At 54.9% G+C, this 112,663-nt stretch carries 111 protein-coding genes, 1 tRNA gene, 3 pseudogenes and 1 other annotated feature (1 of these 116 cut by a window edge); of the genes and pseudogenes, 48 read left to right on the top strand and 67 right to left on the bottom strand.

What is annotated here, in order from left to right; genetic code table 11:
• Together yicI and ACQG0S_RS00570 are read right to left on the bottom strand one after the other, a co-directional pair.
• Positions 1-1,253, bottom strand: the 5' portion of a protein-coding gene (gene yicI, locus ACQG0S_RS00575; RefSeq protein ID WP_048966545.1) for an alpha-xylosidase. The gene continues 1,066 nt to the left of window position 1, outside the view; the window shows 1,253 of its 2,319 coding nt (coding positions 1-1,253); it begins with the start codon at positions 1,251-1,253; the stop codon falls past the left edge of the window.
• A 12-nt stretch (positions 1,254-1,265) separates the two neighbouring features.
• Positions 1,266-2,657 (bottom strand): glycoside-pentoside-hexuronide family transporter, encoded by a 1,392-nt coding sequence (locus ACQG0S_RS00570; protein WP_048966544.1) that lies wholly within the window; start codon positions 2,655-2,657, stop codon positions 1,266-1,268.
• A gap of 288 nt (positions 2,658-2,945) precedes the next feature.
• On the opposite strand from ACQG0S_RS00570, the gene ACQG0S_RS00565 reads away from it, so the two are divergent.
• Both ACQG0S_RS00565 and ACQG0S_RS00560 read left to right on the top strand, forming a co-directional pair.
• Positions 2,946-3,040, top strand: a tRNA-Sec gene (locus ACQG0S_RS00565).
• Between the two features lie 162 nt (positions 3,041-3,202).
• Positions 3,203-4,390: a tyrosine-type recombinase/integrase gene (locus ACQG0S_RS00560; RefSeq protein WP_048966543.1), complete on the top strand. Its 1,188-nt coding sequence runs from the start codon at positions 3,203-3,205 to the stop codon at positions 4,388-4,390.
• Positions 4,391-4,439: 49 nt separating this feature from the next.
• On the opposite strand, the gene ACQG0S_RS00555 is transcribed toward ACQG0S_RS00560, so the two are convergent.
• The 5 genes from ACQG0S_RS00555 to ACQG0S_RS00535 form a co-directional block, all read right to left on the bottom strand.
• Complete coding sequence (locus ACQG0S_RS00555) at positions 4,440-4,610, bottom strand: hypothetical protein (protein WP_023621957.1); 171 nt, start codon at positions 4,608-4,610, stop codon at positions 4,440-4,442.
• Between the two features lies 1 nt (position 4,611).
• Positions 4,612-6,132, bottom strand: a complete 1,521-nt coding sequence (locus ACQG0S_RS00550; RefSeq protein WP_048966542.1) for an anti-phage dCTP deaminase — start codon at positions 6,130-6,132, stop codon at positions 4,612-4,614.
• Positions 6,133-6,785: 653 nt separating this feature from the next.
• Entirely contained in the window at positions 6,786-7,349 is a 564-nt protein-coding gene (locus tag ACQG0S_RS00545) for a phage polarity suppression protein (protein ID WP_048966541.1), read from the bottom strand.
• Between the two features lie 28 nt (positions 7,350-7,377).
• On the bottom strand, positions 7,378-7,596 hold the full coding sequence (locus tag ACQG0S_RS00540) for an ogr/Delta-like zinc finger family protein (protein ID WP_023304273.1): 219 nt from the start codon (positions 7,594-7,596) through the stop codon (positions 7,378-7,380).
• Positions 7,597-7,599: 3 nt separating this feature from the next.
• Complete coding sequence (locus tag ACQG0S_RS00535; RefSeq protein ID WP_048966540.1) at positions 7,600-8,343, bottom strand: hypothetical protein; 744 nt, start codon at positions 8,341-8,343, stop codon at positions 7,600-7,602.
• 546 nt (positions 8,344-8,889) lie between these two features.
• Here ACQG0S_RS00535 and ACQG0S_RS00530 point away from each other — a divergent pair.
• The 7 genes and pseudogenes from ACQG0S_RS00530 to ACQG0S_RS00500 all read left to right on the top strand — a co-directional run bounded on the left by ACQG0S_RS00530 (position 8,890) and on the right by ACQG0S_RS00500 (position 13,435).
• The gene (locus tag ACQG0S_RS00530) at positions 8,890-9,156 is read left to right on the top strand and encodes a helix-turn-helix transcriptional regulator (protein ID WP_048966538.1); all 267 of its coding nucleotides are present in this window, start codon (positions 8,890-8,892) and stop codon (positions 9,154-9,156) included.
• Positions 9,153-9,704, top strand: coding sequence for a host cell division inhibitor Icd-like protein (locus ACQG0S_RS00525; protein WP_048966537.1), 552 nt, complete (start codon positions 9,153-9,155; stop codon positions 9,702-9,704). Before ACQG0S_RS00530 ends, ACQG0S_RS00525 begins: the two co-directional genes overlap by 4 nt.
• Complete coding sequence (locus ACQG0S_RS00520) at positions 9,697-9,996, top strand: hypothetical protein (protein ID WP_017694617.1); 300 nt, start codon at positions 9,697-9,699, stop codon at positions 9,994-9,996. Before ACQG0S_RS00525 ends, ACQG0S_RS00520 begins: the two co-directional genes overlap by 8 nt.
• Complete coding sequence (locus ACQG0S_RS00515) at positions 9,989-10,438, top strand: hypothetical protein (protein ID WP_017694616.1); 450 nt, start codon at positions 9,989-9,991, stop codon at positions 10,436-10,438. Before ACQG0S_RS00520 ends, ACQG0S_RS00515 begins: the two co-directional genes overlap by 8 nt.
• 104 nt (positions 10,439-10,542) lie before the next feature.
• Positions 10,543-10,770 (top strand): annotated as a pseudogene (locus ACQG0S_RS00510) (hypothetical protein).
• Entirely contained in the window at positions 10,767-11,087 is a 321-nt protein-coding gene (locus tag ACQG0S_RS00505) for a DUF5375 domain-containing protein (RefSeq protein ID WP_048966536.1), read from the top strand. The pseudogene ACQG0S_RS00510 and the gene ACQG0S_RS00505 overlap by 4 nt, the downstream one beginning before the upstream one ends.
• Positions 11,088-11,101: 14 nt before the next feature.
• On the top strand, positions 11,102-13,435 hold the full coding sequence (locus tag ACQG0S_RS00500; RefSeq protein WP_048966535.1) for a primase-like DNA-binding domain-containing protein: 2,334 nt from the start codon (positions 11,102-11,104) through the stop codon (positions 13,433-13,435).
• Positions 13,436-13,763: 328 nt separating this feature from the next.
• On the opposite strand, the gene ACQG0S_RS00495 is transcribed toward ACQG0S_RS00500, so the two are convergent.
• Together ACQG0S_RS00495 and ACQG0S_RS00490 are read right to left on the bottom strand one after the other, a co-directional pair.
• Complete coding sequence (locus tag ACQG0S_RS00495) at positions 13,764-15,329, bottom strand: SIR2 family protein (protein WP_048966534.1); 1,566 nt, start codon at positions 15,327-15,329, stop codon at positions 13,764-13,766.
• Positions 15,330-15,369: 40 nt separating this feature from the next.
• Complete coding sequence (locus ACQG0S_RS00490; protein ID WP_063137887.1) at positions 15,370-15,561, bottom strand: toxin-antitoxin system HicB family antitoxin; 192 nt, start codon at positions 15,559-15,561, stop codon at positions 15,370-15,372.
• A gap of 136 nt (positions 15,562-15,697) precedes the next feature.
• Here ACQG0S_RS00490 and ACQG0S_RS00485 point away from each other — a divergent pair, with 136 nt between their 5' ends.
• Together ACQG0S_RS00485 and ACQG0S_RS00480 are read left to right on the top strand one after the other, a co-directional pair.
• On the top strand, positions 15,698-16,039 hold the full coding sequence (locus tag ACQG0S_RS00485; protein WP_038415015.1) for a SymE family type I addiction module toxin: 342 nt from the start codon (positions 15,698-15,700) through the stop codon (positions 16,037-16,039).
• Between the two features lie 123 nt (positions 16,040-16,162).
• On the top strand, positions 16,163-16,462 hold the full coding sequence (locus tag ACQG0S_RS00480) for a helix-turn-helix domain-containing protein (RefSeq protein ID WP_023299004.1): 300 nt from the start codon (positions 16,163-16,165) through the stop codon (positions 16,460-16,462).
• 64 nt (positions 16,463-16,526) lie between these two features.
• Here the strand turns inward: ACQG0S_RS00480 and ACQG0S_RS00475 are convergent, their stop codons facing one another.
• The 3 genes from ACQG0S_RS00475 to ACQG0S_RS00465 form a co-directional block, all read right to left on the bottom strand.
• Entirely contained in the window at positions 16,527-17,408 is an 882-nt protein-coding gene (locus ACQG0S_RS00475; RefSeq protein WP_032622044.1) for a GlxA family transcriptional regulator, read from the bottom strand.
• 242 nt (positions 17,409-17,650) lie between these two features.
• Positions 17,651-18,130 carry a hypothetical protein gene (locus ACQG0S_RS00470; RefSeq protein ID WP_063137888.1) on the bottom strand — a complete coding sequence of 160 codons (480 nt, stop codon included), beginning with the start codon at positions 18,128-18,130 and terminating at the stop codon, positions 17,651-17,653.
• A 1-nt stretch (position 18,131) separates the two neighbouring features.
• Positions 18,132-18,920, bottom strand: coding sequence for a winged helix-turn-helix domain-containing protein (locus ACQG0S_RS00465; RefSeq protein ID WP_048966532.1), 789 nt, complete (start codon positions 18,918-18,920; stop codon positions 18,132-18,134).
• Between the two features lie 834 nt (positions 18,921-19,754).
• Between ACQG0S_RS00465 and ACQG0S_RS00460 the strand changes: the two genes are divergently transcribed.
• From ACQG0S_RS00460 to ACQG0S_RS00435, 6 genes are read left to right on the top strand one after another with little or no spacing between them, the layout of a single operon-like run.
• Positions 19,755-20,357, top strand: coding sequence for a helix-turn-helix domain-containing protein (locus ACQG0S_RS00460; RefSeq protein WP_022646604.1), 603 nt, complete (start codon positions 19,755-19,757; stop codon positions 20,355-20,357).
• A 52-nt stretch (positions 20,358-20,409) separates the two neighbouring features.
• Complete coding sequence (locus tag ACQG0S_RS00455; RefSeq protein ID WP_023299002.1) at positions 20,410-20,994, top strand: fimbrial protein; 585 nt, start codon at positions 20,410-20,412, stop codon at positions 20,992-20,994.
• 53 nt (positions 20,995-21,047) lie between these two features.
• Positions 21,048-21,725 (top strand): fimbrial biogenesis chaperone, encoded by a 678-nt coding sequence (locus ACQG0S_RS00450; protein WP_022646602.1) that lies wholly within the window; start codon positions 21,048-21,050, stop codon positions 21,723-21,725.
• Positions 21,726-21,748: 23 nt separating this feature from the next.
• Entirely contained in the window at positions 21,749-24,274 is a 2,526-nt protein-coding gene (locus ACQG0S_RS00445) for a fimbria/pilus outer membrane usher protein (RefSeq protein ID WP_048966531.1), read from the top strand.
• Positions 24,265-24,783, top strand: coding sequence for a fimbrial protein (locus ACQG0S_RS00440; protein WP_022646600.1), 519 nt, complete (start codon positions 24,265-24,267; stop codon positions 24,781-24,783). Before ACQG0S_RS00445 ends, ACQG0S_RS00440 begins: the two co-directional genes overlap by 10 nt.
• Complete coding sequence (locus ACQG0S_RS00435) at positions 24,783-25,790, top strand: fimbrial protein (protein ID WP_022646599.1); 1,008 nt, start codon at positions 24,783-24,785, stop codon at positions 25,788-25,790. Before ACQG0S_RS00440 ends, ACQG0S_RS00435 begins: the two co-directional genes overlap by 1 nt.
• 1 nt (position 25,791) lies before the next feature.
• Here ACQG0S_RS00435 and ACQG0S_RS00430 read toward each other — a convergent pair whose 3' ends face one another.
• A complete protein-coding gene (locus ACQG0S_RS00430) occupies positions 25,792-26,316 on the bottom strand; it encodes a lipocalin family protein (protein WP_023305169.1) in 525 nt (174 codons plus the stop codon).
• A gap of 117 nt (positions 26,317-26,433) precedes the next feature.
• Between ACQG0S_RS00430 and ACQG0S_RS00425 the strand changes: the two genes are divergently transcribed.
• The 5 genes from ACQG0S_RS00425 (at position 26,434) to ACQG0S_RS00405 (ending at position 30,944) form a co-directional block, all read left to right on the top strand.
• A complete protein-coding gene (locus tag ACQG0S_RS00425) occupies positions 26,434-27,159 on the top strand; it encodes a MerR family transcriptional regulator (protein WP_022646597.1) in 726 nt (241 codons plus the stop codon).
• A 99-nt stretch (positions 27,160-27,258) separates the two neighbouring features.
• Positions 27,259-27,669: a hydroxyisourate hydrolase gene (uraH, locus tag ACQG0S_RS00420; protein ID WP_023298998.1), complete on the top strand. Its 411-nt coding sequence runs from the start codon at positions 27,259-27,261 to the stop codon at positions 27,667-27,669.
• 102 nt (positions 27,670-27,771) lie between these two features.
• On the top strand, positions 27,772-28,731 hold the full coding sequence (locus ACQG0S_RS00415) for a YbgA family protein (protein ID WP_032626626.1): 960 nt from the start codon (positions 27,772-27,774) through the stop codon (positions 28,729-28,731).
• A gap of 145 nt (positions 28,732-28,876) precedes the next feature.
• Positions 28,877-29,965 carry an AAA family ATPase gene (locus ACQG0S_RS00410; protein WP_023305168.1) on the top strand — a complete coding sequence of 363 codons (1,089 nt, stop codon included), beginning with the start codon at positions 28,877-28,879 and terminating at the stop codon, positions 29,963-29,965.
• Positions 29,966-30,140: 175 nt separating this feature from the next.
• The gene (locus ACQG0S_RS00405; protein WP_022646593.1) at positions 30,141-30,944 is read left to right on the top strand and encodes a DUF4225 domain-containing protein; all 804 of its coding nucleotides are present in this window, start codon (positions 30,141-30,143) and stop codon (positions 30,942-30,944) included.
• Here the strand turns inward: ACQG0S_RS00405 and ACQG0S_RS00400 are convergent.
• The 15 genes from ACQG0S_RS00400 to ACQG0S_RS00330 form a co-directional block, all read right to left on the bottom strand.
• Positions 30,922-31,251, bottom strand: coding sequence for a hypothetical protein (locus ACQG0S_RS00400; RefSeq protein WP_045621012.1), 330 nt, complete (start codon positions 31,249-31,251; stop codon positions 30,922-30,924). The two genes, ACQG0S_RS00405 and ACQG0S_RS00400, sit on opposite strands and share 23 nt — an antisense overlap.
• Positions 31,252-31,374: 123 nt before the next feature.
• The gene (locus ACQG0S_RS00395; RefSeq protein ID WP_045621011.1) at positions 31,375-32,361 is read right to left on the bottom strand and encodes a GlxA family transcriptional regulator; all 987 of its coding nucleotides are present in this window, start codon (positions 32,359-32,361) and stop codon (positions 31,375-31,377) included.
• 25 nt (positions 32,362-32,386) lie between these two features.
• Entirely contained in the window at positions 32,387-33,166 is a 780-nt protein-coding gene (locus tag ACQG0S_RS00390) for an MBL fold metallo-hydrolase (RefSeq protein ID WP_048966530.1), read from the bottom strand.
• Between the two features lie 89 nt (positions 33,167-33,255).
• Positions 33,256-34,413, bottom strand: a complete 1,158-nt coding sequence (locus tag ACQG0S_RS00385) for an HlyD family secretion protein (RefSeq protein WP_426749907.1) — start codon at positions 34,411-34,413, stop codon at positions 33,256-33,258.
• A 99-nt stretch (positions 34,414-34,512) separates the two neighbouring features.
• Positions 34,513-35,262: a hypothetical protein gene (locus ACQG0S_RS00380; protein ID WP_048966529.1), complete on the bottom strand. Its 750-nt coding sequence runs from the start codon at positions 35,260-35,262 to the stop codon at positions 34,513-34,515.
• Positions 35,259-37,355 (bottom strand): peptidase domain-containing ABC transporter, encoded by a 2,097-nt coding sequence (locus tag ACQG0S_RS00375; protein ID WP_048966528.1) that lies wholly within the window; start codon positions 37,353-37,355, stop codon positions 35,259-35,261. Before ACQG0S_RS00375 ends, ACQG0S_RS00380 begins: the two co-directional genes overlap by 4 nt.
• 67 nt (positions 37,356-37,422) lie before the next feature.
• Positions 37,423-37,608 (bottom strand): hypothetical protein, encoded by a 186-nt coding sequence (locus tag ACQG0S_RS00370; RefSeq protein ID WP_001196016.1) that lies wholly within the window; start codon positions 37,606-37,608, stop codon positions 37,423-37,425.
• 23 nt (positions 37,609-37,631) lie between these two features.
• Positions 37,632-37,826, bottom strand: coding sequence for a hypothetical protein (locus tag ACQG0S_RS00365; RefSeq protein ID WP_022646586.1), 195 nt, complete (start codon positions 37,824-37,826; stop codon positions 37,632-37,634).
• 73 nt (positions 37,827-37,899) lie between these two features.
• Positions 37,900-38,553: a hypothetical protein gene (locus ACQG0S_RS00360; protein WP_006812468.1), complete on the bottom strand. Its 654-nt coding sequence runs from the start codon at positions 38,551-38,553 to the stop codon at positions 37,900-37,902.
• 6 nt (positions 38,554-38,559) lie between these two features.
• Positions 38,560-40,158: a hypothetical protein gene (locus ACQG0S_RS00355; RefSeq protein ID WP_023305163.1), complete on the bottom strand. Its 1,599-nt coding sequence runs from the start codon at positions 40,156-40,158 to the stop codon at positions 38,560-38,562.
• On the bottom strand, positions 40,136-42,730 hold the full coding sequence (locus ACQG0S_RS00350; protein WP_169440853.1) for a CS1-pili formation C-terminal domain-containing protein: 2,595 nt from the start codon (positions 42,728-42,730) through the stop codon (positions 40,136-40,138). Before ACQG0S_RS00350 ends, ACQG0S_RS00355 begins: the two co-directional genes overlap by 23 nt.
• A 6-nt stretch (positions 42,731-42,736) precedes the next feature.
• Positions 42,737-43,414 carry a fimbria/pilus periplasmic chaperone gene (locus ACQG0S_RS00345; RefSeq protein ID WP_169440851.1) on the bottom strand — a complete coding sequence of 226 codons (678 nt, stop codon included), beginning with the start codon at positions 43,412-43,414 and terminating at the stop codon, positions 42,737-42,739.
• A gap of 45 nt (positions 43,415-43,459) precedes the next feature.
• Positions 43,460-44,083 carry a common pilus major fimbrillin subunit EcpA gene (locus ACQG0S_RS00340; RefSeq protein ID WP_169440849.1) on the bottom strand — a complete coding sequence of 208 codons (624 nt, stop codon included), beginning with the start codon at positions 44,081-44,083 and terminating at the stop codon, positions 43,460-43,462.
• Positions 44,084-44,310: 227 nt separating this feature from the next.
• Positions 44,311-44,781 carry a hypothetical protein gene (locus ACQG0S_RS00335; protein WP_217073603.1) on the bottom strand — a complete coding sequence of 157 codons (471 nt, stop codon included), beginning with the start codon at positions 44,779-44,781 and terminating at the stop codon, positions 44,311-44,313.
• 18 nt (positions 44,782-44,799) lie between these two features.
• The gene (locus tag ACQG0S_RS00330; protein ID WP_022646580.1) at positions 44,800-45,612 is read right to left on the bottom strand and encodes a winged helix-turn-helix domain-containing protein; all 813 of its coding nucleotides are present in this window, start codon (positions 45,610-45,612) and stop codon (positions 44,800-44,802) included.
• A 374-nt stretch (positions 45,613-45,986) separates the two neighbouring features.
• On the opposite strand from ACQG0S_RS00330, the gene ACQG0S_RS00325 reads away from it, so the two are divergent.
• The 4 genes from ACQG0S_RS00325 to ACQG0S_RS00310 are packed head-to-tail and all read left to right on the top strand — an operon-like array spanning position 45,987 to position 50,904.
• Positions 45,987-46,571: a fimbrial protein gene (locus tag ACQG0S_RS00325; RefSeq protein ID WP_022646579.1), complete on the top strand. Its 585-nt coding sequence runs from the start codon at positions 45,987-45,989 to the stop codon at positions 46,569-46,571.
• A gap of 52 nt (positions 46,572-46,623) precedes the next feature.
• Positions 46,624-47,316 carry a fimbrial biogenesis chaperone gene (locus ACQG0S_RS00320; RefSeq protein ID WP_001223973.1) on the top strand — a complete coding sequence of 231 codons (693 nt, stop codon included), beginning with the start codon at positions 46,624-46,626 and terminating at the stop codon, positions 47,314-47,316.
• 15 nt (positions 47,317-47,331) lie between these two features.
• Complete coding sequence (locus ACQG0S_RS00315; RefSeq protein WP_217073553.1) at positions 47,332-49,824, top strand: fimbria/pilus outer membrane usher protein; 2,493 nt, start codon at positions 47,332-47,334, stop codon at positions 49,822-49,824.
• Positions 49,825-49,839: 15 nt separating this feature from the next.
• Entirely contained in the window at positions 49,840-50,904 is a 1,065-nt protein-coding gene (locus ACQG0S_RS00310; protein WP_045308241.1) for a fimbrial protein, read from the top strand.
• A gap of 6 nt (positions 50,905-50,910) precedes the next feature.
• Here the strand turns inward: ACQG0S_RS00310 and ACQG0S_RS00305 are convergent, their stop codons facing one another.
• Positions 50,911-51,546 (bottom strand): LuxR C-terminal-related transcriptional regulator, encoded by a 636-nt coding sequence (locus ACQG0S_RS00305; protein WP_426750787.1) that lies wholly within the window; start codon positions 51,544-51,546, stop codon positions 50,911-50,913.
• Positions 51,547-52,115: 569 nt separating this feature from the next.
• On the opposite strand from ACQG0S_RS00305, the gene ACQG0S_RS00300 reads away from it, so the two are divergent.
• The gene (locus ACQG0S_RS00300) at positions 52,116-52,736 is read left to right on the top strand and encodes a LuxR C-terminal-related transcriptional regulator (RefSeq protein WP_125375292.1); all 621 of its coding nucleotides are present in this window, start codon (positions 52,116-52,118) and stop codon (positions 52,734-52,736) included.
• 75 nt (positions 52,737-52,811) lie between these two features.
• Positions 52,812-53,492: an EAL domain-containing protein gene (locus tag ACQG0S_RS00295; protein WP_169440847.1), complete on the top strand. Its 681-nt coding sequence runs from the start codon at positions 52,812-52,814 to the stop codon at positions 53,490-53,492.
• A gap of 18 nt (positions 53,493-53,510) precedes the next feature.
• Here ACQG0S_RS00295 and nlpA read toward each other — a convergent pair whose 3' ends face one another.
• Together nlpA and ACQG0S_RS00285 are read right to left on the bottom strand one after the other, a co-directional pair.
• Complete coding sequence (gene nlpA / locus ACQG0S_RS00290) at positions 53,511-54,311, bottom strand: lipoprotein NlpA (RefSeq protein ID WP_048966522.1); 801 nt, start codon at positions 54,309-54,311, stop codon at positions 53,511-53,513.
• A 229-nt stretch (positions 54,312-54,540) separates the two neighbouring features.
• A complete protein-coding gene (locus ACQG0S_RS00285; protein WP_045621000.1) occupies positions 54,541-56,040 on the bottom strand; it encodes an MDR family MFS transporter in 1,500 nt (499 codons plus the stop codon).
• A 78-nt stretch (positions 56,041-56,118) separates the two neighbouring features.
• Between ACQG0S_RS00285 and ACQG0S_RS00280 the strand changes: the two genes are divergently transcribed.
• Positions 56,119-56,766 (top strand): TetR/AcrR family transcriptional regulator, encoded by a 648-nt coding sequence (locus ACQG0S_RS00280; RefSeq protein ID WP_032622106.1) that lies wholly within the window; start codon positions 56,119-56,121, stop codon positions 56,764-56,766.
• On the opposite strand, the gene ACQG0S_RS00275 is transcribed toward ACQG0S_RS00280, so the two are convergent.
• Positions 56,763-57,182, bottom strand: a complete 420-nt coding sequence (locus ACQG0S_RS00275; protein ID WP_169440846.1) for a GNAT family N-acetyltransferase — start codon at positions 57,180-57,182, stop codon at positions 56,763-56,765. The genes ACQG0S_RS00280 and ACQG0S_RS00275 overlap by 4 nt on opposite strands.
• A gap of 185 nt (positions 57,183-57,367) precedes the next feature.
• Between ACQG0S_RS00275 and ACQG0S_RS00270 the strand changes: the two genes are divergently transcribed.
• The 5 genes from ACQG0S_RS00270 to ACQG0S_RS00250 all read left to right on the top strand — a co-directional run bounded on the left by ACQG0S_RS00270 (position 57,368) and on the right by ACQG0S_RS00250 (position 64,097).
• On the top strand, positions 57,368-57,937 hold the full coding sequence (locus ACQG0S_RS00270) for a TetR/AcrR family transcriptional regulator (RefSeq protein ID WP_038414998.1): 570 nt from the start codon (positions 57,368-57,370) through the stop codon (positions 57,935-57,937).
• A gap of 147 nt (positions 57,938-58,084) precedes the next feature.
• A complete protein-coding gene (locus ACQG0S_RS00265) occupies positions 58,085-59,206 on the top strand; it encodes an efflux RND transporter periplasmic adaptor subunit (RefSeq protein WP_038414997.1) in 1,122 nt (373 codons plus the stop codon).
• Positions 59,206-62,316 (top strand): efflux RND transporter permease subunit, encoded by a 3,111-nt coding sequence (locus ACQG0S_RS00260; RefSeq protein ID WP_169440844.1) that lies wholly within the window; start codon positions 59,206-59,208, stop codon positions 62,314-62,316. Before ACQG0S_RS00265 ends, ACQG0S_RS00260 begins: the two co-directional genes overlap by 1 nt.
• A complete protein-coding gene (locus tag ACQG0S_RS00255) occupies positions 62,316-63,680 on the top strand; it encodes an efflux transporter outer membrane subunit (RefSeq protein ID WP_022646568.1) in 1,365 nt (454 codons plus the stop codon). Before ACQG0S_RS00260 ends, ACQG0S_RS00255 begins: the two co-directional genes overlap by 1 nt.
• Before the next feature lie 120 nt (positions 63,681-63,800).
• Positions 63,801-64,097, top strand: coding sequence for a YicS family protein (locus ACQG0S_RS00250; protein ID WP_003861030.1), 297 nt, complete (start codon positions 63,801-63,803; stop codon positions 64,095-64,097).
• Positions 64,098-64,147: 50 nt separating this feature from the next.
• Here the strand turns inward: ACQG0S_RS00250 and ACQG0S_RS00245 are convergent, their stop codons facing one another.
• On the bottom strand, positions 64,148-65,098 hold the full coding sequence (locus ACQG0S_RS00245) for a LacI family DNA-binding transcriptional regulator (RefSeq protein ID WP_022646566.1): 951 nt from the start codon (positions 65,096-65,098) through the stop codon (positions 64,148-64,150).
• A 293-nt stretch (positions 65,099-65,391) separates the two neighbouring features.
• Here ACQG0S_RS00245 and ACQG0S_RS00240 point away from each other — a divergent pair, with 293 nt between their 5' ends.
• From ACQG0S_RS00240 to ACQG0S_RS00215, 6 genes are all read left to right on the top strand, one after another.
• Complete coding sequence (locus ACQG0S_RS00240) at positions 65,392-65,706, top strand: PTS sugar transporter subunit IIB (RefSeq protein ID WP_003861034.1); 315 nt, start codon at positions 65,392-65,394, stop codon at positions 65,704-65,706.
• Positions 65,707-65,717: 11 nt separating this feature from the next.
• Positions 65,718-67,043, top strand: coding sequence for a PTS sugar transporter subunit IIC (locus ACQG0S_RS00235; protein ID WP_022646565.1), 1,326 nt, complete (start codon positions 65,718-65,720; stop codon positions 67,041-67,043).
• 17 nt (positions 67,044-67,060) lie between these two features.
• The gene (locus tag ACQG0S_RS00230) at positions 67,061-68,437 is read left to right on the top strand and encodes a glycoside hydrolase family 1 protein (RefSeq protein ID WP_063137894.1); all 1,377 of its coding nucleotides are present in this window, start codon (positions 67,061-67,063) and stop codon (positions 68,435-68,437) included.
• A 5-nt stretch (positions 68,438-68,442) separates the two neighbouring features.
• On the top strand, positions 68,443-68,745 hold the full coding sequence (locus ACQG0S_RS00225; RefSeq protein ID WP_014168006.1) for a PTS lactose/cellobiose transporter subunit IIA: 303 nt from the start codon (positions 68,443-68,445) through the stop codon (positions 68,743-68,745).
• 138 nt (positions 68,746-68,883) lie between these two features.
• On the top strand, positions 68,884-70,263 hold the full coding sequence (locus ACQG0S_RS00220; RefSeq protein ID WP_426749900.1) for a carbohydrate porin: 1,380 nt from the start codon (positions 68,884-68,886) through the stop codon (positions 70,261-70,263).
• Positions 70,264-70,410: 147 nt separating this feature from the next.
• Entirely contained in the window at positions 70,411-71,316 is a 906-nt protein-coding gene (locus tag ACQG0S_RS00215; protein ID WP_023298973.1) for an EamA family transporter, read from the top strand.
• Positions 71,317-71,428: 112 nt separating this feature from the next.
• Here ACQG0S_RS00215 and nepI read toward each other — a convergent pair whose 3' ends face one another.
• The 12 genes from nepI to ACQG0S_RS00155 form a co-directional block, all read right to left on the bottom strand.
• Positions 71,429-72,619, bottom strand: a complete 1,191-nt coding sequence (gene nepI, locus ACQG0S_RS00210; protein ID WP_023298972.1) for a purine ribonucleoside efflux pump NepI — start codon at positions 72,617-72,619, stop codon at positions 71,429-71,431.
• A gap of 100 nt (positions 72,620-72,719) precedes the next feature.
• On the bottom strand, positions 72,720-73,172 hold the full coding sequence (locus tag ACQG0S_RS00205; protein WP_048965854.1) for a DUF1198 domain-containing protein: 453 nt from the start codon (positions 73,170-73,172) through the stop codon (positions 72,720-72,722).
• 151 nt (positions 73,173-73,323) lie between these two features.
• Positions 73,324-74,328, bottom strand: coding sequence for an alpha/beta fold hydrolase (locus tag ACQG0S_RS00200; RefSeq protein WP_023298971.1), 1,005 nt, complete (start codon positions 74,326-74,328; stop codon positions 73,324-73,326).
• Between the two features lie 161 nt (positions 74,329-74,489).
• On the bottom strand, positions 74,490-75,881 hold the full coding sequence (uhpT, locus tag ACQG0S_RS00195) for a hexose-6-phosphate:phosphate antiporter (protein WP_023298970.1): 1,392 nt from the start codon (positions 75,879-75,881) through the stop codon (positions 74,490-74,492).
• A 132-nt stretch (positions 75,882-76,013) separates the two neighbouring features.
• Positions 76,014-77,324 carry an MFS transporter gene (locus tag ACQG0S_RS00190; RefSeq protein WP_063152598.1) on the bottom strand — a complete coding sequence of 437 codons (1,311 nt, stop codon included), beginning with the start codon at positions 77,322-77,324 and terminating at the stop codon, positions 76,014-76,016.
• A complete protein-coding gene (gene uhpB, locus ACQG0S_RS00185; RefSeq protein WP_169440842.1) occupies positions 77,317-78,822 on the bottom strand; it encodes a signal transduction histidine-protein kinase/phosphatase UhpB in 1,506 nt (501 codons plus the stop codon). Before uhpB ends, ACQG0S_RS00190 begins: the two co-directional genes overlap by 8 nt.
• On the bottom strand, positions 78,819-79,412 hold the full coding sequence (gene uhpA, locus ACQG0S_RS00180) for a transcriptional regulator UhpA (protein ID WP_022646555.1): 594 nt from the start codon (positions 79,410-79,412) through the stop codon (positions 78,819-78,821). Before uhpA ends, uhpB begins: the two co-directional genes overlap by 4 nt.
• A gap of 125 nt (positions 79,413-79,537) precedes the next feature.
• A complete protein-coding gene (gene ilvN / locus ACQG0S_RS00175; RefSeq protein WP_045336030.1) occupies positions 79,538-79,825 on the bottom strand; it encodes an acetolactate synthase small subunit in 288 nt (95 codons plus the stop codon).
• A 3-nt stretch (positions 79,826-79,828) separates the two neighbouring features.
• Positions 79,829-81,517, bottom strand: coding sequence for an acetolactate synthase large subunit (gene ilvB, locus ACQG0S_RS00170; RefSeq protein ID WP_048966211.1), 1,689 nt, complete (start codon positions 81,515-81,517; stop codon positions 79,829-79,831).
• A 106-nt stretch (positions 81,518-81,623) separates the two neighbouring features.
• A complete protein-coding gene (ivbL, locus tag ACQG0S_RS00165; protein ID WP_057979964.1) occupies positions 81,624-81,722 on the bottom strand; it encodes an ilvB operon leader peptide IvbL in 99 nt (32 codons plus the stop codon).
• Between the two features lie 146 nt (positions 81,723-81,868).
• A complete protein-coding gene (locus ACQG0S_RS00160) occupies positions 81,869-82,288 on the bottom strand; it encodes a helix-turn-helix domain-containing protein (protein ID WP_023305145.1) in 420 nt (139 codons plus the stop codon).
• Complete coding sequence (locus ACQG0S_RS00155) at positions 82,285-82,599, bottom strand: type II toxin-antitoxin system HigB family toxin (RefSeq protein WP_022646552.1); 315 nt, start codon at positions 82,597-82,599, stop codon at positions 82,285-82,287. Before ACQG0S_RS00155 ends, ACQG0S_RS00160 begins: the two co-directional genes overlap by 4 nt.
• Before the next feature lie 486 nt (positions 82,600-83,085).
• Here ACQG0S_RS00155 and tisB point away from each other — a divergent pair, with 486 nt between their 5' ends.
• From tisB to emrD, 4 genes and pseudogenes are all read left to right on the top strand, one after another.
• On the top strand, positions 83,086-83,175 hold the full coding sequence (tisB, locus tag ACQG0S_RS00150) for a type I toxin-antitoxin system toxin TisB (RefSeq protein ID WP_022646551.1): 90 nt from the start codon (positions 83,086-83,088) through the stop codon (positions 83,173-83,175).
• A 64-nt stretch (positions 83,176-83,239) separates the two neighbouring features.
• A complete protein-coding gene (locus ACQG0S_RS00145; protein WP_023298965.1) occupies positions 83,240-83,686 on the top strand; it encodes a GNAT family N-acetyltransferase in 447 nt (148 codons plus the stop codon).
• Between the two features lie 62 nt (positions 83,687-83,748).
• Positions 83,749-84,167, top strand: a pseudogene (locus ACQG0S_RS00140) (EamA family transporter).
• 175 nt (positions 84,168-84,342) lie between these two features.
• On the top strand, positions 84,343-85,527 hold the full coding sequence (gene emrD / locus ACQG0S_RS00135; protein WP_023298963.1) for a multidrug efflux MFS transporter EmrD: 1,185 nt from the start codon (positions 84,343-84,345) through the stop codon (positions 85,525-85,527).
• Here the strand turns inward: emrD and ACQG0S_RS00130 are convergent.
• A pseudogene (locus ACQG0S_RS00130) lies at positions 85,433-86,518 on the bottom strand (cellulase family glycosylhydrolase); the annotation flags it as partial. The gene emrD and the pseudogene ACQG0S_RS00130 sit on opposite strands and share 95 nt — an antisense overlap.
• 97 nt (positions 86,519-86,615) lie before the next feature.
• Here ACQG0S_RS00130 and dsdA point away from each other — a divergent pair.
• Entirely contained in the window at positions 86,616-87,902 is a 1,287-nt protein-coding gene (gene dsdA, locus ACQG0S_RS00125; RefSeq protein WP_048966209.1) for a D-serine ammonia-lyase, read from the top strand.
• A gap of 32 nt (positions 87,903-87,934) precedes the next feature.
• Here dsdA and ACQG0S_RS00120 read toward each other — a convergent pair whose 3' ends face one another.
• The 4 genes from ACQG0S_RS00120 to ACQG0S_RS00105 form a co-directional block, all read right to left on the bottom strand.
• Positions 87,935-88,282: a DUF202 domain-containing protein gene (locus tag ACQG0S_RS00120; RefSeq protein ID WP_048966208.1), complete on the bottom strand. Its 348-nt coding sequence runs from the start codon at positions 88,280-88,282 to the stop codon at positions 87,935-87,937.
• The gene (locus ACQG0S_RS00115) at positions 88,272-88,619 is read right to left on the bottom strand and encodes a YidH family protein (RefSeq protein ID WP_022646544.1); all 348 of its coding nucleotides are present in this window, start codon (positions 88,617-88,619) and stop codon (positions 88,272-88,274) included. The genes ACQG0S_RS00120 and ACQG0S_RS00115 overlap by 11 nt, the downstream gene beginning before the upstream one ends.
• Positions 88,620-88,711: 92 nt before the next feature.
• A complete protein-coding gene (locus ACQG0S_RS00110) occupies positions 88,712-90,034 on the bottom strand; it encodes a 6-phospho-alpha-glucosidase (protein WP_058646762.1) in 1,323 nt (440 codons plus the stop codon).
• On the bottom strand, positions 90,031-91,653 hold the full coding sequence (locus tag ACQG0S_RS00105) for an alpha-glucoside-specific PTS transporter subunit IIBC (RefSeq protein WP_022646542.1): 1,623 nt from the start codon (positions 91,651-91,653) through the stop codon (positions 90,031-90,033). The genes ACQG0S_RS00110 and ACQG0S_RS00105 overlap by 4 nt, the downstream gene beginning before the upstream one ends.
• Positions 91,654-91,874: 221 nt before the next feature.
• On the opposite strand from ACQG0S_RS00105, the gene ACQG0S_RS00100 reads away from it, so the two are divergent.
• Positions 91,875-92,621 carry a GntR family transcriptional regulator gene (locus tag ACQG0S_RS00100; RefSeq protein WP_022646541.1) on the top strand — a complete coding sequence of 249 codons (747 nt, stop codon included), beginning with the start codon at positions 91,875-91,877 and terminating at the stop codon, positions 92,619-92,621.
• Here ACQG0S_RS00100 and ACQG0S_RS00095 read toward each other — a convergent pair.
• The 3 genes from ACQG0S_RS00095 to ibpA form a co-directional block, all read right to left on the bottom strand.
• Complete coding sequence (locus ACQG0S_RS00095) at positions 92,589-94,250, bottom strand: putative transporter (RefSeq protein WP_426749894.1); 1,662 nt, start codon at positions 94,248-94,250, stop codon at positions 92,589-92,591. The genes ACQG0S_RS00100 and ACQG0S_RS00095 overlap by 33 nt on opposite strands.
• A gap of 172 nt (positions 94,251-94,422) precedes the next feature.
• The gene (ibpB, locus tag ACQG0S_RS00090; RefSeq protein WP_022646539.1) at positions 94,423-94,851 is read right to left on the bottom strand and encodes a small heat shock chaperone IbpB; all 429 of its coding nucleotides are present in this window, start codon (positions 94,849-94,851) and stop codon (positions 94,423-94,425) included.
• Positions 94,852-94,987: 136 nt separating this feature from the next.
• The gene (ibpA, locus tag ACQG0S_RS00085) at positions 94,988-95,398 is read right to left on the bottom strand and encodes a small heat shock chaperone IbpA (RefSeq protein WP_003861094.1); all 411 of its coding nucleotides are present in this window, start codon (positions 95,396-95,398) and stop codon (positions 94,988-94,990) included.
• Positions 95,392-95,466 (bottom strand) — a sequence feature (ROSE (Repression Of Heat Shock gene Expression) occurs in the 5'-region of heat shock genes and acts as an RNA thermometer to modulate expression.). Its footprint overlaps the gene before it by 7 nt.
• A 247-nt stretch (positions 95,467-95,713) precedes the next feature.
• On the opposite strand from ibpA, the gene ACQG0S_RS00080 reads away from it, so the two are divergent.
• Positions 95,714-96,046, top strand: coding sequence for a YceK/YidQ family lipoprotein (locus ACQG0S_RS00080; RefSeq protein ID WP_032622035.1), 333 nt, complete (start codon positions 95,714-95,716; stop codon positions 96,044-96,046).
• Here ACQG0S_RS00080 and ACQG0S_RS00075 read toward each other — a convergent pair.
• From ACQG0S_RS00075 to ACQG0S_RS00040, 8 genes are all read right to left on the bottom strand, one after another.
• Entirely contained in the window at positions 96,043-97,272 is a 1,230-nt protein-coding gene (locus tag ACQG0S_RS00075; protein ID WP_075208090.1) for a DUF3748 domain-containing protein, read from the bottom strand. The two genes, ACQG0S_RS00080 and ACQG0S_RS00075, sit on opposite strands and share 4 nt — an antisense overlap.
• 51 nt (positions 97,273-97,323) lie before the next feature.
• A complete protein-coding gene (locus ACQG0S_RS00070; protein WP_161177384.1) occupies positions 97,324-98,661 on the bottom strand; it encodes an MFS transporter in 1,338 nt (445 codons plus the stop codon).
• A gap of 117 nt (positions 98,662-98,778) precedes the next feature.
• A complete protein-coding gene (gene dgoD, locus ACQG0S_RS00065) occupies positions 98,779-99,927 on the bottom strand; it encodes a galactonate dehydratase (RefSeq protein WP_426749892.1) in 1,149 nt (382 codons plus the stop codon).
• Complete coding sequence (locus ACQG0S_RS00060) at positions 99,924-100,541, bottom strand: 2-dehydro-3-deoxy-6-phosphogalactonate aldolase (protein ID WP_038414979.1); 618 nt, start codon at positions 100,539-100,541, stop codon at positions 99,924-99,926. Before ACQG0S_RS00060 ends, dgoD begins: the two co-directional genes overlap by 4 nt.
• A complete protein-coding gene (locus ACQG0S_RS00055) occupies positions 100,525-101,403 on the bottom strand; it encodes a 2-dehydro-3-deoxygalactonokinase (protein ID WP_022646534.1) in 879 nt (292 codons plus the stop codon). Before ACQG0S_RS00055 ends, ACQG0S_RS00060 begins: the two co-directional genes overlap by 17 nt.
• The gene (gene dgoR / locus ACQG0S_RS00050) at positions 101,400-102,089 is read right to left on the bottom strand and encodes a D-galactonate utilization transcriptional regulator DgoR (RefSeq protein ID WP_003861109.1); all 690 of its coding nucleotides are present in this window, start codon (positions 102,087-102,089) and stop codon (positions 101,400-101,402) included. The genes ACQG0S_RS00055 and dgoR overlap by 4 nt, the downstream gene beginning before the upstream one ends.
• 226 nt (positions 102,090-102,315) lie before the next feature.
• Entirely contained in the window at positions 102,316-103,128 is an 813-nt protein-coding gene (gene yidA / locus ACQG0S_RS00045) for a sugar-phosphatase (protein WP_023298954.1), read from the bottom strand.
• Positions 103,129-103,241: 113 nt separating this feature from the next.
• Positions 103,242-104,267, bottom strand: a complete 1,026-nt coding sequence (locus ACQG0S_RS00040; protein ID WP_045620988.1) for a zinc-dependent alcohol dehydrogenase family protein — start codon at positions 104,265-104,267, stop codon at positions 103,242-103,244.
• Positions 104,268-104,377: 110 nt separating this feature from the next.
• Between ACQG0S_RS00040 and ACQG0S_RS00035 the strand changes: the two genes are divergently transcribed.
• Positions 104,378-105,316, top strand: coding sequence for a LysR family transcriptional regulator (locus ACQG0S_RS00035; RefSeq protein WP_426749889.1), 939 nt, complete (start codon positions 104,378-104,380; stop codon positions 105,314-105,316).
• On the opposite strand, the gene ACQG0S_RS00030 is transcribed toward ACQG0S_RS00035, so the two are convergent.
• The 6 genes from ACQG0S_RS00030 to dnaA all read right to left on the bottom strand — a co-directional run.
• Positions 105,313-105,714: a hypothetical protein gene (locus ACQG0S_RS00030; RefSeq protein ID WP_048966201.1), complete on the bottom strand. Its 402-nt coding sequence runs from the start codon at positions 105,712-105,714 to the stop codon at positions 105,313-105,315. The genes ACQG0S_RS00035 and ACQG0S_RS00030 overlap by 4 nt on opposite strands.
• A 2-nt stretch (positions 105,715-105,716) precedes the next feature.
• Complete coding sequence (locus ACQG0S_RS00025; protein WP_022646529.1) at positions 105,717-106,421, bottom strand: hypothetical protein; 705 nt, start codon at positions 106,419-106,421, stop codon at positions 105,717-105,719.
• Positions 106,422-106,650: 229 nt separating this feature from the next.
• Positions 106,651-109,062, bottom strand: a complete 2,412-nt coding sequence (gene gyrB, locus ACQG0S_RS00020) for a DNA topoisomerase (ATP-hydrolyzing) subunit B (RefSeq protein WP_023305131.1) — start codon at positions 109,060-109,062, stop codon at positions 106,651-106,653.
• A 28-nt stretch (positions 109,063-109,090) separates the two neighbouring features.
• Positions 109,091-110,164: a DNA replication/repair protein RecF gene (recF, locus tag ACQG0S_RS00015; RefSeq protein WP_022646527.1), complete on the bottom strand. Its 1,074-nt coding sequence runs from the start codon at positions 110,162-110,164 to the stop codon at positions 109,091-109,093.
• A complete protein-coding gene (gene dnaN, locus ACQG0S_RS00010; protein WP_003861122.1) occupies positions 110,164-111,264 on the bottom strand; it encodes a DNA polymerase III subunit beta in 1,101 nt (366 codons plus the stop codon). The genes recF and dnaN overlap by 1 nt, the downstream gene beginning before the upstream one ends.
• Positions 111,265-111,268: 4 nt before the next feature.
• A partial coding sequence (gene dnaA, locus ACQG0S_RS00005) for a chromosomal replication initiator protein DnaA (RefSeq protein WP_223831758.1) occupies positions 111,269-112,663 on the bottom strand: 1,395 nt, incomplete at its 5' end.

The raw sequence follows: 112,663 nt of genomic DNA, 5'->3' as shown, positions 1-112,663 counted from the left end.
CCGAAGTCGGTCTTGAAGCAGTCGACGCCGATCTCCACCAGGCCTTTCAGCTTGTCGGCGTACCACCGGCACGCGTCCGGGTTAGTGAAGTCGTAGATCGCCAGCCCCGGCTGCCATTTGTCCCACTGCCACAGGGAGCCGTCCGGGCGCTTGAGCAGGTAGCCCTTCTCTTTCAGCTCACGGAAGATCGGCGATTTCTGGCCGATGTACGGGTTGATCCACACGCAGACCTTCAGCCCTTTCTCTTTCAGGCGGCGGATCATCCCTTCCGGGTCGGGGAAGGTCACCGGATCCCACTCGAAGTCGCACCACTGGAAGGCCTTCATCCAGAAGCAGTCGAAGTGGAACACGTGCAGCGGCAGGTCGCGCTCGGCCATGCCGTCGATAAAGCTGTTAACCGTCGCTTCGTCGTAGTTGGTGGTGAACGAGGTGGTCAGCCACAGGCCGAACGACCACGCAGGCGGCAGCGCCGGACGCCCGGTGAACTGCGTATAGCGGTTTAATACCTCTTTTGGCGTCGGGCCGTCGATCACGAAGTACTCCAGATACTCCCCTTCCACGCTGAACTGCACTTTGGACACTTTCTCGGAGCCGACTTCAAACGAGACATTTTCCGGGTGATTCACCAGCACGCCATAACCACGGTTGGTCAGGTAGAACGGGATGTTTTTGTAGGATTGCTCGGTGCTGGTGCCCCCGTCGCGGTTCCAGGTTTCGACCGTCTGACCGTTGCGCACCAGGGCGGTAAAGCGCTCGCCCAGGCCGTAGACCGTTTCCCCCACGCCCAGATCCAGACGTTCAAACACATAGTTGCGATCGGTGTTGGTATCCTGCACGTAGCCGTTGTTTTTCAGCTGGCTGCCGGTAACGCGCTGGCCGTTGCGCAGGAAATCCAGCGCCCAGAACTCGCCTTTGGTAACGCGCACGCTAACGCTGCCGCTTTTCAGCTCGGCAAATTCGGCGTTGTTTTCAATCTCAACTTTTACATCCTTCAGAACGTTCAGCGGATAGTGCGGGCCGTTGTTCAGCGCGCCCTGGAAGTGCTCAATGCGCACCCCGACAATCCCTTCCTGCGGAGCAAACAGGCGCACCGTGAACATCAACGTGTCGAGCTGCCAGGTGCGTTCGCGCACGTCACGCGGCGCGACGTACACCACCAGGTCATTGCCCTGCTGCTCCACGTCGAACACCTGAACCGGATACGTCACGTTAAGGCTCGGTTGAATAAGCCAGTTTCCATCACTGATTTTCATGCTTACGTCCTCTTAGTTCTGCAATTCTTTACTGACCGGCAGGTTTTCAAACTCCTGCTGATTGCGGCGCGCACCCTGCGCCAGCTCGCGCAGGATTTTGGTCAGGAAGGGGGTTTTCAGCGTGTAGTAGCGCCTGGCGATAATGGCGCTCAGCACGTAACAGATCGCCGGTGCCAGGGTAAACAGACCGATAATGATGCTGATGGTCGCGCTGTTCTGGGTTTTGGCTGCCGCGTCGTAGCCGCCGCCTGCCAGCATCCAGCCGATCATCGCCCCGCCCAGCGCCAGGCCGAGTTTCAGCACAAACAGCGTGCCTGCAAAGCTGATGCCGGTCAGGCGTTTGCCGTTGGTCCATTCGCCGTAGTCGACGGTATCGGACATCATTACCCACTGAATCGGCGTCACCAGCTGATGCAGCACGCCGATAACGAAGATGAAGCCGAACATCAGCATGGTGGCATGCATCGGCACGAAGAACATCGCCACGCTGACCACCGCCAGCGCGGCGTTGGTCCACCAGAAGATGCTGACCTTGCACTTCCAGTCGGTGAGCGGTTTCGCCAGCGCGGAGCCAATCAGGTTGCCGACGCAGTAGGTGGTGAGGAACGCGACGAACACTTCCGGCGAGCCCATGATCCAGGTGCAGTAGTACATCATCGCGCCGCCGCGCACGCAGACGGCGAGAATGTTGAGGATGGTCAGCACGCCGACGATGCGCCACTGGTCGTTTTGCCAGATATCGCGCAGGTCTTCCCGCATGGAGGTGGTGCTTGGCGGCACCTGGATGCGCTCTTTGGTGGTGAAGAAGCAGAACGCCAGCATCAGGAACGCGACCACCGACAGCACGGCGATCCCGCCCTGGAAGCCGAAGGCTTTGTCATCCCCGCCAATAAGGTTCACCAGCGGCATCATCAGCACCGTGGAGAGCATGCCGCCCGCCGTCGCCAGCACAAAGCGCCAGGACTGAAGGGAGATACGCTGCGTCGGGTCGTTGGTGATCACGCCGCCCAGCGCGCAGTACGGGATGTTGACCACGGTATAGAGCAGGGTCAGCAGGGTGTAGGTGATAGCGGCGTAAACCATTTTGCCGTTGAGGCTGAGGTCCGGCGTGGTGTAGGCCAGCACGCAGACGATGCCGAACGGGATAGCGCCGAACAAAATCCACGGGCGGAACTTGCCCCAGCGGCTGCGGGTGCGGTCGGCAATCAGCCCCATGCACGGGTCGGAGATCGCATCAAGCGCGCGTGCCAGCAGGAACATGGTGCCGACAAACCCGGCGGGAATACCAAAAATATCGGTGTAGAAAAACATCATGTAAAGCATGACGTTATCAAAAATGATATGGCTGGCGGCGTCTCCCATGCCGTAGCCAATCTTCTCTTTTACTGACAATACTTCGCTCATATTTTTATCCTTCACGCTGTAGGGGGCGCTGAGACCGGTTGCATTGGTTTTAAACCATTGTTTCAGGAGCGGGTATTGCGTTTTCTGGTTAAGAGATTACGTTTCTTGTTTTTTGTGATCGGGATAAAAGTTGATGAGCACGAAATGCTAACCTGAGGATTTTCTTAAGAATTAGCTGAAACAGGGGGATTCAGGTCAAAAGAGAGGTGAAAAAAGTGGTGTGGGGTATGTGGTAAATGCCTGAAAGTAGCTATAATGCGCCCCGCCTCCATGTAGCAATCGAGGCGCGGAAGATCGTCATCTCCGGTGAGGTGGCTGGACTTCAAATCCAGTTGGGGGCGCCAGCGCTCCCGGGCAGGTTCGACTCCTGTGATCTTCCGCCAAAGTTCCTCCGCAATAATCCGAGAAAGTCTTAAAAATCCTTTATTTTCAATCATCACAGTGGATTGATCATCCGTAACAGTCCGACAAGATCTCCCTGAATCCATGAAAAATATGTATAGTGATGTGTATAGATTTTTTATACACATTTTTGGCTTATACACATGGCACTTACAGATATACAAATCAAACGAGCAAAGCCCCAAGACAAGCCATACACATTGAACGACGGGCAAGGCCTGTCATTGCTTATCAATCCCGATGGCTCGAAGGGCTGGCGTTTCCGTTTCCGCTTTGCCGGGAAAGCGCGGTTAATGTCATTTGGTAGCTACGACCTTGTGAGCCTAGCTGAAGCACGTGAGAAGCGTGAGACCGCTCGTAAGCAAGTTGCCAATGGCATTGACCCGGTTGAGGAACGCAAAGCCCAGAAACTAGCTCAGCAACTCTCCACTGAAAGCTCATTCGAAGCTATATGTCGAGAATGGCACGCCAACAAAGCTGACCGCTGGACAGTGGCCTATCGCGAAGAAATCATTAAGACATTTGAACAAGATGTGTTCCCGTTCATTGGTAAACGCCCTATCAGTGAAATTAAACCGTTAGAACTGCTTGAAGTATTGCGACGAATAGAGAAGCGTGGGGCACTAGAGAAAACACGTAAGGTGCGTCAGAGGTGCGGTGAGGTTTATCGCTACGCAATCATAACTGGCCGTGCTGAATACAATCCTGCACCTGATTTAGCCATCGCTCTAGCTGTTCCGAAGCAAAAGCACCATCCGTTTTTATCCGCCGATGAGCTACCTCATTTTGTTAGAGATCTTGAAGCGTATACCGGCAGCATCATCACGAAAAATGCGACTAAGATTGTTATGCTTACTGGTGTAAGAACGCAGGAGATGCGCTTTGCTACGTGGGAAGAAGTAGACCTTGAAAAGGGGATATGGGAAATCCCGTCAGAGCGGATGAAAATGCGTAGACCTCACATTGTTCCTTTATCTACTCAGGTAGTTGACCTTTTTAAACAGCTCAAACCAATTACCGGCCATTACCCTTACATCTTTATTGGCAGGAACAACCGTAGCAAACCGATCTCGAAAGAAAGTGTGTCACAAGTGATTGAGTTACTTGGTTACAAAGGCCGTGCTACAGGCCACGGATTTAGACATACAATGTCGACAATATTGCATGAACAAGGGTTTGACAGTGCTTGGATTGAGATGCAATTAGCACATGTTGATAAAAATTCTATTCGTGGAACATACAATCACGCACAATATTTAGAAAATAGACGCGCAATGCTTCAGTGGTATAGTAATTTTATATTTAATACAATTAGTGAAGACACACTTTGATTTATAAATAAAAAAGAGCCTCTTTCGAAGCTCTTTTTTCATTGTTTATTTATTGCTCTTCATTCTTTTTATCTTCTTGTAAAACAAGATTATTTAATACTTTAATTGACTTGGAAGATAAATCATCTCCTCCTAACATATTTTTTTTCCACTCCGGCCATTCATTAATTCTTTTTTTAGTTGCAACCACATGTTTAATAAAACCATTTTCGATAGACATGTTAAACTCCTATGATCTTTGCAAACAAGTTAACAGAAATCTGCTCTCTTTCCAAGTAAGAAATAGGTAACAGTGATATCCTTAATGATGAATTAGACTCAGTCCAATTAACGATATTTCCCGACTTATCTTTTCTCTTAATTTTATTCCCACTTCCATTAACAATGGAAAATAGATTAAAATAGACTCGTGGCCCTATTCCAATAAAAGGTTCGAAAAGCACTTTTCCTTGGTTTTTTTCATCATTAGTTATTGATTCTGAATGAAATTCATAAGCCTTACTTTTTGGATATGGCTCTATGTAAACCACCCTCTTTATTCCCGAAGCTATGATATGCTTAGCGCAGTTGTGGCATGGGAAAGTTGTGCAATATATATAAGCATCTTGAGTGCTAATGTTAGTTCTAGCGCATGCTAAAATAGCTTCCATTTCTGCATGAACCACACGACCATATTCTGTAATATCTTGAATATGGCTGTTATTGAGGATTTTCTCTAGATTATCACGAGATTTTCTAGGTATTTGCTTGAGAATATCAGCTATAATTTCTCTTTTTTGTTTGGCATTCGAATCAAAACCTCTTACATAGTCCCTTCCTTCCGGATAGTCTTCATAACTTTCGTTCTCTGGATTAAAATATGGCCAGTATAAACCACCTCCAGACTTAGGAACATCATTAGCACCAGTTGACATAATAGCGTAATTTTTTGCTAATACGGCTCCAACTTGTCTCGATAAATCAGCAGATCTCAAAGCTGAAGAAAAGGCCATATACATTGCATATTCATCAAATGTCGGAGTAATAAAAGGATTACCGAAGAGTAAATCAAAGACTCTTTTTATATCATTATTAAGCTTATCATCTCGGCCATCTTGGTTTAAAAAGAAATCAGCTAAATGAAATGTATCTCTGGTATGCTGACCATGCCCAGACTCTTCATCTTCATCCCTAGCAATCAATAATCCAGCTTTATCCTCTGGAATTCCTTTATTACGAATTAAATTATCTAACCTGCGACTTTCATCTGAAAAAACACCAAAAAGTAAAAATCCCGAGCCATATACCTCTCTTAATTTATACACCTCTTCTGGATGCTTTATTGAATTTATAACATATGCAATTCCTTTTTTATTTATTTGTAAACGTGCATGTTTTGTCCTGATCTCATTAATTTTAGCTATTGCTCCAAGAGCCAATATATAATTACATTCACTATCTTCCCTTAACTTATTCCCCTTGGTCATTAAGCCATCAATTCTTTGATAATTATCTGTATAATATCCCTTTCCAGAGAGCTCAGCTATCACATCCGATGAAATCCGGACTTCAGAACATTCAAATTTATATAAGGATAATCTATCTCTTATTTTTTTTGTGATTGCTTCTAGGTCTGTGCCAACGGAACAAACTAACCCTATTACCATTTCTGATAGAGGTCCTGTAGATAGTTTATCCTCCCCTGAGTTTTTTAAAAGCTGAGGCGCTTCTTTAATCAATTCTGTTATCTTTGTAATTTTCATATGAAGCCATTCATCCCGTGAAGATACAAAACATTTTTATAAATAATTCATAGCATATTTTCTATTTTTTTAATTGATTTTTTGAATTACTTCATAATTTATATTTAAGCAACATGAAGTAACCAACTGTTATATAAGGAAATTAATAGTATAATGAATGATGTAAGGGACTGTCACGTCTTCCCGCTTCGTAGGGCGGATTCAGGCAGGATCATGGGCAGTTTTAGACCTCTACAGGCCCGAATGTATAAGATGAAGGTATTAGAGGAGCTGAGCGGCTTCAAAACCTCCACTCAGTATCTGAACCGGGCGACACTTTCCCGCCCCTAAACTTAGCCACTCATGGGCTCTTCACGCCATCAAACATTACTGCGCAATTACTAATTACTCGTTCGAAACGGCGCAGTACTACGGTACACAAAGTCCCGCAAAAATAAATAAATACATTACCGCTGGCGCGCAATGCTCTCCCCGCCACGCCTGCCCGCTTAAGGGGGCGCTTTTAATGCAGGCGCATGACCGGCCTCAGAGCGCGCCAGTGCTGGCGCTGGCGGGGAATTCAGTGTTGTTAAAACGCATGCAAAACCATGCACCTATGCATGCATGGCTTTTATACGTAAAAATGGCGGGATTTTCGGGGATTTTTAAGCGGACTACTGCACGGCCAGTTCTGCACGGCGGCGGGTGTAATTCAGGTTCTGTGCAGGCGTGAATTTTTCACGATTATCATCGCGCGAAGCCGCGTCAGGCCTGAATCCGATGGCCGTTAAAATGTCATTATCCTGCGCAGAATAATTAATTTTTTCACCGGCGACCAGCCAGAGCTGTAGCGCCTCACGCAGACAGTCGAGTGAATGCTGCATGGCACAGCGCTGAACGGCGGAGTGTTGCCCGGAATAATTCATCAGCTCCGGGGCAAGGGCGGCGGCCAGCTCCGCGCCGTGTACCTGCATAAAATCATTTAAACGGTCGCGGATACTGATGCGCTGCACCTCCTCATGCGAACGGATATAGCGACCGGCAGCCTGATTAATTTCCCATTTTTTCACGTCGATAATCTCGCGCAGGGTTTGCAGGCTCCGGCCGCTGTGGCCGTTACCGGCAAGCTGTTCGCGGTATGTCTGTTCGGCCTGCTTCAGTTCATCCCGGCGTTGCAACCAGGCGGATTTATTTGCCTGACAGGCCTCAAAGGCTTTCTGTAGCGTCAGTGTGGTCACGTATGTTTCTCCTGATGACTGGCCGTGCTTACGCACCGGCACGGTTAACGATGGCCGCCGGTGCGGGTACCGGGATGACCGGCTCTGTTGCCGGTGAACGAATAACCCCGTCGATGGATTCAAGCGTGCGGAACGTGGCCGAGCACTCGATGTTCATGCACTGGTGATAGCGCTGTTTGACGTTATCGGACAGATACCGACTGGTGCGGGAATGCGCGCTGGTTTTGCAGAACGGGCAGTGAAACATTGCTTACACCTCCGCTTTTGTCTCGCCATTTTCAGCCAGTTTTCTGGCAAGCATCATTCTCTTCGCAGGGCTGCGTAACAGCTCCGTATCAACGTCAGTAATCTGCGGCCGGTGCATGCCCGTCACGGACAACACCGGCTCCTGCTTCATATCGAAGTGATACAGGCTGCCCTGACGGCTCAGCGCATCGCGCAGCTCACTGATGACCACGGACTGCGGGGCGCTCTCCCCCTTCATTTCGAGGGCGCGAATGCGCAGCAGGAAAGCACGAATGAGGGCGACGGGAACCGCATTGACAGCCTGAGCCCATTCCGCACTGGCGTAAGCGGTAAAGGCATCGTCATGCGCTGACAGGTATTTATTGGCGGTGGAGCAGGCATTCAGCATGGCGCGTGTCCGATCTGTCTCCAGCTCCGCAATCAGACCGGTGAACTCGTCGGCCAGCTCTCGACTGGCAATACGCCTGCTGTGCTCAGCTTTCATTTCAGGGGTGAGACTGCCGCGCAGGGTGCGAAAGCGGCTGCGCCAGTCCTGCTCCGCCTCAGTGCTCTCATCGAGGGCGGTCTGCCGCTCCTGCTTACAGCGTTCAATGGACGTATCAATCTCTTTCAGCGCCTGCATGCTGGTCACATGGGTGTCTCTGGCCGCAGTAAATGCGCTCAGCTTGTCGGTGACGTGCTGGCTGTTCTCTGCGTACTGCTTGGCGGCAACATCTTGCAGGGCGGTAATGACTGTTTCGAGTTTCATGTTCAGGCTCTCCGTTTATTCAACCTGAAATAATTCTGCCCTTCATCACACAACATCTCGATTCATTGCAGTTGTGGCAGTTCTGGCACAAACACCACTCAAAACCCGGCTTGCCAGAGAAAGGTCTCAGCAAAACCTTACTCATCGTTTGTTTTTTTACTTATAACTATTCACCACTGTTCACCTTAAATAAAAATATAAGTAATACAATAAGATAAAGGGTGAACAGTTGAGGGCATGACTGTTCACCGACTGTTCACTACTGTTCACCGCTACCGACAATCTCTCCCGAATGATTCATTGTTTTTATTTTTTTATTTTCTGTAATCGATAGAAGAATCCAATCAACCTAATTTTATGAGTGTCTCAGCGCGTCGTGTGCCGATTATTTTTCGGCTTTTCATTTTACTGCTCAAATAACAGACAAAAACGCTCCACGACACAACGTGCACCTGTTGCACTGGAGAAAAATATTCACAAAATAGAGAGCTACCCGAAGCCGGACGGAAACGACCGGCGCTGTATGGATTGTTACGAGGTGGCTTAATGCAAACTGCTTTTTCTTCTCCGTCTTCTGCTCCAACTACTCCCCTGATATCGGTAACTGATGCCACTCCGGAGCGTTTTTTACGTCTGCCCGAAGTGATGCATTTATGTGGTCTGTCCCGCTCCACGCTTTATGACCTCATTAAGAAAAATGCCTTTCCGCAGCAGATAACACTCGGCGGTAAAAATGTTGCCTGGCTGCAATCCGAAGTCACCGCATGGATGGCCGACCGTATTGCCCAACGCAAGCGGGGATATGACGCATGATGCTGCCCGTTCAGCAAAAAGTCCTTTTTTCTGGCTTGCATCCGTTGTGTGTTTCCTGGTACAGTTTTCTCGCTGTCGCAAAATCGGCAGCCGGGCGTGAGAACCCGTGTTACTTATTGGCGACACAACACGCGCCATGCGTGTTTTTTTACGTCGTTGTCCAGACACACCTATTTTTCGGGCCGTGGTGTTTATTCCGTGGTTTCAGTCAGATAATGGTGATCCGGGCGGGGCAGCCCTCGGGCTGGCCGGTTTCCAATAAGGCCGGTTTCTCACCCCCGTTCGGGTCGCCACCAGTGTGTGAGAACTCCGGTGGTGGCTTTTACCGCTACTTATTGGAGATTGCTCTTATGGCTACGATCCTTACCCCGTTACACCCGCAGTTTGTCTTTGTGTTTGCCGCCGTCCGTCGCGCAGACCGTAAGCCCCGTATCTGTATGCTCCGCACCGTTGCCGGTGACGAGCTGGCCGCCCGTCGCACCCTTGTCCGCGAATACGTGCTTTCCCTTGCCGCCCGTCTGCCGGTTGTGGAGGTGTCACATGCCTAATAAAAACACACCTCAGACCGTCTCAGCGCGTCGTGATGACCTTAACCCCATGCAGGAACACCTCAGCATAGAGGCGTACCATAAACTCAATCGCGCAAGCGCCGTCTCACAGTTCATTGGTGGAGATTTGCTGCACCGTGAACTGAACGGTCTACACCAGCTATACCTGCCGCAGATTTTTAGTTATATCCATGAGGACGTTAGCTACGTACTGGAAGAGCTGAAAGCCAAAGGCCTGTGCCGTGACTTTCTCGCCACGACATCGGGGAACGGAGGGGAGCACCATGTTTGATTTCCCTCAGCCGGGTGAAACATACCGTTGTTCAGGCTTTCCTGACGTGGTGGTGTCAGGCATTCTGGCCGACGGTATTCCATGGGATATGCCGTACCGCTGCCCGGGGCAAGTCTGGAATCCCTACCGGCGCACCTACACCATCCTCATTCGTATTATCGCTACTGGTGATATGGCAGAAATTCCACTCGGTCGTTTTTTGCGTGAATTTACCTGCGAGTCTCCCGACGTATTTAAACGCAGTCCTGAAAACCGCCATGCTGTTCTGAGTGAGCTTGCCGCAGACCCGGAATTACAGAAATACCGGGTGCGGAATATCGATAAATATCCTGACGATATTCCCCCGGTTAAACGCCCGGCACCGGTGGCGTATAAATGGCGAAATAATTTCAGGCCGGAAACGGAAATAAAACCGGATAACAGCTACCGCCATTATCTGTAATTACAAAACGATAACGAATATTAAATGTGCGTATCTGCGCAGGGATACGCACGACCTCAGGAGACGAAATTATGCCTGTTAACAGTGCAGAACGGCCGCAAAATATAAATCAGCCCACCATCAGCCGGGCAGACCTTGAATGCCTTGAACACCTTCGCAACGTCGGCCAGCTCGTCGGCGATCTGATGTAGGTGCAGGACTGCACGGCCATTCGTCGTGACCCTGCGCAGCAGTTACAGCTCACCTCCGTGATTTACCTCATGACCGCCCAGCTCGACGGCGTGGTCGAACACTGCAATCAGCGCTGGCTGACCGGGGAGGGTAACGTATGAAAAAGCCACTACCGCCCATATTACGCGCCGCGCTGTATCGCCGCGCTGTCGCCTGTGCGTGGCTGACAGTATGCGAACGTCAGCACCGCTACCCGCACCTCACCCTCGACGCGCTGGAAAGCGCCATTGCCGACGAGCTGGAGGGCTTTTACCTGCGCCAGCACGGCGAGGAAAAAGGCCGTCTGATTGCCTGTTCACTGCTGGAAGACTTAATGGAAGCCGGACCGCTCAAGGCCGCGCCGTCGCTGTCCTTCCTCGGGCTCGCAGTGATGGATGAACTCTGCGCCCGTCACATGCAATCGCCTGTTGTGCACTGAGGGAGAAAATAACGATGAAAATGAACGTAACGGAAACCGTAAAACAGGCGTGCGGCCACTGGCCGCGCATTCTCCCGGCACTGGGTGTGAAGGTGCTTAAAAACCGCCATCAGGCCTGTCCGGTGTGCGGCGGCTCTGACCGTTTTCGCTTTGACGATAGAGAGGGGCGCGGGACGTGGTACTGCAACCAGTGCGGTGCGGGTGACGGACTTAAGCTGGTAGAGAAAGTGTTCGGCATGAACGCATCAGAGGCTGCCGGGAAGGTGAACGCCGTGACCGGCAACCTGCCGCCGGTTGCCCCGGAAGTGATTGCAGCCGCAGAGGCTGAAACCGATACCGACCGCAAAGCGGCGGCCGCACTGGCCGTCAGGCTCATGGAGAAAACCCGACCGGCCAGCGGCAACGCCTACCTGACCCGCAAGGGCTTCCCCGACCGGGAATGTCCGGTACTGTCGGCCACACACAAAACCGGCGGCGTGACGTTTCGCGCCGGTGATGTGGTTGTCCCGCTGTATGACGATACCGGCGCACTGGTTAACCTTCAGCTTATCAATTCTGACGGTCTCAAACGCACCCTGAAAGGCGGGGCGGTAAAAGGAGCGTGCCACACCATCGAAGGAAAAAAACAGGCCGGAAAACGCCTGTGGATTGCGGAGGGCTATGCGACCGCGCTCACCGTGCATCACCTGACCGGGGAAACCGTCATGGTGGCGCTGTCGTCCGTGAACCTCCTTTCTCTGGCGAGCCTTGCCCGTCAGAAACACCCGGCCTGTCAGATTGTGCTCGCCGCCGACCGCGACCTGAGCGGCGACGGCCAGAACAAAGCCGCTGCGGCCGCAGACGCCTGTGAGGGCGTTGTCGCCCTGCCGCCGGTATTCGGTGACTGGAATGATGCGTTTATGCAAAAAGGCGAAGAGGCGACACGAAAAGCGATTTATGACGCCATCCGGCCACCGGCTGACAGCCCTTTCGCTACCATGAGCGAGGCAGAATTTACCGCCATGAGCACCAGTGAAAAGGCAATGCGGGTGCATGAGCATTACGGAGAAGCGCTGGCCGTGGATGCAAACGGCCAGCTCCTGTCCCGCTATGAGGCCGGGATATGGAAAATCATTCCACCGTCGGATTTTGCCCGCGACGTTGCCGGGTTGTTCCAGCGTCTGCGTGCCCCGTTCTCGTCGGGGAAAATTGCCTCAGTGGTGGAGACCCTGAAACTGATTATTCCGCAGCAGGATGCCCCGGCACGGCGTCTGATTGGCTTTCGCAACGGTGTACTCGATACCGCCACCGGTACTTTCAGCCCGCATCATAAATCGCACTGGCTGCGCACACTCTGTGATGTCGATTTTACCCCTCCAGTGGAGGGGGAAACGCTGGAAACCCACGCCCCGGATTTCTGGCGCTGGCTCGACCGTGCCGCCGGTGGCAGACCGGAAAAGCGCGACGTGATACTTGCCGCCCTGTTTATGGTGCTGGCTAACCGTTACGACTGGCAGCTCTTTCTCGAAGTCACCGGTCCCGGCGGGAGCGGAAAAAGTATTCTGGCCGAAATTGCGACGATGCTTGCCGGGGAAGATAACGCCACGTCGGCCACCATCGAAACGCTGGAATCACCCCGCGAACGTGCGGCTCTGATTGGCTTCTCGCTGATTCGCCTGCCTGACCAGGAAAAGTGGAGCGGTGACGGGGCAGGACTAAAGGCCATCACCGGCGGGGATGCGGTCTCGGTAGACCCGAAATACAAGGATGCATACTCCACCCATATTCCGGCGGTGATCCTGGCCGTGAACAATAACCCGATGCGCTTTACCGACCGCAGCGGCGGTGTTTCCCGTCGCCGGGTGATCCTGCATTTCCCGGAACAGATTGCCCCGGATGAACGCGACCCGCAGCTAAAAAACAAAATCGCTCGCGAGCTGGCCGTAATTGTGCGCCAGCTTATGCAGAAGTTCAGCGACCCGATGACTGCCCGTGCTCTGCTCCAGTCACAGCAGAACTCCGACGAGGCGCTCAGTATTAAACGCGATGCTGATCCGACATTTGATTTTTGCGGCTATCTGGAAGCACTGCCGGAGCCTGAGGGTATGTATATTGGCAATGCCAACATCATTCCGCGCCAGCCGCGCCTGTATCTGTATCATGCCTATCTGGCGTATATGGAAGCCCACGGCTACAAGAATACACTCAGCCTCACCATGTTCGGTAAGGGACTGCCGGCCATGCTGAAAGAGTACGGGCTAAGTTATGAGAAGCGCCGAAAAAATCAGGGCATACAGACAAATCTGGCACTCAGAGAGGAAAGTAATGCCGACTGGTTGCCAAAATGTGATGACCCTATAGCGAAATAACCTACCCTGACCGGCAATAGCCGGTCTTTTTTTACCTGCAAAACGGCAAAAGTGAACAGTAAAGTATTCACTGTTCACCAACCGTTCACTACATAACCATTTGAATATATTAAATAAAATACCGTAGTGAACAGTGTGAACAGTTTTTCCAAAAAAAAGTTTTTTTAAAGAAATTTATCACTGGTGACTTATAAATAGATAGTTTGTCAATATAGAAAATGTGTATAGCAATGTGTATAACAAATGGTAGTTAAATATATAAAAATCAATAAATACAATGTTTTATATGAAAAGCAGAACTCCTGTGATCTCCGCCAAAAATGCTCATCTACCAACCATGAGTAAGCCTATCGTATAAACATGCTAACTTCCTAAAATAACTTGAATAGCTTGAGTTTTCATTATTAAGTTTCTCTTGATGTTGAACGAGGAAATCCTTCACTACATCCAACTCTAATTTATCCCAAAGGAAAGGGAGATAAATCGCGGCCGACTCCGGTGTCGAATGGTTAATAATATATAAAGTATCTTTATCTTTAAATTTCTTAACAAAAGTCCTCAAATAATTTGAAGATTGATAATTAATAGCTGTCCGATTCACCCATTTATCTAAAGGTAAGCCAGAATCTATATATTCTTTTTGATTTTTGATTCCAATACTGGAAAGATATTTAAACACTACAATATTTGGACTATATCTACCCGCTGATGGAATTACACTTCCAATAATACCATTTGGATCATAGCTTTTATTATCATGCAGCAAGTCATCAAATAAGTCTATGCTGCTAATTTGAGTATAACCACAATTCCCAACTTCAATTTCTTTTCTCTTTGCTTCGGCAACCCCCACTCCGACTATAAATTCAACGTCAGCATGTTTTTCGACTTCATCTATATCTACAACACAAATCTTTTTTTCAGGCTCATTAGATTGAACTAAATTGTAAAGCTGTTCCTTACAATATCTCAAAATTCGCGCTGGAATTTTTCTTTTATTTTCATCAATTGATTCAAATATCGGAATGAAGTCATCCGTCCTTATTAATGTTATTGGGATTTGAACACCATCAATTGATGTATAAGTGTTTGATATGGAGCAATCAGTTAAGCCCTCATCTCTTTCAACAAATATTAGATTATGCTGCAATTGTTCCACATTTTGTGGGCCAATACATGTTGATATAGCGCTAAGCAAGGACGTAATATTTTTATCCGACAGTGAATATCCTATAAAAACCACAGGATGCTCAACAAAAATAGTTATTAACTTCGCTGCAAGATACGGATTTTTCAAATTAAACTCATGGTAATCAGTATCGGTCATAATTAGTGATTTTGGCTTATGGGCGCTTCCGTGTATTTTATAAATCTCAGCTATTGACTGAGGATTTGAGAATAACAACTCATTTTGTCCTGTATAAACCTTGTAATCTGGAAAAAGCTGTTCTAAAAAACAGTCCCAGTTTGTCGTAATTATTCCATCAACATTTAAATTTGATAACAATTTTATTTCATTGTAATAATTACTTTCAGTAAGAGAAACATCGAGTGCATTTGTTAAAAATTCACAAATTTCAAAACGTAGTGCGGATGTTTTATCAACTACCTTCTTATGGAACTTTTCCCTACTACTTGCAAAACGAGCATCCTGCCACCATTCTTGATTAAAGTCTTCTGCAATAAGTCTTGCGGCAGTTGGATAAGTAGAGTCACCGGTAGCCAAATAATATTCGAACGGTTTACCATAAATGCAATATTTTTCTAGAAGGGATTTCCAATCACATAATCCAAGATATCTCCTAGAAAAACCTGATCCTATAAATAAAAACGGACCTGCATTACGCGACTTAAAAATTGCTGTTAATTGTGTCTTAAGCTCTAGATTATTCATTTCATAATCCAAATAAATTATTAGGTTATCAAAATAGGCATTACTTCACAGGGATTATACCTTTGCGTTTCAGCTCATCACGACCTAAAGTTTTCAACCAATTACCCAAACTCATTCCTTCAGCTTTCGCAGCCGCCTCAAACTGAGCCTTCAACTCCGGCGTAATACGAATCTGGAAAGTCGGTGCTTTTCCGGATTTAGATTTGTTAGGGTCGCGTTTAGCTGTTGACATGTACGTACCTACAAGAGCAAGATATCTTCACTGAGGTACGTACCTTAGCATACGAAAACCTCAAATTGAAATGCCCTCGCCAGGTACTCGCAATACCGGACGAGAGCTAACCTCACCAACTATCAAGGAGTTGATTATGGCTGATTCGCATTCTACCCCAGATACCGACCAATCCGGAACCGAGCATTCGTTAATTGTGGGATACCGCCCGAATGTTTACGACAAATCTACGCCGAGAATAATCCTTTCCGGAAAGTGGCTGCGCGCGGCGGGTTTTGATACCGGACAGCAGGTCACAGTAAAGGTCATGAAAGGATGCATCGTTCTGGTGGCGTATAACGAGCAGGAGCAGAGGTTGCAGGACGACTATAAAAGGACGAAGGCAAAGCTCACCGAGATAGAAGACGCGCTTGCAGCGATTCAAACACAGCTTCCTGGAAAGCACCTCGCAAAATCAAATACAAACCACCTGGCGTAGCGACTATTTCTGGCATACTACGAGCTTACAGACATTACCCTTATGAAGTATTTCTGATAAGGGTTAACGGGTCGAAAATGCAGTTGTTCGGTTTTATCGAACAACTGCCAGCGAGGCAGCCAAGTGAAAACCTTAAATGAAGTGATTGCGTCACGCTCACCGGAAAGCCAACAGCGCATTCAGGAGATGGCAGAGGAAATGTTCCTCGAAACCGGTCTGCAACTTCTGCGTGAAGAGCTCCAGCTTTCGCAAAAACATGTCGCCGATCTTATGGGCGTAAGTCAACCTGCGGTAACACAGCTGGAGCAGCGTGGAAACGATCTGAAGATTGCTACGCTTAAGCGTTACATCGAAGCGATGGGCGGAAAACTTAGCATTAACGTGGAACTACCCACTGGCAAGCAGGTTGCGTTTCATCTCTAGCGCGATTGTATCTGTAGTTGATGGCGCAACTATATAAGCCGCATTTTACATCCACCTCAGAAAATTAATTCTGCGAAGTGCGCCATACCCCAGGCGTACAACCATACTCCGTCTGAAAATGACGAATAAAGTGCGCGCAGTCGCTGAATCCCATCCGCTGCGCAATATCCGTCACGCTTTGCTGCGAGTTCTTCAGCAGCCAGCAAGCATAGCGCAGTCTGGCGCTGCGGATAAATTCGCGGGCCGTTTTGCCGAATTCTGCGTGGAACAGACGGTTGAGCTGGCGTTCACTCAATGCCACTTCTCGCGCAAGCCCGGCGGTAGTGAGCGGCCGGGTCAGGAACTGTTCAATCAGCATGACGGCGCGGCGCAACCGCGAGTCAGGGATAAGCGCAAAATTAGCCGGACGCGGGGTAGCAATTTCATGCGGAACGAGCGACAAACGCTGACAGGTGGTGCTGGCGATATCATCCCCGGCATGGGCGCGGATAAGCTCAGTTGCCAGCGTCAGGGTGGAAATACCGCCCGGGCAGGTCAGCACATCACCATCGTCGATGAAATCATACCCTTGCTCAGCATAAACCAGCGGGAAAGCCTGCCGAAATGCATCAAGGTGGAAAGGATGGATGGACGCTCGTCGTTCATTCAGCAATCCTTCCTGTGCGAGGACAAAACTGCCGGTGCCAATGCCAATGAGCGGAACCCCGGCATGGTGGGCATGTGCCAGATACGCTTTATCCCCCTGATACCCTAAGTCCAGATACTGCAATTCACCGCCGATAACAGCAAGGTAGTTAAAACTGTCCGGCGGCCCATGGGGAGAATCCGGCCTCATGATAATCCCCGCATTGCTGATAATCGGGATATCAGGAAATTCACTTATCAGGCTGATTTTAAATGCTAATTTATCCTGAGCTTTCGCTGCATAACGCAGCGCTTCCAGCAATCCAGATACCGCCAGAAGTGAATAACGGGGCCATAATATCAACCCAATATGCAGACACTTTTCCGGTACTGATTTCCCCCCATCGGAGGAGTCAAATACACTTTTCATTTACTTGCCAAATTTAAAATTAATTACATTATCGCAACATGATCTGTCGCACTTTATATTTCTAAGATAATCCTGATATTTTAAATCAAGCATAAATGAGACGGGAGGAAAATATAATGCTTTTCTCGTTTACATCATTCTTTTTTTGAACCACGACACACATATGTCGGTAATGTTCCTAAGGTAAAGATATAGTTACCATTATGTTGTTCATTGATACGCATATAAATACTCTTGCCCGGATAGACAAAAAATTGCGGTTCATATTTTTCCAGCCAGCTGTCTTCGACATTATCGTCCGGGAAAGTCATATTTTTTTCTGACGTCAGCAAATAGAGGCGATCTTTTCTCTCCACCCGAAAGGAAATTTTCCTGTCGATGGTTTTACCCGGATCGCTCTTTGCCCGGCCATTCATGCTCAGGGTGCCGAATTTCCCGTCGAAGGTGTAATTCAGCCAGACCGTCAGCGTCTCATCCGGATGGTGCTGTACCAGATTAGCCTGGCATGAAAAAGGCTGAACGTAAGTTCGGTGCCACAGGTAATAGCCCGTCAGCACGCCTGCCGTGACGAGGCCCGTCACGATGATATACAGCATCTGCCGAAAACGAGTCATGCTAGCTATCCTTCAGGAAATAATCAGATATACAGCGGTTCGGTTCTTTCATTGGCCGGTCGCAGCGAATAACCGACGCACGAGGAAGCAGAGCGTACCAGCTGATGTAAACCCAGGGATATTGCGCGCATTCAGCCTTGAATTGTTCCACATAGGTCAGCGCGGAAGCGCGTTCAGCGTGGGTCTGAATGTCGTTCGCAAGATAAACGCGACAGGCCCCGACGGATGCCGCAAAACGGTAATCCTCAACAAACCGGTTTTCTGTGGCGCTCATATATCCCGTCACGCCTGCCCCGGCCAGGATGACCAATAGCCCCATGACGACAGCCAGCCAGCGCGTGGGCTTCCTGGCAACGGGCGCTGCTGGCGCGGAAGATGTTGATACCTCCTCGATCGCTGGCGCCTCCACACATTCTCCCTCTGCGGGTTGAGGCGCGACAGGCGAAGGCTCTCTGACGGTTATTTGCGTGTCGCTTGCCAGCGTCAGCCCAATACGGGGAATGGTAACGATAGGGTCAGTTTCAAAACCAATCTTTTTGAGCCCTTTGCGCAGAATGGAGATGTTCTGGTAATAGGTATTGGAGGAGACAAGCATGCCGCGGCTTTGCCAGACAATATCAAGGAACTCTTGCTGAGTGACAATCGACCCCGCTCTGTCGATTAATAACAACAGGCATCGGCCTGCTGGCGAATTTAACACAACCATACGGTCAGGATTGTTGATATCACGTAACGTGCTGGCCGCAGGATGAAATTCGACGATATTATTTATAATGTAATGCTTATGCATAGGGGCAGTATGAATTCTCCGGTTAACAGATGTTGAACCTGAGTCACCGCATGTATGTGATGACATTCGCGTCGGGATTAATGTGACTGATTAACGGCATGCTGTATATCTTCGCCATTGGCGAAAAATCTTAATTTATATTTCATCCCTTAAGCTTCACTGAACCTGCATAAGAACTCAACCCTTGTAGAATGCGGCTTGCAGAGCCGATTCATCCGCGATCATCCTCATTATGATGTTTTGTGAAGTGAATTTCCGCGCCACAGAAGTATCTGACTATCGACAGCATCTCTTTTATCAGAGCCTCTCCTTTTGGCGCACTCCTCGCCTCTTGACATTGACAAATATCTACATAAAAAAATATTGTACGCCACGGACATACGTGTCTGAAATATTCAGCACTCTTAAGCCTTAAGTTTTCTCAACCTGACAAATATCAATAAGTTACATGGTTTTTGTATGCTTTTCACCCACCTCTCTATCAGTTTTTATCGATGATAACATTCGTAAATTGTTATTCCCCGTCAGCAACTTCACACCCGCACTGACACCAGACGACAAACTCCTTACAAAACATTTATCAAAGCTAAATTTTCATTAAAAATAGCGGCTATCATAATTTACAGAAAGCGAAGCGGAATAAAACCAATCAGAGGGAAGCGTCGTAACCGGTCTCGATCTCAGTAATTAATACAATTTTAGATTAATTCAGATTACCTCTTTATTGGCCGACGTATAGTAGGCCTACACTATGCAATACGTCATTGCTTCGAGAATACTGGCGATACCCTTATAAATAATTCGCCTGATTACTATTATAAATCGAGGAATAACATGACGAACAATAACCAAATAACACAGCATATTACTGTTGCATTGATGGGCGGCGATCATTATGCAAGAAACGGCATTAAAACGTTATTACGCAGCATCCGCGATGACCTACACATCATTATCATCGAAGGAGGTTATCAGGAACTGGATAAGGCGCTCTCATCGATTCGTATCGATATCTTATTTATATCCGGCGCAGAGAAATACCATACAGGGTATGGCTCACTGAAATATTTAAAAAAAATCAAAGCCACGCATCCTGAGGTGATTATCTGCCTGTACTCAACCTCTGCCCATTCCCTGTTATGGGCCAGGGAAGATATTGATGCCTATATCTCGCTACAGAACACGGTTTATCAGTGGCGGATAAAGCTAGCAAAAATGGTCGATAGCCATTATCGGCCCCAAAAGCAGCCAGCGGCGTTATCGCTGACGCCTGGAGAAAGGAGGGTATTAAAGGAACTCAGGAACGGACTGGATATACGTTACATCGCAGAACTGGAGAAACTTTCTTATCGCCGCGTGAGCGCTTTAAAAAGCTCAGCGATAAGAAAACTCGGGCTCAGGAATAAGACAGATTTGCTGGTCTTTTTAACCAGTTAGACCTGCCGCTTTCAGAGCAAATCTCGTAATAAAAAAACCAAGGAACCATGAAATGAAAGCACGCCTTACTTGCCATTCTCTGCTGGCATTAAGCATTGCCGCCCTGCTGCCAGCGGGCTCAGCACTGGCCGCCACCACCAGCGGCGGCACGGTTAACTTTAGCGGTAAAGTGGTGACCTCCGCCTGTGCCATCAGCGCCGGTAGCGCGAATATCGACGTCGACATGGGTGAAGTGCGTACCGCCACGCTGGCTGCCGCAGGCAGTGAAGCCAGTACCGCAAAAGCCTTCTCCATCACGCTGGAGGATTGCGAAATCGCCGATACCTCAGCGTCCACGGAAGATAACCCCATTGCCGCAACGACCGTGGCTATCACCTTCACCGGTACGCCGGACAGTACCGATGTGAATAGCCTGGCTGCGGGAGTAAACGGCGGCGCGGGCTCGGCGCAGCATGTCGCTATCCGTCTTTATGATGAACAGGGCAACGTCGTCAGGCTGGGTGAGCCGGCAGCAGCGATCCCCCTGCGTGCGGGGGCGAACACCCTGAACTTCAGCGCGAAATATTACTCCCCACTGGGCAACGCCACGGCGGGTGATGCCAGCGCGGTCGCAACCTACACCGTGACCTATTCGTAATCTTCAGGCCCGGTCTGCTGGCCGGGTCTGACTCAGCTTTCAGGAGACGCACAATGCGCGTAAACACATGGATTTGTCTGGCTGGCACGTTATGTTCATCCGCCGTGTATGCAGGCGGCGTGGGGTTGGGTGCAACGCGGCTGGTCTACGCAGGCGCGACGACGCAGACGATGATGCAGGTAAGAAATACCCACCCTGATGCCACGTTCCTGATCCAGTCATGGATGGAAGACGAGAAAGGGAGCCGTACCAACGACTTCGTCATCACGCCGCCGCTGTACGTCATGAAGCCCGCCAGCGAAAGCGCGGTGAAAATCATGTTCAGCGGCAACGCACTGCCAGCCGATCGCGAAACGCTGTACTGGATGACGGTCAAAGCTATCCCACAGCAGGTTAAAAACGGTTCCGGCAATTCGCTGCAATTCGCCTCTGCCAACCGCATCAAGGTCTTTTATCGCCCTGAGTCGCTTCGGGAAGGCGCAGGAGAGGCATGGAAAAACCTTGCCGGCGCCTACCGCGCGGGCAAGGTCACGCTGACCAACCCAACGCCGTATTACCTCACCACCATTAACCTGAAAATTGATGGCAGGCCGGTGTCGCCCGTCATGGTGCCGCCGAAAGCCAGCGTGACGCTGGCAGACACCTTCAGCCATGCGAGCAGCATGAGCTACCAGACGATTAACGATTATGGGGCCTGGACGCCCGTTACCCGCACGTCATTGTCCCAATAATAAAAACAGTAAGGCGTGACCACATGAAAATTAAAATCCTGTGCGCCACGGCGATCGCCCTGGTGATTCGGCAAGCCGTGGCTGCCGAAAGCGAGCTGCACTTTAATCCTGCGTTTCTCAACGGCGAACAGGCAAACAGCGCCGACCTCGCCTGGGTCAACGCCGGGAGCGCGTTGCCGCCGGGCGAGTACAATCTTAACGTGTATATCAACACCCAGTTCGCGTTCACAGGTAACGTCACGTTTCGCGTCGCTGAAAACACCGCCGGTGAAGCCCTGCCGTGCCTTACACCTGCGCAATTCGCCGCACTTGGCATTGACAGCCGTCAGGCGAAAGGGGGTGAGCTGTCGCCTGCGCAGCGCTGCATTTTTTTAACCCGGTCGTTCGCCGATACCCGGTTTGATTTTGACCAGAGGACGCTTACCCTCAACTTCACCGTACCGCAAAGCGCGATGCGCGCTCTGCCGCGCGGGTACGTCAGCCCGGAGAGCTGGGAATCCGGCATCCCTGCCGCGTGGCTGAACTATGTGGTCAATGGCGCGAATAATGACTACCGGGGCGAGACGCGCACGCGGGAACAACAGCTGTTTGTGAGCCTGAACAGCGGCGCCAACCTGGGCGCATGGCGGCTGCGTGATTTCACCACGTGGACCAAAGAGAGTAACGAGCTCACCCACGTCCAGACCTGGCTACAGCGGGATATCCGCGCCCTGCGTGCCCAGGTTTATGCCGGTGAAACGTTCACCTCATCGCAGGTGTTTGACGCCGTTGGCCTGCGTGGGATTGCCCTGAAGACCGATGACAATATGTTGCCCGCCAGCCTGAGCGGTTACGCGCCTGAAGTGCGCGGCATTGCGCGCAGCAATGCCACGGTGACGGTTCGCCAGAACGGTAACGTTATCTATCAAACCTCGGTTCCGCCGGGGGCGTTTGTGCTGAAAGATCTCTATCCGACCTCTTCCGGCGGCGATCTCGCGGTCACCATTCAGGAGAGCGACGGCAGCCAGACGCAATACACCCTGCCCTTTGCCAGCGTGCCGAATCTGGTGCGTAACGGTCAGGTCAAATATGCTCTGGGGGCCGGGAAATACCGCCCTGCGGGCAATCAGATCTCGCCCTCCTTCGCGCAGGGCGAGCTGTTCCTGGGCTGGCGATACGGCCTCACGTTTTATGGCGGGGCGCAGTTTTCCGATCGCTACAACGGCCTGGCCTTCGGTATCGGGCAGAATCTCGGCCGCTTTGGCGCCTACTCCCTCGACCTCACCCATGCCCGCAGCCAGCTGGCTGATAATCAGCACTACACCGGGGATTCGGTACGCCTGCGGTACAGCAAGCTGCTGGACGATATCGGTACGCGGGTCAATTTCTTCTCGCTGCGTTACTCAACGGCAGGGTTTTATACCCTCAGCGATACCACTTACAAAGGCATGGCGGGCGGAGCGCCAGAACAGACCGTGGAAGACGATGGCACCGTCACCACTCACTACGACACGGTTTACAACCTGCATATGTCGCGTAAAGCAAAAAATCAGCTGCTGTTGTCGCAGCCGATGGGCGAATACGGCGCGCTGTCTCTGTCCTGGGATCAACAAACCTACTGGAATACGTCAAAAACCACGCAAAGTTTGCAGTTCGCGTGGAACGCAACGTTTCGTAATCTGTCGCTTGGCATCAGCGCCCAGCGTAGCTCTAGCCTGTACGACAACAAGAAAGACAATATCCTCGCGTTGTCCCTGTCGGTGCCGCTGGGTAACCCGGCGCTGTCGACCCGCCTCCGTTTTACCGCTACCCATGCGGATCCCGCTGGCACCACCGCCAGTACCGGTGTCAGTGGTTATCTGCCGGGACAGGAGAATCTTTTCTATAGCGTCAACCAGCGCTACAGCGCGCAGCAGCACTACGGCGGCGATGCCGCGCTGCAATACGAGGGCGCGTGGGGAGACTATAACCTGGGCTACAGCTACGCCGGTAACTCCCGCAACCTCAGCTACGGGATGAGCGGCGGCGCGGTGCTGCATGAGGATGGCCTGACGCTGAGCCAGCCGCTCGGGAACACCAATATCCTGGTGAAAGCCCCGGGCGCCAGCCATGTCGCCGTGCTCAACCACAGGGGCATCAAAACCGACAGCCTGGGCTATGCGGTGATCCCGTACGCCACGCCGTATCGCGTTAATCAGGTTGCGCTGGATGTCACCACCGTGGGCAATGACGTGGAGCTTGAGAACGCCATCGCCAATAAAATCCCCACCGACGGGGCACTGGTTCGCGCCACCCTCACCACGCGTCAGGGGGCAAAAGCGATGTTTATCGTGCGTCACGCTAAAGACGTGCTCCCCTTCGGCACGCTGGTCTCGTCAGAGGATGACAACGCCAGCGGTATCGTCGGCGATGGCGGCAGCGTGTATCTGACCGGCCTGTCAGCGAAGGGAACATTGCATGCCGTATGGGGACGCGACAGCGCCCAGCGCTGCACGATCCGCTATGCGTTGAACCCGAAAAATTATCAGGCCCGCACCGGGCTGTATTCCCAGGAGGTCATATGTCAGTAACCGTCCGGTTTCTCCCCCTGATCCTGCTGATGTTCATCACCGTCCCCGTACACGGCTATGACGTGCTGGTTTCCGTGACCGGCAACGTGATCGGCAATACCTGTATTGTCTCGGAAGATTCGAAGGAGCAAAACGTGCCGCTGGGCACCCTCGGCGTAAAGCAATTTAGCGAGGCGGGGGCAGTCAGCAATATCAAAACGCCCTTCACGCTCACCCTTGAAGCGTGCGGCCCTACCTTTGCTGGCGTGAAAATCCGCTTCAGCGGTACACCGGATGACGAAAACCCGCAGCTTCTGAAAGTCGCTGACGGCGGCGCGACCGGCGTGGCGGTGCAGATTCTGGATAAAGACAGCGTACTTATCCCGCTGGACACCCAAACCACTGCTTACGGCGCGGCGGGGGATGACAGCGTAAAAATGACCTTCTATGCGCGACTGGCCGCCACGGGTGCGCCGGTCAATGCCGGAGACGTTTCGGCAGTGGCGACCTGGACGACGGAGTATCAATAATGCGTTTACTGTTTTTAGGCCTGTTTTTCATGACCTCTCAGGCGCTTGCCCTCTCCTGGACATCGGATATCACCCTTTCGCCAACACCCATGTCATGGTCCGGCCCGGCAGATTCCATCGTGCCCGGAAATACGATCGGCTCTGAATGGAGCGCCACTGCGAGCGTCTCGGAAGTGTTCTGGTGCGGCCTGGTTTTTACCTGCTCCAAAGGGACGCTGGAGCCGAGCAGCAGCGTAACGGCCACCGGCATCACGGTTATTCTTGATGGTGCAAATTACATGGTATTTGAAACGGGCGTGCCCGGCATCGGCTTCATTCTTGGGCTTAAAGATTATAATGGCACCACCTATGTCCCGATGCAGACGGGCATTACGCAGAGTTATCCGGCCGACGGGACTAACGGTTACGCCTCCACACTGGGCTGGTCGGCAAAAGTGACGTTTATCAAGACCGGCGTTCCGCTGAAATCCGGCGTATACCAGACCCCCACCATTAATGCGGCGATCCTGACGGCCTATAACAACGAAGTGAAAACCGCACAGGTGATCATCAACCCGACCACCATCACGGTGACGGCAAGCGGCTGCACGGTAGGCACGAAAAGCGCCAACGTCGACCTGGGCACCATTGATGTTCACACGCTACCCAGCGTAGGCAGTACCTCGCCATCGGAGGCGTTTAACGTCAGCCTGACCTGCGATGAGAACGTGGCGGTTAACGCAGTAATGACCGATCAGACCACGCCGTCAAATACCTCGTCGGTCGTGACGCTGACCGGGGACTCCACGGCCTCCGGCATTGGCGTGCAGTTTTTCTATAACGGTACCGGGCCGCTGATGATGGGGCCAGACAGCTCGGCCGCAGGCACGACGGGACAGTTTTTCATCCAGACCACCAGCGCAGCACAAACGCTGTCGCTGCCGTTCCAGGCGCAGTACATCCGAACCGGAGAGCTGGTCCCCGGCTCGGCTAACGCCCTGGCGAGCATTACGTTTTCGTATCAGTAGGTCAGTGTTTAACCCACACCAGCTGATCGACCCGGAAGCCCAGATCGCGTGCGGTATTCAGGTAGTCCTGTTTTACCGCATCCGGAATGGTCGGGGTGCGCGATAAAATCCACAGGTAGTCGCGGTTCGGGCCGCTGACCAGCGCGTACTGGTACTTATCGTCCAGCTTGATCACGTTATAGCCGCCGTAGAACGGGCCGAAGAACGATACCTTCAGCGCAGCCGTAGTCGGTTCGCCGGTAAAGTACGCCTTTCCTTCGCTCTCATTCCACTTGTTCTTCACCGGATCATAGCCACGATTCAGTACGCTGATACCGCCATCGCTGCGCTTGCCGTACGTCGCGGTCACCTGTTCCAGACCGCGCTCGAAGCGATTTTCCAGTCGGGCGACTTCATACCATTTGCCGAGATAGCGGCTGGCATCAAAGCCGGTAATGGGCTGCACGCCTTTCGGCGGCGTGGGAGATTTACAGGCAACCAGCGTCAGCGCAATGGCGACACCGGTAACGACAGGCCATAGCCTCATGAGAACTCCTTTCATTTACGCGGTTGGACGTTAAGTGTAGCGCACCCGTGCGGCGCTTCATCCCGTCGGGGAATATTCGTAGTATATTGAGACTACTCCTTCTCTTCGGATGCAGACATGGCTTACTCCATCGGCGAATTCGCCAGACTCAGCGGCATCACCGCCACCACGCTGCGGGCGTGGCAGCGACGCTATGGATTACTCAAACCCGAGCGTACGGACGGCGGTCACCGCCTGTACAGCGATGAGGACGTTCAGCAGGCGCTGAAAATCCTCGACTGGGTTAAAAAAGGCGTACCCATCGGCCAGGTAAAATCACTGCTGGAACGTCCTGTGCCGCGCCGCGCCAATAACTGGCAAACCCTGCAACAGGCCATGCTGCAAAAGTTGCAGGAGGGGAAAATTGAATCCCTGCGTCAGATGATTTACGACGCCGGACGCGAATACCCAAGGCCAGAGCTGGTCACTAACGTGCTGCGTCCGTTGCGCAGCCAGATATCGGCCAACGTCGCCGCCGCCATGACGCTGCGTGAGATCCTCGACGGCATCCTCATCGCCTACACCTCGTTTTGCCTTGAGGGCGATAAAAAAGCGCCGGGCGATAACATCCTCATCAGCGGCTGGCATCTGAACGACCCGTGTGAGATCTGGCTTGAAGCCCTGACGCGCACCGGCCAGGGCCACCGCATCGACATACTGCCGGTTCCCCCTGCCGCGCTGGCCCCGGAAATTTTTCCGGATCGCAAATGGCTGCTGGTTACCAGCGGTAAACTTACCGCCGCGCGAAAAAAGCAGGTTGCGCAGTGGCAGCAGCAAGTTTCCCTTGAGGTAATTATCCTCTGATTATTTTCTGCTGTGGCAAACTTCACGAAAAGTTGAATATTTTTTCGCGCAGCGAGTGCTAACGTTTTCCTGTCACCGACAACTCAACAGGAAAACACGATGAAAAAGACACTCCCTCTGATGATGCTGGCTACAATGGCTTTCGCCCCTGCCGCGTTCAGCGCCCCGGCAGGCACCCTGAGCGTCCACGTTCTGGACCAGCAAACCGGTATGCCGCCAGCGGATGTGGCCGTCACGCTGGAAAAGCAGGAGCAGAACAAGTGGACCCCGATTGCCAGCGGTAAAACTGACCACGACGGGCGCATCAAATCGCTCTATCCGCAGGATCAGGATATGGCGCCAGGCGTCTATAAAGTGACCTTCAAAACCGCAGATTACTTCCACGGCAAAAAGCTGGACTCCTTCTTCCCGGAAGTGCCGGTGCTGTTCACCGTCACCCGCACCAATGAAAAACTGCACATCCCGCTTCTGCTCAGCCAGTACGGTTACTCAACCTACAAGGGCAGCTGATTGCCCTTGATTTTAAAGACGATTAAAAAATAATCCCGCCAATACTTGGACAAACTCACATTGTTGTGTAACTTTTAGATATGAGATCGGGAGGTGCACATCATGACAACAAAACCTGTGCTGGGTATTAGCGGATGTTTGACCGGTTCCGCCGTTCGCTTTGACGGCGGACATAAGCGTATGGGCTTTGTGATGGATGAGCTGGCGCAGTGGGTCGCTTTCCGCCCGGTATGCCCTGAAATGGCTATCGGCCTGCCCACGCCTCGTCCGGCGCTGCGCCTGGTGATGACCACTGGCGGCGAGACAGAAATGCGATTCAGCAAAGCGCCGCACGATGACGTCACGCAGAAGATGGCCGCATTTACGGCAGATTATCTGCCGAAAATCGGCGATCTGTCAGGGTTTATCGTCTGTGCAAAATCCCCTAGCTGCGGCATGGAGCGCGTGCGGCTGTACGACGAAAACGGCAACCGGGGCCGCAAGGAGGGTGTCGGGCTGTTCACCGCCGCCCTCCTTGAAACTTTCCCCTGGCTGCCCGTCGAAGAAGACGGTCGCCTGCACGATCCGGTACTGCGGGAAAACTTTGTTGAGCGCGTTTTTGCTCTCCACGAACTGAACGTAATGCGTAAAAATGGCCTGACGCGCCATGCCCTGCTGGACTTTCACAGCCGCTATAAGCTTCAGCTTCTGGCGCACCATCAGGCAGGCTACCGTGAAATTGGTCCGTTTGTGGCATCACTGCATGAGTGGGACGATCTGGACGCGTTTTTCGTGGCCTATCGCGACAAACTGATGAATATCCTTAAAAAACCCGCTTCGCGGAAGAATCACACTAACGTGCTGATGCACATTCAGGGCTATTTCCGTAACCAGCTGAACAGCCGCCAGCGCGGAGAACTGCGTGATGTGATCCTGCATTACCGGGACGGACTGCTGCCGATCCTCGCGCCGCTGACGCTGCTTAAGCATTATCTGGCTGAATACCCTGACCGGTACCTGATGACGCAAAACTACTTTGATCCCTATCCTGATGATTTGGGTCTGCGTCTGGCCGTTACCTGATAAGAAAGAAGCGAAGGCCCATTGACCCACAGAGGCCCAAAGCTGTACCCCGTTTAGACGACACCCTCACTGTCGTCTTTTTTTTGCGCTCAGCGTAAAATACTGTAATTCTGTACAGGTTAAGCATGCACAGCGGAGTACCCCGATGATCAAAAATCTGCATATTCAGAACTACCGCTCAATTCGCGATATGTCGCTTGAGCTGGAACAGCTCAACATCGTGTTCGGCCCCAACGGCACCGGAAAATCCAATATTTATAAAGCGATTTACCTGATGCACAGCGCGGCGCAGGGGCAATTCTCCCAGGCGCTGGCAAACGAGGGGGGGATTTTGAAAGTGTTCTGGGCGGGCAAAACCCGCAGCGATCAGCTGCGGCGCATGAACCTGGCGGTGGAAACGGAAACCTATGAATATGAGCTTCAGGTCGGGTTCGTGGAAAAGCTGCCCTATCCCTCACAGTTTCAGCTCGATCCGGTGATCAAAGAGGAAGCTATCTGGCTGAGCGGCCAGCACCGTCGTCCGTCGTCACAGCTGATGAAGCGTAAGAATCAGGCGGTTTTCCTGAACAACGTGCATCACGAAAAAGTGACCCACAGCGGTACGCTGTATGAGAACGAGTCGGTGTTCGGGCAGCTCGGCGAACCGCACCTCTATCCCGAAGTGTCGCAGATGCGCGAGTCCCTGCGTAACTGGCGCTTTTATCATGAGTTTTCCGTCTCATCCGGCTCGGCGATCCGTGCGCCGCAGGTGGGTTTTCGTTCCCCGGTGCTGGCCAGCGACGGCGCGAACCTGGCCGCCGCGTTTCAGACCATTGTCGAAATTGGCGACGAGCTGCTGCTGATGCGCATTCTCGACCAGGCCTTCCCCGGCTGCGTGTTTTACAGCGACAACACCGGCGGGCGCTTCCGCATGATGATGCAGCGCGAGGGGCTGAGCAGGCCGCTGGAACCGGCAGAGTTCTCCGACGGGACGCTGCGTTTTCTGTGCCTGGCGGTGGCGCTGTTAAGCCCGCGCCCTCCCGCATTCATCGCCCTCAACGAACCGGAAAACAGCCTGCATCCGCAGATGCTGCCCGCTCTGGCAAGCCTCATTGCCGAGGCCAGCCGCTACTCGCAGATCTGGCTCACCAGCCACTCGCCGGAGCTGGCGCAGTTGATTGAGAAGCACCGATCGTTTTCGCTGTATCAGCTGTCGATGATGGAGGGGGAGACGCGGATGGAGCGGCTGGGGTAATGCATTTCTTTTATGCAGTCACCACTTTCAAGGTCGCCATCAACGACGAAGATGATTTCCGTCGGTATATACCTTCGGCGAATTCTGCGCTCGCGACAGATTATCAAATTTATTGTTGCCAGTTTCTGATGCCAGGATAATCTGTAAACGTTGGTTATCAGATGAGAAAATTAAAATGGATATTGTACTTTTCCCTGGTCAGAACGCCCGCGCATGGGCTGAAACAATGATAAATCTTGAAGCCCGCAAGCTCATCAATACTGCGAATATTGTCGGAGGGCAACATCTCAGCGACGGACTCGCACGGATTAAATTTATGGATGATATTCGGCAGTTTGTGATGCAACAATTTAGTGCTACCCGGGCAGCCAGAAGTGATGAAGAGTGCATGGAATGCCTGAAAAACATCCGGGCTGAGAACGAAAGTCTTCTTGAGCAAAGCAGAATGCTTCGCTCCCGTACTGCTCAGCTTTTTGCTCAGATTGAACTGGTTAAAGAAAATAACAAAGTCGTCGGTTACGTTATCTCATCGATTAAGGTTGTGCTTTCAGGGTTACAGATTGTTGCAGGTGTTGGTGCAATGATGACAATGAATCCAGTGGGTGCGCTTGCAGGAGCGATTCTGGTTATGGATGGTGCAAATGCCATTTCAAAAGAAATTAACAGAACGCTTCAACATCAACCAAACTCCGAAGGTATGCTGGCAGATGGCGTCATGGATATCGCTCAGTTTATGGGATTTAAACGTGAATCAGCACTTGGGGTATTCAATAGCGTAAGCCTGGCAGCAAGCGTCTATACGGTATTTGGCGCCATCCGGAAACCCGAATCATGGCGTCTGTTTCGTTATCTCCCGCTGGATTTCTACCGCAAAGTCGACGGAATGAATCGCGCAGCGCTCACTATGAAAATTGTCGGCTGGGGTGTCTCTGCAAAAGTCTCGTTTGATTTAATTTCTAATGCGTCTGGCCAGAACTAATGTATTTCTTTCTGAAGCGCCAGGCTTTGTAAGCAATGATTGGGGGTTGAAAAAACCAGGCAATAATCAATACGATGAAAAGAGAAATACCGCCGGAAACAATATTGTAATGTTCAGCGAAAAAAAGAAGCGCCAGGAAAATCAGAGCCACAGCCGCAGTAATACACAGTACCATGATGAAACGCTTGCCCAACTCAAGCACCACCTCGAGCAGGGATGAACCATAACGGCTAATGTTTCGGTTCAGATACGCTAATTCCTTTACGGTGAAACCTGATTCAAGTAACTGCGTTTCAATATTGTTCATGCCACTACCTTTTCTTCTGGAAAGTAACGTGGATTATCTTAACCGGAAGAGAAGTGCTTGTAACCCGTCTGATGCATACCCATTACCGCCCGCTTTAAAGGCAAAGAAGTCGCCCACGTCTTTTTATTCCATCTCGCCAGCATTATTTTTCGCTGCAAACGGCTTAACGCGAAACGTCTTACGCCACTCCGCCGGACTGACGCCAAAGCGCGCCTTAAACTGCTGCCGATACGTCACCGCTGATAAAAACCCCACCTGCTCAGCGACGCTTTCGATTGGCAGACTGCCGGACTCCAGCAGGATCTGGCTGCGCCGCAGTCGCTCGGCGGTAAGCCAGTCGGCAACGCTCATGCCCGTCGCCTTGATAAAATGGCGGGTCAGCGTGCGTCGGCTCATCGACACCACGTCCGCCAGCGAATCCAGGTTATGCGGCTCGGAAATGTGCTGCTGAAGGTAGTCTATGAGACAGTTAATCCGCCCGTCGCGGGTATCTTTCGGCACAGGCTGCGCAATAAACTGCGCCTGCCCGCCCTCGCGGTGCGGCGGAACGATCATCCGGCGGGCAATCTGATTGGCGACGACGCTGCCAAAGCGCTGGCGGATGATATACAAACAGCAGTCGAGCGCGGCGGCGGTACCTGCCGAGGTGATCACATTGCCGTCGTCCACGTAGAGCGCGTTGATGTCCAGTCGAACGTCCGGAAACAGCGTCTGAAACTGGTGTTCAAACTCCCAGTGGGTGGCGGCCCGTTTGCCGCTGAGTATGCCGGCATAGCCCAGCACAAACGATCCCAGACACAGCCCAACAATTTCCGCCCCGTTGTCTCTGGCCTTAACCAGGCTGTCGAGCAGCGTCTGAGGCGGGCGCTCCAGTACGTGCTGCCAGTAGGGTACAACCACAATTTCAGCCGATGCGATCGCGGAAAAATCCTGCGTCGCATGCAGGGCAAAACCGTCTTTCGAGGTCAGGAATCCCGGTTTTTCAGCGCAGATCGTGACGTTAAAGCGCTTTTCCCCGGATACCGTATCGCCAAACAGAATGCAGGGGACGGAGTAGTGGAACGGGCTAAACCCGTCCACCGCGACAATAGCAACGTTAACAAGCGGCATCTGTCTCTCCTTTCCCCTTTAACACTCAGAATATAACGGTTTCGCCGTCCTGAGGAATGCTCACCGCGTCACTTATCTCGTTGGCGTCAACATACTCGCGCAGCGCGCGGCGGGTCAGCAGGCAGTGGTTGATAGCTTCCATATGGGTCGCCACGATTTTCGCCTGCGGCAGCAGGAAATGCACGTTAAGCAGATCTTCTTCTCCCATGATAATTGGCCCAAACCCGATGACGTGGGCGTAACCAGCGTTGAGCACGACAACGTCCGGTTGATGCTTTTGTAGATCGGCCGCAACCGCGTCGCGCCAGATGGTATCCCCTGCGATATAAAGCGTCTTCTCATCGGGATGACGGAAGACCACGCCGCAGGCTTCACCCAGACGCTCTGCCAGCTCCGGCACGGCGTAAGCGCGGTCAGTGCCGTGCTGGCCGCCATAAGTTTTCGCAATCCGGATATCGCCGAACGTCGTTTCGTCGGTCATGACCGTCAGGTTGTGAAAGCCCTGTCCGCGCAGCAGCGCGGCATCGCTATCATTTTGCACGTAGATCGGCTTGTGTTTGGCGATCAGCTCAACGGCATACTGATCCCAGTGATCGTCATGGGTATGGGTGACGATCACCGCATCGGTGTCCAGCAGCGTTTGAACGTCAACGGGAAGCTCGACCATCGGGTTGCGAATATCGGCCCGCGCGGTGCCGGGAAAACCCGGATAAACGCCTTTTGGCGCCAGCATTGGGTCGATTAAAAAGCGTTTTCCCGCGTAAGTGATCAGCTGGGTGGCATTGCGAATTTGCGTAATGTTCATGGGCTATCCTCCGGTTGGTATGAGAAGGAGAATAGCCCCAGGGTGCCGTTAAGAATGTGGGCTAAAGGGCGATGATCGATGAAATCGGGTCAATCGATAAACCGCTTGCGTACCCTTTCCAGCGGCGCAATCAGCAGATTGATAAGCGGTTTACGATCGATAACGATATCGGCGTTCACCGTCATCCCGCCCATCAGCATGCGCTTTTTCTTGTCCGGGTCGGTAAACCAGGAGGGGACGCGCACTTTAGCCAGGTAGTAGTTCTGCCCTTCCTGGAGCGGGATCAGCGCCGAATGGGCATCAATGTTTACCTCATAGAAATCGGACAGCGTCGCCTCCACGGAACCGTATTTGTCCACGGGCCAGGAGTCGAAGCGCAGCTTAACCTTATCGCCTTTCGCCACGCGCCCCACCCCCGTTGCCGGAACATACAGGTACCCCTCCATCGTCGCCGCGGTATTTTTACGGATCACCACCACCACCTCGCTGTTTTGCGTAATGGCCCGGCCTGGCGGGAAGTTAATCGCCACCACGTAGCCATCTGAAGGGGCCAGCATCGCCATGGTGGAACTCCCCCGGCTGGACAGGTTGCGATCGATTTCGCTGATGCGGTTTTTCACGTACAGCTGCTCTTCGCTCAGCGAGTCAATTTGCGACTGGGTGCTGTCGGTCAGGCTGGTTTTGCGCGCCTCAAGCTCAAGAATAGTGCTCTCCTCCAGCGTCAGGTTGAGCTGGGCGTTGAGCACATCGTTATGGCTTTTATCGAGATCCACTTTGGAGACATAGCCCTTCCCGGAGACGGATTTCCACGCCTCGTAGGTGTCGGTGCTGTTTTTTAACAGCGCGCGCAGCTTCTTCACCTTATCGCGGGAAACGGCGATCTGCTTGTCAGTGAGAGCCAGCTGCTGCGCCAGATTTTTGCGATACGATGCAATCGAGTCCTCAATGGCCTGGATGCGCTGCTCGCTGCGCTTTTTCTCCGCTTCCATCTGCTGGCGGTCAAACTGCACCACCGAGCCCTGCTTGCCGCCATAGTCCTGCGACACGGTGAACAGCGGATCGTTTTCCTTCACGTACTGGCCGGGCCGGACGGCAAAATCAACAAGGGTTCCGGACTCTCTGGCGCGCACCTCCACATCGCCCTGCGCCGGGATCAGCACCCCGCGTGCCAGCGTGGTTTCCGAAAAGTTGAAAGCAATCGCAAAGACCAGCAGGCAGAGAAAAAAGGCGATGAACAGCGTCAGCACGGTTTTCAGCCGCGGCGCGTTGATTTAATAGCTTTTTGAGAAGTGGTGCGGGATTAGCGCCCGACGCTGTCGGCTTCGGTTTTTTAATTTCACGATATGTCATCCATGATAAATCACTGAAAGATCGTCCCATCCACTCCAGAGCGTGGGGGTTTTGCGCAGCGCGTTCAGCGTGTCGGCGGCGGCCAGACGGTAATCCTCTGGCGCATACGCCTGGCTCTCCAGCCCAAACTCTGCCGCGTGCAGCGAACAGACCGGCAGCAGCGTTCGGACGCTGTAGCCATAACGGGATAAAAACCGCGTGGAGACGTCCGTTAACCACGCCTTGCGATCGCCTGCCTGAATTGGGAACAGCGGCGCATCCGGCAGGCGTTCATCCATCAGCAGCACCGTCACCAGGCGCTGAGGGGCGAAAAACGAGCCGGCGCGCCGTCCGTCGTGTGCGGCCATCAGCTTGTGCAGCGCAGGGTGACGGGTAATAAACTGAAAGCGCACATCATCTGGCGCGGTGGCGAGCAGCGCATCCATAATCAGGCCAAAGCCCGCCCAGCGCATGCCCAGAAGCAGGGTGCGAGGCGAACTGTAAAACCCCTGATCCTGCGTCCACTGCGCCATGTACGCATGCAGATCGAAGCGAACGTTGCGCGCCCACAGCGCGGGCGGGAAAATCTGTTCCACGAAGTTAAACCCGCTCAGCTCATGGGCGTTCTGATGCAGAAAATCAGCCGGCACATCGGCCTCCGGGCAGGGCATAAACTGGCTGTAGTTTTGCGCAATCCGGTTTGCCATTAAGGTGCGTCCGGCCTGGCGCGCGCAGAGTCGGGCATAGAGACGCGGCAGAAACATCATGGCGCACTCTCCCGCAGGGTGCCGTTTTCCATGGTATAGAGACGCCCCTGACAGCCCACCACGTCCGGCGAGTGGGTAACAAATACCAGGCCAATCCCCAGGCTACGCAGGTTCGCCAGCACCTTTTGCGCGGTGGTCTTATCCAGGTTCGCCGTCACTTCGTCGCAGAGCAGTAGCTTAGGCTGGCTGTACAGGGCGCGCGCCAGGACCAGACGCTGCATCTCCCCGGCCGAGAAAAAGGTGTTCCCCGGCAGCATCTCCGTTTCGTAACCGTGCGGCAGACGGGCGACGACGTGGTCCACTTCCGCCAGCCGACACGCGGCGATGACCTGCTCTTTATCCGGCGCGCTGTCAAAGCAGGCGATGTTGTCCAGAATCGAGCCGGTGAAGAGAATATCGTCTGCATGGACAATGCGGATGTGCTGGCGTAGCGAGGAAAGATCGCACTCTTCAATGGGGATCTTATTGATCCGCAGCGTGCCAGACGATGACAGCAGCATGCCGGAGATCAGACGCAGCAGCGTGGTTTTTCCCGACCCGCTCTGGCCCACAATCACCGCCTCTTCGCCCTGCTTCAGGGTCATGTTGATATGCTGTAGCGTGGCCTCCCGGCCCGGATAGGCAAATGAGACATCCTCAAATTGCAGACAGACCGGCGAGGTGACAATCCGCTTCCCAAACTGGCTGGTTTCAGAGGGGGCAAACAGCAGGTCGCCCACGCGATCCAGCGGCCCCTTAAGGGCATTTTTGTCCAGCAGCTTCTGCGCCACCTGCACCATGGCATCGGAAAAATAGCGCTTATAGCTGATATAGGCGTACAGCATCCCGATGCTCATCTGCCCTTCCAGGATCAGCCACGCGCCAAAGCAGACCACCAGCAGCTGCTCGGCATTGATCACCAGCAGCGAAGCCACGTCAAAGCGGGCCAGCAGCCGCTCTTTACGCATCAGCCCGGCGATGTGTTCGCGCTGGGATTTGTCCATCACCGCATCCCGGGCCTGCTCCATATTGTTCGCCTTGAGCGTAATGATCCCTTTCTGTGTCTCTACCAGCAGAGATTCATACTGGGCGGTACGCTCGATGGAGTCATCCACCGCGCGTTGATAGGGGCCGATCAGCGAAAAGCGGATCAGGAAAAACACGCCCATCAGCAGCATCGTCAGCAGCGCAATTTTGACGTTATACAGCAGCATAAACAGCAGGCTGGTAACGGCGATCAGGCTGGAAAAGAGAATTTGCACGTAACCATTGCTGATGAACTCCGCGCAGGCGTGGAGCGATTTTTCAATAGCCAGCACGATGCCCGGCGGGCGCGAGCGGAACCAGCTGGTCTGGGTGCGCAGCATGTAGTGGCGCACGGACTGGCTTAAATCGTCATAGGCAATGTTACGCATCAGGATCTCAAGCAGCTGCTTGAGGAATTTACCGATGACTTCAAAGATAAAGACGATAGCGAAGATCGCGGTGAGCAGGATCACCAGATCGCTGTCGCTGCGGGAAATGGCCTCATCCATAATCAGCTGCACGTAGGTGGGGCTCGCCAGCATGGTGATGAGAGTAAAAATACAGAGCACAAACAGCAGCAGCTGGCGCTGGAACAGGCTCGGAGATTTATTGGCTAACCGGCCAAGCGTGAGCTTTTCATCCGGGGATTTCTTTTCGAAACACGGCGTGGGCTTAAGCTCAAGCACATACCCGGAAAACAGTTTTTCCGCCTCTTTCAGGCGGTAACGACGCACGCCGCTGGCCGGGTCGTGAACGGTCACGCTGCGGCTGTCGATCTTCACGATGACCACGAAATGGTTGCCGCGCCAGAAGGCGATGAGCGGCAGCTCAGACGTTTCTATTTCAGTGATTTCGCCTTTAAGCACCCGGCCAGACATATTTTTATCGCTGGCAAGGGTCAACAATTCCGCCATTGAGGTTCCCGCATCGGCGGAAACGGAAATCTCCCGGCGCAGCTGGCTGACGGAGACATGGTGGTCATAGTGCCCCAACACCATCGCCAGGCAGGCCAGTCCACATTCGGTAAATTCATGCTGGCGAATAACAGGGGTCTTACCCTGTTTTTTATACTGAAAGAGCGAAAACATAATGATCCGTGGCTGAAATAAAAAAATGGCCCGGCAATGCGGGCCATGCGTACAACGTGCTTCTCGCTTAAGCGCTGAAGAAACCGCCGATGAAGCCGCCCACCAGGCCGAATACGCCGCCGATGGTGCCGCCCAGCGCGCCTAACATCTGGCTGCCCGCGTTATAGCCCGCGCTTGCGCCCTGAATAGCGGCAGCAAACGGATCCCAACCACCGATGATGGCCTGTGCTTTTTTGAAATCGATAACTTGCATGATACTTTTCCTGTAAACGTGAATTAGTTGTAGCTACCAACCAGCGCGCCCAGGAAGCCCATTGCGCCACCCAGAACTCCGCCAACCACACCGCCAACCATGCCCATGATGCTAGCGCCAGTGTCGTAACCCAGCTGTGCACCTTTAACCAGACCAGCGAACGGGTTTAACGCGCCGCCAATAATGTCTTTCGCTTCTACGAATGAAATCGCTTTCATTTTTATCTCCTGTAGTGATGGATCTTTAGCATGATGCTAAAGGCTAATTTCCTTTTATGAAGGAAAGCGGTTGCTACGGGCAGGTGGTCAGCGGAATGATTTTATTGCCATAAATAATCATTCGCCTTGCAGCCTGCCCGGCATTATCTATTTCCAGCCGTTGCCCCGGAGGAATATATTTTGAATTATTGTATTGCGTACTGCACCCGACCGAGGAAACATATTTAAAATAGGTATTCCCGGTATTACTCACCACCCCGTTGCTAAACGCATAATCAAAATGTCGTGTCCATGGACGGACAATCAAAATAGCCTCAAGCGAGACCACCACATCCGACTGGATGCGCTGGCCTTTACGCGTGATGACCTTTGCCTGGAGCGGCGTCTCGGTGAATTTTACGCGATAGTATCGCTCTTTGTTGTCATGCGGGCCGGTATAGTAAAATTTAAAACCCGCGCGCTCACCGCTCCCCAGCGTTAATTGCTTAGGCGAATACATGACTTCGCCGTCTTTTATTTCGGTTTCTTTTCCCTTCTCTTTAGGAACGTCTACCTGAATAAGCGAAACGGTATAATTCTGACGTTCGCTGGTATCGTTTTTTATCGGCTGAAAAACAACTTCTCTTTCGGGAAGAAAATCAATATTCAGACTTTCGATAATTAAAGCATTTGCCCCTGTGGAAATGAAGCAATTTATTGCAAAAATAGCCAGGAATTTTCCAGTCATGGTTGATTAATTCCAGGATGCGCTAACATCTATTCTTCCCTGCGCGGTCACTTCGCCAAACCAGCTATTTCCGTCATAGGTGGTCTTCGATACCGGATTATCCATAACGAACTGGAGGATCAGCGGTGTTTTCCAGAGCCACATATCGGTCACGCCGGAACTCATTTTGTCCCACTCTTCCGCATGGGTGGCTGGCGCCGGGATCGACAGTACCTCGCCTTTACAGTTATGCGCCATGCGCGTCTGGCTTTTCCCCACCAGCACGTTGCCCGGAATGGGAACCGTAAAGCCGTTGCCGCTGAAGGCGCAGTAGTCCACCCCATTCAGGCTTTGAGTAGGCCCGGTGACTTTTACCGTGACCGCAATCGCCGCATCTTTTTGCGCCCCGCTGTAGGTGATGGTGTAGGGGATCTCAATGGGCGTTTCGCCGATGGCGCCTTTCCCTGAGCCGCCCAGACCGTCAGGATCGAGGGCATAATCCGGGTTGTCGGGCGTAATCTCCAGCCCCGGCTGAATAGGGTTAATCACCAGGCCGCCCCCCGGCTGGAAGCAGAAATCCGCCGCCAGCGAGCTGTTGCCGGGCGTCAGGCACAGGCTGACGATATTGCCAATGCTGCTGCCGTCCCCCGCCTGCGCCACGCTCAGAATTAACGCTTTCGGCAAAAATATTTTAAGGTACGCTTTGCCGCCGTTTTTCTGCGGCGCCGCGAGGAAGGTGTTTGCCAGGACACGCGTATCACTCAGGATACCGCCGGAGATACTGTACCAGGTGTTTTCATCGAAGGTCAGCTCGGCGGCAAGCCCGGTGCCGCCGTTCATGTGCGATTGCAGCACGCTGTTGACGCGGGAAGAGGTGAGCGCCAGCCCCCCGTTGTAACCGGAGATATCTTCCCCAACAAACGTGTATTCAAGCAGGTCGCACAGCACGCCAGAGACCGTGTTGCGGGTGTATTTGGTGCAGGTTGCCCCCGTTGATCCATCGACAATCGTCACCTCGCCGCTGATCGGGTCAATCCCCAGGTTGAGCGCCCTGGCGTTGGTCATGGTCAGCGTGCCCACCTTGTGAAGCGTATTGGTGGTGGTCACTTTGTTGATGGAGCTGATTTGCGGCGTGGAGGTGATGGTCACTTCATCCCCTGGCGCGGCGTTGAGCAGATAGTTAAAGAACGGATCGCCCAGGACCCAGCGCCCGTATGACGTGCCGGGCTCCATCACCGGCGGCTTGACCACCATCGACGTATCGGTATAGCGGGTCGTCGGGGTGTACCCCGTGTTGCCGCAGGACGAGGAACACGCCGTCCCTTTAAAGAACGGAGAGGCGCTGGAACCGGTCACCGAAAAGTCGATGGTCAGCGCGCTGCCTGCCGGACCGCTGTAGCTGTTGTCCGGGATGTAAGTGGCGATACCGTTATTCGTTTTCGCGCTCAGCGTCGGCCACTCACGCGAACCGTGTAAAAACGCGGTCGAGGTGCTGTTCAGACTAAACAGCCCCGCGCTGTTTCCCGTACCGTTATTGTCCGGATTATTAATGGCGAAATAGGGCAGCTCCTGCGCATGGGCCACCGCGCTCATCAGCAGCAAATTAAGAGCGAATATCTTTTTCATCGTCACGTTCCTGCGTTCCTTTTGCTTCCTGCCAGACGAAATCGCCTTTGTCGCAGGAGATGTCCCCGAGCCACAGCGCACCGCGGTTAGACTCAATGTCCAGGCGCACTTCGCAGACGCTGTCGTCCGGCGTGGCGATACTCAGGACAGGGTTGTTCTTATCAACGTCGATCACGAAGCGTCCGTCGTTCTCCGTCCGGGTCAGCCCAACGTGGTTTTTGATCTGCGTGGCGCCAATCGGATTGCCGTTTGCATCCACAAGGCGGCCAAACAGGGTGACGATTTTCTTCACCTGCGGCTTCATCACCACGGTATTGCCCGGATAAACCGTGATATGGCGACGCGCATTCGCGCCAATCTCATAGCTTTCCGTACCGGTTTCACTGTTCATCACTTCCAGGTCATAAGCCTGGTATGCCGGCAGCGACAGCCAGGTTTTATCCCCTTTAATGCGTTCTGCCCGGCCGTTAAGCTTCAGGGTCAGCGCTTCATCAGATTTGAGACCGGTACTGACAATCACCCCTGCGCTTTCGGTGCCTTTCCCGGCGGCGATGGCCTCTTTGGACCAGCCCACGCTGCCGTCACTGGTCAGCGTGGAGTTCCAGCCTTTACTCATGCCGCTCTGGACGCTGAGGATGTTGCTGTTCCACGGCGTGTCGAAGTTCACGCTGCCGCCGCCGCTTACGCTGCGATCCTGGCGGCTGTTAAAGGCTTTCGAGACGTTGGCGGTGGCCGATTTCAGGTAATCGCCTTCAAACTGGCGGCTGGCGCTGACGTTCAGCGCCGTGCCGGTATCGCGATTGTGGGAAACGCCAACCGACACGGTATTGCCGAGCGGTATGGCGAAATCGAGCATCACGTAGCGATCTTTCTCTTCGTAATACCCGTCGTATTTGTTGCGCGACATCCCCACCCGCAGGCGCGCCGTACCGTAGCGACCGGCGTATAACCCCTGGGAGTAGTCCAGCTGATAGCGTTTATAGCGATAGAGGTCGTCCTCCTGACGCATCAGGCTCAGGTTGCCCGCTGAGGGCAGGCCGAACGACGGCAGGCTAAAGGAGGCGCCCCAGGTGTTGCCCTTGCTCTCATAGATATCGAGGAACTTGCCGCTGGAGAGCTGTTCATGGGAGTACCAGACCGAACCGATCTGCCACGGCAGGCTGAGATTCGCGCCGTAGTTGGCGCGGTACGTTCCGTCGGAGGCGGCCATGGTCTGGGTATTCACCGAGAAATAGCCCGTCAGGTTCAGGGAGGCCCACAGCTCGCTGACGATGTGTTCCCGCATCATGTAGGTGGAGGCGTTCCAGTCGACCATCCCGCTGCGCTTGCTGAACGAGGCCCCCACCAGCGACATGGTGTCTTTATGTTTGGTGTCGTAATCGTAGTAGTAAGTGTTGTCCTGCTCGTTTTTGCGTTTCGCGTATTTTTTATAATTGACGACGGATTTATCGCGGCTATACATCCCACCCCACATCTGCCAGCGCAGCGTTTCCGACACGTTACTGGAGAACGGTTTATTCACGGTGTACATGCTGCGCGATACGGTGCGGCTTCCGCTCACCACTTCGACTTCGACGCTGTAGATCCCGTAGGGCAGGCTGCTGGTGTCAATTTCGTGATTACCCACATCAAAGCGCTGAATACCAATAAGCTGCCCGTCCCGACGAATACGGGCCTCGCCCGCCGTGGGGAAATAGACCACCACAGGCGTCAGAGAGAGCGTGTTATCGCGCTTACGGGAGTTGGCCTGGTTGCCCATGGAAACGCCGTAGACTTCACCGCCGGAAATCCCGCTGACGCTCGCCAGAGACTGCATCGCCCAGCCGTTCAGCATGCCCGCGGCGTAGCGCATCCCCTGATAGTCGCGCTCCCACATAACCGCGTTCATCTGGGTATCGCTGCTGCTCTCGTTGACGTAGCCAGAGCCGTCGATCAGCACATGATCAACGCCCATTGAGATCCAGTTTCTTGCGTTCAGATAGCCCGACGACCAGCTGTCACCGTAGCCGCTCTCGGTGTGATACGCCCCGAGGTTGTAGGAGAACGTGCCGCTCAGGTCGTCAGACTCCGGCGCATCAATGTCCACCTCACGCGGGCGAATATTCACCCCGTAGTCGCTCTGCGACAGATTCAGCAACAGGCGCATTTTTTTCTGATCCAGCTCGAACGCGGACCCCGTACTTACCGGAATGCGCATCTGGTCATCAAACTGCTTGTCGTTAATGCTCTGCAATAACGTTCTCATCTCTTTTGACAGACGAATGCCATTATCAGACTCCTGGACCTGAACGTCCCTCAGCCCCAGCTTCAGATCTTTTGCAAAGAGCGTCACGTCACCGATACGAACATATTCGCTCGCCGTGCCTTCGTGGTTCCCTTGTTGTGCTGAGTGTGGACGCGTATTCACCAGATAGACGGGAATTTTGATCCCCTGCTCCAGCAGTGCATAAAGCGAGTCGGGAAAACGGTAATTAGCGATAACCACGGAGCTTGAGGCTGCATGCGCAAGCGCGGGCAGCGTGCCGGATGCGCAAGCCATCATCATCGGCAACACTAATTTATTTTTCACCATGCATCCTTACTTAACAGGTATGAACTGTTTCAGGTCCCATATTCCGAGATGAAAATGGTTATCCGTAACGTTGATATCCTCGATAGCGCGCGAGGTATCCGGCATCAGGTAGAAGTTTTTGGTACACGGCGTAGTCGGTGATTCCGGATTCGGCTTCAGGCAGGTTCCGGTCGCATTGACGCGAAAAGCGGTGTTGCCCTTATTCGTTATTTTTCCCGCCACATAGACGAAGTCGATCTTCTTATCACGGGGCTGAACCACCAGAATGGTGCTCACCACCGCGCGCGTCATCCCGGTACCGTTTTTTGGTGAACCGCTGTCCACCTCTTCGCTCACCCCTTCATCCGTGAAGGTAATGCGGTAGTAACGCTCTTTATTGTCGGCATTACCGTGATAGTAAAATTTGACAATATTGCTGGTACCGGCGGGCATTACCATGCGCGTGGGCGTCAGCAACAGCTCGTCCACTTTCTCCGGGTTAATCACAACACCTTCATCCATCGGGCTGCTGATCCGCTGTGCGCGAACAGAAACAATACGCACGCTGTCTGCTTCGTTTTTTATTTCCTTGGCGGTGGAGTCAGCGTCCGCTGGAATAATGGTGGTGACTTTTCCCACATTAATGGCCAGCGCGGAGGAAGAAATAAACAATAAAAATAAGAAGGCGGATTTGAGGTTAAACATGCTATTTCCCTAAACAGGGGCTTGCGCCCCTGGATCGATCAGGCCTTAGCCCCAGGTTGCGCGGAACGCAACAGAAACGGTCCCTTCCCACAGGCTGTTGGTCAGGTCTTTGAACTCTTTCGCAGTACCCGCGTTGTCCTGAGCGGAGTCAACGTAGAAGACGAATTTGTCCTGGCCGGTGATTTCGGTATCAGCCACAGCGCCAGCGCTGGTGGTCAGGTTCCACAGGCCAGAAGACACGCCGGTGTTAGAAGAAGAATCAACCAGCGTGGTCCATGCGGTAGATTTCGCCCCCACGGTGCCACCGATAGAGCCCAGGTCGCTACCGCCCCAACGCGCACCCACTTTCAGCTTGGTCGCTTCACCGCCCACGCTGAACAGCGTGTTGTTTGAATCGTCGAGGATAGCTTCGAGTTTGAAGCTGGTCGCCGTAGAGTGATCGCCACGGATAGCCACATCAAACAGACCGGTATCGGTGTTGAAAGATTTGGTATTGGCGCTGTAAACGAAGTTCAAAGCACGCGTTGGCGTAACAACCAGGTCGGATTCGCTGTCTTTGGTCGCGGTTGCCTGCCAGGTGGCAGAAGCCGTCGTTTCTGCTGCATTAACTGCGCTCAGGGCAGAAACAGACAACAGGGAGCCCAGAACGATAGCGTTCAGTTTGTTCATTTATTTAGTCCTTCAAAAAAGAATCCACGTGTATAAAAAGGGGAGCCCCTTTTTCGAGGCGGAGTATAGACAGCCGCAAAATAACGAGGCAATACAGAAAAATTCACTCGCCGGAGAATAACAATAAAAATATAAATAAATTTCTCGTATCTTATTGTTACGTATTGAGTAAACCACTCAATTTCCCGAGCAATAGATAAATATCGATTTTTCAATAAAGAGAAATATCAGGACGTCGGAACAGCCACACACATCATTACAGGCAAAACCAGCCCCTTAATTAACCAGGCGTGCGGTTTAACGCGGGTAATATAGAAGAAGTTGATATTATCAAGTAACATTTCGTTTACAACGCCATCCGGTGCCGCATCATCTTCAGATTTATTCAGCTTTTTATCCTTAATATAAAAGATATTGCTTCCGTCGACTTTTTCCACGCTGAGCGTGTAATTTCTGTCAATCAGGTAGCTTTTGCCCTCTTTCTTGAGTACGCCTTTATGAATAACCGTCACAACATCTTTGTTGTTAAACAGGAAAAGCGTGGTTAGCGACATATCGGTTAACTCACCCGTGGAATAGGTTTTCCAGGAAATGGTATCTGACTGACAGCCAAACCCCTCATCCTGCGTTCTGTTAAAATAGATCCACAACAACGCGATGGCAGACAGCGCCAGTACGATACTGAACAGTACACTCATTTTAGTCCTTGACATATTTTAACTCCCGGTCAGGCTTCTGTAAGAAATGCAGTTCTTATAATCGTCGATACTGTCCTGCTGATAACAGATGGCCAGGAAATAATTTTCTATCTGCGACTTTTTAAACCTGGAATAGTAAGCATCTGCAACCTGGTGTTGACAGTCGATATGTTGACTGGCAATGACCTCTTTTACGTGATTAAAGTAGTGCTGTCGCGGCTGATACATATTCTTATCGATCAGGTATACCGTACACCGGTCTACTTTACCGAGCAGATGCATATCAGAATCTTTCAGGCTCTCGGCATAGGAATCCCTTTGGTGCAACAGTAAAACAGCGGTGCCGATAACGGTAATCAGTAATAACGTGCAAAGAGAAATAAAGAGTCTGTGCAGCGATATTAATTGTTTAGGCGGATCGGCATCTTTCTTATGCGCTAGCGTATCGAATGCTTCAGAGGCAGATTGCTCACTAAGCGTTGAAACGACCGGCGGCCTGACCGTGTGATGTTCAATATGCGCGGCAAGGCTAAATCCCTTGCCACGTATCGTTTTTATCAGTAAAGGATCGCATCCTAATGTACGAAATGCTTTTCTGATTTCACTTATGGCAACATTCAGACTCACCGAAGAACCAGAGAAACCATGATCCTCCCAGACCTTCTTTATCAGGTCGTCTCTGTCGAGAGTTTTACCATTATTGATGATAAGTTCATAAAGCAGACGACCCGCCTGGTTAGATAACTTAATGGATGACTCTTCCTCTCCATTAATCATGATCATACCGGTGTCGACTTCATAAAGCATTGTAAGATCAATGAGATACTTCATATTATTATTACGCCATTGTTAAAATTATGTGCATTTGCCAGGCAATAATAAGTCTAAAGTTTGTGTGGTCAAGTCGCGTGATATTAATTGAGAGATGAATTCATAAAGCTTCATTAATTAACAATTATTAAATCATTAATAAAAATATTCGAACTAACGCATTTAGGTTAAAACATTAAAAAAAACTAACTCGCAAGATTATAATCTTAAACTTTAGAAGTTGTTGGAATAATGTTTTGTTATGTACTTTTTTAGTGCAACATAATATCGTCAAAGCATTCTCCCGAGTCGCCATGCGTCTAGCCGGTACATCAGGGACATGTGTAGCCGATTAACATTCATTTTAAATAACACAAATCTTCATGGAGTTTATCATGTTCAAATCGATCATGACCGTATCACTGCTGGCCGCCGCTATTGCTTCTACCAGCGCAGTGGCCGCAGACAATTCAGCGGGTGGTATCATTAACTTTACCGGCGCTATTACCGATACAACCTGTACCATTAACGGCGGTAAAAGCGCGGACTTTACCGTTGCGCTTTCCCCTATTTCGGTAAAAGATGCAGGCACCACGGTTGGCCTGATCACTAAGAATAAAAAATCTATTGCGCTGACGTTCTCAGGTTGTTCACCAGCAGCCGGAACAACCGGTACCCCGCTGAAAGTGTATTTCTCCAGCGCGGATAATATTTCCACTGACGGTAAATACCTGCTGAATAACAGCGTGAACGAAAGCGATGCCAGTGTGGCACGTAATGTCGGTTTTGCGTTAGTGGAGCCAGGTTCGTCTACCCCAATTACCCTGAACCAGCCTTACACTACGGATATTATGGGTACAGCGACCGCGCCAGATTCCGAGACGCTGACGCTGGATGTTTATTACTATAAAACGAACGCCGCTGCCGCCACCGTGGGCGAGTTAAGCTCCAACGTAACGTATACCATTTCCTACCTGTAATAATGATTATACAGGCTCTGTTTTCGCAGAGCCTGTATTTAAGGTTGCAATCATGCGCAAGGCAATTTTGCTGGCAGGCTTACTGCTAAGCACCGGTCACTCATGGGCCAATATTGTCATTAATGGCACCCGTGTCCTTTATCCTGAAAATAACAAAGAGGTGATCGTCCAGTTAATGAATACGGGCGATGCGCCCGCTCTGGTGCAATCCTGGATAGATGACGGTGATATTAATTCCACGCCGGAAACAGCCAATGTGCCGTTTCTGCTGTCGCCGCCGGTGATAAAAGTTAACGAACATAATGGCCAACAGCTTCGTATTAAAAAGCTGCCGTCCAGCTTGCCTGCGGATCGCGAATCCGTCTTTTTCCTGAATGTCCTCGACATTCCGCCCAGACCTGAAAATCTGCAAAATCAGAATACCGTTCAGCTGGCGATTAAATCCCGTATCAAACTTTTTTACCGGCCCGCTGCGCTGAAAGGCACGCTGGATGACGCGGTGGCGAAACTGACGCTCGCCGCCGAAGGCGATCGCTTTCGCATTACAAATAACAGTCCGTTCCATATTACGGTCGCCAATATTTCGCTGGGTAAAACGAAATTGCTCCAGGAGTCCCCGATGGTTTCCCCGTTTGGGCAGCTGACGGTCGCCGCAAAAAATACGGTTAAGCGCGGACAGACCTTCCAGCTGATGTATGTGGACGATCTTGGCGCGTATAAAACCCGGACTTTCACCAGTCAGTGATCGGAAAGACTCACCATGAAAATGAAACAAAACAGACTCTGTCTGCTGGCAGTCTGCACGCTTCTGCTTTCGCATAAATCAGGGGCCGTCTCGTTTGATCCCTCCCTGCTTGCTGGCGCATCCGGTGAGTCCGATCTGTCTCGCTTTTCCGAAAACAACGCCATGCCTGCCGGCAGTCAGGAGATGGATATCTACGTAAACGGCAGCTGGAAGGGACGTTATACCGTCATCTACGGCGAGCAGCGTGACGACATCCGCCTTGCCTGGAAAGATGCCCGGTCGCTTGGCATCAACACCACGTCCGTGCCTGCGCCCGCCATTGCGCACGGGCAGGTGCAGCTGCGCGATCTGGTTCAGGGCGGTGAAGTCAAAACCGATACCAGCACCCTGAGTCTGGCGCTTACCGTTCCGCAGGCGGCTGTGCTGCGTACTGAAGAAGGTTACATTGCCCCCCAGTTTTGGGACGAGGGGATCCCGGCGCTGATGCTCTCGTGGAACACGACCTGGTATAACACCCACGCAAAAGGCGCTGCGAAAGACACAAATGATGATTTTTATGCCGGGCTGGATTCCGGCGCCAACCTGTTCGGCTGGCAGTTTCGCGACAGCAGCGCCTGGCGGAAAACGGCCAGCGGAGAGAGTAGCTGGCAGAATAATACCCGCTACCTGCGCCGTCCCCTGGCCTCGCTGAAATCCAACCTGACGCTGGGTGACTTTTATATTCCTGGCGATCTGTTTGATTCCCTGCGCGTGCGCGGCGTGTCGCTGGCGTCGGACATGAAGATGCGCCCAAATTCACAGCAGGGTTTTTCACCGGTGGTTCACGGCGTGGCACGGACGAACGCCCTGGTGAAAGTTATCCAGAATGGCAACGTGATCTATCAGGAGAACGTACCGCCGGGCCAGTTTACCCTCGACAGCATTCAGCCTACCGGCTCCGCGGGCGATTTGCTGGTGGTGGTGCGTGAAGCGGACGGTTCACAGCAGTCCTTCACGGTGCCGTTTTCCGCCGTGCCCGGGATGCTAAAAGAAGGGGTGAGTCAGTACAGCGTGGTGGCGGGTAAAGTGCACCAGAACACGCTCGATGCCGAACCCGCATTCATGCAGGCCACGCTGCGCTACGGGTTTAATAACCTCATCACCGGGTATACCGGGACGATTATTAGCGATAACTACCAGGCCGGGCTTGTCGGTACCGGGTGGAACCTTCCGTTTGGCGCGGTCTCGTTTGATGTCACCCACGCCAAAACCACCCTACAGGATCGCACCAGCAGCGGTCAGAGTTATCGCGTGTCGTACAGCAAATTTATCGATACCACCGCCACCAACTTCACCCTGGCGGCCTATCGCTATTCCACTAAAGGCTATTACAGCTTCAGCGACGCGCTCTATTCGCGCGAAGGGTATCAGCGCCTGAGAGCGCAGTACGACGACTATGAAGATCGGTTTGGCGTTGCGCCCGACATGTCGCTAAGCACCTGGGATGCCCTGCGCGCGGCGCAGCCCAAGAATACCTTTACGCTTAACCTTAATCAGCGCCTGCTCAATAACTGGGGCACGGTATTTGTCTCCGGCACACAGCGCGATTACTGGAACTCACAGCAAACCACGCGCGAATACCAGATGGGCTATTCCAACGCCATCGGCCGCGCCAGCTATACCCTGTCGGCCAGCCGGGTACGGAACAGGGACAGTGAAGAAGAGACGCGCCTTTACCTCTACCTCAGCCTGCCGTTCTCGCTGTTTGATAATAATGCCTGGATCACCTCCAGCCTGACGGCCAGCGATTCGCATTACGAGCAGAGCAATATCAGCATGAGCGGGAACGCGCTGGCGTCGAACCGCCTGAGCTACACCCTCTCCGGCAGTAATGCGCGGGGGGGTAAAAATGCGGCAAGCGTTAACGCCGCGTACCGTTCGAACTTCGCGACACTCGGTGGCTCTTACAGCGAATCCTCCGACTACCGCCAGACCGGGCTCAGCGGACGGGGAAGCCTGGTGGCCTACCCGTGGCACGTTCTCGCCTCAAACGAAACCGGCACAACCATGACTATCGTCGATGCGCCAAAAGCGGAGGGACTGATGGTGAACGGCGATGAAAGCATTATGACGAACCGCGATGGCGTGGCGCTGGTGCCTTACGCCACCCCGTATCGCAAAAACGCCATTACGTTATCGCAAACGGAAAACAGCGCTGGCGCGGAGGTGATCGGCAACATGGCTAACGTGGCCCCTTACGACGGGGCGGTGAGCTATATCCGCTTCGAAACCGACAAACGCCAGTCATGGGTACTTCATGCGACGCGTGCCGACGGCAAACCGCTGCCTTTTGGCACTGAAGTGCTTGATGAACACGGTGAATCTGTCGGGTATGTCGGCCAGGCCAGCGTACTGTATATCCGCGCTGAACAGCCGCCACGCGCGCTCAACGTGCATCTCCGCGGCGGGAAGTGCGAAATCTCCGCCCCAGCCTGGGGGCTGAACAGCCCCTCATCGGTTTGCCATTAATTACGGATTATCAAAATGTTACGATCATTCATATTCCTGCTCCTCTCCAGTATTAGTGGGATGAGCTATGCCACCTGCTCCGGCAGCAGCATCGTTTATGGCACACCGATTACCATTGATTTATCGGATAAGCTGAGCCCGGCCACGCCCACATGGACCGGCAGCTTCAGCACCCAGTACAGCGGCTCATTCAACTGTACGACGGGTAACAGTGAATTTTCTTACACGCCGATCCTCTCGACCGACAGCAAATACGCGACCATCCTCGGATTCAGCAATAACAAGTATATGGTGCGGGCGGAGATCACCAATCCCCCGGCCAATAAAACCCTGACTGCCAGCGGTAGCCATACGGCGTCTGAGCTGAACACACCGTTTACGGTTCGCTTCACCCTCGTTAACCAGAGCGGCACTACCCTGACGGGGGATACGGCGAACATGAGCGACGTTCTGTTCGTCAGCGACATGAGTGGGCTATCCTTCTGGGAAATCATCACCTGGCCAATCAATCAGGTCATCAAGATAGCGCAGTGGTTATTCAGCGGGTTCAAGTGGCCTTACGACAACCGCGATATGTTTGGTCAGCCGATGATCATCAAATACGCGCCAAAACTGACTACCTGTTCCTTTGATAATGCGGGGCTGACCGTAGCGCTGCCGACGCTCGGCATTCCCCAGCTCAGTGCATCCTCACAGCCGGGGCTGACGCCTTTTTCACTGAACATGAGCTGTCAGAACGTCGGGGTTAACGGCAATTCCGATCGGGCAATTGAGATGTTTCTGTCCAGCACGCAGCTGCTCTCAACCGACAGCTCGGTGCTGATCGACAGCGGCAGTAGCGCGGCGCAGGGCGTGGGGCTACGCCTGATAAAACGTGACGCCCCGCAAACGCCGGTGACCTTCTCTACCTCAACCACCAGCCGTGGCAACGCCACGATGATTTTCAGCGTGGCGGCTGGCGCGGCGCTGGACGAACATTTCACCCTTCCGATGGCGGCGTACTATTACGTGTGGGCGCCCGCCCAGGTGAGCCAGGGTAAGATCAATACATCGGCTACGCTGAATATTATCTATCCCTGATGTGAGCTATTTCTCCATCTTTCCAACCGCTTGCACATACTTAATCAGTTCGCTGTGGTTGGAAAGATTCAGCTTTTTCATCGCATTGTGCTTCTGCGTCGCAATGGTACTGACCGAACGGTTTCGATGACGGGCAATCTCCGTCGTTGAAAATCCTTCCACGATAAGATGGAGCACCTCCCACTCTCTGGCCGAGAGGATGGAGCGCGCCCGGGAACCGGACCGCATTACCCGCCTGAGCCACGAAGAGATCGACGGTGTTTGCCCGTCCGCCATGAGCAACGCGGGTAATTCCTTTTTCAGTTCAGTCAATTCATCCTGCTGACTGATGGTTAATTCAAATTTCATCTCCAGAACTTTTTTTAACAGCCCGTAAGGCAGCTCGGGCACCAACAGAACACGCCTGACGTGATGGGTTTTACATAAAGATGTAAAACGGCTGCTGACCTCCGCACTCCACTCTTTATGATTAAGCAGATAATTAAATTCAGTGAAGAAAACATCCACGTTATTATCCGCGACCGCCGCCAGCGCCTGTTCTGTGGAATCGACCTGAGTAATGTTCAGTACGTAATCGGGTAAAAGATCCTGGGGCGCCCGGAATATTATCTCTTTAAATATATTTATTTTGTAAAACACCATTACCCTTACGATACGTTCAGTATTATTCATGTCTTTTCTAAATTCTCGTGACCGGAGGAAAATGATAATAGTTTATGTACTCACCACTCACAACCTCTTCGCGCCAGGATTTTATCCTTCTCAGGCTTAAAAATCTGAACAAGGACATTAAATTCATAGAAAAAATTCTATTTTATTCTGCACGCCGTTTCCCCTCGCAGATAAAGCCCTGTCGATAATCCTGCCACGATCACAATTTTTCTTACAGGAACAGCAGTAAATCACTGAAAAGGCGGTGGATTAACCCCATTAATCAACCTTCTAATGCTTATTAATCGCCCATTCACAGAATAAAAATCTGGCATGAATATTATTAGAAGATTAAAACAATTGCATATACCATTAAAACCATTTTTCAATTTTATCTTCCTCTAATAATTGGCATCAGCTTTACTCGACGGTTTGTATTGGCTTACATTGATGCCATCGCATCGCGTTATTTAAAAAGTGCTCGCCATTCTTTTAATAAGAGAGTGCGAACCGCCATTTTCTCTTATATGGACTGTTTACTCAGCGAAAGGAGAATGCCAATGCAAAATAAAAAAACAATTCACGTTGCCGTTGTTGACAGCTGCGAATTCACGATGATTGGCCTGCAATCGCTCGGAAAGCGTGAGCCTGATGAAAAACACGACGTTATTTTCCATGGGTTTACCCATATCGAAGAACTTGCTATAAGTGAACAACTCTTTGATATCATTATTTATGATCCGTTGAATACGCGTCATTTCCGGGTGACGACGAATGACGACATTCTCTGTATTAAACAGAAACAAGTGACGGCGAAGATCTATATCTATTCGTTATCCGCCGGCTATTTGAAATTCAAACATGTTGATGGGGTAATCAGCAAAAGAGTCTCCCTGGGGGATATCAAAGCGCTGTGGCAAATACTGATGAGCCAGACGCCGCAAGAGTCTGGTCGTTACAACGTAGGCATGACTACCCGCTTACGCACCCCGGCGAGGCTGTCCAGCGAGGAGGCCAGCGTATTGCGCGGCTATTCCTGTAATCTCAAAACCAAGCAAATCGCCCGTCAGCTGGGGTGTAACGTCAGGCTGGTTTACTTTTATAAAAACAACGCCATGAACAAGCTTAAGGCCGTGCGTGGCCCCTCGTTTTACCAGAGCATTCGCTGGATCCTGAATTAAGAATTTGACCGTGTGTCGTTTGCCTTTTGTTCCCGTGTCCGCGGGAACCTTTTTTCATTTCCTGAAGGCTGTTCCATGTATACCGTTCTTCCCTCTCCCCTGTTGCAACGTATCTCAGGGCTGCGATTCCAGCCGCTTGTCGATCTTCATTCGGGCCAGGTGTTCGCGCATGAAGTTCTCGTGGAGATCCATAACGTCAATCTGGAGATATTGTTTGCTTCTCTGCCTTCGCGCAGCGCGCTGCAAATCTTCTTCTGGCAGGCCAACACCCTGTTACAGATACCCGCCCGGGACGCTTACTGGCTAAACCTTCCGGCAGAGCACCTTCTCGACGAACGCGCTATCCGGTTGTTGCTGGCGTTACGCCATCAGCAGCGGTTAACGATTGAAATTCAGGATCCTCTCACCATCACACGGCTGAGTAAGGCTGAGCAACATCGTCTTCATGCCACGCTTGTTCGGTTAAAAGAGGCGGGATGGCAAATCTGGCTGGACGATTTAACCCGGGAGTTGGCTGAGGCGTTCGCGCGGCTTGCGCTGCCGCTGGATGGGGTAAAAATTGACCGTTCAGCGCTGCGCGAGCGCGCGCCGCTTGCCCCGTTTGTGCAGGAGGTCAGGGCAGGTATCGCGCAATCAATTCTTATCGAAGGCATCGAGAATTCGCGGGATCTGGCGCGCGCCCGCGCGTCTGGCGCACAGTCTGGCCAGGGTTTTCTGTGGCCCGAAAGCCGCACCGATGCCCGCGTAAAGCTGTGAGGGCCAGCTTACCGTGGCTTACCAGCCCGGCACCGCACCGCCGTTAAAAATGGTCTCCGCCGCTTTCGCCACTTCCGGCGACTGATAGGACTGGATAAATTCCTTCACGTTTTCGGCGTCTTTGTTGTCTTCACGCGTGACCACTATATTCACGTAAGGCGAGTTTTTGTCCTCAATAAAGACGCTGTCATGTACCGGAGACAGCCCCGTTTGCTGAAGATAGGTGGTACTGATGATGGCCACATCCACTTTCGGATCGTCCAGCACGCGCGGCAGCTGCGCCCCTTCCAGCTCCATAATCTGTAAGTTTTTCGGGTTCGCGGTAATATCCAGCGCCGTCGGCAGCAGGCCCACATCCGGTTTAAGGGTAATCAGCTTCTCTTTTTGCAGCAGCAACAGCGCGCGACCAAGGTTGGTGGGATCGTTTGGAATCGCAATGGTTGCGCCGTCCTTCAGCTCAGACACCGATTTAATCTTTCGGGAGTAACCCGCCATCGGGAAGACGAAGGTATTGGCCACGGCGACCAGCGTGTAATTGTGCGCCTTGTTATCTTGTGCAAGGAACGGGCGATGCTGGAAGACGTTGGCGTCCAGTTCGCCCTGGTTGGTGGCATCGTTGGGTAGCAGCGAGCCGCTAAAGCCCACCAGCTCAACATCCAGACCGTATTTCTCCTTTGCCACCTTTTTGGCGACTTCCGCCACGTCCTGCTCAGCGCCATTAATCACGCCGACTTTAATGTGTTTGGCATCATTGCCGCCTTGATCGCAACCTGCCAGCAGCAGGGCCGCGAGCACCAGAGCACTCAACTGAAATTTCACGAGACAGTTCCTTTCGACAGTGGTTTTGAAGACTATATCGACAACGAGACGGCAGGCTAAAAAACGAAAAGGAATCAGTAAGACGGTTAAGTTATATGCGGCCTGTTGCCGGGTGGCGCTGCGCTTACCCGGCCTACGTAACGGGCGAAGTGTAGGCCCGGTAAGCGTAGCGCCACCGGGCGATGGGCATCAGGCTACGGTAGTCCAGGCGCAAGCAGAACCGCTAACCTCACGCCTGCCGACGCAGCGGCGCTTCGCGCAAAAACCACGACAGCACAAACGCCAGCACCATAATCCCCGCCGCCAGCATAAACACCGCATGGATAGCCGAGCCGAACGCATCCAGATAGTCCAGACGCAGGGCATCAGGCAGATGGTGAATGGCAACGGGATTAAGTTCGCGCGGCAGTTCCGCCCCTTCCGGCAGCCTGTCGATCAGCCCTGATTGCAGAATATGGGTGAACACCGCGCCAAACAGCGCAACGCCAATCGCCCCGCCAATGGAACGGAACAGCGTCACCCCAGAGGTCGCTACGCCGTATTGATCGGCTGACACGCTGTTCTGCACCGCCAGCACCAGCACCTGCATCACCAGTCCCAGCCCCATGCCCAGCACGCCGGTAAACAGGTACAGCTGCCAGGTTGGGGAGGTGATTGAAATGCGCGTCAGTAACACCATCCCCACCACGCCGAGCAGCGTGCCGAGGATCGGGAACAGACGGTATTTCCCGGTGCGGCTGATGATGCGCCCGCTGATGATGGAGGTGAGCAACAGCCCGCCCATCAGGGGGATCAGCTGCAAGCCGGCCTGCGTTGGCGTGGCGTCTTTCACCACCTGTAAATAGAGCGGCAGGAACGTTACCGAGCCAAACAGGGACATGCCGATGATAAAGCCAATCAGGCTACAGAGCAGGAAGCTGCGGTCGCGGAAGAGCGACAGCGGGATAATCGGCTCCCACGCCAGCCGCTCTTCGTAAATAAACCCGGCGATCCCCGTCAGGCCGAAGGCCAGAATGCACCACAACTGCGGGTCGTTCCATTGGCGGATCGTACCGCCCTCGGTGGTAAACAGAATGATGCACAGCAGCGCCATGCTGAGGTAAATCGCTCCCAGGTAATCAATCTCATGCTTGCTGCGCCGCGCGCTACCGTGGAAAACCGCCCCAATCACCAGCAGCGCAAACAGCCCCAGCGGCAGGTTGATGTAGAAAATCCAGCGCCAGGATGCATGCTGAACGATAAACCCGCCGATCAGCGGGCCTATCACCGTCGCCAGGCCAAACACGCCGCCAAACAGCCCCTGATAGCGACCCCGATCGGCAGGCGGGATCACGTCCGCCACGGCGGCCATGCTGATCACCATCAGGCCGCCGCCCCCCAGCCCTTGCAGGGCGCGCATCAGCACCAGCTGGGTCATGTTCTGCGCCAGGCCACACAGCGCAGAGCCCACCAGGAAAAGCACTATTGCGATTTGCAGGACGATTTTACGGCCAAACAGATCGCCGAATTTGCCATACAGCGGCACCACGATGGTCGAACTGAGGATATAGGCTGTCACCACCCAGGAGAGCTTATCCAGCCCGCCCAGCTCACCGACGATGGTCGGCAGCGCGGTGGAGACAATGGTCTGATCCAGCGCCGAGAGCAGCATCACCAGCAGGAGCGCGCTGAACAGCAGCTTAATCGACGGCGCCTTTTTCGCAGGTTGAGTCATTACGTCGGACTCCATAAGAGATCGCTTGAAATTAATTAATCGAATAATTAATATTCAGGTAAGTTATGGATAAGATCAAGAGACAGCGTGACCGTGCCAGCACTAAAAGACAATTCTGAACCCCGCCGTCCCGGACGTCCGCGCGGCGGCAAGCGCGTTACCGCCAGCCGCGAACAGCTGCTGGACATCGCCCTGAACCTCTTCTCCCGCCAGGGGATCGCCAATACGTCGTTGAACGCTATTGCCCGCGAAGCCGGCGTGACGCCCGCCATGCTGCACTACTACTTCAACTCCAGAGAACAGTTACTGGATGCGATGATTGAGGAGCGCTTCCTGCCGTTACGCGAGCGGATCGGGGCGATTTTCGCCGACAACCGGGATTCGCCGGTGGATGCCCTGACGGAAATGGTCAGGGTGCTGGCCGAACTGGCGGAAAAGTATCGCTGGTTTGCCCCGCTGTGGATGCAGGAGGTGATCGGCGAGATGCCGGTACTGCGTACGCATTTGCAGGAGCGCTTTGGCGATGAGAAATATCACACCACGCTGGCAACCATCAAAGGCTGGCAGCAGGAAGGAAAGCTGAATCCGGCGCTGGCCCCCGAACTGCTGTTCACGACGCTGCTGAGCCTGGTGCTGGTGCCGTTCTCTCGCATGCGCAATGACGAGAGGCTTAATGCCCTCTCGCCGGAGATCGTTGTGCGCCACGTGTTAGCCGTGATCGGCAACGGGATCGGTGGTTAAAGATCCCTGGTCAGATAGTGTCTCTGCATTCCCTGATAAGGGTAATCCTGCAAGGACATCTGCACCTGATAACCCTGTTTTTCATAGAACGGACGCGCCTGGAAGCTGACCGTATCCACCAGCGCGTGACGGCACCCTTTGCGACGGGCCTCCTCTTCAGCCGTTTTGATCAGATGGCTGCCGACGCCCGTTCCCCGCACCCTGTCGCTGACCCACAGAAAGTCGATATTCAGCCAGTCGCCTTTACGTACGCCGATTAACCCGCCCAGCATGACGCCGTTGTCGTCCCGCACATATACGCCAATATCGCCACTAAACGTCGCCAGATCTAAATACTGCGCGTTATAAGCTCTTAGCCCCGTTAATAATTCTTCTTTTTCTTCAGCCGTGACTTTATCTGTAATGCTCAGGTGCATAAATCTCTCCTTATTTTCAGCGCAATCTGAATATCTCACAGCTTAACCTTCATAAAAACTCCTTATTTCCTCCATTGTTTAAACAAGGAAATATTCATTCAATATGTAAATAAAAAAAAACTTTCCAATAGGCTCCGAAAACGTATAATGAGAACGATCATTCTCACTTTTTACGGTAGCCGACGATGAGCACAAAGCTGGAAGCACGACAAAAACTACGGCAGGACGAAATCATCACCGCCGCGCGCCGCTGCTTTCGCGCCAGTGGATTTCACGCTGCCAGCATGTCGCAGATCGCCAGCGAAGCCAGGCTCAGCGTCGGACAAATCTATCGCTATTTCAGTAACAAAGACGCGATCATTGAAGAGATGATCCGGCGCATTATCGACTCACGTATTGAGGAGATGCAGGGCAAAACCCTGGTTGAAGGGATGCCGCAGGCGCTTGCCTGGCGCCAGACGCTTAACGAAGATGATGACGCGCTAATGCTCGAAATGTCCGCAGAGGCCACGCGCAATCCGCTGGTGGCAAACATGCTGATCGAAGCCGAAGCCCGCATGTTCGCTAACGCCTGTGAGCACCTGAAAAAGCAGTTCCCCCACCTGAGCGATGAGCATATTCGCTGCTGCGTGGAGATTACCGCCGTGATGATCGAAGGCACGATTTACCGTCGACTCACGCCTTTAAAAGTACCGTCAGAACAATTAGAGCCCATATACCAGAATATTTTAAATATGCTTTTCTCTGCGAAGTAATCGCATGTGAATAATTAGCGGAAATAAGTAATTTCCCTTTTTTCATTTCTGGCTCTGCCAGAGATGCGGGATCGCTGTGCTTTTAATTAGCCCTCCTCCCTGTTAAGCGATTAACAGGGCAGGCTTCGTTCACCCTGGAAAAAGATTATGAAAACCATAACAACCTCCATCGCAGCATTACTCCTCCTGACAGGGTGCGATAATGCGCAAACATCTGCTCCCCAGCGTCCTCTTCCGGAAGTGGGGATTGTCACACTCATGAGCCAGCCGGTGTCCGTGGTCAGCGAGCTGACCGGCCGCACCGCCGCCGCGATGAGCGCCGAAGTGCGCCCTCAGGTGGGCGGCATTATTCAGAAACGGCTCTTCACCGAAGGCGATACGGTCAAGGCCGGGCAGGCGCTGTATCAGATCGATCCTTCCAGCTACCGCGCCGCTTATGATGAAGCTGCCGCCGCACTGAAACAGGCGCAGGCGCTGGTGCAGGCCGACTGCCAGAAAGCCCGGCGCTATGCGCAGCTGGTTAAGGATGACGGCGTATCACGTCAGGATGCGGAAGACGCGAAGTCCACCTGCGCGCAGGACAAGGCCAGCGTCGAGTCAAAGAAAGCCGCGCTGGAAAGTGCCCGCATTAACCTCAACTGGACCACCGTCACCGCGCCGATTGCCGGACGTATCGGCATCTCCTCTGTGACCCCCGGCGCGCTGGTGACCGCCCAGCAGGATACCGCGCTGGCCACTATTCGCGGGCTGGACAGTATGTACGTCGATTTAACCCGTTCCAGCGCCGATCTGCTGCGATTACGCAAGCAAACCCTCGCCAGCAACAGCGATACGCTGAACGTGTCGTTGATCCTCGAAGACGGCAGCAGCTACAGCGAAAAAGGCCATCTGGCGTTAACCGAAGTGGCGGTGGATGAGTCTACCGGCTCAGTCACCCTGCGCGCCGTCTTCCCGAACCCGCAGCATCAGCTTCTGCCGGGCATGTTCGTCCGCGCCCGAGTGGATGAAGGCATCATGAATGACGCGATCCTCGCGCCGCAGCAGGGCATCACCCGCGACGCCAAAGGTACCGCCACCGCGCTGGTGGTGAACGCCAGCAACAAGGTCGAGCAGCGTCAGCTGGAGACGGGCGACACCTACGGCGATAAATGGCTGGTGCTGAATGGCCTGAAGGCGGGCGATAAGCTGATTGTGGAAGGCACCGACAAAGTCACCGCCGGGCAGGAAGTGAAAGCTGAAGAGATGAAAACCAACGGAGGAAACGCCTGATGTTTTCCCGTTTCTTCGTGCGTCGCCCGGTCTTTGCCTGGGTTATCGCCATTCTCATCATGCTCGCCGGGATACTGGCGATCCGCACGCTGCCCGTTGCGCAGTACCCGGACGTTGCCCCGCCGTCGATCAAAATCTCCGCCACCTACACCGGCGCCTCCGCACAAACGCTGGAGAACAGCGTGACGCAGGTGATCGAGCAGCAGCTCACCGGGCTGGATAACCTGCTCTACTTCACCTCCACCAGCAGCTCGGACGGTTCGGTGAGCATCAACGTCACGTTTGAACAGGGAACCGATCCGGACACCGCTCAGGTACAGGTGCAGAACAAAGTCCAGCAGGCGGAATCACGCCTGCCGACCGAGGTGCAGCAGTCCGGGATCACCGTCGAAAAATCCCAGAGCAACTTCCTGCTGATCATGGGCGTGTATGACAAAACCGATACCGCCAGCAGCTCGGATATCGCCGACTGGCTGGTGAGTAATATGCAGGATCCGCTGGCGCGCGTGGATGGCGTCGGCAGCCTGCAGGTGTTCGGTGCAGAATACGCGATGCGCATCTGGCTCGACCCGGCTAAGCTGGCGTCGTACTCGCTGATGCCCTCCGACGTGCAGAGCGCGATTGAAGCGCAGAACGTGCAGGTCTCCGCCGGTAAAATCGGCGCGCTGCCCTCGTCGAACACCCAACAGCTGACCGCCACCGTTCGCGCTCAGTCGCGTCTGCAAACGGTCGATGAGTTCAAAAAAATCATCGTCAAGAGCGAGTCCAACGGTGCGGTGGTGCGCATCAGCGACGTCGCGCGCGTGGAGATGGGCAGCGAAGATTACACCGCCACCGCGAAGCTGAACGGCCACCCGGCGGCGGGTATGGCGGTGATGCTCTCGCCGGGCGCCAACGCGCTTAACACCGCCACGGCGGTAAAAGACAAGATCGCCGAGTTCAAAAAGTCGATGCCGGAAGGCTACGACGTGGCCTACCCGAAAGACAGCACCGAGTTCATCAAGATCTCCGTTGAGGACGTGATTCAGACCCTGTTCGAAGCCATTATCCTCGTGGTGGTGGTGATGTACCTGTTCCTGCAAAACATCCGCGCGACGCTGATCCCGGCGCTGGCGGTGCCGGTGGTGCTGCTGGGCACCTTCGGCGTACTGGCGCTGTTCGGTTACTCCATCAACACCCTGACGCTGTTTGCCATGGTGCTGGCGATAGGACTTTTGGTGGATGACGCCATCGTGGTGGTGGAAAACGTCGAGCGTATTATGCGCGACGAAGGGCTGCCCGCTCGGGAAGCGACCGAAAAATCGATGGGCGAAATTTCCGGCGCACTGATCGCCATTGCGCTGGTGCTCTCTGCGGTATTCCTGCCGATGGCCTTCTTCGGCGGCTCTACCGGGGTCATTTACCGTCAGTTCTCGGTCACCATTATTTCGGCGATGTTCCTCTCCGTGGTGGTGGCGCTGACCCTGACGCCCGCGCTGTGCGGCTCGATCCTGAATCACACCGCTCCGCACAAAAAGGGCTTCTTCGGCGCGTTTAACCGCTTCTACAGTAAGACCGAGCACGGCTATCAGAATAAGGTTCTGCGCGCCCTGCGCCGTTCCGGCGGCATGCTGGTGATCTTCGCCCTGCTCTGCGGCGCGATGGGGTTCGCCATGCTGAAACTGCCGGGCAGCTTCCTGCCAACCGAAGACCAGGGTGAAATCATGGTGCAGTACACCCTCCCTGCCGGCGCAACCGCGGTGCGTACCGCAGAGGTAAGCCGCCAGGTACGCGAGTGGTTCCTCACCAAAGAGAAAGCTAATACCGACGTGATCTTTACCGTTGAAGGCTTCAGCTTCAGCGGCAGCGGCCAGAACGCCGGGATGGCGTTCGTCTCCCTGAAAAACTGGTCAGAGCGTAAAGGCGAGGAAAACACCGCGCAGGCCATTGCCCTGCGCGCCACGCAGGAGCTGAGCGCCATCCGCGATGCCACCATCTTTGCGATGACACCGCCGGCAGTGGACGGTCTGGGCCAGAGCAACGGCTTTACCTTTGAGCTGATGGCGAGCGGAGGCACCGACCGCGACGCGCTGCTGAAACTGCGTAACCAGCTGATTGGCGAAGCGAATCAGGACAGCTCGCTGCACGCCGTGCGCGCCAACGATCTGCCGCAGATGCCGCAGCTTCAGGTGGATATCGATAACAACAAAGCCGTGTCGCTGGGGCTCTCCCTGAGCGACGTCACCGACACCCTGTCCAGCGCCTGGGGCGGCACCTACGTGAACGACTTCATTGACCGTGGCCGCGTGAAAAAGGTCTACATCCAGGGCGACAGCGACTATCGCGCGGTACCGTCGGATCTCAACAAATGGTATGTGCGCGGCAGCGACAGCACTATGACCCCATTCTCCGCCTTCGCCACCACCCGCTGGGAGTATGGCCCGGAAAGCCTGGTGCGCTACAACGGCTCGGCGGCGTATGAAATTCAGGGCGAGAACGCCAGCGGCGCCAGCTCCGGTACGGCGATGAGCAAAATGGAGCAGCTGGCGAATAACCTGCCGTCCGGCAGCACCTGGGCGTGGAGCGGTTTGTCGTTGCAGGAAAAACTGGCGAGCGGTCAGGCGATGAGCCTTTATGCCCTCTCCATCCTCGTGGTGTTCCTGTGCCTGGCGGCACTGTATGAGAGCTGGTCGGTGCCCATTTCGGTGATCCTCGTGATCCCGCTTGGGGTGCTGGGCGCGGCCATTGCCGCCTCCCTGCGCGGCCTGAGCAACGATGTCTATTTCCAGGTGGCGCTGCTGACCACCATCGGTCTGTCGTCGAAGAACGCCATTCTGATTGTCGAGTTTGCCGAAGCCAAAGTGGCCGAAGGCTACTCCCTGACGCGCGCCGCCCTGCGGGCCGCCCAGACGCGTCTGCGTCCGATCATCATGACCTCGCTGGCGTTTATCGCAGGCGTGACGCCGCTGGCGATTGCCACCGGCGCGGGGGCCAACAGCCGCGTGGCGATCGGCACCGGCATTATCGGCGGGACGCTGGCCGCGACGCTGCTGGCTATCTTCTTTGTTCCTTTATTCTTTGTACTGGTGAAACGTCTGTTCTCCGGTAAGCACGCAAACCGGAGGTCATAATGTTTCGTGTAACTGTTTTAGCGTTAGCACTGCTGAGCGCAGGCTGTGTGTCATTAGATCCCACGTATCAGCGCCCGGACGCGCCCGTTCCGGCCACCCTACCCGGCGCGCACGGCGAAGCCAGCGCCGTGGTGAGCCAGTGGCAGCAGGTGATGAATGATGCGCGGCTGAAAAGCGTGGTGACGATGGCGCTCAACAGCAACCGCGACGTGCAAAAAGCGATTGCGGATATCGACGCCGCCCGTGCCCAGTATGGCGAAACGCGCTCGTCCCTGTTCCCGACGGTGGACGCGGAACTGAGTCATACCCGCAGCCGTACGCTGGCGAGCGGCGTCGCGACGAGCGACGAAGCCAACGGCACGGTCTCCAGCTTCGAACTGGATCTGTTTGGCCGCAACCAGAGCCTGTCGCGCGCCGCGCGTGAAACCTGGCTTGCCAGCGAGTTCACCGCGCAGAACACGCGCCTGACGATGGTCAGCGAGCTGACCACGGCCTGGGTGACGCTGGCGGCGGATAACAGCAATCTGGCGCTGGCGAAATCCACCCTGGAGAGCGCCGCGAACTCGCTCAAAATCGTCAAACGTCAGCAGGAAGTAGGTGTGGCAGCGGCCACGGACGTCAGTGAAGCGATGGCGGTTTACCAGCAGGCGCGCGCCAGCGTGGCGAGCTACCAGACGCTGGTGATGCAGGACAAAAACGCCCTTAACCTGCTGGCGGGCGATACGGTGCCCGAGAACCTGCTGCCCGGCACGCTGGAGAGCCTGAGCGATAACGCCATCACGCTGATCCCGGCGGGCGTCAGCTCCAGCGCGCTGCTGCGTCGCCCGGACATTCAGGAGGCGGAACATAACCTGCTGAGCGCTAACGCCAACATCGGCGCGGCACGCGCCAACTTCTTCCCGACCATTTCACTGACCGCCAGCGCGGGCGTCGGCAGCGATTCGCTGTCATCCCTGTTCAGCCACGGCATGAAGGTCTGGTCGTTCGCGCCGTCCATCACCCTGCCGCTGTTTAGCGGGGGCAACAATATGGCGCAGCTGCGCTATGCGGAAGCGGAGAAAAAAGGGTTAATTGCGACCTATGAGAAAACCATCCAGAGCGCGTTCAAGGACGTGGCCGACGCGCTGGCGCGGCGCGAAACGTTGAGCGAACAGCTTGATGCCCAGCGTGAATACGTGGCGGCGGAGCAAAAAACGCTGGATGTGGCGACGCGCAGTTACAAGGCTGGCGCGGGCGATTATCTGACGGTGCTCACCGCGCAGCGATCGCTGTGGTCAGCACAGGAATCACTGATTGCCTTGCAGCAAACCGACCTGGAAAACCGCATCACGCTGTGGCAATCGCTGGGTGGAGGGGTTCAGTAACGGCCTGAGAGGGCGATTCTCATACCAGGTGAAAAGTAAATTCATACTTTCGGCTGGAATCGCCTGCCTGAATGTAACGATACATTTCAGAGAAAGCCTGTGACTTTACCGGAGGTTTCAATGAAATCTGCACACCTGGTTTGCCTGCTCGTTTGCCTGATTTTCGCTGCGTTTGTTCACGCGCAGGAGAAGAGCGCTCCGGAGAAAGAGGCCCAGATAAAACAGCAGGTCCTGAAAGATGTGAAGAAAACCTGTACCCCGCAGAAAAAGCAGAGCGATAAGGCCTGGCAGGCGATGATTTTGTCGTCTGAGGCCAATCAGCTGCTGATCAAAAATGCCATCACCGCCGTGAAGCGTGACAACCTGGACGCCTACTGGGATGCAGTAAGTCAGGTGGATTGTATGGAAGATTACTGAGGGTTGAGCGCCGGGTGGCGGCTGCGCCTTACCCGGCCTACATCACATGTTTAACGCTTCCGCACATCCGGAATAATCAAATCCCCGCGCAGCACGTACGACCCCAGCATCTGCGTTTTCGCCGTCAGCCAGCTCACAATCCGCGCCGCCATGGCGTCCATGGAATATTCAATCGCCGGGATCACCGGAATACCCGGGAGATGCAGCGAACCGCCGAGGCTGAAGACCATGATGTCTTCCGGTACCGATTTATTAAACGCCTGTAACTGCGGGATCACCCGCTGGGCTTCCTGCTCGTCTGCCACCAGCAGCGCGTTGAAGTTCAGCGTGGACGCGTTGTTGAGTAATTCCTGAAGCGCAACGGACGATGAAGTCGCGTCCATAAACACGAGGTTGCGATTAAAGGGCAGGAAGTTTTTCTCCAGCGCATGTTTGTAACCCAGCAGCACCTGATCGGCAAAGCCGCTGCCGTGCGGGTGGATCAGTGCTATCTGGCGACGCCCCTGGCTGGTGAGATAGTTACAGGCCGTTTCAGCCGCGAACGCGTGATCGAACTGAATGCTGTTGGCGTTATCGGCTTCCATACAGTCGACCAGAATGACGTTGTCCATGTCCACGTCCAGCGGGAAACGCGCGCCAATCACCAGAATGTCATCACATAAGCCGCAGGAGAGTTCTTCAAGGGCGTTCATCACTTCTGTTTTCGTGTGTGCGAAACGCAGCAGCAGATGTTTTTGATGCTGGCTGAGGTGTTTTTCCAGCGCGTACAGGTAACCGGTGGTCTGGTTAATGTTCTCCTGCGCGCAAATCACCCCAATGCAGCCCGTCGACTGGCTGAGCAGCGACTGGGCGATCACGTTCGGACGATAGTTCAGCTCATCCACCGCTCTCAGAACAGCCTGTCGGCTGGCTTCTTTAACGCCACGCGACCCGCTCAACACCCGTGATACCGTGGCTTTGGACACCCCGGCCAGACGCGATACATCGTTGATTGTAGACATCTCTCTCCCCTGTCAGACGCAACTGGCGTCTGTAATTTCCATCACCGCTACGGCTCACATTATAGCCAGAACGGAGTATATCCGTTTCCGTTTTCCATGGAAACCGATTTTCCGTTTCCACTCAATTTGATGTCAAAACAGCCAAATTATGTGACCCACATCCGGTTAATTAGCGTCATAAGTAGTGGATATTGATGGTTGTCACACTTCTGTCTTTTATGAATGGAAACCGGTTTCCGTATCATGTCCAATCATCATCGCAATAACTTTTTACATTTTGAGGATGGTCGTCGATGTTCAAGATTATGCTGTGCTGCTCTGCCGGGATGTCCACCAGCCTGCTGGTCAGCAAAATGATCGATGTTGCAAAAGAACGGGGCTTGCCCGTGAAGATAGATGCGTATGGCGTATCCGAATTTGATACGCAGTTTCCGCACTATCAGGTGGTGCTTCTCGGACCGCAAGTGAAATACATGTTAAAGACACTCTCAGACAAGGCAGCGACGCAAGGCATACCGGTGCAGCCCATCGACATGATGGATTACGGCATGCAGCGTGGCGATAAAGTACTGGACTATGCTCTGTCGCTCATCGAAGCGGCACACTAAAAGGTGTTCACATGAGTTCGTTATATCAATCCATGGTCGCGGTGATTGAACAGTCAATTACGCCGCTGGCCGCGAAGCTCGGTCAGCAAAAGTATGTGATTGCCATCCGCGACGGCTTTACCGCCGCGCTGCCGTTTATGATCATCGGCTCGTTTATGCTGGTGTTTATCTTCCCGCCGTTTTCGGCGGATACCACCAACAGCTTCGCCCGCGGCTGGCTGGATTTCTCCGAGACCTACCGCGAACAGCTGATGTTGCCCTTTAACCTCAGCATGGGCGTCATGACCTTCTTCATCTCGGTGGGGATTGGGGCGAGCCTGGGACGTCAGTTTAACCTCGATCCGGTGATGTCCGGTCTGCTGGCCTTTATGGCCTTCCTGCTGGTCGCCGCGCCGTATGCCGACGGCAAAATTTCGACGCAGTATCTGTCGGGTCAGGGCATCTTCACTGCGCTTATCACCGCGATCTACTCCACCCGTGTGTACGCGTGGCTGAAGCAGAACAACGTCACCATCCGCCTGCCGAAAGAGGTGCCGACCGGCGTGGCGCGTTCGTTTGAGATCCTGATCCCGGTGATGGTGGTGATTGGTACCCTGCATCCGCTGAACCTGTTCATTGAAGCGCAGACCGGGATGATCATCCCGCAGGCGATTATGCACCTGCTGGAGCCGCTGGTGTCCGCGTCTGACTCGCTGCCCGCGATTCTGCTCTCCGTTCTGCTGTGCCAGATCTTCTGGTTTGCCGGTATCCACGGGTCGCTGATTGTCACCGGCATCATGAACCCGTTCTGGATGGCGAACCTCTCTGCAAACCAGGCGGCGCTGGCGGCGGGCGCGGCGCTGCCGCACGTTTATCTGCAAGGTTTCTGGGATCACTACCTGCTGATTGGCGGCGTAGGCTCGACCCTGCCGCTGGCGTTCCTGCTGCTGCGCAGCCGCGCCACTCACCTGCGCACCATCGGCAAAATGGGCGTTGTGCCAAGCTTCTTTAACATCAACGAACCGATTCTGTTCGGCGCGCCGATCATCATGAACCCGATGCTGTTTATCCCGTTCGTGTTTGTTCCGCTGGTCAATGCCTGCCTGGCGTACGGCGCAACCAAACTCGGCTGGCTGGCCCAGGTGGTTTCGTTAACCCCGTGGACCACGCCCGCGCCGATTGGCGCCTCGTGGGCGGCGAACTGGGCGCTCAGCCCGGTGGTGATGTGCCTGGTCTGCATGGTGATGTCGGCGCTGATGTACCTGCCGTTCCTGCGCGCCTATGAGCGTACGCTCATCAAAAATGAAGAGCAGAAAGCCCAGGCAACCGTCGGCACCGCTGAAACAGTTAGCAATTAAGTCAAAGAGGAAGGGTCATGAAATACGCATTTCCCGATAACTTCTGGTGGGGCAGCGCAAGCTCCGCTCTCCAGACGGAAGGGACACGAGAGGGTGAAACCACGTGGGACTACTGGTTTTCCCGCGAGCCGAACCGTTTTCACAACGGCGTGGGACCGCAGCATACCTCCACGTTTAATCAGCACTGGAAAACGGACATTCAGCTGTTGAAGCAGCTGAACCACAACAGCTTTCGCACCTCGATTAGCTGGGCGCGCCTGATCCCCGACGGTATCGGTGAAGTGAACCCGGACGCGGTCGATTTTTATAATCAGGTCATTGATGAGCTGAATGAACAGGGCATCACGCCGTTTATCACCCTGTTCCATTTCGACATGCCGATGGCGATGCAGGAGATCGGCGGCTGGGAAAACCGTGACGTAGTGGACGCCTACGCCCGCTATGCGCAGATCTGCTTCGAGCTGTTTGGCGACCGCGTGCTGCACTGGTTTACCTTCAACGAGCCGATCGTGCCGGTGGAAGGCGGTTATCTGTACGATTTCCATTACCCGAACGTGGTGGATTTTCGTCGGGCGGCGACCGTGGCATATCACACGGTGCTGGCCCATGCGAAGGCCGTTCAGGCTTACCGCGCCGGGCATTACGCGGGGGAGATCGGCATCGTGCTGAACCTGACGCCGTCATACCCGCGTTCGCAGAACCCGGCGGACGTGAAGGCGGCGCATATCGCGGATCTGATGTTTAACCGCAGCTTCCTCGACCCCGTGCTGCGCGGGGAGTATCCGGCCGACCTGGTGGCATTGCTGAAATCTTACGATCAGCTACCCGCCTGCAAGCCGGAAGACGGTTTCCTGATTGCGGAAGGGAAAATCGACCTGCTCGGCGTTAACTACTATCAGCCGCGTCGCGTGAAGTGTCGCGACAGCGCGGTGAACCCGCAGGCGCCGTTTATGCCGGAGTGGTTCTTTGATAGCTACGAGATGCCGGGCCGTAAGATGAACCCGTACCGCGGCTGGGAAATCTACGAGCCGGGTATTTACGATATTCTGGTTAACCTGCGCGACAATTACGGTAACCCCCGCTGTTTTATTTCTGAAAACGGGATGGGTGTCGAAAACGAGCAGCGCTTTATTGAAAACGGCCAGATAAACGATCGGTACCGCATCGAATTTATTTCTGAGCATTTAGCGTGGCTGCATAAAGGTATTAGCGAAGGCTGCAATTGTCTGGGCTACCATATGTGGACGTTTATTGATAACTGGTCGTGGTGCAATGCCTACAAAAACCGCTACGGTTTTATTCAGCTCGATTTGGAGACGCAGCAGCGCACCATTAAAAAAAGCGGAGAGTGGTTTGCCGCTACCGCCTTAAATAATTGCTTTGATAAAGAGTAAAAATGATGATCGCATTAGAAGAAGCCGTAATGGAAATTATCGTCAACGCCGGTCAGTCCCGCAGCCTGTGCTTCGAAGCGCTGCATGCGGCGCGCCAGGGCAACCTTGACGAAGCCAAAAGCCTGCTGCGTGAAGCCGATGGCTACGCGCGCCAGGCACACAAGATGCAGACCAAACTGATCGAGCAGGACGCGGGCGAAGCCCGCCAGCCGATGACCTTAATTATGGTGCACGCGCAGGATCATTTAATGAATTCGCTATTAGCGCGTGAATTATCTGAAGAGATTATTCATTTATATCAGAGATAGTCTATGGCGAAATAAATTAATGTAATACCTCTGTACCTAAAACTAGAAATCCACTTGTTCTGATGATAGCGACATATTCTGTCAGATCGGAGCGGGATGGTTATTGTCTGAATAAAATTAAACTATATTGAGATAACCATGAATACGATTAAAAAACTTCCATTAACCATGGCGGTTATCGCCGCGCTTTGTCCAATTTCCGTGCTCGCGCAAGAATTTACGCAGGAGCAAATTGACGCCATTGTGGCGAAAGCGGTGGATAAAGCCCTGGCCGAGCGTCAGGCGAAAATGGATGCGGCGGTCGCGAAACAAGCGGACGTCATCACCGAGCCGCAGAGCGCAGCGCAATCCCCGGACATGGCGATTCCGTTTGGCATCAAATTTACCGGCTACGCCCGCTACGGCGCGCACTTCCAGGCCGCTGACCAGAAGTATGTGGCGGTGGACAGTTCCTACAACGGCGCGTCCGCGATTGGTCGTCTGGGTAACGAAGGCAACGGCGGGGAATTCCAGCTCTCCAAGGCCTTCAAGGGTGATAACGGCGCCATCTGGGACATCAACGTGATGATCGACCACTGGGGCGACGAAGTTAACCTCAAAAAAGCTTACGCCGGGGTGACCAACATTATGGCCTCCAACCCGAACGCCTACTTTTGGGCCGGTCGTGACTTCCACCAGCGTCCGCAGCAGGGCATCAACGATTACTTCTGGATGAACCACGATGGCCAGGGCGCCGGGGTGAAGAACTTCGACATCGGCGGCGTGCAGTTCGACGTGGCTGCCGTGGCGGCGGTGGAATCCTGTAGCCCGGAAGTGATGGAAGATGAAGCCAACCCGTCGCGCATCACCTGTACCGGCGGCTCCGGCACGGGTGACAAGGGCAACTACGCTGCCACCTCAAAAATCCACGGCATGAAGCTCGGCCCGATCGACCTGGAGCTGTACGCCAACTACGGTTTTGACTCCAAAGCCGTTGAGAGCGACGAGCGTCTGAACGCCTGGCAGGGCGGCGTGGTGCTGAGCCACACCAACGACAGCGGTGTGAACAAGGTGATCGCCCGCTACTCCGATAATTCGGACAACAGCGTGTTCAACAAAACCGAAGATCTGACCACGGTCTACGCCAGCTTCGAAGGGCTGTATAAATTCACCCAGGCCACGCAGGTGGAGTACATCCTCGCCTTCCACGACTATGACAACAGCCGTGATGACACCGACAACCGTAAGAACTACAACGCCATCGTGCGCCCGATGCACTGGTGGAACGACGTTCACTCCACCTGGCTGGAAGCGGGCTGGCAGCACGTAGATTACGACAACGGCGGCGACAACAAGGGCTGGAAGCTGACCCTGTCGCAGAACATGTCTATCGCCATGGGGCCGGAGTTCCGTCCGATGCTGCGCTTCTACGTGACCGGCGGCAAAGTGGACAACGAACGCACCGCGCGCGTGAACAACACCAAAGATGAGACGCTGGACGACTTCAACGTCGGCGCGATGTGGGAGGCGTGGTTCTAAGGTCAACAACATGCCGGGTGGCGCTACGCTTACCCGGCCTACGGTTTTCCCCCTCTCCCCGTGGGAGAGGGCCGGGGTGAGGGCATCAGGCCGCACACAACCATGCTATGCTGTTGGCCAATTAACGACAACATAACAGGGGAGAACATGGGTTCCACACGCAAAGGGATGCTCAACGTCCTGATCGCCGCCGTTTTATGGGGCAGTTCCGGGGTTTGCGCGCAGTACATCATGGAGAAAAGCCACATTTCTTCGCCTTACCTGACCATGGTTCGTCTGCTGTTTACCGGCGTGATCCTGCTGACGCTCTCCTTCGTTCACGGCGACAAGATTTTCTCGGTCATCAAAAACCGCAAAGACGCCCTCAGCCTGCTGTTTTTCTCACTGGTTGGCGCGCTCACCGTGCAGCTCACCTTCCTGCTGACGATTGAAAAATCCAACGCCGCTACGGCCACCGTGCTTCAGTTCCTGTCGCCAACCATCATCGTGGCGTGGTTCGCCCTGGCGCGGAAGAAGCGTCCCGGCATGTTTGTCCTGTCGGCGATTTTGACATCGCTTGTGGGTACCTTCCTGCTGGTGACCCACGGCGACCCGACGTCGCTCTCCATCTCGCCTGCCGCACTGTTCTTCGGTATCGCCTCGGCGTTTGCTGCGGCGTTTTACACCACCTATCCATCAACGCTTATCGCCCGCTACGGCACGCTGCCGATTGTCGGCTGGAGTATGTTGATTGCGGGACTAATGCTGACGCCGTTCTACGCCGGACGCGGCACCACCTTCGCCATTGACGGCGGCCTGCTGCTGGCGTTTTTCTACCTGGTGGTGATTGGCACCGCGCTGACGTTCAGCCTGTATCTGAAGGGCGCGCAGATGATCGGCGGGCCGAAGGCAAGCATTTTGAGCTGCGCCGAACCCCTGAGCAGCGCGCTGTTGTCGGTGGTTTTGCTGGGGGTGGCATTCACCCTGCCGGACTGGCTGGGAACGCTGCTGATTGTGTCGTCGGTGGTGCTGATTTCGATGGATTCACGCAGAAGGGTTAAGGCATCGGCGTAAGCGAATGTCCCCTCATCCCGGCCCTCTCCCCAAAGGGGCGAGGGTGAAAAGACAGCACCGAGCAGTCCCCTCTCCCCTACGGGGAGAGGGTTAGGGTGAGGGGGAAAATTGACTACTTCGCCTTAACCTTCCCCGCCACCAGCAGCGCGGTCAGCAGCATCAGCGTACCGGAGATCACCAGCGGTGACGTCAGCCCCAGATGGTCGAGCGCTACGCCGCCCACCGCCGCGCCGCAGGTGTTCGCCAGCTGGATCACCGCCACCTGAATCGACCCGGCTTTTTCCGCCTGATCGGCAAGCGAGCGGGTGATCCACGTCGACCAGCCCACCGGCACCAGCGCAAAGGCAAAGCCCCAGACAATCGCAATCGCCGATGCGACCCACTTGTCGCTGCCCCACAGCACCAGCACCGCGGCACTGATCGCCAGCACCAGCGGCGCACCCGCCAGCGCCACCTTCAGGGAGCGCTTCAGGAACTGAGACGACAGTGAGGTGCCGACGAAGCTGGCGATACCGAAGCTCAGCAGCACCAGCGTCAGGCCATCCACGTCAAAGCCCGCCATGGTCATATACACCGGGCGAATATAGGTAAAGAAGGCAAACTGCCCGGCAAAGGCCATGAAGATGGCGGTCATCCCCGCCAGCACGCCCGGACGCTTGAGCAGCGCGAACATGTTCTGTTTGTGGTGCGCCGCTTCACCCGGCAGAGACGGTAGCGCTTTCCACACCCAGATAATGCACAGCACGCCCATCACTGCCGCCGCGTTAAAGACGTTACGCCAGCCGATAATCCCACCAAGGAAGCTGCCCAGCGGCGCGGCAATCACCAGCGCAATAGAGACCGCGCCGAAGATAACGGACAGCGCTTTTGGCACGGTGCGCGCGGGCACCAGGCGCATGGTCAGCGAGGCCGACATCGCCCAGAAGCCGCCTAACCCCAGCCCCAGGCAGGCGCGACCCAGCAGCAGCAGGGTGAAGCTTTCAGCGAAAGAGACCAGCAGGCAGGAGAGCGTCAGCAGCACGCTGAACAGAATGACCACTTTACGACGGTCAATGGTGCCAATCGCCTGGGTGATAAACAGGCTGGCGAACATCGCCACAAAGGCGGTGACGGTAACGGACTGCCCCGCCACGCCTTCGGAAATGCCCAGATCCTGCGCCATCGGCGTCAGCAGGCTGACCGGCAGAAACTCAACGGTGATCAGGCAGGCGACGCAAAATGCCACGGAGAAAACCGCCGACCAGTTGGGGCGAGACACCTCTTTGGCCTGCGGCGGAGTCGTGGGCTGGATATGTTCTGTCATGGCATCACCTGAGATTAAAACGTGCGGAAAAGTCGCGCAGTTTATCATCAAAAGTGTGACGGATTTAACGATTTGACAACTTTTGTGGTTTTAGAGGGGATCAGTGCAGATAAAACACACCTTCTTCCGGCAGAAATAGCTGGTTATAGCGCAGCTGGAAGGCGTTCAGCTCCTGCGGATCGGGCTCCATTTCGCGCATAAAGCCAAGTACCAGTCGAATTTGCGCATCGGTAATGGGTGCGGCAAGGCGGGCTTTACGCAGCATACGGTGCCAGGTATGCAGATTCTCTTCACTGCCGTCGACAATGCAGACCTGCCAGATGAGCAGCACCTGCGCCGCATTTTGCAGATGTGCCTCGTCGGGGCGCTCAAGGTAGCGGATAAACTCATTGCCCGGCGTTTTACCGAACTGATCGATCATCGACTCGACTGGCATCGGGGTGATGCCCAGCCGCTCGCTTAAACGTTTGATGGCGCGGCGGGAGTCTGAGGTCAGGACACGAAATCCAACCACAAATACCACGGCAAGCGTTGCCAGCATTATCCAGACCATGCGTTCTCCTTAGACTAGCCGCCCATCATAGCGGGAAACGCAGCGCGTCAACAGCGGGAACGGCCAGAATAGTGAACCGAAAAAAGCTGGATAATTGCGATGAAAGCAATCCCGCGCAGGCGTGGCTGCGCGGGCTGTTGCTGGAGACCCGTCAGCGCGCCTGAAGCCCTTTCAGCAGCGCGTCGTGGAAACGTTCAGGATCCTGCATCTGCGGCGCGTGGCCCATGTCGTTAAACTCGACCAGCGTCGCGTGCGGAATGCGCTTCGCCGTCTCTTTGCCCAGCACCGCGTAATTGCCGAGCGTCTTGCGGATCTCCGGTGGGGCGAGATCTTTCCCGATGGCGGTATTGTCCTTAGTGCCGATCATCAATAATACCGGCATCTTCAGCTCGCTAAATTCATAGACAACCGGCTGGGTATAAATCATGTCGTAGAGCAGCGCCGAGTTCCACGCCACGCGAGCTTTGCCCGGCCCGTTGTTCAGCCCGGCGAGCATAGTGACCCAGCGCTCGTACTCCGGTTTCCACTCCCCGGCGTAGTAGGTGTTTTTCTCGTACTGACGAATACCGTCGGCGCTAACTTTCAGCTCGCGCTGGTACCACTGGTCGACCGTAATATGCGGCACGCCGCGCGCTTTCCAGTCTTCCAGACCAATCGGGTTCACCATCACCAGCTGCTCCACCTGCTGCGGCCACATCAACGCATAGCGGGTTGCCAGCATGCCGCCGGTCGAATGTCCTATAACCGTCACGCGCTCGACGCCCAGCGTTTTAAGCAGCGCGTGGGTGTTATCCGCCAGCTGCTGGAAGGTGTACTGGTAATGCTCCGGCTTGGTGGATTTACAAAAACCAATCTGGTCAGGGGCGATCACGCGATACCCGCCGGCCGACAGCGCGCGGATAGTGCCGTCCCAGGTGCCAGCACAGAAGTTTTTGCCGTGCATCAGCACCACGGTGCGGCCGTTGGGTTTTTCCGGTTTCACGTCCAGGTAAGCCATATCCAGAGGCTGGTTCTGCGAGGTAAAGGTAAAGTGTTTTACCGGCCAGCCGTAGTCAAAACCTTCCAGCTTCTCGCCGTAGGTGGGGGCATCCGCGGCCATTGCGGGGGACGCCAGCGCCATCAGCAGCGCAAGGCAGGACAATCGTCGGGTTAACATGCAAGCTCTCCGTTAGCAAAAGGGCTAAGGCTGCACGAAAGGCGGCAGCAAAAACACTGTAGAGCATAGAGAGGAGCGAGTGTGTAAAGCGGAGTAAAGGTAGGCCGTGCAAAATAAAAAAGCCCGGCATCACACACCGGGCAAAGAAGTTACCTGCACACTCAGGCTACTTTTAATTTCTGCGCACGATTCTCACGGCGGATCTTACGCTCTTCCAGCACCGCAACCATCGCCATCAGGACGATACAGCCAATCGCGGCGGCATCCAGCGCGGCGAAGGTGCCCGCCCAGCCGGTAAGGCCGAAAATCGGCGTGCCGTCGGCGATCATCCCCAGGCCCAGCTTGGCGAAGCTGTCGCCGATCAGGTAGGCGAAGGTGCCCTTAATCCCATCGGCGGCGCCGATCGCTTTTTTCGGGACGAAGCCCACTGCCGCCACACCGATCAGTAATTGCGGACCAAACACCAGGAAGCCGAGCGCGAACAGGGACGCCAGGTAAATGTACTGGTTGCTGGCGTGCTGGTAGACGCCAAGGGTGGCGATAATCAGCGCCAGCGCGACGCAGGCCACCAGCGCGCGGCGGCCATTGGCGAGGTCGGAGAGCCATCCCCACAGCAGCGTGCCGACCAGCGCGCCCACTTCAAACAGGGTGAAGCCCTGAATCGCCACTTCTTTAGAAAGCTTCAGCTCCTGGAAGGCATACACGGTGGACCACTGGTCGATACCAATGCGCACCACGTACAGGAAGATGTTCGAGAAACAGAGCAGCCAAATCACTTTGTTTTTCAGCACGTACTCAACAAAGATCTGCCATTTGGACATCTCGTTTTCTTCGGTCTCTTTGTCCTCTTCGCTGATCTCTTCCCCGAACAGCTCTTCGGCTTTGCCGAGGCCGTACGATTCCGGGGAATCGCTGCCGTAGCGCAGGCCGATAAAGCCAACAATCAGGGCAATAATCGACGGGAAGATAAACATGCCGATGACGTGACCGTCGAACAGGTAGTTCGCGCCGAACAGCGCCACGCCTGCCGCACCCGCTCCGCCGAGGTTGTGGGAGATGTTCCACATGCCGAGGTACGAACCACGCTTGCGGCGCGGCGTCCATTTGGTGATGGTGGAGTAGCTGCATGACCCGCCGGTGCTCTGGAAGAAACCGCTCAGGGCGTAAAAAGCGATCATCAGGAACAGGCTGACGGAGCCCGCGCCCATGCTGGCGCTGAAGCCGAGCATACAGATGGCAGAGAGGATCAGCATAAACGGCAGGAACTGCTTGGTGTTTTTGCCGTCCGCATAGTAGGAAACAACGGTTTTCCCCACGCCATAGGTGATGGAGAAGCCCAGGCCAATCATCCCCAACTGCGTCATGCTCAGCCCGTAGGTGGAGATCATGTCGTTCTGCGCGATGTTAAAGTTTTTGCGGATCAGGTACATAGTCAGGTAGCCGATGAAGACCACCAGATAGGACTGCATGAACGGTTTGAACCACATTTTGCGCCGCACGTCGAGCGGCAGATCCAGGGTCGGCTTGCGCACCTGATTTAAGAAGGCCAGCATGACTGAGTTACTCCTGAGCTGATTTTTGCAGCATTGTAAAAACCAGCCAGGAGAGATGCCTGAGACAGCGTCCAGGTGAAACCGGGAAAATTTCTTAGTTTTGCGCGACTCGACAGCAAAAGGTGAGGGGCGTCACGCTTCGCGCGGTGCCTGCGCGTGCAAAAACGGCAGCAACAGCAGGGCGGAGATGCCCGCCGCGATGGCGATCACCGCGAAGAACCCGCTCCAGTGCCAGATGTCGATCACCCGCGCCAGCGGCCAGCCGGAGAGCGATGCGCCGAGGTAGGCAAACAGCCCGACAAAGCCCGTCGCCGCGCCTGCCGCCTCTTTGTGGGAGCACTCTGCCGCCGCCATGCCGATCAGCATCTGCGGGCCAAAGACGAAAAAACCGATGGTGAAGAAGCACGCCGCCTGCATCACGTAGCTGGCGAACGGCATCAGCCACAGCGAGCCGACGGAGAGCAAAATTCCGGCGGCGAAAATCAGGTTCATCGGCCCGCGGTTGCCGTTGAAGAGCTTGTCCGAGCCCCAGCCCGCCACCAGCGCGCCGATAAACCCGCCCAGTTCAAACATGGTGACCGCCGAGTTGGCGGTCACCAGATCCACACCGAGCGTCTCGGACATGTACAGGTTGCCCCAGTCGTTGATGGCCGCGCGCACCACGTAGACCAGCACGTAGCAGAGCGATAGCAGCCAGATGTAGGGGTTTTTCAGCACGTATTTGGTGAGGATCTGCTGGCGGGACAGCCCGGCCCCCTCCTGCTGCTGGGCGATCTCCATCTCGTCGTGCCGCCAGTCGCCCACCGGTGGAAGGCCGACGGTTTGCGGCCTGTCGCGCAGGCGCCAGCAGAGGAACAGCCCGGCGACAATCGCGAGGCCACCGGCAATCATCATCCCCGCACGCCAGCCGTAGTGCAGCGCGGCAGCCCCCACCACCATCGGGATCAGCGCCCCGCCGACGTTATGCGCGGTATTCCATATCGCCCACCAGCCGCCGCGCTCGTTGCGTGAGTACCAGGCGGTGAGCAGGCGGGCGCAGACCGGCGCGCCCCAGCCCTGGAAGAAGGCGTTCAGCGCCCACAGCAGGGCGAAGGCCCAGAGCGAGGTGGAGAAGCCAAACAGGATGTTCACCACGCCGGTGGCGATCAGCCCAACGCCCATGAAATAGCGCGCATTGGAGCGGTCGCTGACGATGCCGGAGAAGAACTTCGACAGACCGTAGGTGATGTAAAACAGCGTCGCCAGCAGGCCGATATCGGTGCGCGTCATCACGCCGCTGGCGAGGATCTCCGGCGCGGCGGCGTTGAAGCTTTTGCGGGTGAAGTAGAACAGCGCGTAGCCGAGCCAGATAGTGACCAGGATATGACGTCGCCAGTAGCGATAGCGGGCGTCGATTTCCGCTTTGTTGCCTAGCGGGGCGGCGCTGGCCGGGGTTTTAAACATGGTACGTCCTTAACGGCAAACTGACGCTGACGCGCGTCCCGTGGGTGCAGGAGATTGTCAGCGTGCCGCCGAGCGCCTTCACGCGCTCGCGCATGCCCGCCAGGCCAAAGCCCTGTTGGCCGGATCCCGGCGGCAGGCCGCAGCCGTCGTCTTCAATCACCAGCATCAGGCGCTCGTCCTGCTGCCAGCCCTGGATCGTGACCGCGCTGGCACTGGCGTGTTTGACGATGTTGTTCAGCCCCTCCTGACAGACGCGGAACAGCGTCACGCGCTGACCTTCGCTCAGGATAGCTTCATTGATGCGCCAGTCGAGATGGCTGACTATCCCGCGGCTTTCCAGCTCCATCTCGCGCATCAGGGAACGCACCGCCTGCTCCAGGGACAGATCGTCAAGCTGGCGCGGGCGCAGCCGCCCTAACAGGCGGCGAACGGAGTCATAGACACCCAGCGAAAGCTGTTCGATATGCGCCCCGCCCTGCTTCACACCCGCGTTTTCTGCCGCCAGGCGCTGGACAATGCCCGCCTGGGTGCGGATGGCGGTGATGGTCTGGCCGATGTCATCGTGCAGCTCGCGGGCAACCTCCTGGCGCACGCTCTCTTCCGTCTCCAGCAGACGCTCCGCCAGACGGCGATTGCGCGCCAGCTCGGCTTGCAGAGACTGGTTCAGCTCGCGCAGGCGCTGGATGCCCGCCCCCAGCAGCAGCCCGGTCAGGCTCTGGGCCAGCAGCGAGAGCAACAGATCTACCGGATGATCGTGCCAGGTCTGGCTGGCGATCAGCGCGATGGCGTTCATTAGGGTCGCGATCAGCGCCCCCTGCCAGCCGTAGTGCCAGGCGAGGGCGATGATCGGCAGCGCCAGACAAAACGGCGTGAAGCGTGATAATTCAGCGGGGAGACCAAGCTGCAACCACAGGCTCACCACAAACAGCAGCAGATACCAGATCAGGTGCCGGGCGCGCCAGTTCACCGGCTGGGAGACCAGCGCCGGGCCGAGCGGCTGCCAGACGGTGCTGGTGAGGTAGTGCCAGAAAACCAGGCAGGTCGGTGCCAGCGTCAGGCCGCCGGTGAGGGTCAGCAGCAGGGCGTTGAGCCCCTCCTTTTCGCCCACCCACGGCAGGGACTGCAACAGCGCGGCGGCAATCAGCGCCGCCCCCTGACGCAGCAGCGTGCGCCAGTCGCGCTGGTGACGGTAGCGGGAAATCAGGGCGACCGGGATAAGCGTGAGCAGGCTTCCGGTCATCAATAAAGGCAGATGCGCCAGCGCCACTTCCTGCGCCAGCCAGATCAGCATCAGCCACTCTGCGCCCAGCAAAACGGGCCAGTATCCGCGCGGGCACTGAAGCATCAGTCCCAGACGCAGGCCAAAGGGGAAAAGCAGCACCGCCAGCTCCGGGCGTTCCACCAGATGCAGGCTGATGCTCCACAGGCAGAACCATGCGGCGGAGAAGATAAAAAAGCTGGCGACGACGGCGATCAGCCGTGAAAAAACGGGGCTCATTGCCAGCTGTCAAACATACGGCGCGCCAGCTCGACATCGTTACTGACGTTGAGTTTTTCCATCAGGTTGGCGCGATGAACGTGCACGGTTTTCGGGGACAGATCCAGCTCCGCGGCAATCTCTTTCACCGACATGCCTTGGGCAAGTTTCTCTGCCACCTGACGCTCGCGTCTGGTGAGCGGATCCTGCCGTCCCGCCGCCAGCTTGATGGCGATATCCGGCGTCAGGTAGCAGCCGCCGGTGGAGACGGTGCGCACGGCGGCAATCAGCTCGTCGGGGCTACAGCGTTTAGAGAGGAAGCCGCGCGCGCCCGCGTTGAGCGCCTGCTCGACCAGCGCCGGGCTGTCGTGGACGGAGAGCATAATGGTCGCCATCCCTTTCGGCAGCTGGCTTAACAGCTCCAGCCCGGAGAGATCCGGCATTGAGATGTCGCAGATACAGACCTGCACCCCGCGTCCCGGCAGGCCCGCCAGCGCCTCGCGACCGGAGCCAAACTCGGCCACGACCTGAAAATCCGGTTCGAGGTTTAAAAGCTGGGCAAAGCCGGAGCGGACGATAAGGTGGTCGTCGATAAGGGCGATGGTGGTCATGGTTTGATCCTGATGCGTGAACACGCCGGATGGCGGCGTAAACGCCTTATCCGGCCTACGTGTAGCGTCCTTGCAGGCTGGATAAGCGCAGCGCCATCCGGCAAAAGCCTTTTACCTTAAGTGATTTACTCGAAAAACACCGCAATTTTGTTAAACATGGTGGGATCGGACTGGTTGCGCGCCACGTTGGTGACGTCCTCCAGCTTGTCGATCTGCGCCATCATCTGCTCCAGACGCTGGTCGTCGTTCACCAGTAGCCAGATGCGGCTGTGCTCGCTGCCCTGAATCGGCAGACAGAGAATGCCTTCCACGTTAAACGCCCGTCGGGCAAACAGCCCGCAGACGTGGGTCATGACGCCAGGGTGGTTGCGGACGGTGAGTTCCAGAATGACGTTATCATATTGTTTCTGCATGGTTTATTCTCCCACCATCTCAGTATTTGCCGCACCCGGCGGCACCATCGGATACACTTTTTGTTGCGCGTCGATACGCACGTGGATCAGCGCCGGGCCAGGGCGAGAAATCGCATCCTGCAACGCCGCGTGGGCATCTTCTTCGGCGTTCAGATCGCAGGTGTGCAGGCCAAAACCAGCGGCAATCTGCATGAAGTTGATCATCCCCGGATAGGTCGCCGCAAACACGCCCTGCTTATAGAACAGGCTCTGCTGCTGGTGTACCAGGCCCAGCGCCTCGTTGTTCATCAGAATGATTTTGACGTCTAACTGATTTTCGGCTGCGGTGGCCATCTCCTGAATGTTCATCATCAGGCTGCCGTCACCGGAGAAGCAGATCACCTTACGGTCCGGGTTGGCGAGCGCCGCGCCAACCGCTGCTGGCAGGCCGAAGCCCATGGTGCCAAGGCCGCCGGAGGTCAGCCACTGGCGCGGGCGGTTAAGCGGATACGCCTGGGCGGTCCACATCTGATGCTGGCCGACGTCGGTGGTGATAATCGCGCTGTCATCCACGCAGGCGGCAACGGCGTTGATAAGACCATAGTGGCTCAGCGGGTCGCCCTCGGTTGGGATAGCGCCCGGGAACTCGCGTTGCAGATCGGCCACCAGCTGGCGCCAGTCGGCGCGGTCGTTTGCCTCCGTCTGTGGGATCAGCTGTGCCAGCACCTCGGCCACGTCGCCCTGAATCGCCACGTGCGGCTGCTTGATTTTACCCAGCTCGGCGCGGTCGATATCCACGTGAATGATTTTGGCGTTCGGGCAGAACTCCTCGGTTTTGCCAATCGCCCGGTCATCAAAACGCGCCCCCATAACAATCAGCAAATCCGCCTCTTGCAGGATGTAGTTGGTGCTGCGCGCGCCGTGCATGCCCAGCATCCCTAAAGACAATGGGTGCGCTTTTGGCAGCATGCCGAGCGCCATCAGGGTCATGGTGGTAGGTAAATTAGCTTTTTCAGCGAACTGACGGATTTCATCCGCGGCGTTGATCGCCCCGCCGCCCAGATAGAGCACCGGGCGTTTGGCCGCGTTAATCATGGCGGCGGCATCGCGCACGCTCTCAACGCTGAATTCCGGCGCCGGGGCACGCTTGCCCGGCTCGGGCAGGACGTCGATCTCAATTTCTGCGGTCTGGACATCCTTAGGAATGTCTATCCACACCGGACCCGGGCGGCCAGACTGGGCAATGCGAAACGCATCGCTGATCACCTGAGGCAGCTCGCTGATATCGCGAACTAAATAGTTATGTTTGGTGATGGGGATAGAGATACCGTAGGTATCCACTTCCTGGAACGCATCGGTACCGATCATCGAGGACGGCACCTGGCCGGTAATGCAGATCAGCGGAATGGAGTCGAGGCGCGCATCGGCGATGGCGGTCACCAGGTTAGTGGCGCCCGGCCCGCTGCAGGCCATACAGACCGCCGGTTTACCCTGGGTACGCGCCATGCCCTGAGCGATAAAGCCTGCGCCCTGCTCGTGGCGCGCCAGCACGTGGCGGATCTGTGTGCTTTGGCTTAACGCATCATACAGCGGCAGCACGGTCCCACCCGGGATGCCCGCAACGGTGGTGATGCCCTGTCGTTCCAGTAAATGAACAATCAGCTGCGCGCCGGTGAAACGCGTTTTTGTGTATGTTGTGCCCGAACTTGCCATGCTCCAGTCCTTTTCTTCTGGGCCGACTTTCCGGGGAGGCTCTTAAACGAAAAACCCCGCCCGGTTTGCGCCGGCGGGGTTTTGGATTCGTGTGTTGATCCAGTCCCTACGGCGCATTGCCGACGACCACCACCACACGCACGACGACCACTGCGGCAGGTTGCGCAGTTTTTAGTAGGGTCGACGTGAAGATGGATGAAGTCATTGGGGACCTGTGTTTGGAATCATTGATAGAATTTATACAAACACAGGTTTTCGGATGTGACAATGGAAATATTTTCAACTGCGCAAAAATGCGTCAGGGATCACGTTTCGTTTGTTGGGTGATGACACTCAATAAAGGGTTTTTACTCACTCAATAAATAGCGCAGGTGATACCCCAAATCTGACCGCCAGCTTTTTAATATGGTTCAGAGTAAGCTGTCTCTGACCATTCAGAACCCGTGAAACCATCGATTTACTACCAATTTCATCCTTAAAATCCGATATCGTCAGATTGTATTGATCCATCAAGGTTCTCAAAACTGCAATTCCGACGGGAACGGACTCCATCTCCTTGCGTAATGCGACTATCTCTGGCCGATTAGCTTCGTAATGGCTAATTCTGGCGCAAACAATATCCAGCAAGGGGCTATTGGGCTCGTTCATAAGGAGATACTCAACCAGCTCAAGCGCATCCTTATAATCTTTCTCGCTCGGCTGTTCACCCAGTAAAGGAACGGCCGCAACAAGGGCATGCGTAGCTTTCATTGCATCAGCGACGATCATCATTTCTTCCCCTTAGTGCGATGTTTCTCCGTAAAACGGTCATATTCCTTATGAGTAAAAACATGGCGCACATAAAACTTTTGGCTTTCAAAGAATATGAGAGCCACTACTCTGAGATTGTTATTTGCAATATCAATAACATAATGCTTATCAAGATACTTGAAGTTATCCAGCGTTGGGAAAAGTTTTCTCAGTGCAGCGGGCGTCGGGCAGTGGCTCTTTTCAATAACTCGTCCTAAAAAGAGAAGCTCTTCTCTGTATTGCGGGAACTGGCTTACCGCATCCAAAATTGCCTTCATTGAGATTAAATGCATCCTGCTTGCCTGCCGCGTCCGTTGCCATTATGGCAACGATAACACCTATTGCCAATAAGTCAACGGAGGATACTATTTTCACTTCGTCAGAAAACAAAAAACCCCGCCTAAGCGAGGTTTTTATCAGGGTTTTGCGGTTGGTTGCCGCAGAACACACTGTGTTACGTCAACGCAAAAAGTATACGCGATCGAAGACGAACGCGCAATTCCGGCACGGATTTTGACGTTTTTGAGTATGGATCGCCTTCCAAAATTTGTCCATAAAATACTGTTCATACATACAGTATTTATCTATACTGAGGGTGTTCGCAGTGAGCGAGGGGGCCGCAGTTTACCGGCGCAACGAAGTCCTGGCTGAAACGGGTGGTGCCGTCAGTGCCTTAACCCCTGAAGTGAGCACACTGTGTTACGTCAATCCAGGTGCTGGCCACAGGCGGCGGAAAGGTACGCCAGCATCGTGCTCCTTTTAACCAAAAGGAGACGCGTATGAGCGTCGTGGATATGGTCATACTTGTCCTCAAACTCATTGTTGCTGTATTGCAACTGCTTGATGCTGTCCTGAAATACGTTAAGTGATTCAGGTTCAAGTCGCACCTGAGAGGGGCGGGCAACCGCCCCTCTTTAATAACGAGGGAATGCTATGTCGCGTCTGTTAATTGAGCCTGTTACGCCTGATGAACCGGGCTATATCGCCCTGAAGGCCGAGAGTATCGCGTTAAATTTCAATATGCTGCGCAGGCTGGAAGAGAACTGGCAGCGCGGTGAGAATCGCTTTAACGCGCCGGGTGAAAAGCTGCTGGGTGCGTTTCTTAACGGCAGGCTGGTGGGCGTGTGCGGTCTAAATCGCGATCCATTCAGCCAGCAGCCGCGCGCCGGACGTATTCGTCATCTCTACGTCAGCGAAAAGTGCCGTGGGCTGGGGATTGGAAAACAACTTTTGACCGTGGTGATGGCGGATGCCAGCATCTGGTTTGATTTTCTTAATACCCATGCGCCGGAAACCGCGTACGGATTTTATCATCGGGCGGGCTTCAGGCTTGTGTCAGACGAGCCCCGGGTGACGCACCGCCTTTTTTGCGCAGTGTAAGCGGCTGGCAGCCTCGACGGGGGAATGTTACAGTTGGATGACATTTCACCAACCGATCCGCCATGTCCATCACCGTTTTCTGCATTTTACTGTTCGCCGCACTGCTGCATGCCAGCTGGAACGCCATCGTTAAAGCCGGAACGGACAAGCTCTACTCGGCGATCGGGGTCAGCGGTTCAGCCGCGCTTATTGCCCTGATTTTACTGCCTTTCTCTCCCCAGCCGACTGCCGCAAGCTGGCCATATTTGTTCGTCTCCTGTGCGTTACACTGCTCGGCGGCGTCGGGACGATGGGATCTTACGGTCTGGCACTCTGGGCGATGACCCAGGCGCCGCTGGCGGTGGTCGCCGCACTACGTGAAACCTCAATTCTCTTCGGCGCATTCATCGCATTTGTGCTTTTAAAAGAGAAGGTTGTGGGCCTGCGCATCGCGGCGGCGCTGGGTATTGCAGCCGGTGCGGTCCTGCTGCGCCTGGCGTAATTCGCTGGCAACATTAGTTGCCGATCTTGTTTACAAATCCTGCCTTCACGCCTTCTGTCATTCATCACAGTAATACTTAAATTGTCATCTCTCTGTGGTAGATTCCTCGCGCATTTATGGGAATGCGTAGTCACTTATTCTTTATTTATCTCTTTTGGCAAAAGTATTCAGCGACATGAAAAAGCAACGGAACGTGAACTTATTGTTGATGCTGGTGTTACTGGTGGCCGTCGGGCAGATGGCGCAAACCATCTACATTCCGGCGATTGCCGATATGGCAAAAGATCTGAGCGTCCGCGAAGGTGCGGTACAGAGCGTGATGGCAGCCTACCTGCTGACCTATGGCGTTTCACAGCTGGTTTATGGTCCCCTGTCCGATCGCGTCGGGCGTCGTCCGGTCATTCTGGTGGGCATGAGCATTTTCATGGTGGCGACGGTGATTGCCATTACTACGCACAGCCTGACCATCCTGATTGCCGCCAGCGCCCTCCAGGGCGTGGGCACCGGCGTCGGCGGGGTCATGGCGCGTACCCTGCCGCGTGATATGTACCAGGGCACACAGCTTCGCCACGCCAACAGTCTGTTAAATATGGGCATTCTGGTCAGCCCGCTGCTCGCCCCGCTGATTGGGGGTCTGCTGGACACCGTCTGGTCCTGGCGCGCCTGTTACGCCTTCCTGCTGGTGCTGTGCATTATTGTCACCTTCAGCATGGCGCGCTGGATGCCGGAAACACGTCCGCAGGACGCGCCGCGCACGAAGCTCATCGCCAGCTACAAAACGCTGTTCGGTAATGGGTCGTTTACCTGTTATCTGTTGATGCTAATCGGCGGTCTGGCGGGCATTGCGGTGTTTGAAGCCTGTTCCGGCGTGCTGCTGGGCGCAGGCCTTGGCCTGAGCAGCATGGTGGTGAGCATTTTGTTTATTCTGCCGATCCCGGCGGCGTTCTTCGGCGCATGGTTCGCCGGACGTCCGAACAAACGCTTCTCTACGCTGATGTGGCAGTCGGTGATCAGCTGTCTGCTGGCCGGGCTGATGATGTGGATCCCGGGGCTGTTTGACGTGATGTCGGTCTGGACGTTGCTCATCCCGGCGGCGCTGTTCTTCTTCGGCGCAGGCATGCTGTTCCCGCTCGCCACCAGCGGCGCAATGGAGCCGTTCCCGTTCCTCGCGGGCACCGCTGGTGCCCTGGTCGGCGGTTTACAGAATATCGGTTCCGGCGCGCTGGCCTGGCTTTCGGCTATGATGCCGCAGACCGGGCAGGCGAGTTTGGGCCTGCTGATGACCCTGATGGGGCTGCTGATTTTGCTGTGCTGGCTGCCGCTGGCGTCGCGCGTCCCGCATCACGAACAGCCGGTTTAACCGCATGATGGCCCGGCTTCTCGCCGGGCTTTTCACACACGGGCGCAATCATCGCCTGTAATAACGGCTCTGGCGCAGGCCGCCAGGCGCCCTCTTCCCCGTCGTAAAACTGGAAGTCCGCGTTAAGCGCATACGGGATTTTCGCCTTTTGCAGCTCGCAGGCCATAAAGTTGGCGAAGGCCATTTGCGAAGCGGTTGGCGTGAGGTGGTTTGACTCCCCCACGCCCCAGCCCCCGACCCAGCTAACGTGCCCGGTTTTTTGCTGCCAGTGCAGCGCGGCATTGATTCGGTTACGGATAGCCGCTTTCTCAGCCGCGGTTCCGGACGTCCACGGGTATCTGCCGTTCGTTTTCAGCGGACCCCAGGGGAAAATATGCCATTCCGCCAGCAGGTAATTCTGGCTGTGTGCGGGCAGCTTCAGGCTGGATAAATCCTCCGGCGCGGAGCGCAGACGAGGGGCGATAAAAATCATGCGGCTGGCATCAATGACGTGAATGTCTTTGATCGCTTTCTCATACACCCGGTTGAGCGAAGCAACGTTGTGGTTGAGCTTGTCCGCCGGTTCGTAGATCAGGTCAAACCCCAGCAACGGCGAGCGCTGACCAAAATAGTGCGCCACGGCAATCCACCAGTTGATCACCGCTTTTTCGGTATCCGCTTTCGGATCGTTTTTATATTCATCGGCCTGATAGGCGATGATGGGGATGACGCCGTATTGCTCGCAAGCCTCCACCAGCTTACGCAGGTGAATCAGCCGCGCTTCCGTCGGTTCGCCCGCCACCCGAATACGGACATGATGTATGCCTTTCGCCTGGAAATCACGGACCACCAGCGGGTCGAACTCGCGGATACCGCGCTCGGTACGGGCCCAGTCGACATCCATTCCGACGCCCAGCATCTGCGCGTAACGGGCAGCCGTCAGGGGTGGCTCAGCGGCACAGGCCCAGCCGGAAGCGAGCGCTAACACGGTGACAATTAACGGCTTTAACACGACGCCCCTTGCAAATAATCAAATGCTTTACTCTGTATTTAGCATGCTTTTTCACAATTGGTGTAGAGTCAAAACGAACTAAATTCTGAGACAGATTATGAAAACGACTGACCTGACCGGCCTCATTGACCGGTTTCCGCTGCTGGCGGATTTGATTGCCCTGAAAGAGATCACCTGGCTTAATCCGAACACCACGACGCTGGCGGAAGGGTTGCCATATGTCGGGCTGACCAAAGCCGACGTGGACGACGCGCATGCGCGCCTGAAACGCTTCGCGCCGTATCTGGCGAAAGCCTTCCCGGAAACGGCGGCAACGGGCGGGATTATCGAATCCGAACTGGTCGCTATCCCGGCGATGCAAAAGCGGCTGGAGAAAGAGTCCGGCAAGGCCATTCCAGGCACGCTGCTGCTGAAAAAAGACAGCCATCTGCCGATTTCCGGCTCCATTAAAGCGCGCGGCGGTATCTATGAAGTGCTGGCCCACGCGGAAAAACTGGCGCTGGAAGCCCGGTTGCTGAGCGTTGAAGATGACTACAGTATCCTGCTGGAGCCACGCTTTAAAGCCTTCTTCAGCCAGTACAGCATCGCGGTGGGTTCAACCGGCAACCTGGGGATGTCCATCGGCATTATGAGCGCGCGCATCGGCTTTAAGGTCACGGTGCATATGTCCGCCGACGCCCGCGAGTGGAAGAAAGCCAAACTGCGCAGCCACGGCGTGATCGTCGTGGAATATGAGCAGGATTATGGCGTGGCGGTGGAGCAAGGGCGCAAAGCGGCGGAAAGCGATCCAAACTGTTTCTTTATTGACGATGAGAACTCACGCACGCTGTTCCTGGGCTATGCGGTTGCAGGTGAGCGCCTGAAAGCGCAGTTTGCCGCGCAGGGGCGCGCGGTGGATGCTGAACATCCGTTGAATGTCTATCTGCCGTGCGGCGTCGGCGGCGGCCCCGGCGGCGTGGCGTTTGGCCTGAAGCTGGCCTTTGGCGATAACGTCCACTGTTTCTTCGCCGAGCCCACGCACTCCCCGTGCATGCTGCTGGGCGTTTACACCGGGCTGCACGATGAAATCGCCGTGCAGGATCTGGGTATTGATAACGTGACGGCGGCGGACGGTCTGGCGGTAGGTCGCGCGTCCGGCTTCGTGGGCCGCGCGATGGAGCGTCTGCTTGACGGGTTCTATACCCTCTCCGATCAAAGCATGTACGACCTGCTCGGCTGGCTGGCGCAGGAAGAAGGCATTCGTCTGGAGCCGTCGGCGCTGGCGGGGATGGCCGGGCCGGTACGCATAACGGCGAATGCTAACACTACACACCTGGTCTGGGCGACCGGCGGCGGCATGGTGCCGGAAGACGAGATGGCGAAATATTTAGCGAAAGGGAAGTAAATATGCCGGGTGGCGGCTGCGCCTTACCCGGCCTACAGGTGCAAAATTTGTTGAATGTGGGTGACCGCAAACAGCAGTGACAGCGACAGCACGGCCAGGGCGATAAGGAACTTATCCCGCACCGCCTTCGGCTGTACAAAGTCGCTCTGCGCCACGTCCATCAGGTTACGGCTGCGGGTGTAGCGCCATAAAATGATGGCTACCAGCGCCAGCACAACAATGGAGATCCAGAATGGCCCCCCCGTGCGGTGCCAGTTGTGCTTAATGGCAAGCGCGATCAACGCACCATACCCAAGCAGCGTGCGCAGCCAGGCCAGCGAGGTTCGCTCCGGCTGAAGCCCGGGGTCCGCTTCCCGCCGCGCTTTGCGGCTATCCGGCATACAGCACCAGTAACATCACTACGCCCGCAACCATCAGCAAAATCGTACTGATGATGATCAAACCGCGCGTGTAGGGGAGATCCTGCTTCAGACGCATCGCCTTTTCATTTCTCAGCCAGCGCAGATAGCCATAAATCGCCAGCACGCCGGCAATCAGGCACAGCAGCAGGGCCAGCACTTCGCGAATCAACGGAGTGGCAAAATCGGGGGCGAGCTGATCAAGGCCGACGCCTGCGGCCAGAAAGCCCAGGGCGGTGCGGATCCACGCTAAGAACGTGCGTTCGTTAGCCAGTGAGAAGCGGTAGTCCGGCGCTTCACCGAGGCGGGAAATGTTCATGAAGGTTCCTTGTCGTGCAGCATGCAGGCTTCAGCATAGCGTAATTCAGCCAGGACAAGGAGACCGGCATCTGGCGATGCCGGTCAGAAAGATTAGTGCAGCTCTGGCCAGTAATCCTTATTAGCTTCAATCAGATCGTCCAGAATCGCCTTCGCCACCGATGCGCTCGGTACGGTTTTCGACAGGGTAATCGCCTGCCAGAGTTTCTGATACGAGCGCTGCTCCCAGGCGTCCACCACCAGTTTTTCCACCGCCACCTGTTGGCTCATGAGCCCTTTCTGGAAGTGCGGAATATCACCCACGGTCAGCGGCTCCGGTCCGTTGTGGCCGACCAGACACGGAATTTCTACCATCGCGTCGGCGTCAAAATTATGGATAGCCCCATTGTTAGGCACAATCAGCAACATGCGTTCCTGGGTATTAAAGGCAATCGCGGTCGCCAGATCGACGATGTACGATGCATGTTCGTCGATTTCCAGTTCACCGGCAGAAGAATGACCGGCTTCGATAATCGCCCGGCATGAACTGAATACATGCTTCTCACGGTGATCCATCACTTCATTGGCGCGGGTACGCTCCGGGTTGGAATGGGCGACCACATAGTCCGGGAACAGGTAATACTTCAGGTAGGTGTTCGGCATGGTGTCCGGATCCAGCGCCTGTACGTCTTTGGCCTTGGCGAAGGTATCGTTCCAGCTCGCTTCAGTATGCACATCTTCCGAAGGCGGAACATAACCGTTTTTCGCCACGTATTCGCGCAGTTTCGGCATCAGATCGTTTCCGTTCAGATCTTCAATCGACGTCCACCAGCCGAAGTGGTTCAGACCGTAGTAGCGCACGCGCATCTCTTTGCGGTCTTTCAGGCCGACGATTTGCGCCATACGGCCTTCAATGCCGATCGGCATGTCGCAGATGTTGAGGATTTTCGCGTTCGGACGCAGGCGGCGCGTGGCTTCCGCGACAATCGCCGCCGGGTTGGAGTAGTTCAGCATCCACGCTTTCGGGGAGTACTGCTCCATATAATCTACCAGCTCAAGCACGCCGCCGATGGAGCGCATGCCGTAGGAGATGCCACCCGGCCCGCACGTTTCCTGGCCCAGCACGCCGTGGCGCAGCGGGATTTTTTCATCTTTTTCACGCATCGGGTATTTGCCCACGCGAATATGCGCCATCACGAAATCCACATCGGTAAAGGCTGCTTTCGGATCGGTGGTGTAACTAAATTCAATCTCAGGCGCCTGCTCCCTGAGGATGATTTTGCACGCCTCCGCGATAACTTCCTGACGTGCTCCGTCATTGTCATAGAACTTCAGCGCACGCAGCGGGAAACGGTCACGGTTGGCTAACAGCATCAGGACGATACCAGGCGTGAATGTACTGCCGCCGCCTGCAATAACAACTGAGAATTTTTTCATGATATAGCCTCTGTCAGAGTGGTTTGTTCGTTTGTTAAAGGGGTTTTCATCAGCGATTCCAGCTGGTCGCGCACCTGAGGAACGTGCAGACCGACAATCACCTGAATGCCGTTGCCGCGTCGCACCACACCGTGTGCGCCCAGGGCTTTGAAGACGTCGTCGCTTTGGGTTTTCGTCATATCCACCAGGGCGATACGCAGGCGGGTGGCGCAGTTATTGATACTTTCGATATTTGCTGCGCCGCCGAGCGCCTGTAAGAACCCAGCGGCCTGTCCGACCTGCTGGCTGGCTGCTGCCGGGGCGGTGGTTTGCCCACGCGCCGCCTTATAGTCGGCCTTGCTGTAGAGCTTGATTTCGCTCTCTTCCCGGCCCGGCGTTTTTAGATTCAGACGTTCGATAAGCGTCCTGAAGACCACGAAATAGAGAGCGGTGAAGCAGAGGCCGATGCCAATCTGGGTGAATACCGTCGAGGCGTGGTTATGGAACATCGGGATCCAGTTTTGCGGCAGGAACTGGTCCAGCAGACCGCCCCCCATGTTCCCCACCACCCCGAAGGTATACATCACCGTCGCCATCGTTGCGGCCAGCACGGCGTGGATGGCAAACAGCAACGGCGAGATAAACAGGAAGGTGAACTCCAGCGGTTCGGTAATACCCACCAGCACGGCGGTAAGCGTGGCCGGAACCAGCAGCCCCGCAACCTTGACGCGGTTCTCCGGCGACGCGGTGTACCAGATCGCCAGCGCAATCCCGACCGAGCCAAACACTTTCGAATTGCCGTGCAGGGCGAAGCCGCCTTCAGGGAACAGTGTTTTTAGCGGCACAGTGCTCTGGCTGAATTCCTGCAGGTGCTGCGCCCAGTAGACCTGAATGCCGCCCTCTACCGCCGCCGGGCCGAAGATAAACGGACCGTAGACGAAGTGGTGCAATCCGGTTGGGATCAGAATGCGTTCCAGGAAGGTATAGACCCATACGCCGAGCGCACCGGCAGAGCGCAGGAACGCCTGCAGGGACTCAATGCCCATCTGCACTTTCGGCCAGCCCAGCAGCGTCAGCCAGGCGCAGGGGATCATCACGAAGAACGCGAGGATAACGACAAACGAGGTACCCTGGAAAATCCCCAGGAAGACTGGCAACGGCTTGTCGAAAAATCGGTTGTGGATGGCGGTGACGAGCCCGGAAATGATAATCGCCCCGATGATGCTGGTATCAAGCGTTTTGATTCCGGCAATCATCGCCAGCCCGCTGCCAGCAGTGGGTTCAGCAGAGAAGTCGACGCCAAAGAAGTGACCCCAGGTCATCCCCATCGCGTTGATAAAGTAGTTCCAGGTCAGAAAGCTAATCAGCACCGCCAGACAGGCGCGGCCCTGCGCCTGCTTTGCCAGGCCAATCGGTAAGCCGACAGCAAAAATCAGCGGCATATTGCGGAACACCGCCCAGCCGCCCTCTTCGATGATGTGAACAATCTGCGCGAACAGATGATCGGGGGCCGTTAAAGCTTCGCCGACAAACAGCGGGTTGCGAAGCATGATGGCGATCCCGACCACGATCCCGGCAAAGGGAAACAGTAAAACCGGGGTGAACATGGCGCCGCCAAAACGTTGTATTTGACTGAGCATTTTTAAATCCTCATGAAACAACCTGTAGGGGTAGAGGCCTTTATGATTTTTTACTGGCCTGAGGTGAGCATAAGAAGTTACTGATGCGGGAACATGGCGTGCCGCTGCGATTCGTGATCGCATTCATGGTTTTAATTTGACCAATCAGGTCTACTTTTGATAGCAAATATGGACAAGTTAAGACGTAATCCACGCCATAACGGGCGAGCAGAGGTCTACAGGTGATCTACAAATCTATTGCCGACAGATTGCGGCTACGGCTCAATTCGTCGGACTACAACATTGGCAGCCCGTTACCCGGCGAAAAAGCGCTGGCAAAGGAGTTTGGCGTAGCCCGGATGACCATCCGCAAGGCATTGGATCTGCTGGTAAGCTGGGGGCTGGTTGAACGTCGACACGGCAGCGGGACGTTCGTGGCGCGCAAAGACGTTCATCATGAAACGACTAACCTGACCGGGCTGGTGGAGGTACTGCGCCAGCAGGGGAAAGAAGTGCAGAGCAAGGTGTTGCAGTTTGAAGTGATGCCCGCGCCGCCCGCCATCGCCAGCCAGTTGCGGATTCAGGTTGATGAGCGGATCTATTTTTCAAGGCGGGTGCGTTACGTGGACGGAAAACCGCTGATGCTGGAGGACAGCTTTATGCCGGTGAAGCTGTTCCGCAATCTTTCCCTGGCGCATCTCGAAGGGTCTAAGTTTGATTACATCGAGAAGGAGTGCGGGATCACCATTAGCGGCAACTACGAGAGCCTGACGCCAGTGCTGGCAGATAAACAGCTGGCCGGTTATATGAATCTGCCGGAACAGACGCCGCTGCTGCGCATCACCTCTCTTTCCTACAGCGACAGCGGCGAGTTCCTCAACTATTCCGTGATGTTCCGGAACACCAGCGATTACCAGGTGGACTACCATCTGCGGCGTATCCACCCGGAAGACTTATTAGCCCATCCCCCAGAACAGCACCGCCAGTAGTTGCGGGGTGATAATGCGCAAAAACATCACCAGCGGATAGACCGTGGCGTAGGACAACGCCGCCGCGCCGCTGGTGGCGTGCAGGTTATTGGCGAACGCCAGCGCGGGCGGATCGGTCATGGAACCGGCCAGCATGCCGCACAGCGTAAGATAGTTCATTTTAGCGAACATACGCGCCAGTAATCCGACCGTTATCAGCGGGATGGCGGTAATGAATATGCCGTAGCCTACCCAGCTCATCCCTTCGCCGTTAACCAGGGTATCGACAAAATCACCGCCGGATTTCAGCCCCACCACCGCCAGAAACAGCACGATGCCCAACTCCCGCAGCGCCAGGTTAGCGCTCGGCGGCATAAACCAGTAGAGCTTACCGATGGAGCCGATACGCCCGAGGATCAGCGCCATAATGAGCGGCCCGCCTGCCAGCCCCAGCTTCAGTGCTACCGGGAAGCCGGGCACGTACAGGGGGATGGAGCCAAGCATGACGCCAAGCCCGACGCCGATAAAGACCGGCAGCATCTGCACCTGCTGGAGTTTTTGCTGGGCGTTGCCCACCATGTTCGCTACGGCATCAATAGATGAAGGACGCCCGACGAGGTTGAGAATATCACCGAATTGCAGGCTGGCATCCTGGCTGGCCACCAGCTCGACACCAGCGCGGTTTAGCCGGGAGATCACCACGTCATAACGCTCTTTTACCTGCAAATCGCGTATTTTCTTGCCCAGGACCTTCTCATTGGTCACTACCACGCGCTCCACGCGCATGTCCGTTCCACGGGTTGAGAGCGAGGTATCCACCTCCTGACCAATCACCAGCCGGGCATTGTTTAAATCCGCCGGTTGCCCTACCAGATGCAGGAGATCGCCGTGTTGAATGAGGGTGTCAGGTGAAGGCACCATCAGCGTGTCGTCACGTTTCAGGCGTGAACAGATAATGGTCGCGCTGTTCAGAATGGGGACATCCTGTATCGCCATATTATTCAGGTTGGGGTTTTCGACGCGAATGTTGATGGTTTTAATAAGCGCATGGCCGTTGGTCAGCGTGCTTTCATGCTCTTTCGCCTCCTGCTCGACGTTAATGCGGAACAGCACGCGCACCAGCCACATGGAGAGCAAAATACCGCAAATGCCAAACGGATAGGCCATGGCGTAGCTCATCCCCATCTGATCGACGACATCAGCAGGGATACCCAGATCGCGCAGAATTTGCTGGCCCGCCCCGAGCGCGGGCGTATTGGTTACGGCGCCGGAGAAGATGCCCAGCACGACGGGCAGCGGAATAGCGAAGAGTTTGTGCAGAATGGCGGTGACCAGCCCACCCATCACGACGATGCCGAAGGCAAAGAGATTAAGGCGTAAACCGGAGACGCGCAGGGAAGCGAAGAAGCCCGGCCCCACCTGAATACCGATGGTATACACAAAGAGGATCAGGCCGAACTCCTGGATGAAATGCAGCATATCGGCGCTGAGCACCCACCCAAGCTGGTCGGCAAAATGGCCGACAAAAATCCCGCCGAAAAGCACCCCGCCAATCCCAAACCCGACGTCGCGGATTTTGATATTCCCCAGCCATAGCCCCACTACCGCGACAAGGGCCAACACGCTGACGGTTAACGCGATATCACTCATGTTCCACATCCTGTGCATAACCTTAGTTATATCAAGGATTCTCTCAGAGCTGGCGGCGGTTGTATGGGCGATGGCGCACAAAAAAGCCCTGCCGGGGCAGGGCCTTGTGCGGTCTGTGAGCGTTGTCGGGTGGCGGCTGCGCCTAACCCGACCTACAGTTTCGGCGGGTTTGTTAACTGTTTAACGCCGGCCTGTCGCTAATGGCGATACGCTGCGGCGCGATAGCTTCCGGCACGTTACGGGTGAGGTCAATATTCAGCAGCCCGTTAGTGAACGTCGCGCCAGAAACTTCCATATGGTCTGCCAGGGTAAAGCTCAGGCTAAACGGCTGAGTGACAAGCCCCTGATGCAACCATTTGGTCTCGGTGTCAGGTTTTTCCGGTGACCCTTTAACGGTCAGGCGCGTACCCTCAAGCTGGATGTCGAGATCTTCCTGACGGAACCCGGCCAGCGCAAGCGTGATGCGGTAGTGGTTATCATCGCTTTTTTCGATGTTGTACGGCGGAAACGTCTGCTGTTCGGTTGCGCTTTGCAGCGCGTTAGCCAGTTTGTCAAAACCGATCCACTGACGCAGCAGGGGGGAAAAATCATAGTTACGCATACTAAATCTCCTTCTGAGAAGCGAGTTCGGCACAGTTTATTTTTGTGCGCAGTTGTACCTGCAAACCCTTACGGATTCGCATATGCTCCCTTTACGGCAAGCAATTTCAGGTGGGCCGCAGCCGCGACCCGCTTAATTAATTGATTTCGATACGACGCGGTTTTTTCTCTTCCGGAATCACACGTTCCAGCTCGATAAACAGCAGGCCGTTCACCAGGTTCGCGCCCTTGACGTGGATGTTCTCAGCCAGCTGGAACTTGCGTTCAAAGTTGCGCTCTGCGATGCCCTGGTAGAGGTAGGTTCGTTCTTTCTGCTCGCCCGCATGGGAGCCTTTCACCACCAGCAGATTGTCCTGCGCGGTGATCTCCAGTTCGCTCTCTGCGAAACCGGCGACAGCAATCGCAATGCGATAGTGGTTTTCGTCAACCAATTCAACGTTGTAAGGAGGATAGCCATTGCTCTGGCTCTGGTTGTTTTCTAAGTGGTTGAACAGACGATCAAAACCAATGGCAGAACGGTATAGCGGAGAGAGATCGAAATTACGCATAGATAAAAACTCCTGGAATCAGCGAGAAAATGTAGCCTTCCACCATGGACAGGCTTCTGCTTCCCCGAACACCCATCAGGCGTGTTCGTTATCGGGTTACATTCTTAAAATGGGTCTGGATACGGCCTTTTCAAGCCTGTTGATGTGAGATTTTTTTGCACTTTGCTGGTTGTCGCATAGACTCAGGGGCACAGCACAAAGGGTTAAATTGCGATGGCGACCACAGTGCGGGAGTTTTGAGCTATCCATTTTGGACGCGCCTCGCTATAACCCTGAGTTGCAGGTCAATGCCGTGCTACTAATGATGACTGAGTGATGATGAGAAATGTTCTGATTAAGCTGGCGACGTTCAGCGGGGTTGTTTTACTTTGCGGGTGTTCGAGCGTGATGTCGCACACCGGCGGTAAAGAAGGAACATATCCGGGGACGCGCGCCAGTGCCGCCATGATCTCTGATGATGAGACAAACTGGGGTACCAAATCTCTGGCGATTCTTGATATGCCGTTTACGGCGGTTGCCGATACGCTTCTGCTGCCGTGGGATATGTTCCGCACCGACAGCTCAGTGCGTTCGCGCGTTGAGAAAAGCGAGCAGGAGACGCTGGCGACTAACTCCGTCATCCCACCCGCAGAGATGACCCCGCGCTAATTCTGTGCGGTTTCCGTTAGCCACAGCTGGCGGAAACCGTCCTTCTCTTCCATCCACGCAACAAAACGTCCGTCCGGGGAAAACACCACAGCGTCAGCAGACGGCGGATTGCCGTGATCGGATGTCAAAAACGTCACCTCTCCGGTCTGCGCATCGCAGCAGGCAATGCGGCCTGCAAGCACAAACCCCAGCCCGTTGCCGGAAGGATGCCAGTTAAAGGCCGACTGAATATCACTCTCAGCGTGGGTCAACTGACGCGGCTCACCGCCTTCAGGGGAGATAAGCCACAGCTGCACAATGCCGTTATCGTCCCGCATTAAAAACGCAATCTGCGTCCCCTGTGGATTGCTGCGCACCCAGTGGCGCGGCACGTTCACCAGCCCCGGATACGCCTTCTGATGGGTGAAGGTAAGGCGGCGTTGCATGACGCCCGCAGGCGGCGCGGGCATTGTATCCGGCGTCCCCTGCAACGGCGCATCGCCCGCCCGTTTCCAGCCCTGCTCGTCCTTGGGAAGGTCCACAATAAACAGTTCGGGCACTTTCTCGCCTTTCGCAGACACCGTATCGCCGATAAACGCCAGCCTGTCGTTGTCCACCCAGCCCTCTTCATAGGCGCGGTTGATCTCATCGCTGCCCGGTTGCGGGTTCGGCGTTGTCCGGCTTACCAGCACGCTCCAGAAGGTGCCAGCATATTCCCGCGGATGGTTCCCCTGTGGATTTACCGGACCAAAAGGCGCCGCCACCCCGACGTTACGCAAATCCAGCTGCGGATCGCGCGCGTGCAGCACATGGTCGTTGTAGGTAAAGCTGACGAACTGCCCGTTCGGGCTAAAAACGTGAACGTGGCTGCCGCCACGCAGCGCCCCCGCCGTGTAAGGCGCGGTGATATCCATCGCATCAAGATTGCTCACCTGGCCGTTGTGCGCAATCACTCCCTGACGATGGTGAAAATCATACTGCCAGTCTGCATCCGGGTTTTTCGGGCCGAGGATAAAAACATATTTCTCCTGCGCCGGATGAACGGTTACCACGCCAACATGCGCGCCTTCAGTCGCACGGTAGATCACCTCAACCTCGCCCGTACTAACATTGACCCGCTCAATGGTTTCACCGGTAAACGACGCGCCGGACGGGCGGACATCATAGACAAGCCACTGGCTGTCTGGCGTCCAGGTGTTGATGTTGGTGAGCTGGTGGTTGCGGGAAGCGAAGGTGATTTGTTTCATGAAAATACCCTGATGCGCGGTTATCGCATCAGGGTAAAACATCCGAAGGGATTAGCCTACTCGTTTCACGTCACCTACCAGCAGGATGTAGGAGAGCGCGCCGATCAGCGCCACGGCAGAGATATACACCAGAGCCGGACCAAAGCCGTAGTCCTGCGCCAGGTAACCGATGACCAGCGGCACGGTGATCCCGCCCAGGCCGCCAACGAAGTTGAATACGCCACCAGTCAGGCCAATCAGCCGCATGGGTGCCAGGGACGACACCAGCGACCAGGTGATGGAGGCAAAACCGTTCCCGAAGAACGCTACCGCCATCAGGGTCATGATCCACACTGGATCGTTGGTGTAGTTCGCTCCCATGATGCAGGTAGAGATCAGCAGTCCGCAGATAATCGGCGTTTTACGCGCAACGCCCAGTGAGAAGCCTTTTTTCACCAGCTTATCCGCCAGCCAGCCCGAGAGCAGGACGCCGAAAAACGCCGCAAGGAAGGGTACGGTGGTCATAAAGCCCGCCTTCAGCGCGGTTATCCCTTTTTCCTGGGTCAGATAGTTCGGGAACCAGGTGAGGAAGAACCACAGCGTGGAGGTCACCGCGAACTGGCCCAGATATACGCCCACCAGCTTACGGTGGAAGACCAGCTTCCAGTCCGCTCTGGTCAGCGGCTGGCGCGCCTCTTTTTTCACTGGCGCATCGCCGTCCACCAGACCGCCGCCGTCGCGGATGTAGTCCAGTTCGGCTTTGGTGATGCTTTTGGTCAGACGCGGCGGCTGATAGACCTTAAACCAGATTAACGACCAGATAATGCCGATCCCGCCGGTGACGATGAACACCCAGTGCCAGCTCAGCAGCTCCTGGATCCAGATTAACAGCGGCGTCAGAAACGCCAGACCAACAAACTGCCCGGAGGTGTAAAAACCAACAGCGGAAGCACGTTCGTGTTCAGGGAACCAGCTGGTCACCATGCGGTTGTTGGTCGGGAACGCGGGCGCTTCAAACACCCCGGTGATGGCGCGCAGGCCTATCAGCGACATCAGCCCGGTGGCGAAGCCCTGGAACAGGGTCGCCACGGACCAGCCCAAAATAGCGATAAAGTAGGTCAGACGTGACCCCACGCGGTCAAGGAACCAGCCGCCGGGGATCTGGCAGAGCGTATACAGCCAGGCAAACGCCGAGAAGACGTAACCCATTTCCGCTTTGGTGATGCCAAACTCTTCCTGAATATGGGCCGATGCCACGGCGAGGTTGGCGCGGTCGACATAACAGATGACCACGGTAATAAAGATCATGATCAGCGTCAGGTAACGACGACGCCCGGTTTTTGTAGCAGTAACTGGAATATCCATCGCAATCTGTCTCCAGATTTTGGGCATAGCGAAGCCGCTCACCATGCCCTGTAATTTACAGAGGGTTATATTTTTTCTATGTACGTTTTTTTTGCCCGGTGGCGCTTCGCTTACCGGGCCTACGAGAGAGTAGGCCGGATAAGCGTAGCGCCATCCGGCGATTTACCACTCGGCTACGGAACCGTCTTCATGACGCCACAGTGGGTTACGCCAGTCCGGCGCACTTTTACTCAGCTCAATGACTTTGGCTTCGTCGATCTCCACGCCAAGGCCCGGCTTCGTTAACGGTTTAAAGAAACCGCCTTCCATGCTGAAGTCTTCCTTGTTTTTCACAAAGTCGAGCAGCTCCGCGCCCTTGTTATAGTGAATGCCCATGCTTTGTTCCTGGAACACCGCATTGCGGGAGACGAAGTCCACATGCAGACAGGCTGCCAGCGCAATCGGCCCAAGCGGACAGTGCGGCGCCAGCGCCACATCGTAGGCTTCTGCCATGCCGGCAATTTTGTAGCATTCGGTGATGCCACCCGCGTGGGAGAGGTCCGGTTGCAGGATCGCAATGCCACCCGCTTCCAGCACGCGCTTAAACTCGAAGCGCGAGAACATACGCTCCCCCGCCGCGATGGGAATGTGCGTCTGTTCAGCCAGTTTTGGATAGTATACCGCCTGCTCGGCCAGAACAGGCTCTTCAATAAACAGCGGGCGATACGGCTCCAGCTCTTTAATCAGCACTTTGGCCATTGGCGCGCTGACGCGGCCGTGGAAATCCAGGCCAAACTCAATCTCGTTGCCGAAAGCCTCGCGGATTTGCGCCACGGTGTTCACCGCCCGGTCTACCGCGCGCGAGTTGTCGATAACGCCCATCTCTTCGCAGCCGTTGAGTTTGAAGGTGTCAAAACCGATGTTGCGCAGCTGCCGGATACCGTCGATCACTTCCGCAGGGCGGTCACCGCCCACCCAGCTGTAGGCTTTGATTTTGTCTCGCACCAGGCCGCCCATTAATTGCCAGACCGGGGCATTCAGAACTTTGCCTTTGATATCCCACAGCGCCTGATCGATACCGGCGATGGCGCTCATCAGGATCGGACCGCCACGGTAAAATCCCGCCCGGTACATGACCTGCCACAGGTCGTTGATGCGCGCCGGATCCTGGCCAATCAGGTATTCACCCAGCTCGTGAACCGCGGCTTCAACCGTACGCGCACGGCCTTCAATCACCGGCTCGCCCCAGCCAACCACGCCTTCGTCGGTTTCGATTTTCAGGAACATCCAACGCGGGGGTAAACGGTACGTGGTAAGTTTGGTTATTTTCATTGCACTGCCTCTCGATACGCTTTCACAAATGCTGCCGCCTGCTGTGCGGTACGCTCAACGGGCTGTCCGGCACGATAGAGATCGCTGCCCAGCCCCGCGCCCGCACAACCTGCTTTTATCCACTGCACCAGGTTTTCCGGCGTGACGCCGCCCACGGCAAAGACCGGCACGCTGGCGGGTAAGACCGCTTTCAGCGCTTTGATGTAATCCGGACCAAAGGCCGACGACGGGAAAATTTTGAGAGACTGTGCGCCCGCATCGAGGGCGGCAAAGGCTTCTGTGGCCGTGGCGCAACCCGGGCATACGGTCATGCCGTAATCCACCGCCCGGCGGATCACCTCGGGGTTGATATTCGGTGTGACGATAAGCTTGCAGCCCATCTTCGCCAGTTCATCCACCTGCTCCGGCTGTAATACGGTACCAGCGCCAATCAGCGCCTTATCACCGAACGCCTTAACAACTGCCGGAATGCTTTTTTCCCATTCCGGGGAGTTGAGCGGGATTTCCACCGCGTCGAACCCGGCGTCGATCACCGCGCCAACGTGCGCTAAGGCCTCACCGGGCGTGATACCGCGCAAAATCGCGATCAGGGGAAGTTCAGTTTGCCACTGCATGAGCGATGCTCCTTATGCCTGCCTGAAATGCCGTGTCGCCTTCCACCGCAGCAACATCCCGTCCGATAGCGTGGAACGCCTGGCGGTAACGAGACGTCAGCGATGAACCCGCGACGAGCGTGATGGCCTGCTGCCCGGCGAATGCGTCGCTCAGGGTGGCGACTTCGGCGCCAATCAGCAGGCCGGACAGAAATTCGCTGACCTGCTCGCGCGGAAGATTTCCCAGCACGTGCGAGGCGCGAACCTCAAAAAGTTGCGGCAAAACGGCAGGGGATGCGATCCCGCGCTCAAGCCCGGCGGCAAACGCTTCCGGCGAAGGGGTTTGCTCCGGCAAACCGGCCCCCACCAGCGAATGCTTAAGCAGCAAGTGGTGCAGTTCGCCGGTCATCACCGTGCGGAAATCATGAATTTGCTCAGCATCCGCCTGGACCCATTTGCAGTGCGTCCCGGGCATGACGTAGACAGAAGAAGGAGAAAGGGTGCGCGCCCCGAGCAGCTGCGTCTCTTCGCCGCGCATCACGTTATGGTTATCGTCGCGAGAGACGCATAAACCGGGAATAATCCAGACATTGTCGCCAACGGACGTTAACTGCTCGCCAACGGCGGTGAAATGCACCGGAACCGACAGGTAAGGCGCAACCTTCCAGCCCACGTTACTGCCGACCATTCCGGCCATCACCACTGGCGTAGTACCGTCGCGCCAGTTTTGTGTCACCTCTGCTAACACCGCTTCGGGGGATTTACCGTTCAGGCGCGTCACACCTGCTTCTGATTGCCTGCTTTCCAGACACTGCTCCCCCTGGTAGAGCCAGGCGCGCAGATTGGTCGATCCCCAGTCAATTGCGATGTAGCGTGATGTCATGTGATTTCCTTCAACCTTCGTGTCGAGCTGGCGATCATGGTCAGTGCCGCCTGCTCTGCCGCATCGCCGTCCTGATGCCGTATCGCATCGAACAGCGCTTTATGTTCCTGAAGCGTTTTCGGCATGTTGGCCTCATCGCCCATCCAGGTACGTTCAAATACTGCTCGCTGTAGCGAGCTGATCGCCACGCTAAGCTGCTGTAACACCGGGTTATGCACCGACTGCAGTACCGCCTCGTGGTAGCGAATGTCCGCCTCGTTGAACGCCTCCCGATTCTGGTTATTGGCGATCATGTCGTTTAACGCCGACTCAATCTGTGCCAGGTCACCTGACGTTGCGCGCTCTGCCGCCCAGCGGGCGATGGCCGGTTCCACCAGATTTCGGACTTCGCTCATCGCGCCGATAAGCCGTGGGTCGTAGTCGTTTTCCAGTACCCATTGCAGAACATCGGTATCGAGGTAGTTCCACTGGTTACGCGGCGCAACAAACGCGCCGCGATAGCGCTTCATTTCAATCAGCCGCTTCGCCATCAGCGAGCGGAACACTTCCCGGATGATGTTGCGCGAGGTTTCAAACTCCTCGCACAGTTCCGCCTCTGCTGGCAGCGGCGAACCGGGAACGTATTTGCCACCCACAATCTGAGTGCCCAGCGTGATGACAATGCGATCGGTTTTATTGAGTGTCATGGAGAGTCCTTGTGCTCTGTAAGTCCATCACTACTTTACCGCGACCGCTGAATTTCGCCTCACTTTTGCAGTACAAACGTGAGTCCTTTCGCCTTTGCCGTGGTGACAATGTAGTACAATCAGTTAATGTTGTACTACAATCCAGATCACAAAAAGAACAATTCGATAAATTCAGCGCCAAAAAAAGCCCCGGTTGATAACCGAGGCTGATGATTACAGACAGCTGTTAGGACAGGACAAATTTCTCAATCGCATAAGCCACGCCGTCTTCCAGGTTAGATTTGGTGACGAAGTTCGCCACTTCTTTCACCGACGGGATGGCGTTATCCATCGCCACGCCCATGCCTGCATATTCGATCATCGCAATATCGTTTTCCTGGTCGCCCAGCGCCATAATCTCCTCAGGCTTGATGCCCAGCGCATCGGCAAGCGATTTGACACCCGTGCCTTTATTGACGCGTTTATCGAGGATTTCGAGGAAGTACGGCGCACTTTTCAGCACGGTGTATTTCTCTTTTACCTCAGCCGGAATGCGTGAGATGGCTTTGTCGAGAACCGCAGGTTCATCAATCATCATCACTTTCAGGAACTGGGTTGCCGGGTCCATGTTTTCCGCTTCGCAGAACACCAGTGGAATGGTTGCAACGTAGGACTCGTGCACCGTGTAGTAGCTGATATCGCGGTTGGCGGTGTAAAGCGTATTGCGATCGAGCGCGTGGAAGTGAGAGCCCACTTCGCGGGAGAGCTTTTCCAGGAACAGGTAGTCATCATAGCTCAGTGCAGTTTGCGCCACCGTGCTGCCATCGGCTGCCTTTTGCACTAGCGCGCCGTTATAGGTGATGCAGTAATCGCCAGGCTGGTTCATGTGCAGCTCTTTCAGGTAGCTGTGCACCCCGGCATACGGGCGTCCGGTGGTGAGCACCACGTTCACGCCTTTTTCGCGTGCGGCGGCGATCGCATTTTTAACGGCAGGAGAGATAGTGTGGTCTGGCAGCAGCAGCGTGCCGTCCATATCGATTGCAATGAGTTTGATAGCCATGAGGTCCCCGGGATAAATGAGTGCTATTTCATGCTAACGCGATTAAGCACACAAAAATAGAGCTACCTTGCGTAACAAAAAGCCCCTTTTATATTTATCCCGGGAACAAGAACTCACTCGCGGGTGAGAACGATTTTGCCAAACGCACCGCGATCCAGATGCTCAAGCGCCTGTTCCAGTTCGTCAAAACGATAGCGATGTTCAATCACCGGTTTTAACTCCGTGACATCAACAGCACGGACGAAATCTTCCAGCGCCCGGCGGTGTCCAACCCCAATCCCCTGAATGACGGGGGATTTCAGCAGCAGCTCGCCAGCAGGCAGGGAAATGTCCGTTCCGGCCAGCACGCCAATAACGGAGATACGCCCGTGAACGGCTACCGCGCGAAGGGAATGTCTCAGGTTCTCCCCACCCACGGTTTCGATAATATGGTCGATGCCGCGATCCTGCGTCAGTGCCAGCGTATTTTCAGCCCAGTCGCCTTTCAGTCGGTTGATGCCCTGGCTGGCTCCCAGCTTTTTGGCTAGAGCCAGTTTTTCATCACTCCCCGACGTAACAATAACTTCTGCGCCGTGCGCTTTTGCTATCTGCAAAGCGAATAGCGCCACACCGCCCGTGCCTTGTACCAGCACCGATTGCCCGGCGCGTAAATGACCGCGCTCCACCAGCGCGAACCATGCGGTAAGCCCCGCGCAAGGAAGCGTGCTGGCCTCAGCGTCATCCAGGCTTTCCGGGGACGCCACCAGCGCGTTTTCACTCACAATCACATATTCGGCCAGCATGCCCTGGAAGTATCCACCGGACGTTTTATAGGGCAAATCGCGCGCGTCTGCCTGCGGCTTGCCGTCGATCCATTCCGGGAAGAAGGTTGAGATGACGCGTGCGCCGGGTTTGAAACGCGTAACGCCTTCGCCAATGCTGTCCACCACGCCTGCCATGTCAGATGCTGGGGTAAACGGGAAGGAAAGCGGAATCGGCATCGTGCCTTCAATCACCATTTTATCCCGGTAGTTGAGCGCAACGGCATTAACCCTTACGCGAACCTCCCCCGGGCCTGGCTGTGACACAGGCACCTGAACAAGCTGAAGGCTCTCGCGCCCAAGGGCGTTCATTGACCAGCGCTGCATTGTTTCTGTCATTTTTTCTCTCCTGCCATCAAATAAGCTTTAGGACTGACAGTCTACCGTTGACGTTTGGTCGCCAGTGGCGATAAGTTTTCCCATAATTGATGACGCAGTGGATACAATTCATGACCGATACGCTGAAGGATATACCTGTATTTGTGGCCGCCGTTGAGGCGGGAAGTTTTGCGCAGGCCGCCGTCCGTCTGCATTTGTCGCGCTCGGCGGTAGGAAAAAGCATTGCTCGTCTTGAAGAGCGGCTGGGCGTACGTCTTTTCCAGCGTACCACCCGCAGCCAGAGGCTGACCGACAACGGCGCTCTGTTTTATGAACGCTGCCTTCGCGCGCTGGAGGAGATTCGGGGCGTGGAGTCGCTGCTTGAAACAGGGAAGCAGCAGGTCAGCGGCCGCCTGCGCGTCGCCATGCCGGTTCTGTTTGGTCGCCAGTGCGTCGCGCCACTGCTGATAGAACTGACGCAGGAACATCCTGGGCTTGAGCTTGAAATGTCATTCAGCGACCGCGTGGTGGATCTGGTAGAGGAAGGCTTTGATATGGCGGTACGTAACGGCACGCTGCAGGACAGCAGCCTGCTGGTCGCCAGAAGGCTGGGCGAGCATCGCATGGTGCTGTGTGCCGCCCCGGATTACCTGATGAAGAACGGCCAGCCAGAAAACGTTGCTGATTTACCCCACCACACTGCCATTAACTATCTGCGATCAGGCAGAGTGCTGCCCTGGCAGCTAATGGATAGCGAAGGGAGATCGCACACCTTTACTCCCCGCTCATCGCTCAATATGGATGATTTACAGGCAATCTGCGACGCTGCGCTGGCCGGACACGGCCTTGCGTGGTTGCCCTGCTGGATGGCCCGCAGAGAAATACATCAGGAAAAACTCATCCCGCTTTTAAAGCAGGCACCGGACGTGCGCTTCGACGTTCATGCAGTCTGGCAGCAGACGCCGCATCTGCCGCTGAGGGTTAGAATTGCTGTCGATACGCTTGCCAGCCGTTTACCGTCAGTGATGTCGCTGGACTTTCCTGCAAGCCGCGTCGAAGGTGCAAGTTAACGTTCTGATTCAAAAAGGCAAACTTGCCTGCCAGGCGAAACCCTGCTGATAACAGTGAAGTACACATCCCGATGACGTTCTGACGTCCATAGCTCCCCGACGGGGGCCTTTCTGGCAAAGGCGTAGCCACGCGAAACAAGATATTGTTTAAGTACAGCGGCATCAGATACCCCGCTAAAGCACACCCCAGCGGTCTCTGGCTGTCCATTTGCAGCAGAGTGGCTGAAGGTATAATCCGGTGACAGGCGTGGTGCCTGCTTAATCGATGCCGGTGTGTAAAAATGATAGCGAACCCTATCTGATTCACGATATGTCATCTCAGGCTCATACGGCAAAAGGAGGTATATGACCGTGACAATCACAATGGCCAGCCCTGAGAATATGGCTAACTTTTTCATGCTCAACGTCGTCCTGAGTGGGTAAAGAAGGAATGATATGTGCCGTTATCGTTAAGAATACGAACAATGTCTGAACTGAAGTTATCAAACGGCGTTACCCACCTCATAAAGCGGGGAAGCGGGCCTTTATAGGGTTCATGCCGGATATTAAGGTCATCAGGGTCGGGAAAAATCAATGGAAGAAAACCCCGGTTCTTGAAATTACCGATCGGTCCGTAATGATCCCAGCGGCGTAGTGCGCTTTCACGACTGACAGGCCGCAACTGAGCCCGGTAATCCGAAGGAATCAGCGCCCTGTAAAAACCGAGCAGATCCGACACCAGGTCTTCTCCGCTGAACCCGCTATCGGTGTACCAACTGAAAAAAGCGCGGGACTGGTAATTTTCAAAATTTCTCGCGGTATCCATCATCATAGCCAGGGCAATGCTGTTAATTTCTGACATCGAGCGCCCACGTTTTATTTCCCAGCGAACAAACTTACCCGTTCCGGCCAGTCCTTTCCCGATATTCATTCTCTGATTGTATGCAATCGTGTAATAAGGTCTGCCACTGGCTTCGCCGCTGCTGAAATCAGCCAGAAGCAGGGAAATATCTTCGCCCCTGGCATGCCCCAGGTCGATCCAACCGAGGACCTCACTGTAGACGAGGCCGCTGCGGGTCGTTACCTGCCATTCATCGGCCCCGATAATATCGCTCCTGCTGCTCATACGGTTTATTCCTTTTTCCGTACCGATTTCAACTTTAACAGACCACCATACTCTTTATCGGGGTATATACTCCTGAGCGAGGATCACATCAATGAGATCGACTTCGTTTTATTGATATTCAAATATAAGTAAAAAAAAGAGAGTGACATCATGTCACTCTCTTTTTTGTTCTTAGCCGACTGCATTCTTTTTGAGACGTCATTTGGAATGAGCCCCACAAAAACAACCGTTAAATATCGATATTCGCTGCTTTCAGGGCGTTCTCTTCGATGAAGGCGCGACGTGGTTCAACCGCGTCACCCATCAGGGTAGTGAACAGCTGATCCGCTGCGATTGCGTCTTTAACGGTGACGCGCAGCATGCGACGGCTTTCCGGATCCATGGTGGTTTCCCACAGCTGATCCGGGTTCATTTCGCCCAGGCCTTTATAACGCTGAATAGAGAGGCCACGACGGGACTCTTTCACCAGCCACTCCAGCGCCTGTTCGAAGCTGGCTACCGGCTGACGACGCTCGCCACGTTCGATGAACGCGTCGTCTTCGATCAGACCACGCAGCTTCTCGCCGAGGGTGCAGATACGGCGGTATTCCGGACCAGTAACAAACTCGTGCTCCAGCGGGTAGTCGGTATCGACGCCGTGGGTACGCACGCGAACAATCGGCTCGAACTGCTGCTCAGCGTTCTGCTGAACGTCGAACTTCCACTGGCTGCCGTGCTGCTCTTTCTCGTTCAGCTCGCTCACCAGGGTGTTCACCCAGCGGGTGACGGTCTGCTCGTTGCTCAGATCGGCTTCGGTCAGGGTCGGCTGATAAATCAGCTCTTTCAGCAGCGCTTTCGGATAGCGACGCTCCATACGGCCAATCATTTTCTGCGTGGCGTTGAACTCGGAGACCAGACGCTCCAGCGGTTCACCGGCCAGCGCTGGCGCGCTGGAGTTTGCGTGCAGGGTCGCACCATCAAGGGCGATCGCGATTTGGTACTGATCCATCGCCTCGTCATCTTTAATGTACTGTTCCTGCTTGCCTTTCTTCACTTTATACAGCGGCGGCTGGGCAATGTAGACGTGGCCGCGCTCAACGATTTCCGGCATCTGACGATAGAAGAAGGTCAACAGCAGCGTACGAATGTGCGAGCCGTCGACGTCCGCATCGGTCATGATGATGATGCTGTGATATCGCAGTTTGTCCGGGTTGTACTCGTCGCGACCGATGCCGCAGCCGAGCGCGGTGATGAGCGTCGCCACTTCCTGAGAAGAGAGCATCTTGTCGAAGCGCGCTTTCTCAACGTTGAGGATTTTACCCTTCAGCGGCAGAATCGCCTGGTTCTTGCGGTTACGGCCCTGCTTTGCAGAACCGCCCGCGGAGTCCCCTTCCACAAGGTACAGTTCAGAAAGCGCCGGATCGCGTTCCTGGCAGTCAGCCAGTTTGCCCGGCAGGCCTGCCAGGTCCAGCGCGCCTTTACGGCGGGTCATTTCACGGGCTTTACGCGCCGCTTCACGGGCACGCGCCGCATCGATAATTTTACCCACCACGATTTTCGCGTCGGACGGGTTTTCCAGCAGGTATTCGCTCAGCAGTTCGTTCATCTGCTGTTCAACCGCCGATTTCACCTCAGAAGAGACCAGCTTGTCTTTGGTCTGTGAGGAGAATTTCGGATCCGGCACCTTCACGGAGACCACGGCAATCAGGCCTTCACGGGCATCGTCACCGGTGGCGCTGACTTTCGCTTTTTTGCTGTAGCCTTCTTTGTCCATGTAGGCGTTCAGGGTACGGGTCATCGCCGCGCGGAAGCCCGCAAGGTGCGTACCGCCGTCGCGCTGTGGAATGTTGTTGGTAAAGCAGTAGATGTTTTCCTGGAAACCATCGTTCCACTGCAGTGCCACTTCCACGCCGATACCGTCTTTTTCAGTAGAGAAGTAGAAGATATTCGGGTGAATTGGCGTTTTGTTCTTGTTCAGATACTCAACGAACGCCTTGATACCGCCTTCGTAGTGGAAGTGGTCTTCTTTGTTGTCGCGTTTGTCGCGCAGTCGAATCGACACGCCGGAGTTCAGGAACGACAGTTCACGCAGGCGTTTCGCCAGGATCTCGTACTCGAATTCGGTGACGTTGGTGAAGGTTTCAAGGCTCGGCCAGAAACGCACCATGGTACCGGTTTTGTCGGTATCACCGGTAACGGCCAGCGGTGCCTGCGGCACACCATGGGTGTAAATCTGGCGGTGAATTTTGCCTTCGCGCTGGATAACCAGCTCCAGCTTCTGCGACAGGGCGTTTACTACGGATACGCCTACGCCGTGCAGACCGCCGGAAACTTTATAGGAGTTATCATCGAACTTACCGCCTGCGTGCAGAACGGTCATGATAACTTCCGCAGCAGATACGCCCTCTTCCGGGTGAATACCGGTTGGGATGCCACGACCGTCATCGGTAACGGACACGGAGTTGTCCGCATGGATCGTGACCACGATGTCTTTACAGTGACCCGCGAGCGCTTCGTCGATAGCGTTATCTACCACCTCGAATACCATGTGGTGCAGACCGGTGCCGTCATCCGTGTCGCCGATATACATACCCGGGCGCTTACGCACCGCATCCAGTCCTTTCAGGACTTTGATACTGGAGGAGTCATAAGAATTCGACATCAACGTTTCTCGCTCATTTCAACTTGGGTTAATCCGTTATTTTACCCTTTTCCACGGTAAACATCTTCGAATTTTCGTCCGACATGTCCATAACGTGTTCAGCGCTAATGGCGCTGACGAAAACCTGCGACTGCGTGGCTTTTAAGCGGCTGGCAAGTAGCCCGCGCCGCGCGTCGTCAAGTTCCGAGGCAAAATCATCTATCAGGTACAGGCAGCGTCGCCCACTTTCGCGGGTGAGGAATTCCCCCTGCGCCAGGCGCAGCGCGCACATCAGGAGCTTCAACTGCCCGCGCGACAGCGTGTCTTCCACCGGCGCACCGTCGGCACGAATGCGGAAATCCGCCTTGTGCGGGCCGTGCGCGGTGTAGGTCAACATGCGATCGCGCTCGAAGCTTCTCTCTAACACCTCGGCATAATCCGTCTCTTTTTCCCAGCCACGCTGGAAAGAGAAGGTGAGAGAGAACTCGGGTAAAAACTGTTTGCAGGTATCGGCCATGTCTTCGGCGATACCTGCGCTGTATTCGGCACGCCAGCGGCTGATTTGTTCCGCAAGAGGAATTAATTCCATGTCCCACGGACGCAGCTGGGCGTAGCGCGTGACCTGGCGCAATGCGGCGTTACGCTGTTTAAGCAGACGCTTCAGATTGCTCCAGGCGTTAAAGAAACCGGCTTCATTGTGAAAGCATCCCCAGTCGAGGAACGCTCTTCTGTATTTGGGGCCGCCGTTGAGTAAAGTAAACCCCTCCGGCGTAATCAGCTGCATCGGCATCAGCAGTGCCAGCTCCGCCACCTTGTGGCCGTCGGTGCCGTCGATGCGCACCTTGCTGTCGCCCTGCTTGTCTTTGGTCAGGCCGATGGCGGTTTCCCGCTCGGCGCCCTGCAAGCGCCCATGCAGCACAAACGCATCCTGCTCGTGGCGAATTACGCGACCAATCTGCAAACTGCGAAACGCCCGGCCATGACCGAGCGTATAGATGGCTTCCAGCACGCTGGTTTTGCCGCTGCCGTTCGCGCCAACCAGGAAATTAAAGCCAGGGGATAAAGCGAGATCCGCGCTCTCGATGTTGCGAAAGTCGCGGATCAACAGACGGGTGAGCGACATTACAGTCTCATTGGCATGACAACATAAGCAGCCGACTGTGATGCGGCATCTTCAATCTGTACGCTCGAAACGGAGTCAGTCAGCAGGATGCGAACGTTCTCGCATTTCAGTGCATTCAGCACATCCAGCACATAGCTGACGTTGAAGCCGATTTCCATCTCAGCCCCGGCGTAGGTGACGTCCAGAATCTCTTCTGCCTCTTCCTGCTCCGGGTTGTTGGCGGTGATTTTGATCTGGTTTTCACTCACGTACAGACGTACGCCGCGGAATTTCTCGTTGGAGAGAATAGCGGCGCGCGCGAACGCCTGCTTGAGGATGTCGCAACCTGCCTCCAGCGTTTTGTCCGGGTTCTTCGGCAATACGCGGCGATAATCCGGGAAACGTCCGTCTACCAGCTTCGATGTGAAGACAAAATCGCCCACGTGGGCACGAATATTGTTGCTACCGATCTGCACGCGCAGCGGGGTGTCGCCGCCGTCGAGCATACGCATCAGTTCAATTACGCCTTTACGCGGTACGATCACCGAATGGTTTGGCAGTGAATCGCCAATCGGCATAGAACAGACCGCCAGACGGTGACCGTCTGTAGCCACGGTACGCAGCTCTTCACCTTCGGTTTCGAACAGCATGCCGTTTAAGTAGTAACGAACGTCCTGATGCGCCATGGAGAACTGCGTGGCTTCAATCAGACGCTTCATCGTCGCCTGCGGCAGGGTAAATTCAACTTCGCTCTGCCAGTCATCCAGGTTCGGGAAGTCCGCAGCGGGCAGCGTGGAGAGGGAGAAACGGCTGCGGCCAGAGCGCACCAGCATGCGGTCGCCCTCCAGCTGCACGGCGATTTCAGCGCCTTCCGGCAGCCCACGGCAAATATCAAAGAATTTACGTGCCGGAACCGTGGTCGCGCCCGCGTCGTGCGGCTGAGTTAGCGTAACGCGCGCGATCATTTCCATTTCCAGATCTGTGCCGGTCAGCGACAGCGTACCGTCAGCGACCTGAAGCAGCAGGTTTCCAAGAATAGGCAGCGTAGGGCGGCCGCCTAATGGGCCACTCACCTGTTGCAGCGGTTTTAATAAATGTTCACGTTCAACGGTAAATTTCATAGCGTCACGATGATAATGTTCTGATTAAATTGGAAAAATCTTCTTTTATGTCGTGGCTTTCTTCGCGTAACTGCTCAATCTTGCGACAGGCGTGCAGCACGGTCGTATGGTCACGGCCACCAAACGCATCACCGATTTCCGGCAGGCTGTGGTTGGTGAGCTCTTTTGCCAGCGCCATCGCCATCTGACGCGGACGCGCCACCGAGCGGGAACGACGTTTAGACAGTAAATCTGCCACTTTGATCTTGTAGTACTCAGCCACCGTCTTCTGAATATTGTCGATGGTGACCAGTTTTTCCTGCAATGCCAACAAATCGCGCAGCGCTTCACGCACAAAATCGATGGTGATCGCACGACCGGTAAAATTGGCGTTGGCGATAACGCGGTTCAGTGCCCCTTCCAGCTCACGAACGTTGGAACGCAGGCGCTTGGCAATAAAGAACGCCACTTCACCCGGCAGGCGAATGTCGTTCTCGTCGGCTTTTTTCATCAGGATCGCGACGCGGGTTTCCAGCTCCGGCGGCTCGATCGCCACGGTCAGGCCCCAGCCGAAGCGGGATTTGAGACGATCTTCAACGCCGTTGATCTCTTTTGGATAACGATCCGAGGTCAAAATGATCTGCTGATTGCCTTCCAGCAGGGCGTTAAAGGTGTGGAAAAACTCTTCCTGCGATCGTTCTTTATTGGCAAAGAACTGGATGTCATCGATCAGCAGCGCATCAACGGAACGGTAGTAGCGTTTAAACTCTTCGATCGCATTGTTTTGCAGGGCTTTTACCATGTCCTGAACGAAGCGTTCGGAGTGCATATACACTACTTTGGCATTGGGCTTACGCGCCATAATGCCGTTGCCCACCGCATGCAGCAGGTGCGTTTTACCGAGACCCGTGCCGCCATAAAGGAACAGCGGGTTGTAAGCACCACCGGGATTATCGGCAACCTGGCGGGCCGCCGCGCGCGCCAGCTGGTTCGACTTACCTTCAACGAAGTTATCGAACGTGTGTTTCACGTTAACATTAGAGCGGTAGGTAGGCTCAGCGGGGGCTGGAACGTTATCCCAGCCCTGACGAGCCGGTGCAACGCGAGGCGCTGGAGCGGGCGCCGCCTGTGCAGGGGCTGCCACATTGACAACTTCACGAACGGTTTGGGTGACCGGCTTTGTGCCCACTTCAAAACGCAGCTGTGGGGCATCTGACCCGCAGAAATCGTTCAGCAGTCCATTGATGTTATTAAGGTATTTATCCCTTACCCAATCGAGCACGAAACGGTTTGGCGCGTACAAAGCCAGCGTGTTATCGCTCAGTTCCGCCTGCAATGGGCGGATCCACATACTGAATTCTGTGGCTGGTAACTCATCCTGCAATCGGGCAAGACACTGCTGCCAAAGCGAAAGTGACAC

The sequence above is a fragment of the Enterobacter cloacae complex sp. 418I7 genome (genome assembly GCF_050030705.1).
GTDB classification, from domain to species: Bacteria; Pseudomonadota; Gammaproteobacteria; order Enterobacterales; family Enterobacteriaceae; genus Enterobacter; species Enterobacter intestinihominis.
This window is presented reverse-complemented; position numbering and strand designations above follow the sequence as displayed.

What these genes read in the sequence shown, in the direction of transcription:
- ACQG0S_RS00570 (WP_048966544.1), bottom strand. Translation starts at nt 2,657, where the DNA reads ATGAGCGAAGTATTGTCAGTAAAAGAGAAGATTGGCTACGGCATGGGA.
- ACQG0S_RS00560 (WP_048966543.1), top strand. Translation starts at nt 3,203, where the DNA reads ATGGCACTTACAGATATACAAATCAAACGAGCAAAGCCCCAAGACAAG.
- ACQG0S_RS00555 (WP_023621957.1), bottom strand. Translation starts at nt 4,610, where the DNA reads ATGTCTATCGAAAATGGTTTTATTAAACATGTGGTTGCAACTAAAAAA.
- ACQG0S_RS00550 (WP_048966542.1), bottom strand. Translation starts at nt 6,132, where the DNA reads ATGAAAATTACAAAGATAACAGAATTGATTAAAGAAGCGCCTCAGCTT.
- ACQG0S_RS00540 (WP_023304273.1), bottom strand. Translation starts at nt 7,596, where the DNA reads ATGTTTCACTGCCCGTTCTGCAAAACCAGCGCGCATTCCCGCACCAGT.
- ACQG0S_RS00535 (WP_048966540.1), bottom strand. Translation starts at nt 8,343, where the DNA reads ATGAAACTCGAAACAGTCATTACCGCCCTGCAAGATGTTGCCGCCAAG.
- ACQG0S_RS00530 (WP_048966538.1), top strand. Translation starts at nt 8,890, where the DNA reads ATGCAAACTGCTTTTTCTTCTCCGTCTTCTGCTCCAACTACTCCCCTG.
- ACQG0S_RS00525 (WP_048966537.1), top strand. Translation starts at nt 9,153, where the DNA reads ATGATGCTGCCCGTTCAGCAAAAAGTCCTTTTTTCTGGCTTGCATCCG.
- ACQG0S_RS00520 (WP_017694617.1), top strand. Translation starts at nt 9,697, where the DNA reads ATGCCTAATAAAAACACACCTCAGACCGTCTCAGCGCGTCGTGATGAC.
- ACQG0S_RS00515 (WP_017694616.1), top strand. Translation starts at nt 9,989, where the DNA reads ATGTTTGATTTCCCTCAGCCGGGTGAAACATACCGTTGTTCAGGCTTT.
- ACQG0S_RS00505 (WP_048966536.1), top strand. Translation starts at nt 10,767, where the DNA reads ATGAAAAAGCCACTACCGCCCATATTACGCGCCGCGCTGTATCGCCGC.
- ACQG0S_RS00500 (WP_048966535.1), top strand. Translation starts at nt 11,102, where the DNA reads ATGAAAATGAACGTAACGGAAACCGTAAAACAGGCGTGCGGCCACTGG.
- ACQG0S_RS00495 (WP_048966534.1), bottom strand. Translation starts at nt 15,329, where the DNA reads ATGAATAATCTAGAGCTTAAGACACAATTAACAGCAATTTTTAAGTCG.
- ACQG0S_RS00490 (WP_063137887.1), bottom strand. Translation starts at nt 15,561, where the DNA reads ATGTCAACAGCTAAACGCGACCCTAACAAATCTAAATCCGGAAAAGCA.
- ACQG0S_RS00485 (WP_038415015.1), top strand. Translation starts at nt 15,698, where the DNA reads ATGGCTGATTCGCATTCTACCCCAGATACCGACCAATCCGGAACCGAG.
- ACQG0S_RS00470 (WP_063137888.1), bottom strand. Translation starts at nt 18,130, where the DNA reads ATGACTCGTTTTCGGCAGATGCTGTATATCATCGTGACGGGCCTCGTC.
- ACQG0S_RS00465 (WP_048966532.1), bottom strand. Translation starts at nt 18,920, where the DNA reads ATGCATAAGCATTACATTATAAATAATATCGTCGAATTTCATCCTGCG.
- ACQG0S_RS00460 (WP_022646604.1), top strand. Translation starts at nt 19,755, where the DNA reads ATGACGAACAATAACCAAATAACACAGCATATTACTGTTGCATTGATG.
- ACQG0S_RS00455 (WP_023299002.1), top strand. Translation starts at nt 20,410, where the DNA reads ATGAAAGCACGCCTTACTTGCCATTCTCTGCTGGCATTAAGCATTGCC.
- ACQG0S_RS00450 (WP_022646602.1), top strand. Translation starts at nt 21,048, where the DNA reads ATGCGCGTAAACACATGGATTTGTCTGGCTGGCACGTTATGTTCATCC.
- ACQG0S_RS00445 (WP_048966531.1), top strand. Translation starts at nt 21,749, where the DNA reads ATGAAAATTAAAATCCTGTGCGCCACGGCGATCGCCCTGGTGATTCGG.
- ACQG0S_RS00440 (WP_022646600.1), top strand. Translation starts at nt 24,265, where the DNA reads ATGTCAGTAACCGTCCGGTTTCTCCCCCTGATCCTGCTGATGTTCATC.
- ACQG0S_RS00435 (WP_022646599.1), top strand. Translation starts at nt 24,783, where the DNA reads ATGCGTTTACTGTTTTTAGGCCTGTTTTTCATGACCTCTCAGGCGCTT.
- ACQG0S_RS00430 (WP_023305169.1), bottom strand. Translation starts at nt 26,316, where the DNA reads ATGAGGCTATGGCCTGTCGTTACCGGTGTCGCCATTGCGCTGACGCTG.
- ACQG0S_RS00425 (WP_022646597.1), top strand. Translation starts at nt 26,434, where the DNA reads ATGGCTTACTCCATCGGCGAATTCGCCAGACTCAGCGGCATCACCGCC.
- uraH (WP_023298998.1), top strand. Translation starts at nt 27,259, where the DNA reads ATGAAAAAGACACTCCCTCTGATGATGCTGGCTACAATGGCTTTCGCC.
- ACQG0S_RS00415 (WP_032626626.1), top strand. Translation starts at nt 27,772, where the DNA reads ATGACAACAAAACCTGTGCTGGGTATTAGCGGATGTTTGACCGGTTCC.
- ACQG0S_RS00410 (WP_023305168.1), top strand. Translation starts at nt 28,877, where the DNA reads ATGATCAAAAATCTGCATATTCAGAACTACCGCTCAATTCGCGATATG.
- ACQG0S_RS00405 (WP_022646593.1), top strand. Translation starts at nt 30,141, where the DNA reads ATGGATATTGTACTTTTCCCTGGTCAGAACGCCCGCGCATGGGCTGAA.
- ACQG0S_RS00400 (WP_045621012.1), bottom strand. Translation starts at nt 31,251, where the DNA reads ATGAACAATATTGAAACGCAGTTACTTGAATCAGGTTTCACCGTAAAG.
- ACQG0S_RS00395 (WP_045621011.1), bottom strand. Translation starts at nt 32,361, where the DNA reads ATGCCGCTTGTTAACGTTGCTATTGTCGCGGTGGACGGGTTTAGCCCG.
- ACQG0S_RS00390 (WP_048966530.1), bottom strand. Translation starts at nt 33,166, where the DNA reads ATGAACATTACGCAAATTCGCAATGCCACCCAGCTGATCACTTACGCG.
- ACQG0S_RS00380 (WP_048966529.1), bottom strand. Translation starts at nt 35,262, where the DNA reads ATGATGTTTCTGCCGCGTCTCTATGCCCGACTCTGCGCGCGCCAGGCC.
- ACQG0S_RS00375 (WP_048966528.1), bottom strand. Translation starts at nt 37,355, where the DNA reads ATGTTTTCGCTCTTTCAGTATAAAAAACAGGGTAAGACCCCTGTTATT.
- ACQG0S_RS00370 (WP_001196016.1), bottom strand. Translation starts at nt 37,608, where the DNA reads ATGCAAGTTATCGATTTCAAAAAAGCACAGGCCATCATCGGTGGTTGG.
- ACQG0S_RS00365 (WP_022646586.1), bottom strand. Translation starts at nt 37,826, where the DNA reads ATGAAAGCGATTTCATTCGTAGAAGCGAAAGACATTATTGGCGGCGCG.
- ACQG0S_RS00360 (WP_006812468.1), bottom strand. Translation starts at nt 38,553, where the DNA reads ATGACTGGAAAATTCCTGGCTATTTTTGCAATAAATTGCTTCATTTCC.
- ACQG0S_RS00355 (WP_023305163.1), bottom strand. Translation starts at nt 40,158, where the DNA reads ATGAAAAAGATATTCGCTCTTAATTTGCTGCTGATGAGCGCGGTGGCC.
- ACQG0S_RS00350 (WP_169440853.1), bottom strand. Translation starts at nt 42,730, where the DNA reads ATGGTGAAAAATAAATTAGTGTTGCCGATGATGATGGCTTGCGCATCC.
- ACQG0S_RS00345 (WP_169440851.1), bottom strand. Translation starts at nt 43,414, where the DNA reads ATGTTTAACCTCAAATCCGCCTTCTTATTTTTATTGTTTATTTCTTCC.
- ACQG0S_RS00340 (WP_169440849.1), bottom strand. Translation starts at nt 44,083, where the DNA reads ATGAACAAACTGAACGCTATCGTTCTGGGCTCCCTGTTGTCTGTTTCT.
- ACQG0S_RS00335 (WP_217073603.1), bottom strand. Translation starts at nt 44,781, where the DNA reads ATGAGTGTACTGTTCAGTATCGTACTGGCGCTGTCTGCCATCGCGTTG.
- ACQG0S_RS00330 (WP_022646580.1), bottom strand. Translation starts at nt 45,612, where the DNA reads ATGAAGTATCTCATTGATCTTACAATGCTTTATGAAGTCGACACCGGT.
- ACQG0S_RS00325 (WP_022646579.1), top strand. Translation starts at nt 45,987, where the DNA reads ATGTTCAAATCGATCATGACCGTATCACTGCTGGCCGCCGCTATTGCT.
- ACQG0S_RS00320 (WP_001223973.1), top strand. Translation starts at nt 46,624, where the DNA reads ATGCGCAAGGCAATTTTGCTGGCAGGCTTACTGCTAAGCACCGGTCAC.
- ACQG0S_RS00315 (WP_217073553.1), top strand. Translation starts at nt 47,332, where the DNA reads ATGAAAATGAAACAAAACAGACTCTGTCTGCTGGCAGTCTGCACGCTT.
- ACQG0S_RS00310 (WP_045308241.1), top strand. Translation starts at nt 49,840, where the DNA reads ATGTTACGATCATTCATATTCCTGCTCCTCTCCAGTATTAGTGGGATG.
- ACQG0S_RS00305 (WP_426750787.1), bottom strand. Translation starts at nt 51,546, where the DNA reads ATGGTGTTTTACAAAATAAATATATTTAAAGAGATAATATTCCGGGCG.
- ACQG0S_RS00300 (WP_125375292.1), top strand. Translation starts at nt 52,116, where the DNA reads ATGCAAAATAAAAAAACAATTCACGTTGCCGTTGTTGACAGCTGCGAA.
- ACQG0S_RS00295 (WP_169440847.1), top strand. Translation starts at nt 52,812, where the DNA reads ATGTATACCGTTCTTCCCTCTCCCCTGTTGCAACGTATCTCAGGGCTG.
- ACQG0S_RS00285 (WP_045621000.1), bottom strand. Translation starts at nt 56,040, where the DNA reads ATGGAGTCCGACGTAATGACTCAACCTGCGAAAAAGGCGCCGTCGATT.
- ACQG0S_RS00275 (WP_169440846.1), bottom strand. Translation starts at nt 57,182, where the DNA reads ATGCACCTGAGCATTACAGATAAAGTCACGGCTGAAGAAAAAGAAGAA.
- ACQG0S_RS00270 (WP_038414998.1), top strand. Translation starts at nt 57,368, where the DNA reads ATGAGCACAAAGCTGGAAGCACGACAAAAACTACGGCAGGACGAAATC.
- ACQG0S_RS00265 (WP_038414997.1), top strand. Translation starts at nt 58,085, where the DNA reads ATGAAAACCATAACAACCTCCATCGCAGCATTACTCCTCCTGACAGGG.
- ACQG0S_RS00260 (WP_169440844.1), top strand. Translation starts at nt 59,206, where the DNA reads ATGTTTTCCCGTTTCTTCGTGCGTCGCCCGGTCTTTGCCTGGGTTATC.
- ACQG0S_RS00255 (WP_022646568.1), top strand. Translation starts at nt 62,316, where the DNA reads ATGTTTCGTGTAACTGTTTTAGCGTTAGCACTGCTGAGCGCAGGCTGT.
- ACQG0S_RS00250 (WP_003861030.1), top strand. Translation starts at nt 63,801, where the DNA reads ATGAAATCTGCACACCTGGTTTGCCTGCTCGTTTGCCTGATTTTCGCT.
- ACQG0S_RS00245 (WP_022646566.1), bottom strand. Translation starts at nt 65,098, where the DNA reads ATGTCTACAATCAACGATGTATCGCGTCTGGCCGGGGTGTCCAAAGCC.
- ACQG0S_RS00240 (WP_003861034.1), top strand. Translation starts at nt 65,392, where the DNA reads ATGTTCAAGATTATGCTGTGCTGCTCTGCCGGGATGTCCACCAGCCTG.
- ACQG0S_RS00235 (WP_022646565.1), top strand. Translation starts at nt 65,718, where the DNA reads ATGAGTTCGTTATATCAATCCATGGTCGCGGTGATTGAACAGTCAATT.
- ACQG0S_RS00230 (WP_063137894.1), top strand. Translation starts at nt 67,061, where the DNA reads ATGAAATACGCATTTCCCGATAACTTCTGGTGGGGCAGCGCAAGCTCC.
- ACQG0S_RS00225 (WP_014168006.1), top strand. Translation starts at nt 68,443, where the DNA reads ATGATCGCATTAGAAGAAGCCGTAATGGAAATTATCGTCAACGCCGGT.
- ACQG0S_RS00220 (WP_426749900.1), top strand. Translation starts at nt 68,884, where the DNA reads ATGAATACGATTAAAAAACTTCCATTAACCATGGCGGTTATCGCCGCG.
- ACQG0S_RS00215 (WP_023298973.1), top strand. Translation starts at nt 70,411, where the DNA reads ATGGGTTCCACACGCAAAGGGATGCTCAACGTCCTGATCGCCGCCGTT.
- nepI (WP_023298972.1), bottom strand. Translation starts at nt 72,619, where the DNA reads ATGACAGAACATATCCAGCCCACGACTCCGCCGCAGGCCAAAGAGGTG.
- ACQG0S_RS00205 (WP_048965854.1), bottom strand. Translation starts at nt 73,172, where the DNA reads ATGGTCTGGATAATGCTGGCAACGCTTGCCGTGGTATTTGTGGTTGGA.
- ACQG0S_RS00200 (WP_023298971.1), bottom strand. Translation starts at nt 74,328, where the DNA reads ATGTTAACCCGACGATTGTCCTGCCTTGCGCTGCTGATGGCGCTGGCG.
- uhpT (WP_023298970.1), bottom strand. Translation starts at nt 75,881, where the DNA reads ATGCTGGCCTTCTTAAATCAGGTGCGCAAGCCGACCCTGGATCTGCCG.
- ACQG0S_RS00190 (WP_063152598.1), bottom strand. Translation starts at nt 77,324, where the DNA reads ATGTTTAAAACCCCGGCCAGCGCCGCCCCGCTAGGCAACAAAGCGGAA.
- uhpB (WP_169440842.1), bottom strand. Translation starts at nt 78,822, where the DNA reads ATGAGCCCCGTTTTTTCACGGCTGATCGCCGTCGTCGCCAGCTTTTTT.
- uhpA (WP_022646555.1), bottom strand. Translation starts at nt 79,412, where the DNA reads ATGACCACCATCGCCCTTATCGACGACCACCTTATCGTCCGCTCCGGC.
- ilvN (WP_045336030.1), bottom strand. Translation starts at nt 79,825, where the DNA reads ATGCAGAAACAATATGATAACGTCATTCTGGAACTCACCGTCCGCAAC.
- ilvB (WP_048966211.1), bottom strand. Translation starts at nt 81,517, where the DNA reads ATGGCAAGTTCGGGCACAACATACACAAAAACGCGTTTCACCGGCGCG.
- ivbL (WP_057979964.1), bottom strand. Translation starts at nt 81,722, where the DNA reads ATGACTTCATCCATCTTCACGTCGACCCTACTAAAAACTGCGCAACCT.
- ACQG0S_RS00160 (WP_023305145.1), bottom strand. Translation starts at nt 82,288, where the DNA reads ATGATGATCGTCGCTGATGCAATGAAAGCTACGCATGCCCTTGTTGCG.
- ACQG0S_RS00155 (WP_022646552.1), bottom strand. Translation starts at nt 82,599, where the DNA reads ATGCATTTAATCTCAATGAAGGCAATTTTGGATGCGGTAAGCCAGTTC.
- tisB (WP_022646551.1), top strand. Translation starts at nt 83,086, where the DNA reads ATGAGCGTCGTGGATATGGTCATACTTGTCCTCAAACTCATTGTTGCT.
- ACQG0S_RS00145 (WP_023298965.1), top strand. Translation starts at nt 83,240, where the DNA reads ATGTCGCGTCTGTTAATTGAGCCTGTTACGCCTGATGAACCGGGCTAT.
- emrD (WP_023298963.1), top strand. Translation starts at nt 84,343, where the DNA reads ATGAAAAAGCAACGGAACGTGAACTTATTGTTGATGCTGGTGTTACTG.
- dsdA (WP_048966209.1), top strand. Translation starts at nt 86,616, where the DNA reads ATGAAAACGACTGACCTGACCGGCCTCATTGACCGGTTTCCGCTGCTG.
- ACQG0S_RS00120 (WP_048966208.1), bottom strand. Translation starts at nt 88,282, where the DNA reads ATGCCGGATAGCCGCAAAGCGCGGCGGGAAGCGGACCCCGGGCTTCAG.
- ACQG0S_RS00115 (WP_022646544.1), bottom strand. Translation starts at nt 88,619, where the DNA reads ATGAACATTTCCCGCCTCGGTGAAGCGCCGGACTACCGCTTCTCACTG.
- ACQG0S_RS00110 (WP_058646762.1), bottom strand. Translation starts at nt 90,034, where the DNA reads ATGAAAAAATTCTCAGTTGTTATTGCAGGCGGCGGCAGTACATTCACG.
- ACQG0S_RS00105 (WP_022646542.1), bottom strand. Translation starts at nt 91,653, where the DNA reads ATGCTCAGTCAAATACAACGTTTTGGCGGCGCCATGTTCACCCCGGTT.
- ACQG0S_RS00095 (WP_426749894.1), bottom strand. Translation starts at nt 94,250, where the DNA reads ATGAGTGATATCGCGTTAACCGTCAGCGTGTTGGCCCTTGTCGCGGTA.
- ibpB (WP_022646539.1), bottom strand. Translation starts at nt 94,851, where the DNA reads ATGCGTAACTATGATTTTTCCCCCCTGCTGCGTCAGTGGATCGGTTTT.
- ibpA (WP_003861094.1), bottom strand. Translation starts at nt 95,398, where the DNA reads ATGCGTAATTTCGATCTCTCTCCGCTATACCGTTCTGCCATTGGTTTT.
- ACQG0S_RS00080 (WP_032622035.1), top strand. Translation starts at nt 95,714, where the DNA reads ATGATGAGAAATGTTCTGATTAAGCTGGCGACGTTCAGCGGGGTTGTT.
- ACQG0S_RS00075 (WP_075208090.1), bottom strand. Translation starts at nt 97,272, where the DNA reads ATGAAACAAATCACCTTCGCTTCCCGCAACCACCAGCTCACCAACATC.
- ACQG0S_RS00070 (WP_161177384.1), bottom strand. Translation starts at nt 98,661, where the DNA reads ATGGTGAGCGGCTTCGCTATGCCCAAAATCTGGAGACAGATTGCGATG.
- dgoD (WP_426749892.1), bottom strand. Translation starts at nt 99,927, where the DNA reads ATGAAAATAACCAAACTTACCACGTACCGTTTACCCCCGCGTTGGATG.
- ACQG0S_RS00060 (WP_038414979.1), bottom strand. Translation starts at nt 100,541, where the DNA reads ATGCAGTGGCAAACTGAACTTCCCCTGATCGCGATTTTGCGCGGTATC.
- ACQG0S_RS00055 (WP_022646534.1), bottom strand. Translation starts at nt 101,403, where the DNA reads ATGACATCACGCTACATCGCAATTGACTGGGGATCGACCAATCTGCGC.
- dgoR (WP_003861109.1), bottom strand. Translation starts at nt 102,089, where the DNA reads ATGACACTCAATAAAACCGATCGCATTGTCATCACGCTGGGCACTCAG.
- yidA (WP_023298954.1), bottom strand. Translation starts at nt 103,128, where the DNA reads ATGGCTATCAAACTCATTGCAATCGATATGGACGGCACGCTGCTGCTG.
- ACQG0S_RS00040 (WP_045620988.1), bottom strand. Translation starts at nt 104,267, where the DNA reads ATGACAGAAACAATGCAGCGCTGGTCAATGAACGCCCTTGGGCGCGAG.
- ACQG0S_RS00035 (WP_426749889.1), top strand. Translation starts at nt 104,378, where the DNA reads ATGACCGATACGCTGAAGGATATACCTGTATTTGTGGCCGCCGTTGAG.
- ACQG0S_RS00030 (WP_048966201.1), bottom strand. Translation starts at nt 105,714, where the DNA reads ATGAAAAAGTTAGCCATATTCTCAGGGCTGGCCATTGTGATTGTCACG.
- ACQG0S_RS00025 (WP_022646529.1), bottom strand. Translation starts at nt 106,421, where the DNA reads ATGAGCAGCAGGAGCGATATTATCGGGGCCGATGAATGGCAGGTAACG.
- gyrB (WP_023305131.1), bottom strand. Translation starts at nt 109,062, where the DNA reads ATGTCGAATTCTTATGACTCCTCCAGTATCAAAGTCCTGAAAGGACTG.
- recF (WP_022646527.1), bottom strand. Translation starts at nt 110,164, where the DNA reads ATGTCGCTCACCCGTCTGTTGATCCGCGACTTTCGCAACATCGAGAGC.
- dnaN (WP_003861122.1), bottom strand. Translation starts at nt 111,264, where the DNA reads ATGAAATTTACCGTTGAACGTGAACATTTATTAAAACCGCTGCAACAG.